The sequence below is a fragment of the Enterobacter sp. 342 genome (assembly GCF_036663495.1).
Classification (GTDB): Bacteria; Pseudomonadota; Gammaproteobacteria; order Enterobacterales; family Enterobacteriaceae; genus Enterobacter.
The window spans coordinates 288,358-403,700 of record NZ_JAWUEI010000001.1 but is presented as its reverse complement, the minus strand read 5'-3'; the positions used below and the strand labels follow the sequence as shown (position 1 = coordinate 403,700).

The following is a 115,343-nucleotide window of genomic DNA, read 5'->3' as shown; positions in this document are numbered from 1 at the left end:
GCCAGTGTCTGGTCGCTGCTTTGGGGTGAGCAACAGGAGTTGACCCAACAGTGGTTAAAACTCGCCCACGTGCTGCATCAGACCAGCCATGCCAGCGAACTTGCCGCGCCTCTTAGCCTGCTGGTGGATAGCTTCGGCCTGCCCGGTGAAGGGTTCCTGACGCACGACGGTACGTTAACCCTTCAGGAAGCGCAGGAGACGCTGCTACATCCACTGAATAACGGTGAGATGCTCAATGCCATCAGCATACCCGTCGATGTGCTTGCCTTCCTGACCCGTGAGCTGGTGTTACCGGTTGAGAACAGCGCCCTGGATAATGTGGATATTATTGATATCCCGGTATTTGAAGAAAATAATGCCGACCCGTTACGCCAGGCTAAATCACAGTGGCTGCTTGAGCACTACCGTCAACAGCTACAGCCAGATGTTCTGGTTATTTGCAATGCCACCGCTCAGCACGAGCAGACGGCCAAAAAAGCAAAAGTGCTAATGAACTGGGTTAAAGAGACACAGCCTGCTGAAGAATCTGCCCTGCCGGGTCTGGTGTGGGCAATTACCCCTCATGACGCTCGTTTTACCACCCGGCAGAATCTCGATGAAGCCGTACAGCATCTGCTCGGTAAACCGGGTTTACGTTGGGGCACTCTCCAGGCACTGGACAGCCACAGCATGCAGCGCGTGATCGAGTGGTTGTCTCAGGCCACATTACCCGCCCAGCGGCAGAAGCGTCTCAGTACGCTGAAAAACTTGCTGCAGCAGGAGCTTTCGTCTCTGATGCAAAGCTATCTGACGCCACTGGTTGAGGCCCCCGGAGCCAGACGAACCCGTGCAGAAAGTATGGTGCGTACTCTACAGGGCTGCGCCGCCCGCCACGGCGAACTGCTGGATGGCCTTCTGCCGCCGCTTAAAGCCTTTGAAACTCTGCTGGCCGTTCAGCAACCCCGTGAGGAGCAAGTTAATGGGTTGTTTACGGATTCCATTGACCTGTTTGCCGATAACGCGCAGGAAAGTGCCGGCATGTTCCAGACAAAAGACAAAGCGCGTCTGGCACACAGAGTGTGGATAAATCATCTGCGTCAATGGAGCCGCAATGAGGCCACGGCAGCTCGTCTTGGACTGGATCCCGGGGTGTTACAGCAAATCGCAGATGTTCTGGTGGTAACCAGCTACCGGCTTAACCTGCCTCAGCAACTTCAGCGCATTGTTGAAACGGATAAAAGTAGCGCCGCACAACTGCATGCCGTGATGGGTAATTTCGTTGGCTGGTTGGGTTACGACCAGACACCTGTTACAGCACGTCCGGCAAGCCGCATCCGTAAAGGTCAGGCCATCTTTGTCACACCAGTGGTGAACAGTGCAGAGCCCCGTCTGACCCGACTGGGGGAACAGCCCGTACATGCGGCTACCGCGTATGTTTACGACTGGCTGGTTGCACTCTATAGCCGGGCGATAGAGAACATTGATTACCAGCATCCGCATGATGTTCAGCCCGCCTCTCGTCAGGCACTGCAGGCATTATTGCGCTGATCTTTTTCGCCCGCAGCAATGCGGGCTATTATCACGCTGCCACGCACTCTGCTAATGCCTGTGCCAGCGCGGACGGGTTTTCCCAGGGCATTGAATGCCCGGCAGCAGGGATGATTTTCACTTCAACGCCCTTCTGCTTCAGATTATCCACATCGTTATCTGGCAGCGACAGCTCGCCGAAAATCAACGTCACCGGACACGTCAGAGACAGGAATTGTGCTTCCCATTCGGGTTCAACACCTTCCACCAGGCTTGATGCGCCCCGCCACACGGCATAAGGGGCATTACTCTGCAGGCACCCCGCCCACGCCGTCGTTTCTGCGCTGAGCATGGCATCATAACCCCGTTCCAGAAACTGTTGCTCTGTTTGCGCTGCGATAGACCGACTGAACACTCCGCCACCTGCGTGAAAATTGGGTTCTGACACCATCAACCCTTTGACGCGCGGTGCAACCAGCCTGGTGTGAGTAAAAACTGTTCATAAGCACTCCTTTTATGACGCACTGTGTATTTATACAGTCATCACACCTGGAATGCTATGTTCATCTTTTAAAATTGGAAGCGTGCTTCAGAAAAGCGAGACCAGCAGCGCAACGGGAAAGCTCATTGGCCAGGTAGACCCCACCAGAAAAGCACTCAGCAGGCGTATACGTTTACGGTCTTTAGAGAGGAACCAGGTAATTAATGCGCAGATGGAAGCCATGATTGCGTAAAAAACCAACATCTTTTGATACAACGTCATTCTGTATACCAGAGCCGAAAAAATAACCGCACGCAATATGCGTTATATGTTGATACAGATCAAGTTTTTTCGTTACAGAATAACCACTTAAAAATCATGGCTAATAACAATTGGGTATTTTACGCAACATTAATGGCGAAATGAGAGTACACCCGGCCGCGCAAGCGACCGGGCATGGTGGCTAGTGTTTAATCATGACATGCCGGACAACCGTATAATCCTCAAGCCCGTAAACCGACATGTCTTTTCCGTATCCGGACAATTTCATGCCGCCATGTGGCATTTCGCTCACCAGCATAAAGTGGGTATTCACCCAGGTGCATCCGTACTGCAGGCGTGCGCTCAGGCGATGGGCGCGCCCGACATCTTTAGTCCAGACTGATGATGCCAGACCATATTGCGAGTCGTTGACCCATGCCAGCACCTGCGCTTCATCATCAAACTCGGTCACGCTCACCACCGGACCAAACACCTCGCGCTGGACAATGGCGTCTTCCTGTTTTGCACCCGCCAGCAGGGTTGGCTGGAAGTAGTAGCCAGTCCCCTCTTTTTTGCTGCCCCCCGTGACAACACGGATGTGGCCGAGCGCTTTCGCCTCATCAACAGCTTTACAGACCCGTGAAAGATGGGCTGCCGAACTCAGCGGCCCAAGCTCGGTAGAGGCATCTTCCGGGGCACCCATCTTGAGGCTGGCTACTGCTGCACCCAGTTTTTCAACAAGCCGGGCATAAATCCCCTTCTGAGCATAAATACGACAGGCTGCCGTACAGTCTTGTCCGGCATTGTAGAAACCGAAAGTACGAACACCTTCGACAACGGCATCGAGATCGGCATCATCAAAGACGATAACTGGCGCTTTACCCCCCAATTCCATGTGGGTGCGTTTAATCGAAGACGCGGTATGCCCGATGATATGTTCCCCGGTAGCAATCGAGCCGGTCAGTGAGACCATGCGCACTTTTTCATGCCCGGTCAGCGGGTCTCCTACCGTTTTACCACGACCAAACAGCACGTTCAGAACGCCTGCCGGGAAGATATCCTTCGCCAGTTCTGCCAGTTTTAAGGCTGTCAGTGGCGTAATTTCAGAAGGTTTGATTACCACACAGTTACCGGCCGCCAGCGCAGGTGCCAGCTTCCATGCGGCCATCATCAGCGGGTAGTTCCACGGTGCGATAGAGGCGACAACACCAATCGGGTCGCGACGGATCATCGAGGTGTGGCCATCAAGATATTCCCCGGCGGCCAGCCCGTTCAGGCAACGCGCGGCCCCGGCAAAGAAACGAAAAACGTCGACGACGGCCGGAATTTCATCACCCAGAACACAGTGCAGCGGCTTGCCACAGTTGAGAGATTCAAGCCGGGCAAACTCTTCACCATGCGCCTCAATGACATCAGCCAGTTTCAGCAGGCACTCAGCACGCATTTTAGGTGTGGTTTGCCCCCAGTCGCTGAAAGCATGATCCGCAGCCTGAACGGCCGCATCAACCTGAGCAGGTGAGGCTTCAGTAATCTCCAGCAGTACCTCTCCGGTGGCAGGGTTATAAACCGGTTGTTTTTCTCCTTCTCCGGCAACCAGTTCACCCTTTATCAGCAGATGTTTTTGCATAGCATTATCCTGTTGAAATTAAAGTTATTTCCCGCTACCGGCAATGTTCTCGCCGTCGCGGGTTAGCCACCAGGCTCCCAGAATAGGGATGGTCGTCACCAGCATCACCAACAGTGCAACAACGTTGGTGACCGGCACGTCACGTGGACGCCCGAGCTGATTGAGTAACCACAGCGGTAACGTACGTTCGTGTCCCGCGGTAAATGTTGTGACGATGATCTCGTCGAACGATAGCGCAAACGCCAGCATGCCCCCGGCCAATAGCGCTGAGCCTAGATTGGGCAGCACGACATACCGGAAGGTTTGCCAGCCATCAGCCCCCAGATCCATCGACGCTTCAACCAGACTCCAGGAGGTGCGTCTGAACCGGGCAATGACGTTGTTAAACACCACCACCACACAGAAGGTAGCGTGTCCGACCACGATGGTGAAAAATCCCGGTTCGAGGTTGATAGCCTTAAATGCTGTCAGCAGCGCCAGACCGGTGATGATCCCCGGTAGCGCAATCGGCAACAGCAACAGCAACGAGATCGCGTTTTTGCCGAAAAACTCACTGCGCCACAGTGCCGCTGCAGCAAGCGTGCCAAGCACGAGGGCAATTGCGGTGGATAAGGCGGCAATTTGAAGTGACAACGTCACTGACTCAATGATATCGCCACGCCCTGCCGCCACGCTAAACCACTTCAGCGTCAGCCCTTGTGGCGGAAAACTGAACGCAGCGTCTTCGGTGTTAAAGGCATAGGTCGCAATAATCAGCAGCGGGAAGTGCAGGAAGATTACCCCTCCCCACGCTGCCACTTTCAGGAACAGCGGTGCGCGTTCAGAGTGCATCGAATGCTCCCAGACGTTTCACGAACGCCAGATAGAGAGAAATAAGCACGATGGGAACTAACGTAAACGCCGCAGCCATGGGCATATTGCCGATCGCCCCTTGCTGAGAATAGACCATGTTCCCGATGAAATAGCCTGGCGGCCCCACCAGCTGTGGAACAATGAAATCCCCCAGCGTCAGGGAAAAGGTGAATATTGACCCTGCGGCAATACCCGGGATTGCCAGCGGTAAAACGACATAACGAAAGGTCTGACGGGGACGCGCACCGAGATCGGCCGAGGCCTGCAGTAAAGAAGCGGGTAGCCGTTCCAGCGCTGCCTGTACGGGCAGGATCATAAACGGTAACCAGATGTAGACGAAGACCAGAAACCGCCCCAGCCCGGAGGTGGACAACGTGTTTCCACCGATCGCCGGTAACGTAAGCACTGAGGTCAGGATCGGCTCCAGCCCCATATGGCTGAGAAACCATTGCGCCACGCCATCCTTCGCCAGCAGTAAAGTCCAGGCGTAAGCTTTAACAATATAGCTCGCCCACATCGGAAGCATCACCGCGATATAGAAGAATGCTTTCCACTTACCACTTGTATAACGCGCCATATACCAGGCCATCGGGAATGCCAGGATTGCACTGGCAATGGTGACCGCTATTGCCATCATCAGCGTACGCAGGATGATATCGTAGTTTGCCGGGTTGAAGAGTGCCTGGATGTTAGCCAGAGTCAGATCCGGCGTGACCGCCATAGTGAAGTCGTCAAAGGTGTAAAACCCCTGCCACAGCAGGGTCAGGAGTGAACCTAAGTAGACGATGCCAAACCACATCAGCGGAGCAAGCAGCAGCAGGAACAAGCCGAGCGATGGCTTTCGCCAGAACAGGGCCGTGATACGGCTTAAGCGGCTGCGCGGTGCGGGAGGATGAGCGACACTCATATCCATTTCACCTCTCCTCAGACAGACGGATCATGGCATCCCGTGACCACGACGCCATCACTGCCTGCCCCGGCTCAACTCCACTCAGCATCGTGATATCACTGAGATTGGCCTGGCTCACCAGCAGTTTTGCCCCATCAGCGAGTTTGAGCTCCAGACGTGTTGCCGCCCCCTGATACTGTACCGCCTGTACGACACCCTGAACCTGAACTTCACCACTCTCATTGAGGCGAATATGCTCAGGACGTAGCGAGTAAGTGCCTTCCAGGCCACAGACTTTATGCGCAAGGCCAGCATCAAAGACATTGGAGGTTCCGACAAAACCTGCCACAAACGGGGTGCGCGGGCGCATGTAGAGATCGCGTGGTGTATCGACCTGCTCAATACGTCCGTTATTGAACACCGCCACCCGGTCTGACATGGAAAGGGCTTCGCCCTGATCGTGGGTGACAAAAATAAAGGTGATACCCAGTTCCTGCTGAAGCTTCTTCAGCTCGAACTGCATCTGCTCGCGCAATTTGAGGTCAAGTGCGCCTAAAGGTTCGTCCAGCAGCAAGACGCGTGGTTCATTAACCAACGCGCGCGCAATCGCAACGCGCTGGCGTTGTCCACCAGAAAGTTGCGAGGGCTTACGGGCTACGGCAAAGCTTAAACCTACTTTTTCCAGAGCATCCCTGGCCTGTGCATGGCGTTTTTTCTTGTCGACACCTTTGACCATCAACCCGTAGGCGACATTATCGAGGATCGACATATGCGGGAACAACGCATAATCCTGGAACACGGTGTTCACATCTCGCTCCCACGGGGGAAGTTCGCTCGCCTCTTTGCCAAAGATGGCGATCGTACCACCCGAAAGCTGTTCAAAACCGGCTATCAGACGCAGGCAGGTGGTTTTGCCGGAGCCCGAAGGCCCCAGCATAGAGAAAAATTCTCCGTCACGAATCGCAATGGTAACCCCATCCACCGCCCGTACGTCGCCGTACAGACGGGAAACGTTATTAAACTCTACGGCATACGTCATGTTCTGCTCCCGGGCGATTAACGGCCGCCCATAATGGCGATGTAATCCTGCGTCCAGCGGCTATATGGCACAAATTTGCCGCCTTCAGCGATAGGGGTTTTCCAGAACATGATTTTGTCGAACTCGTTATATCCGTTTGTTTCGCAACCTTTCTCACCCAGCAACGTGCTGGCTTTACACCCTTCAGGAACCACAGGCAGTGAGCCAAACCATGCCGCCAGATCGCCCTGCACTTTCGGCGTCAGCGACCAGTTCATCCATTTGTAGGCGCACATCGGATGTTTTGCCTGTGCGTGAAGCATGGTGGTATCCGCCCAGCCAGTGACCCCTTCTTTCGGGAAGACGGTGGCAATCGGCTGGTTCTCAGCTTTCAGGGCATTTGCCTGATAAGGCCAGGCGCTGGAGGCAACGACGCCTTCATTTTTGAAGTCACTCATTTGTACGGTCGTGTCATGCCAGTAACGGTGGATTAAGGCATGCTGATCGCGTAGCACCTTGAGTACGGCGGCATACTGTTTCTCAGTGAGCTGGTACGGGTCGGTGATACCCAGTTGCGGTTGAGTGGCTTTGACAAACAGCGCGGCATCGGCGATGTAAATCGGACCGTCATACGCCTGCACACGCCCCTGATTGGTTTTACCGTCCGGGAGATCCTGTTTGGTAAAGACCACGCCCCAGCTATCCGGCGGTGTCGGGAAGGTTTTGGTGTTGTACATCAGCAGGTTTGGCCCCCACTGATAGGGTGTGCCGTAGACTTTGCCTCCTACGTTAAACCATTCTCCTTTCACAATCCGTGAATCGAGGGTTTTCCAGTTGGCAATGAGGTCGGGATTAATGGGTTGAACGCGTTTCCCCATGATCAGACGCAGTGAAGCATCACCCGACGCGGTGACCAGGTCGTATCCCCCTTTCGCCATCAGGCTCACCATTTCATCCGACGTGGCCGCCGTTTTGACGTTGACCGCGCATCCGGTCTCTTTTTCAAACTGGGTTACCCAGTCATAATTTTTATCCGTCTGTCCTCGTTCGATGTATCCCGGCCAGGCAATAATATCCAGTCGTCCTTCCCCGTCACCGATAGCCTTTGGTGGTTCTGCGGCTTGCGCTGTCATGATAGTCATGCCGAGCGCACACAGGCTGCTGCGGGTAAATTTTTTGCTCATAAGGGTTACTCCAGTGGCAATGGAATTTAGCGGCAGCCGTGCCGTAAAAATATCTCCCTTATTAAACGTAGACCGCGTAAATGCGCCGCACCGTGCGGCTTAAGGAAATTTCATCAAGGTGTGACCGAGGGCGCATTCCCCGTTAACTGGATTATAGACAAGGAGTTAGCGATGAGAGACGGTTTGCGGATTAACTGGGATATGGCGCCACGAAATATTTGCCGTGCCGCCATACGAATAAGGAATGATTATTTAAATGAAGGTAAGAAAAGTTTATTTCAGCATACTGCTAATTAATTTCCCCAACTGAATAACCGCCTGTTCTTCACGCTCCCCCCATGCCCAGGAGGTATTAAAACGAAAGAATGGCGTCCAGGCGTCAGAGGTGGAAAACATCTTTCCGGGGGCAATACTAATGTGGTGAATTAAGGCCTTTTCACTAAGCTGCCCTGCATCCAGTTGCGCCGGAAGCTCCAGCCATAAAAAGTAGCCGCTATCATTATGGTGAATTTTGACCCCGGCAGGCATATGCCGCAAAAGGGACTGCCAGGCCTGCTGCTTTCGCTCGGCCAGCGTGCGCCTCAGGCGACGAAGATGAGCGTCGTAACGTTTAGTCGCCAGATAGTCCACCAGCGCCAGTTGCATCGGAGAACTGGTCGATAACGTGCTCATCAGCTGTAACTGCTGAATGCGTCGCGCATGTTTTCCCGCCGCCACCCAGCCGATACGAAACCCCGCCACCAGACATTTCGAAAACGATGAGCAGTGCAGCGTCATGTCCTCCCGGTCCCAGGCCTTCGCCGGAAGCGGTTTTTCCCGACCAAAGTAAAGCTCGCTATAGACATCATCCTCAATCAGGGTGACGTTATGTTTCGTTAACAGCGCAACCAGATTCGCTTTTTTCTCGGCACTCAGCGTAAAGCCAAGCGGGTTTTGCCCATTGGTCATGAGCCAGCAGGCTTTTACCGGGTATTCATTCAGCGCCTGCTCAAGCGCATTCAGATCGATCCCCTCGCGGACATCCGTCGCAATCGACAGTGCCTTGAGTTTCAGGCGTTCCAGCGCCTGCAATGCGCCGTAGAAACAGGGATTCTCGACGATCACCCAATCCCCAGGTTCAGTCACTGCCTGCAAACTGAGATTCAGTGCTTCAAGCGCGCCAGCGGTAATGACGATCTCTTCAGGTGAGATGTTCATCCCCTGCTGGGCATAGCGCCGGGCAATAGCGTGGCGAAGGTCAACATTACCCGGAGGAAGATTTTCAATGACGCTCATTGCGGTCGCCGTTTTACTGACATTCGCCAGCGAGCGGTTAAGCTGCTGAAGCGGGAAAAGTCGGGGATCGGGAAACGCGGAAGCAAAAGGAACAACAGATGGATCGCGGCTGGCCTGCAATACGTCGAAGATATAGGTGTTGATGTCGACCACTTCGTCACGCATCACCTGGGCAGGCGGCGCAGGCTGTTGTGTCGTCAGGCGCGAGGCAACGTAATAGCCCGACTGCGGTCTGGCGACAATGCGCCCCTGACTTTCCAGCATCTGGTACGCGTGGCCAACGGTCATAAAACTCATGCCGCTGCTCACCACCTGTTCGCGCAGAGAGGGCAACTTATCGCCCGGCAACCATACGCCAAGCTCAATCTGCGAGATAATTTGTTGCGCCAGACGCTGGTATTTTTTCATCAGATTCTCCTTAATGCCGACAGTGTATATCAGCAGGAGAAAAAGAGAAGTTTTTGCTAACTGTTATGAAAAGCGGTGTTGATTACTTGCGGTACTCGATAACGTGGCTCTGGGCTGAATGTGCAACGGCCAGGTGATCGAGCGTAATCATCGGCGATTTGCAAAAAATGCATTTCGCGCCAAACGGGTTTTTCTCAGACACATCAAAGGCTGAGGTACGGTACTGCGAACCATGACAGCATGGGCAGCGGAAATGAATGTAAGAAGTCATAGGATTCTCCTGTGAACGTTAAAACGTAAATTGCTAATGGGCCTTTCAGGCGATAGTGGTTTGAAACAAAAACTAATCGGAGTGTAGAAAGAGAACCAGGAGCGGCTACGGAGAGGCACAACGTGATGAGGACTGCTTTATAAAACTACGTCAGATATTTTTTTGGACTCAAAACCAGGAGATCATTAACGCATGACGTTGAAGACAAAGCAAGCAGTTTAATGCGGAAAATTCATAAAAAAATTGTTTTTATTCAGACAGGCTAAGAGCGTCATTAAATATAGGTGAAATTCATATTACAGAAAACATCTATAAATCAATGAAATATAAATATTATGCATGGCATTTTTTGCCTAATGTTCTTAACACTCTGGAGGTATTAACACTCATTCGAACGCGATCTGTTAAAGAAAAAGGAGTTTAAGATGGCAATTCCAGCATACCTGTGGCTTAAAGACGACGGTGGAGCAGATATCAAAGGTTCTGTCGATGTACAAGCACGGTCTACTTGCATCCGGAACGTATAAAGTCACTGCTGGATTAGATGCACTTGGAACAATACAGGTATATTGATGAATGCCAAAAAACATACCCTCACCTGGGTTATTGAAACATTGATGCTGTTTGTTATTTACTCCCTGGTATGTTACTTCATGCCTGATGTATTACTTTATCATCTCTACACCAGACATTTGGGTTTTGTCACTGAACTAGAATGGAATGAAAGCTATACACTCTTGCTTTTCATCTTTTCATTTTTGCTCAATGCCGTGTTGATATACCTTTGGGCTTTACGAAAATGAATCTCTCTTGGGTGGAAATATTGCCGCCCAACAAGAGTTACAGCCAAGGCAGGCAAGAAAACTGTTATAGATAAATAACACAGGTCTGTTTCTGCAACCCAGAGCTGGCGCGGCTTAGAATGGCATCGACATAATTACATCGCGGAGTTTTGCATGTTTGGTTTGGATGCTTTTCACCTTGCACGGATACAGTTTGCTTTTACCGTATCCTTTCACATCATTTTCCCGGCGATCACCATCGGTCTGGCCAGCTATCTTGCTGTGCTGGAGGGCCTGTGGCTGAAAACCAAAAATCCGGTCTGGCGCTCGCTGTACCATTTCTGGTCGAAGATTTTTGCCGTTAACTTTGGTATGGGTGTTGTCTCCGGGCTGGTGATGGCCTACCAGTTTGGTACCAACTGGAGTGGTTTTTCGCAGTTTGCGGGCAGTATTACCGGCCCGCTGCTGACCTATGAAGTGCTGACCGCCTTCTTCCTGGAAGCTGGTTTCCTTGGCGTGATGCTTTTCGGCTGGAATAAAGTCGGGCCTGGTTTGCATTTCTTCGCCACCTGTATGGTGGCACTGGGGACCATTATCTCCACCTTCTGGATCCTCTCATCAAACAGCTGGATGCAGACCCCGCAAGGCTATGAGATCGTCAACGGTCAGGTCGTGCCGGTGGATTGGTTCGCCGTGGTGTTTAACCCCTCCTTCCCTTACCGCCTGCTGCATATGTCGATAGCCGCGTTCCTCAGCAGCGCGTTGTTTGTCGGCGCTTCCGCGGCATGGCATCTGCTGCGCGGGAATAATACTCCTGCCATCCGGGCGATGTTTTCTATGGCGCTGTGGATGACGTTAATTGTCGCCCCCATCCAGGCCATGGTCGGTGATATGCACGGGTTGAACACCCTAAAGCACCAGCCCGCTAAAATCGCCGCCATTGAAGGCCATTGGGAAAATCCGCCAGGTGAACCAACCCCGCTTCTGCTGTTTGGTTGGCCAGATATGGAACAGGAGCGCACCCGCTTTGGTCTTGAGATCCCGGCGCTGGGGAGTCTTATCCTGACGCACAGCCTGGATAAACAGGTTCCGGCTCTCAAGGAGTTCCCGAAGGAAGACCGCCCGAACTCGACCATCGTCTTTTGGTCATTCCGCATTATGGCCGGCTTAGGCATGCTGATGCTTCTGCTTGGCGTGGTGGCTCTGTGGTTACGCTATAAAAAGCGCGTTTACGCTTCTCGCCCTTTCCTGTGGTTTGCCCTGTTGATGGGGCCATCCGGGTTGATTGCGATTCTGGCCGGATGGATCACCACCGAAGTGGGCCGCCAGCCGTGGGTTGTTTACGGTCTGCAGCGAACGAAAGATGCGGTTTCAGCGCATGGTGACCTGCATATGAGCGTGAGTTTGCTGGCCTTTTTCGTCGTTTACACCTCGGTGTTTGGCGTGGGTTACAGCTATATGGTGCGCCTTATCAGGAAAGGTCCGCAGCCTCATGAATCTTATGCCACAGAATCAGATGGACGTCCGGCGCGCCCACTCTCTGCCGTCACAACTGAACATAAGGAGCAGCCATAATGGGTATCGATCTTTCCATTATCTGGTTTGTCATCATCGTCTTCGCCACACTGATGTATATCGTGATGGACGGTTTTGATCTCGGGATAGGTATCCTGTTTCCGGCGACACAAAACGCCGACGATCGCGATGTGATGGTCAACAGCGTCGCCCCGGTCTGGGACGGAAATGAAACCTGGCTGGTGCTCGGCGGTGCGGCCCTGTTCGGTGCATTTCCACTGGCCTATGCGGTGATCATTGATGCCCTCACCATCCCGCTGACATTAATGCTGATCGGACTTATATTCCGTGGCGTAGCATTCGAGTTTCGCTTTAAAGCGACGCCGGCCCACCGCCCGTTCTGGGATAAAGCGTTTATTGGCGGTTCAATTCTGGCTACGTTTACCCAGGGTGTAACGGTGGGCGCAGTGATCAACGGCTTTACCGTGACTGGCCGGGCCTATACTGGCGGGCCCTTTGACTGGTTCACCGCGTTTAACCTGTTCTGCGGTGCCGGTCTGGTGGTGGCCTATGCACTGTTAGGCTCTACGTGGCTGGTGATGAAAAGCGAAAATGCCCTTCAGCAGCGGATGCGTGGGGTATCCAGAACACTGTTAATCGCTCTTCTGGCCTTCATTGCCGCAATCAGTATCTGGACCCCGCTGGCGCAGCCAGCCATCGCCGCGCGCTGGTTCACACTGCCTAATCTGTTTTATCTGTTGCCTGTTCCGGTGCTGGTGGTGATCCTGAGCCTGTATCAGTGGCGTTGCCTCAATAATCCTGCAAGCCATAATCGCCCATTCATCCTGACGTTAGGATTGATATTCCTCGGCTTTAGCGGTCTTGGGATCAGTATCTGGCCGCATATCATTCCACCGTCAATCACCCTGTGGCAGGCCGCCGCGCCGACGCAAAGCCAGGGCTTTATGCTGGTGGGCGCGTTATTGATCATTCCCATTATTCTGGTCTACACCTTCTGGAGTTACTACGTGTTTCGCGGAAAAGTTCAGCATGGGGAGGGTTATCACTGATGCAACAACCTGTCTGGAAACGATTGATGTGGCTGGCCATTATCTGGGGCGGAAGCGTGCTGGCGCTGGCTGCGGTCAGTATGCTGTTTCGTATGTTGATGACAGCCGCAGGGTTTAAGTCTCACTAATCTTCATGTCGGGCAACCGCTGCGTTGCCCGACACCCGCCCCGCACTTTCAGATAAACCCCATTAACGCAAGGCAGCGTATCGTTACACTGTAAAAAGATTCACGATATTTATAGTTTGAGAAGAAAAATGAAAAAGCTCATTGCGTTAAGTGTTATTAGCCTTGTCCTGACCGGTTGTGTTAATCCGGGGAAAGCTTCCGTTCAGCCGGAGCAACTGAAGAACCATCGTTTTGTTCTGGAAAATGTGGACGGCAAAGCCGTGAAGGCCACAACAACGCAACCTGAGATCAGCTTTAGCGCCCTGCCAGATATTAGCCTGGTTAATAACATTCGCGTTTCAGGCCAGATGTGTAATCGCTTCAATGGGCAAGGGAAATTGTCCGAAGGCGAACTTAAAGTCAGCGGTCTGGCCATGACACGTAAACTTTGTACTGAACCGCAGCTTAACGAGCTGGATCACGCCATCGGCGACATGCTGCGCAAAGGGGCGCAGGTCGACCTGACAGAAGACCAGTTAACGCTGGCGACAGCCGATAAAACGCTGTTGTTTAAGCGTGCAGAATAATCAGTAGTTACCGCAAGTTCCAACGGCAAGCGACTGTTCGCTGCAGCGTTTGCCGTTTGGCAAGGCGCACATCCCAATAGCAGAACCGTCAAGCTGGCGGGCAACAGACAACGAACCACCAATCATCGCGCAGTTGGCCTGACCGGAGCTGGACATCGCCGCTTTCATTCCGGGCGCCACGTGTGCCGCTGTTGCTTGCTGGACTGGTTCACTGCTACATGCCGACAATAATAACGCGGCACACCCTACCAAAAATGCTGAGCGCATGCTCTCTCCCCCATGAATAATGCGAAACCTATGCATAATAGGCATCACATCCCGTGTCGTCGAGAGCGGAAGTGCGTATTTATGCGCCCCGGAAACAATTTCTCGCAATTTTTTTGGCAAAAGTTTGATCTACTCATTGATACCAGGAATACCGAGGACACAAAAGCGAAAATCGTCGAATCCCCTGTTTGCTAGACTAAAGAGATAATATTCAGGGCTCGTCGTCTGATGACAGCCCCTCTATTTTTGCGCAATGTAAGGGTGTCGTCCTATGCAAACTATTGACGGTAATGGGGCTGTTGCCTCAGTCGCGTTTCGCACCAGCGAAGTTATCGCCATCTATCCAATCACGCCAAGTTCTACCATGGCTGAGCAGGCAGACGCCTGGGCGGGTAACGGGTTAAAAAACGTCTGGGGCGATGTCCCAAGAGTGGTTGAAATGCAGTCTGAAGCCGGTGCGATTGCCACGGTACATGGTGCGCTTCAGACAGGTGCGCTCTCCACGTCGTTTACCTCTTCTCAGGGATTGTTGTTAATGATCCCGACACTATACAAACTCGCTGGTCAACTCACCCCCTTCGTTCTTCATGTTGCGGCACGAACCATTGCCACCCACGCCCTTTCCATTTTCGGTGACCACTCCGACGTAATGGCCGTGCGTCAGACCGGTTGCGCGATGCTCTGTGCCAGCAGCGTGCAGGAAGCACAAGACTTCGCCTTGATTTCGCATATTGCCACGCTGAAAAGCCGCGTTCCATTTATTCACTTCTTTGATGGTTTCCGCACGTCTCACGAAATCAACAAAATCGTCCCGCTGGCTGACGACACAATTCTGAATCTTCTGCCGCAGGCGGAAATCGACGCGCATCGCGCCCGCGCCCTTAACCCGGAGCATCCGGTGATCCGTGGGACATCCGCGAATCCAGATACCTATTTCCAGTCCCGTGAAGCCACGAACCCATGGTACAACGCGGTTTACGACCACGTTGATCAGGCGATGGCTGACTTTGCTGCCGCAACCGGACGAGAATACAAACCGTTCGAGTACTACGGCCACCCGCAGGCAGAACGGGTGATTGTGCTGATGGGATCCGCCATTGGAACCTGTGAAGAGGTGGTTGACGAGCTACTTACGCGCGGCGAAAAAGTTGGCGTGCTTAAGGTGCGTCTCTATCGTCCGTTCTCAGCTAAACATCTGCTTTCTGCCCTACCTGAAAGCGCACGTGCTGTGGCGGTACTGGACCGTACCAAAGAGCCCGGCGCACACGCGGAACCCCTGTATCTGGATGTCATGACCGCGCTGGCTGAAGCATTTAATAACGGCGAACGTGAAACGCTACCGCGCGTGATCGGCGGCCGCTATGGTTTGTCCTCCAAAGAGTTTGGACCGGACTGCGTGCTGGCGGTATTTAACGAGTTAAATGAAGCGAAACCGAAGTCTCGCTTTACGGTCGGCATTTATGATGATGTGACTAACCTTTCCCTGGCTTTGCCAGAAAACACGTTGCCATCGAATGCCAAACTTGAGGCACTTTTCTATGGTCTGGGCAGCGACGGCAGCGTCTCGGCGACCAAAAACAACATCAAAATCATCGGCAATTCTACCCCGTGGTATGCCCAGGGATACTTCGTCTATGATTCCAAAAAAGCCGGTGGTCTGACCGTTTCCCACCTGCGTGTGAGTGAACACCCCATCCGCTCGGCTTACCTTATTTCGCAGGCTGATTTTGTTGGCTGCCACCAGCTGCAGTTTATTGATAAATACCAGATGGCTGAGCGCCTGAAACCCGGTGGTATTTTCCTGCTGAATACGCCATACAGTGCAGACGAAGTCTGGGCGCGTCTGCCGCAGGAAGTACAGGCGGTCCTCAACCAGAAGAAAGCCCGTTTTTATGTAGTTAACGCCGCGAAAATTGCCCGCGAATGTGGTCTGGCTGCGCGTATTAATACCGTGATGCAAATGGCTTTTTTCCACCTGACCAATATCCTGCCTGGCGACAGTGCACTCATGGAACTGCAGGGCGCAATTGCCAAAAGCTACAGCAGCAAGGGTCAGGAACTGGTTGAACGCAACTGGCAGGCGCTGGCACTCGCTCGCGAATCTCTGTTTGAGGTAGCGCTGCAACCGGTGAATGCTGCAAGCCCAAATCGTCCTCCGGTGGTCTCTGATGCGGCGCCTGATTTCGTTAAGACCGTGACGGCGGCAATGCTGGCCGGACTGGGCGATGCCCTTCCCGTCTCTGCCCTACCGCCAGATGGGACCTGGCCAATGGGGACCACGCGCTGGGAAAAACGCAACATCGCCGAAGAGATTCCCATCTGGAAAGAAGATCTGTGTACCCAGTGCAATCACTGCGTAGCGGCTTGCCCACATTCGGCCATTCGCGCCAAAGTGGTTTCCCCGGAAGCAATGGCGGATGCTCCGGCCAGTCTCCATTCTCTGGATGTGAAATCGCGTGATATGCGCGGACAGAAATACGTTCTGCAGGTCGCACCTGAAGATTGTACCGGTTGTAATCTGTGCGTTGAGGTGTGCCCGGCGAAAGACAGACAGGACCCGAATATCAAAGCCATCAATATGATGTCGCGTCTGGAGCACGTTGAAGAAGAAAAAGTAAACTATGACTTCTTCCTGAATTTGCCGGAAATCGATCGCAGCAAACTGGAGCGTATTGATATTCGAACGTCACAACTTATCACTCCGTTATTCGAGTACTCTGGTGCCTGCTCTGGCTGCGGTGAAACGCCGTATATCAAGCTGCTGACGCAGCTCTACGGCGACCGAATGTTGATTGCCAACGCCACCGGCTGCTCATCAATCTACGGCGGTAATCTGCCCTCCACGCCGTACACCACCGACGCGAATGGTCGAGGTCCGGCATGGGCAAACTCATTGTTCGAAGATAATGCCGAATTTGGTCTCGGCTTCCGTCTGACCGTCGACCAGCATCGCGCTCGAGTGATGCGTTTACTGGAACAATTTGCCGGGCAGATCCCTGCAGAGCTCAATGACGCGCTACACACAGAAGCCACACCAGAAGTTCGTCGCGAGCAAGTTGCTGAGCTGCGACATGCCCTTCAGGGGGTGGCGGGTGCAGAACAACTTCTGACTGACGCTGACGCCCTGGTTGAAAAATCGATCTGGCTTATCGGCGGTGACGGCTGGGCTTACGATATTGGTTTTGGCGGGCTGGATCACGTGTTGAGCCTGACCGAAAACGTCAACATTCTGGTTCTGGATACACAGTGTTATTCCAATACTGGCGGCCAGGCGTCGAAGGCTACGCCATTGGGCGCCGTTACAAAATTTGGTGAACATGGGAAACGTAAGGCACGCAAAGATCTCGGTGTGAGCATGATGATGTACGGCCACGTTTACGTCGCGCAAATCTCACTGGGTGCGCAACTTAACCAGACGGTGAAAGCCATCCAGGAAGCGGAAGCGTATCCTGGCCCGTCGTTAATCATTGCTTACAGCCCATGTGAAGAGCATGGCTACGACCTGGCACTCAGCCACGATCAGATGCGTCAGCTGACGGCTACCGGCTTCTGGCCTCTGTACCGGTTCGATCCGCGCCGTGCGGACGAGGGCAAGTTACCGCTGGCGCTGGATTCACGTCCACCGTCAGATGCCCTGGCCGAGACATTAATGCAGGAGCAACGCTTCCGCCGCCTCAATGCGCAACAGCCTGAGGTAGCTGAACAGTTGTGGAACGATGCCGCCGCAGACCTGCAAAAACGGTATGATTTCCTGGCTCAGATGGCAGGTAAAGCCGAAAAATCAACCAGCGATTAATTCCCCCCGCCCGGTTAACCCGGGCATTTTTTTGCCATAAAAAAAGCCCGATGTATTCACATCGGGCTAATCCAGTTAATTAATAAATATCTATTTAGCAGAGTAAATAGCATTCATGCAAATTATGGATAAATAATCTTAAAGGCATATAACGACACAGAGATTAGCTTACTTAACTCATTATTAATAATTTTTATTTTGTATAATTCACCGCGAATCATTCATACAACCAATGACTATTTCCGCGGTTTTATTTGGTTTAGATTTTACTTAATTCGTAACAATTATATTTTATTACTCTTACACAGGAGTGATTTAGCATGAGACAACTTTCTCATTCTGAAAGTTCAACAGGTAATTAAATAAAAACAACTGCAAAGGAATATCACAATGCAAAGAAAAGTACTGGCTCTGATGATTCCGGCTCTGTTAATGGCTGGTGCTGCACATGCAGCAGAAATTTATAATAAAGACGGTAACAAATTAGATCTGTACGGAAAAGTAGATGGCCTGCACTACTTCTCCGACGATAAAGGTGCTGATGGCGATCAGACCTACATGCGTCTGGGTTTCAAGGGCGAAACCCAGATCAACAACATGATGACCGGTTACGCACAGTGGGAATACAACATTCAGGCGAACAACACTGAAGGCTCAGATAACCAGTCCTGGACACGTCTGGCCTTCGCGGGTGTAAAAGTCGGTGACTACGGTTCCTTCGACTATGGCCGTAACTATGGCGTTCTGTATGACATTGAAGGCTGGACAGATATGCTGCCAGAGTTCGGTGGCGACTCCTACACCAAAGCTGACAACTTTATGACCGGTCGTGCGAACGGTGTAGCAACCTACCGTAACACCGATTTCTACGGACTGGTACCGGGTCTGAACTTTGCGCTGCAGTATCAGGGCAAGAATGAAGACGCCAGCAACAACCAGGAGGGTACTAACAATGGCCGTGACACACGCCATGAAAACGGTGACGGCTTCGGTATCTCTACCACCTATGACTTTGGTATGGGGATCAGCGCAGGTGCGGCCTATACCTCTTCTGACCGTACCAATGAACAGGTTATGAATACCACGGCTGGTGGTGACAAAGCCGATGCCTGGACTGCTGGTCTGAAATATGACGCCAATAATATCTACCTAGCGGCAATGTATTCTGAAACTCGTAACATGACGCCTTATGGTGATAATACCGACGCCGTGGCGAACAAAACTCAGAACTTCGAAATCACCGCACAATACCAGTTCGACTTCGGTCTGCGTCCAACCCTTTCCTACCTGCAGTCTAAAGGTAAAGACCTGGGCAACGGTCAAGGCGATCAGGATCTGGTTAAATATGCTGACGTAGGTGCGACCTATTATTTCAACAAAAACATGTCCACCTATGTTGATTATAAAATCAACCTGCTGGACGAAGATGACAGCTTCTACAAGAACAACGGCATCGGTACCGATGATGTTGTTGCGTTAGGTCTGGTGTACCAGTTCTAATTGTCCGGGCCCGCAAAATTATGGGGCCCATTTTTTTTTGAACTTCGTCACAAAAAGGAATATTTCTGACGATCTGGTTGAGGGTAAGTTGAAAGAAAGCTGGTTAAACTGCGGTTATAACCCTTCCCTCATTAAGGACAACAACGTTGTTTGGTCGTGTATCCGTTGCCGTACTTGCTCTCTTAGCGCTTCTGTGGATGGCGTTAATTTTTGATTTTGGTGATATTGTTGGTCACCTTAGCGCTCTTCTGAACCACCTGGATGCTGGTTAGCCTTAATCCTGAAAACACTCATTTTTTGCGAAAAGAGAGATAGCCAAAAACTCCGCTCCCCCCGTCCATAGGATGGTTAACTCCGTCCATCACCGTAACCTCCGGGAAGTCGAACGGCGATACGTTTTCAAAACAGGCAACATTCACACCGTACTCGTTCGGGTTGGAACGCCGTTGATGAAACGTATAAATCCCGCATATTGAGCAGAAGAAATGCCGGGCCGTACCCGTGTTAAATCGGTACTCCGTGAGCTTATCCTCACCTTTGGTTACGATAATCCCCGATAACGGCGCGGATACCGCCACAGCCCCCCGCATTCGGCAGAAAGAACAGCTGCAGCGCCGCGCAGTATTAAAGCCATCAGAAAGCTCGACGGTGAATACCACCGCGCCACAATGACACTGCGCATGACGAATTTCACCCATCGGTTACACCCCTTTCCTCACAAGTGCGGCAGCTTTGACGAAAACTTCATCCTCAACACCATCACCTTTCAGCCTGCCCAGCCTGACCAGTTCATTGACGATGCTATCGCGATCAATCGGTTTCTGCGCTGAAACCAGCCCAATGACGGCGGCACCGATCGCCAGCCCCACTAAACCTGTTTGTTCATCTTTGTTTTGCATATTCGAGCTCCCTTTTACAACAGAAAAGCGTAGCAGGAATATGTTAAAACGGAATGGTGTTCAACTGCTCTGTTAATACCATGAAAGCGGTTCAAACAGGTATGACTTCCAGTATCGACAGGTACGAGCGGGTGTTTATTATTGTATTTAACTTAAGATTCGCCTGTTCAAACAAGTTTTGATATTCAGATTTTGTCCTTGCCCGCCCTCCGTCAAAGCTTGTTAAAAGAAGCAGGTCAATCTCATACCGTCCCTGCTCATTATTTTCGTCTTTGATAAGGGGTTCAAAAACCAATAATCGTGAACGTTCTTTCATTGCCTTTCTGCAGCACTGCAGTATCTGAACGGCTTTCGCGTCTGGCCAATCCATCAAGATGTATTTAAGGAGATAAATATCCGCATCAGGACAGGTCTCAAAAAAGCTACCCTCTACCGTCCTCCACCGGCGATCGTCATTCAGCAAATGCAGTCGGTTCCGCGCAAGCACATCCTTTTGGTCAAAAAGGATCCCGGTTAGGCCTGGATTTCGACGTAAAACAGCCAGTAATAGATTCCCCAGTCCCCCGGCGATATCTGCAACGACGGCATGATGAGGGAACGCATAGCAATCCACAATGACTTCATTTTCCACGGATGACATAGATGCCATACCGGCATGAAAAATATTGCTGCCCGTAACCGTGTCATCATGCTGCCAGTATTCGTAAAAAGGCTTGCCAAACAATTCATTGAAAACAGGTTTACCTTGTAATATTTCATCCATTCTGGACGCTGGCTGCCAGAAAGTGGGATCGGTCAGCATAAGTACCGCTGAACGCAATGAAAATTCATACTCAGAACAAAGGAATTTTGCTGAATGGCTAAGACTGTATTCGTCTTCAGTTAATTCGTTGAACACCCCACGGGAGGATAATAATCGCATGATTCTATGCAGATAGTCGCGATCGACATTAAGCTCCAGGGCCAGTTGCTTAATTGATTTTTTTCCTTCGATCAGATGGTCCGCGACGCCTAACACCGCAACTGCCCTAAGTGCTGCCTGCCAGACAAAACCCATACTTTGTTCTAATAAACACATCCCTTCTTTACGGCTGAGTGAATCCAGACTATTAAGCTGTGTCATTTTCTGCTCCTTACCCAGTACAGACGTGTTGAACAACTAAAAAGCTGTTAGCAAGCGTAAGACTGAAAGTGAGCTTTATCCATTATGAAAAGAATATTTAGCAAAGTTAACTCATAGAATTTCGTATCGCTTTAAGTACAGAATTTTCAATACGTAAAAAAACAAGTCCACTTATCTTTTTTTGGAATAATAAAACAATGAAATTATTATAGGGGAAATAATTGTTGGCGCTTGCTAAAACCCCGTAAAAAGACGGGATTTCAGTATTTAGAATCTGGGTGTCAGTCCGTATTTTGGTGTTTTAATATTTGCCGCCCATATCTTTATGTCGTTTTGAAGCAGTACGGTGAAATCAGACTTAAGATGCGTCACCATGCCATTAACACTATCAGCATCAATCACAGAAAAATGTTCAATTTTGCTCAGGCCCACCTGAACACAGCGATATTGCGCAGGCAGTGCTTTGCCATTGACGTTAAGTTCTTTCCTGTCTCCACCACATTGTCCTTCAGAAATATATGACACCAGCAGATTGGCAGAACGCCGCTCTGGTTGGGATATACTCACCATGACAGGAAGACCCTCTGAAGTCTGTGTCATGTCATAAAGAACGGCATTTTTTATATACCATGTATTATATTCCCTCTCCTGAAACGCGGACCAGGCAGGCGCAGAGATGAACGCCATCACCACCAGTGTAATAGATTGAATTTTCATGGGATGTTGTCTTATGTGTTGTTGCACTTATTATTCAGATTGTGCAAAAAACAGCAAGCCATAGAGAATAAACCTACTACTATTAGCGGTGCCGGTGTCTGTATTGAGAAACTTTTGACGCTCTGTTAATGCCGGAGGTGTTCCTCTTTCAGCAAGGCATAACAATATTCATCACCCCATTCTCCCTTAAAAAAGATGTTCTGCCGATAATGGGCTTCCCGTCGAAAATGGAGTTTTTGCAAAAGATTTGCAGCGCGAATATTGCATGTATCCACAACGGCGATAAGCCGGTGCTTGTTATAGTGCGTAAATAGCAGAGTGATTATGGCATTGATAGCTTCCCGGGCATAACCCTGATTCTGATATTTCACATCAAAGGTCATACCCAGTTCAGCCTGCCTGCCCTGGTCAAAAAAATGAACACCAATATCCCCAATCACAGCCCCGTCCATTTGCCGTTCAACGATAATCTGGTACCACGTGTCATCGCAGTTAAACGCAAGGGAGTTCTGTTGAGCATATAATTTTTCCGCATCCTGCATCGTAAAACGATCCCAGCTCTGAAAACGAGCCACCTCAGGCTGGTTACGGTAGCACGAAATTTCCGGCAAATCGGCGGATGCCAGTGGACGCAGTAACAAACGCGAGGTTTGTAATGGCAATCTGTATTCCATTTTTTCTCTCTTATATCCCGTTATCTTACTTTTCAGGATGAGCCGTTCGGATTACTTCAAGCCCAACGCGCTGCCCGAAAGACAGTTCTAACGTGTTACCGTCAGGGTCGGCAAAAAATACATAGTAACCGACGGGATCACCCAGCTCTTCCGGCGCTTTTCTTAACACACCTTCAGCGGTTGCCATCTCCGTTTTCCTGTCGAGTTCTTCACGAGTGGCGCAGGCAATTCCCAGATGACCAAATGAGCCCAGCGGTGTATCGGTTACGTTGTCCGCCTGTACCAGCACAAGGGCGAAAGGACGGGTATGGTCGCTTAGCCACGCCACTTTTCGGGCATCAGGAATATCAGGTTCACGGGAATGAATAACCTCCATACCCGCGTAACGACGATAGAAAGCAATGCTCTTCTCAAGATCCCTGACCATGAACGCGACATGTGTAAAACCGACATCAATATCTTTCATATTAAGATGTTAGTCCTTTATCAACTTGTGGCAGTCATCTTAAAAGCTCAAGTTAACTTGATGTCAACAGACATTTCACCCGTGCCGGCCAGCGCTCATGAAGAGACAAAAGGAGAGAAATGGTAAGCCGCCGCCATCACGGCGATGCTGACAAAAACGCTGATAATAAAATACGTTTTGAAGGGTTGCTTTTGGGTTTTATGGCGAAAGAGTTGTTGTCCCAAAATGGCCCCTGGCCAGCCCCCTGTCACACCAAATACCAGCAACGTCGCTTCCGGAACCCTGCGCATACCTTTACGCGCCGCCATTTTATCTGCGCCATACATAACCATCGTCAGCACATTGATCAGCAGCAACCACATCACCACTGGATACGAGGTAAGAATGCTACCGACCGCAGCGAGGATCAGGAGTAAATAACAAAAACGATTGAGAGTCATAGTACAAGCCAGTGGATGTTAAGCGATTTTGAAGAAGCATTATACGCGATATCACGCATGTATCAGGCTCAGGATATTTATCTTTTGTCATTCGGAGTTGCATTGACCAGCCAATAACTTTGCGCGAGAACAGGTCAACACAGCCAGCCTTTGTGGGTTCGGGTGTAAAGTTCAGAATACCATTTAGAACAACATAAACCATGAGCTAGCTAAACACGGTGCTTATGTGTAAAAAGGGGGATTCATTCAGTAGGTGTTCATCGTGAAATACATTCGGCTAATTTTAAAGCTCATAACAGCATCACTTTATGTGTTCCTGGTTGTTTTTGGCTCTGGATTTGTAGGTTCCAGTACAACCAATGCAATTAACCTTGAAACACTTAACCTAAATTATTCATTAATTGCAAAGGACTCGGCAGTATACGCAATCTGCGCAACTGGTGCGGCATTGGTTGTTCCACCTGCCCTATATTTCATCCAGCATTATGTCTGGCCAGTGTTGAAGTTTATCGGCTTGAAGATTCGCTACTTCTTCCATGGATACTAAAAGTCTCGCCACTGGCGAAGCGATCTGCTAGAGCCTGCGATTTGTTTTCATGCCCAGGATGAGCAAGGGCATACAGAAGGCCTACTACTCTTTATCGAGTATCGGCTCCAGATTTAACGCAACTGTAAAACGTGCTGGTATTCGCCGCCGGAATCCGTACCATACGCGGCATACTTTTGCCTGCTGGCTTTTATCTGCCGGCGCTAACCCGTCTTTCATAGCCAGCCAGATGGGGCATGAAAACGCGCAAATGGTTTATGAAGTCTACGGTGCGTGGATTGAAGAAATGAATGGCGAACAGGTGTTGATGCTTAACGATAAGCTGGCACGCTGAAAATTTTTGCCCCTATTATGCCCCTATTGGCTCCGAAGGTAGTAATAAATGCAAGAAAATCAATCAAATACAAAGAAAGAACAATACAACCTGAACAAACTGCAAAAGCGACTGCGCCGTAACGTGGGCGAGGCCATTGCAGACTTCAACATGATTGAAGACGGTGACCGTATTATGGTTTGCCTGTCAGGGGGTAAAGACAGCTACACCATGCTGGAGATCCTGCGTAATCTTCAGCAAAGCGCGCCAGTGAAGTTTTCCCTGGTGGCGGTCAACCTTGACCAGAAACAGCCGGGCTTCCCGGAACACATTCTGCCGGAATATCTGGAGAAGCTGGGCGTAGAGTACAAAATCGTCGAAGAAAATACCTACGGTATCGTGAAAGAGAAGATCCCGGAAGGCAAAACCACCTGCTCTCTCTGCTCACGTCTGCGTCGCGGCATTCTGTATCGTACTGCAACGGAGCTGGGCGCGACCAAAATTGCGCTGGGCCATCACCGCGACGATATCCTGCAGACATTGTTCCTGAACATGTTCTACGGCGGCAAGATGAAAGGCATGCCACCAAAACTGATGAGCGATGACGGCAAGCACATTGTCATCCGCCCTCTTGCCTACTGCCGCGAGAAGGATATTGAGCGTTTCTCTCAGGCCAAAGAATTCCCTATCATTCCATGTAACCTCTGTGGCTCTCAGCCGAACCTGCAGCGCCAGGTGATTGGCGACATGCTGCGTGACTGGGACAAACGTTATCCGGGCCGTATCGAAACCATGTTCAGCGCGATGCAGAACGTTGTGCCGTCCCACCTCGCGGATGTTGAGCTGTTCGACTTCAAAGGTATCAACCACGATTCAGACGTGGTGAATGGCGGTGATCTGGCGTTCGATCGGGAAGAGATCCCTATGCAGCCTGCTGGCTGGCAGCCAGAAGAAGATGACAATCAGTTCGAAGAACTGCGTCTGAACGTACTCGAAGTGAAATAAAATGATAGCGTCTCAGAAAGAGATTCTGAGACGCTATATCCTTTACTTCAGCAGACGAACGCGGCAGGTTTTCCCTTTAATTTTCCCGTTTTGCAGCTGCTTCCAGGCCTTATGAGCAACCGCCTGGCGAACCGCCACATAAACATGTGCCGGATGCACCGCAATCTTACCGATATCCGCCCCATCCAGACCCACATCTCCGGTCAGCGCACCTAATACATCACCTGGACGCATCTTGGCTTTTTTACCGCCATCAATGCACAGCGTCGCCATTTCAGCCTCCAGCGGCACGAGACTGACACCGGCAGGTGGGGTCATCCAGTTCAGTTTAATCTGCAGCATTTCTGAGAGAATATTGGCACGTTGCGCCTCTTCCGGCGCACAGAAGCTGATCGCCAGTCCGCTGTTTCCTGCACGAGCCGTACGACCGATACGGTGGACATGGACTTCGGGATCCCACGCCAGCTCATAGTTCACCACCAGCTCAAGCGATTTGATATCCAGACCCCGCGCCGCCACGTCGGTCGCAACCAGGACACGGGCGCTACCGTTGGCAAAGCGGACCAGCGTCTGATCGCGGTCACGCTGCTCCAGATCGCCATGCAGCGACAATGCACTCTGCCCCGCCGAATTTAGCGCATCGCAGACTGACTGGCAGTCTTTTTTGGTATTACAGAACACCACGCAGGACGCAGGCTGATGCTGGCTAAGTAATTTCTGCAGTAGCGGGATTTTTCCCTGCTGCGAAGTTTCAAAGAATTGCTGTTCAATGGCTGGCAGGGCATCAACACTGTCGATTTCAATGGTAAGCGGGTTTTTCTGCACGCGGCCGCTGATGGCGGCAATGGCTTGCGGCCATGTGGCAGAGAACAACAGCGTCTGGCGATCGGACGGTGCGAAACGGATCACCTCGTCAATCGCATCGCTGAAGCCCATATCCAGCATCCTGTCGGCCTCATCCATCACCAGCGTTTGTAACGCATCCAGCGATACGGTGCCTTTTTGCAGGTGATCCAGCAGGCGACCTGGCGTCGCGACAATAATGTGTGGCGCATGCTGGAGCGAATCACGCTGTGCACCGAACGGTTGTCCGCCGCAAAGCGTTAAGATCTTGGTATTTGGCAGAAAACGCGCCAGACGACGCAGCTCTCCGGCGACCTGATCTGCCAGCTCGCGCGTCGGGCACAGAACCAGTGACTGAGTCTGGAACAGACCAGCATCAATGTGCTGCAACAACCCAAGCCCGAATGCTGCCGTTTTGCCACTGCCCGTTTTTGCCTGCACGCGTACGTCACGGCCTTCAAGGATGGCTGGCAGCGCGGCCGCCTGGACAGGAGTCATAGTGAGATATCCCAACTCGTTAAGGTTATCGAGTTGGGCGGCAGGCAGAACATTCAGGGTAGAAAAAGCAGTCACAATAATCTCTCGTGGTCATCTTCGCAGTCAGATGGCGCGTATCCTCGCAGATCTCGGGGTTTGATGCGACATTTTAATCGGTTCTTCATCTGGCGGCGGGTCCGGCATTGGCTGCGGACGCGGAATGGGATCGGGCATCGGTACAGGATCGGTGGGGATGGGATCAGGCTGACGCGATTGTTGCAGTTGAAGAGCGAGTAAGATGCTCATCATTCCCTCCAGAAGTTGCTGTCGTCTCTTTTAGGGTAGTCGCTGGCAAACAGGAGGCAAAAAAAAGCCGACTATGAAGTCGGCGTCGTACGAATCAATTGTGCTATGCAGTAATTCAAAAAAGGAAGTAAGACAATATGGAGCGCAACGCCCATCGCTTGACGTTGCATTCACCTGCGGGAGTAATAATGCACCTTACGGGGTAGATGTTTATTGACTTCGCTCAATTAAAAGAGCGTTTTGAACCGGGTAAAACGTGAAAAAAACGAAAATTTACAGCCATTTACTGCGATGTAACCACCATGCAACACCACCAATCACAACAACTAACATGACGCAAAACGCGGTGAAGCCGTAGCGATAAGCATTCCCCGGAATTCCGCCCAGGTTCACACCAAACAAGCCGGTCAGAAACGTGCTGGGTAAAAATACCATCGCCATCAGAGACATCGTATAGGTTCTTCTCGCAAGGGATTCCTGCATCACCTGGGCGATTTCATCTGCCATCACTGCCGTCCTGGCAATACAGGAATCGATTTCGTCCAGCCCGCGGCCCAGTCGGTCAGCGATATCCTGCATTCTGCGTCGCTGATCGTCATTCATCCAGGTAAGTCTTTCGCTTGCCAGACGGGCATATACGTCACGCTGCGGCGTCATATAGCGACGCATTACGATCAACTGCTTACGCAATAACGCCAGAAATCCACGCGGTGGGATCTGCTGATCGAGCAGGTTATCTTCCAGATCGATGATTTTATCGTGCAGCTCTTCGATAAACTCGCTCGCATGATCGGTAAGGGCGTCGCAGACGTCCACCAGCCAACTGCCACAGTCGATCGGCCCGGTACCTTCTTTCAGATCGTTAACAATGTCATCCAGCGCCAGGACTTTACGCTGACGGGTGGAAACAATCAGACCATCATCCATATAGACGCGCATCGCAACCAGCTGGTCAGGGCGTTCATCCGTGCTGCCATTAATGCAGCGCAGGGTGATCAACGTTCCGTCTCCCATTCTGCTCACGCGAGGTCGCAGGCTTTCCCCCGCCAGCGCATCGCGCACATTGTTAGGCAAGAGCGGTGTCGAGGCCAGCCAGTCAGCACTGTCCGGGTGGGTGTAGTTCAGGTGTAGCCAGCAAGGATGTTCGTTATCAATGACATCGCTATCTTCCAGCGGCCTGGCACCGCCGCGTCCATCCAGCACCCACGCAAATACTGCGTCAGGAACGTTAAGTTCAGATCCTTTAATGCTCTCCACAGCGCCTCCACCTTTTTAGCTCTTTCGATGTCAGTCTAGCTTTCATCAGGGGTTAAGCAACAACTATGTGCCGCATCGCCCTGAAATCGCTCAGGAATTGAACGTATTGCAACAGGTTCCTGTAGACAGACGCAGGCAAATCATTAGAGTTAATGAAATGCTGCTAGATTGTTCTAAAAATATGCTGGGGTAAGTGCGTGACCATAAAAAAGAACTGCGTCGCATTCGATTTGCGCCTGGCAGAAATGCGCGCAATAGCGATAAAAACCAGCATGACCTGGTTCCTGTGGGTGAACATATTGTTCTCGCTGTTTATTCTGGGGCGACGTTACTTTGCACCGTTCGGTGTGTTAACACCTTCCCTTCATCCAGCAGGGTTGTTGGAAGGCATGATGGTTATCATTCTTACCCTCTCGGCTGGCGTACTTTTTATACTGCGAATGGCACCACTGCAAAATGCCCCCTGGCTCAGAAGCCTGGCCAGAGGTGTTGTCGTTGGGTTAAGCCTCTGCTGGGCGACGTGCTTTTATGTATTGATTGCCAGCGAAGATATTCGGATCATCTTCCCGTTTGCTGCACTCCTTCTGTTTGCTTCTCTCATTTCCCTCTATTTTGACCCCAGAGTGCTATTAAGTTTTATCGTCCCAGTGTGGGTGACGATTCTGGTTACCACACTCTTTCACCCCACTCAGCTCACCGTCCTGAGTGCCCTGCAATGGGTGTTACTGGCGGGTTTAATTGAATCCGGGAGACGGATCCTTAACCGCTGGTTTATTCTCGCGCTGCAACGTGAACAAGAAAACGCCGATCTTATTCATCAGCTAGGTCTGCTCGCCAACAAAGACCCACTAACCGGGCTAGCCAACCGCCGAAGTTTTGAAGCGCGTATGGATCAGGAAATCGCCAGTCACCAGCAGGATGGAAAAGGATTTGGATTGATTATGCTGGATGTCGATCATTTTAAACTCTACAACGACCATTACGGGCATCAACAAGGGGATCGCTGTCTGATCATGATTGCGGGTGTACTTGAATCGGCGAGCCGGGAAAATGAAGGCATTGTTGGCCGGGTGGGTGGCGAGGAGTTTGTGGTCTTACTCCCCGAGGCCGATGACAGCATGGTGCAGTCGACTGCGGAACGCATTTCTCGCATGCTGGAAAGCCAGGCATTCGCTCACGCCCTTTCCCCAGTTAGTCCTCACGTAACGGTGAGCCAGGGGCTGACGCTCTGGACACAGGGGCAATCGCCCCAATCCGTCATTGGCTGTGCGGACAAAGCACTGTACATGGCGAAGCTGCAAGGACGTAATCGCTGGGTAGAAGCATAAAAAAAGCCTGGTATACCAGGCTCTGTTGTTCCGTCACAGGGAGTGACCGGGTCGCGGGTGGAACGACAAATTACCCGCATGTGATGGCAACGTGATGCCTGCCTCGTCACTGTTATTTAGCCGGAAGTTACGTGTCCGGGTCTGAAGTTCAATCACCTGATTACGCAGCACATCAGATGAACCATTGAGTTCCTCAGCCATCGCCACATTGCTTTGCGTGACCCGTTCAAGCTCGGACAACGCCAGGGTGATCTGAGAAATGCCTTTCTCCTGCTCTGATGTGGACGCGGAAATTTCGTCCATCAACCGGCTGACATTACCCGACCCCGCCACGATCTCATGCATATTCTTTTCTGCCTGAGACACCACAGTGGCGCCCTGAGTGACGTTACTGCTGGTGACTTCAATCAGCGTTTTGATATTTTTCGCGGCCTCTGCGCTGCGGTGTGCCAGGTTTCTGACCTCCTCCGCAACCACAGAGAAGCCTTTTCCATGGTCTCCCGCCCTCGCCGCCTCAACGGCCGCGTTAAGCGCCAGAATGTTCGTCTGGAACGCAATACCATCGATGAGCGAGATAATTTCTGTCATCTGTTGCGCGCATTCGGTAATGGATTGCATATTGGTGGCGACCTGCCCCATTAACTCTCCACCCTTGCGAGCCTGTAACGTCGCCACATTCGCCTGTTCGCTCGCCAGCCGGGTGTTATCGGCATTGTTTTTGGTGCTCGCAGCCATCTGTTCCATGCTGGCCGCAGTTTGCACCAGAGATGCAGACTGTTGCTCCGTTTTCACCGAGAGTTGCGCACTTCGGGAGGAAAGTTGATCCGATAACGTCATGGCGGTTTGCGACGATGCTCTGATCTCGCGGACAAGTGTGGCAATGTTGCTGGACAGGCTATTAATCCCGGGGATTAATCTGCCTGCACAGTTATTACCGAACTCAGGAATAGACACACCAAGATTGCCTGCGGTCACTTCTTCAATACTTTTTTTCACAGTATTGATCGGTGTCACAAGATACTTAGTCATATAGCTCCAAAGTAAAAATAGCGCAACGAAATTTAATAAATTAAGTGAAACGAAAAGAGAGACATTGCTGGAAAATAGAACAACAACACCTGCATTAACCAAAAAAAGACAAAAAAGGAACCAGGCAATGAAGGTTCTGACACTAATATTTCTTAGCATGATTATACCCACGTTTTATATTTTGGTCGGCATTTAGACTTATAGCATCGGCTCTGAAATTTGTCCTCACAAACACCGTCGGTTTTTTGTTTTACCGTTAGCTACCTGAGATTTAGCTTAAGTCAGACAAAAAGAGTGTATTAGTGAAAATGTTTTGCGTGGCATGCTGCAATACTGGTCTCCTGCCACGTTAAGCGATACCATCCCCTGCGGTGAAGGGTTCTGTTTGCCCTCATATTTAAGGAGCTTTGCTAGAGTTATTCGCATTTGTTTAGCAATGCTAATTTTGTTAATAAATGGAATATATTTTATATTCTTTACTATTTTAGAGTTTTAATATGACTGGCCATTTTTCACGATAAATAGCTAATATTGTTTAATGCGCATGTTCGCTGCCAGATAAAGATGTGTCCGGCAGGCGAAATCGGTAACCCTCTCAGGAGTGGGATTGCATAATGCTCAGTATATCGTGGGACCCTGTACTCATCGCCGTCTCTTATCTGGTGGCTTTTATCGCCTCTTTTGTCGCCCTGGACAGCGCCGAGAAAATTCCCCTTTCCAGCCGAAAGGCAGCAATGTTCTGGCGCATTGCCGGAGGCGTCACGCTGGGTATCGGGATTTGGTCAATGCACTTCATCGGCATGCTGTCGATGCAAATGCCAATGATGATGAGCTACGATCTCTGGTTAACCCTTGCCTCTCTTGGTGCGGCAGTTGTTGCATCGACCACGGCCATTAATATTGCCGTCACCGGCAAAAAACTTTCTCCCTTTCGACTGTCCCTCGCCACGGTGATCCTGAGTGCGGGCGTGGTGTCTATGCACTATATCGGTATGGCCGCATTGATGCTGGACAGCAACATCGTCTGGGATCAGCGCATTGTGGGTTTATCCGTACTGATAGCCGTTGTTGCCTCCGGCGTGGCGTTATGGCTGGCTTTCCGCCTGCGTGATATCCACAAAGGGGTTTTTGTGAGTCGCATTCTTGCCGCTTTTATTATGGGTGCCGCCATCTGTGCAATGCACTATACCGGTATGAGTGCCGCGCATTTTCTTGAAATGTCACATTCCCTCCCCGGCGGGATCAGCGAACTGGGATTATCTATCTGGGTTTCGGTTACTACGCTCACCCTGCTCGGCGTAATGCTGATTATCTCGCTCGTAGATTCTCACTGGCGCACCAATCGTCTGACGGAAAATCTGCGACAACTCAACCGCCAGTTAGAGCTACAGGCTCGCTTTGATGCACTCACTGGGCTCGCCAATCGCCACCAGATGGATATCCGCATGCAGGATTGTCTGCGCAGCGCGTTGCTGAGTAAGAAGCAATTTGCCGTGATTTTCCTGAATGTCGATCACTTTAAACGCGTCAACGATACCTGGGGTCATAACGTTGGTGATGAGTTGTTAATCACGCTTGCACAACGCATCACGGCCCGGCTCACGCGCGAGATGACCCTGGCCAGGCTGGGAGGGGATGCCTTTATCTTGCTGGTTCCTGAATGCGACGACGACAAACTCAATTCACTGCTCGCAACGTTACTCGGGGATATGCGTCGTCCTCTTTCAATCTGTGGACATACGTTAAGTACGACCGTCAGCGCGGGGGTTAGCCTCTACCCGCAGGATGGAGAAACGTTGCATGAACTTAAACTGAAGGCGGACGCGGCTTTACATCACGTTAAAGAGGATGGCCGTAATGGCTGGGCAATTTACCGGACTGAAATGTCGACGGCGGTTCCGGCTAAACCTGGCTTTTTGCAAGAACTCACCCAGGCACTTGAACGCGATCAATTTGAACTTTGGTACCAACCAACCTGGCATGCCGAAGAGAAAACAATTCACGGTTTTGAAGCGCTTCTCCGCTGGCGCCATCCTGAGCAAGGGGTGTTACTTCCTAATCTGTTCTTACCCTCGCTGGAACAAACAGGTTTAATTATCCCCGTTGGCAACTGGGCCATTGAAGCAGCATGCCGACAGCTTCATTTCTGGACAGAACAAGGTTTTAGCCAGTGGACATTGTCATTCAACTTATCCCCTGTTCAGTTCGAGCAACCGGACATCTTTTATATCGTATCGTCGATGCTGGAAAAATATAACCTGTCTCCTTCCCGGCTGATCCTTGAGGTGACTGAGAGCACCGCGCTTAAAAATCTCGACCGCAGTATCGAGTTACTCAATGCGTTTAATCATGCGGGGATCACCGTCTCTATTGATGATTTCGGGACTGGCTATTCAAACCTGCTGATGCTGAGCGTTCTTCCGGCAAAAGAACTCAAAATTGATAAAAGCTTTGTGATGTCGATGCTGGAAAATGAAAAAAGCCGCAAGCTGGTTGAAACCATTATCAACATCGCCCGGACCATGGAGATGAATGTGGTTGCAGAAGGGATCGAAACAGAAGAGCAGCAAGCGGTACTGACCAGCCTCGGCTGCGATTATCTGCAGGGGTTCCTTTTTTCCCGTCCTTTACCTGCCGAACAAGTGCCGTGGCTGCTGTTGCAGAAGAACTCAGACAAACAAATTATACCAATTGGTAAAATTCATTCAGAACACGTATTTATTTCGCAAAAAAATCATGCCTGACGAGGTTAAGTAGAGTATGTTTCAAAAGAGCACACACGAGTCAATCCGATCATGATTGTCAGGCACAATGTGCCGATGAACAGGAAATGCCTATGTCGCAAAATGGTTTTGATGCGCTGAATGTAATAAAAACACCCGTGTGGCTTATTTCAGCTGTTTCGGAACATATCATTTTTGCGAATGTGGCCGCAGCTCAGGTAATGGGTGACAAAACACTGGATGATTTGCGCAAAGGGATTTATTCCGCGAGTGCGCAAACTGTGCTGTCGATGTACGTTTCTGAACTCAAAACGGAGCAGGAGATCGTCGAAATATGGACCATAAACCGGGATGGACAAGATGCTCCACTGAGTTGTCGACTCTCGCTGGCCCACTACGCACCCTATGGTGATGTGATTGTTTTCGAAGGGATCTCTTCGCAAATCGTCTCCGGGCTGAAAGCCAGCCGTTCTGCAACCTACCGGCGCAAAAAACAGGGGTTTTACGCGCGCTTTTTCCTGACCAACAGCGCACCAATGCTGTTAATCGATCCTGCTCGGGATGGCCAAATCGTTGATGCAAACCTTGCGGCACTCAATTTTTATGGTTATTCACATGATGAAATGTGCAGTAAACACACCTGGGAAATAAATACTCTGGGAAGAGATGTTCTACCCATTATGACCGAAATCGCCGCGCTGCCCGGTGGTCATAAACCTCTCAACTTTGTTCACCGTCTTGCCGATGGCTCCACCCGTCATGTACAGACGTATGCCGGGCCTATTGAGATCTACGGTGACAAGCTTATGCTGTGCATCATCCACGATATCACCGAGCAAAAAAGGCTGGAACAAGAGCTGGAACACGCAGCATCACGTGACGCCATGACGGGTCTGCTCAACCGTCGCCAGTTCTACACCCTTACCGATCAAACCAGCCAGAATCATCTTCCCGCGCAACAGCAATTTAGTCTGCTGCTGGTGGATACCGATCATTTTAAAAACATTAACGATCTGTTTGGTCATCTGAAAGGTGATGAAGTACTTATCGCCCTCTCCCGAACGCTGGAAGCCTGTGGCCGGAAAGATGATCTGGTGTTCCGCTGGGGTGGTGAAGAGTTCGTCATCCTGCTGCCGCGCACCTCCCTCGATACCGCCCTGCAGATTGCCGAATCAATCCGCTCTTCCGTTTCCCGTATCACTATTCCGGGTTTACCTCGGTTTACCGTCAGCATTGGCGTGGCGCGACATAGCCCGGGCGAGAGTATTGATGACCTGTTTAAGCGTGTAGATGATGCGCTGTATCGCGCGAAAAATGATGGGCGCAACAAGGTCCTTGCAGCATGAAACTGGAGTATCCAGAAAAGCCCCGTTACAATGCCCACCTCGAATAAACCGAATAGTGGTGGGTAACATCTTCAATGAGTAAAACAGAAATAATACTCATCTTAATTATTTTGAGCCTTATTATATTTGGTTTTTGGTTTATTTTTAGTGGTGAAATCTGGTATCTCGTAGAAATTCTGGAGAACAGCCTCTACCCCACCTTCGATGCGTTATAAACCACGTTTAATTTATTGTTTCACCTACCGAATTTGTCAGCTATCTGAATCCCTGAATGCCACGTAAAATACGCGGCGTTATCATCCAATAACGTTGATAACAAATCACTAAATCATTTGCTTATGTTGCCCGTGCTCTGACGGGCTTTTTTTATTTCCGGCATTCCAGCCATACCAGGCTATATCTTAATCATCTTTATACATAAAGGTGAGGAATGATGAGCAAGAAGATCCTGATGCTGGTTGGCGATTACGCCGAAGATTACGAAACGATGGTGCCCTTTCAGGCTTTACAGATGATTGGTCATCAGGTTGATGCTGTCTGCCCCGATAAATCAAAGGGCGACTATATCATGACGGCAATCCATGATTTTGACGGTGCCCAGACCTATAGTGAGAAACCCGGTCACCGTTTTACGCTCAATGCCGACTTTTCCGCAGTAAAAGAGCAGGATTATGACGCGCTACTTATCCCCGGCGGGAGAGCCCCCGAATATCTGCGGTTAAATGATGACGTGCTGCAGCTGGTACAGGCATTTGACGCCGCGCGTAAACCGATTGCTGCTGTGTGCCACGGCCCGCAACTGCTCGCTGCTGCCGGCATTCTGAAAGGACGTGCCTGTAGCGCCTACCCGGCCTGTGCACCTGAAGTCCGTCTCAGCGGCGGACATTACGCGAATATTGGCATCGATCAAGCACATGTGGACGGCAATCTGGTTACTGCTCCCGCCTGGCCTGCGCATCCCCAGTGGCTGGCGAAATTTAATGCATTGTTAGAATAGTGCTGTAAGTAAAAACTGGCGCAGTTTAGCGCCAGTTTTACTTAGGTAATGGTTATACGTCAGTGCTTCTCAATATACATCGTACGGCTATACGCCACGTCTTCCGGGTTATTGATAGGATACCCTTTCACCCAGGGCTTAATCAGGCGACCATTGGTGTACTGGTAAATTGGCGCGATGGGGGCTTTCTCCATGAGGATTTTCTCCGCCATGTTGTAGTCCGCATTACGCGCTTTCGCTGTTGTCTCCAGCGTCGCCTGGTGGACAATCTTATCGTAAGCCGGGTCATTAAAACGCGAAATATTGCCGGTATGAGTTGACGTCAGCAGCGACAGGAACGTCGATGACTCGTTGTAATCACCGACCCATGAGGCGCGGATCACGTCAAAATTACCGGTGTTACGGCTATCGATATAGGTTTTCCACTCCTGGTTTTGCAGTTTGACATCCACACCGAGATTTTTCTTCCACATGGAAGCCACCGCAATGGCGATTTTCTGGTGGTTTTCGGACGTGTTATACAGCAGGTTCAATTTCAGCGGGCGCTGAGGGCCGTAACCCGCAGCCTGCAGCAAGGTTTTTGCCTGAGCATTCAGCTCCTGCTGTGACATCTGTTCAAACGGTGAAGACTCCGGGGTAAAGCCCGCCGTCACGTCAGGGGTAAAATGCCAGGCTGGCTTCTCACCAGTCCCTAATACCTTTTCCGCCATAATGCGGCGATCGATGGTCATACTCAGCGCCAGACGAACGCGGGCATCCGCTGTCGGACCTTTTTGCGTGTTAAACGCGTAATAATAGGTACCCAGTTGAGGCGGGGTATAAACTTGCCCAGGTATATCCTTCAGGAGTTTCTGATACATGTTTTTCGGGAAAGATTCGGTAATATCAATATCTCCCGCCAGATAGCGTTTGGTGGCAGACGACTCCTGATTGATTGGAATGAAGGTCACTTTTTGCAGGACAGTTTTTGCATTGTCCCAGTAATGCGTATTTGGAACGACAACCAGTTTTTCATTTACCACGCGGTCATTAAGAACGTAGGCGCCATTTCCAACCAGAGCTCCAGGACGCGTCCATTCCTTACCACTTTCAACGTTGGCTTTTTGCACCGGGTAGAACGCAAAGCTAGCCGTCAGGTTGCTAAACCACGGCAGTGGCTTATCCAGTTGAACGCGTAACGTTCTGTCATCGACCGCCGTCACGCCCAGCGTATCCGGTGCCGCTTTACCATCAATAATCGCTTGCGCGTTGTTGATACCTGCCAGCGCCGCAAACCAGGCAAACGGAGACGTGGTTTTCGGGTCAACCAGACGCTGCCAGCTATAGACAAAATCCTTCGCAGTGACAGGGGAACCGTCAGACCATTTGGCGTTATCGCGCAAGGTGAACGTCCAGATACGGTTATCGTTACTCTGCCAGCGCGTCGCCATCCCCGGAGTCAACTCCCCTTTCTCATTCTGATTAACCAGTCCTTCGAAGAGATCGCGAATCACCTGAATCTCTGGCAACCCCACCGCTTTTGCCGGATCGAGCGAGGCAGGCTCATCTTTAATATGTCTGACCAGCTCCTGTTGTTGCGCCAGTACCGTGCCCTGTGGCACATCAGCAGCATACGAGAGTGTTGAGAGTCCGCACAGACACAGTGCAGCACAAAGACGCGAGACAGGATGCTTCATACGATCCCCTTTAATGAATTCAGATAACAAGCAGATGCGTAATTATTTGTTTCGAAAAAGAGAAATGCAAATCCCTTCGTCCGAAAAAGTGATTTGCGACAATTCTCAACCGATAAGGAAACTATTTGATTAACAGCGAATTTTGCACAACACTGCCTGTAGAGACTTCTTTATCAGGATTTCGTATGGCAATCACCCGACCAAGAGCGGAACGAGGCGCCTTTCCGCCGGGCGCAGAGCAATATGGCCGCTCATTTTTAGGCGCATCACTGATCTGGTTCCCGGCGCCCGATGCCGATCGCAACAGCGGTTTGATCATTGCCGGTACGCATGGCGATGAGAATTCCTCCGTCGTCACGCTCTCATGTGCACTGCGAACACTGACGCCCAAGCTACGGCGCCATCACGTCATTCTGGCGGTGAATCCGGATGGCTGTCAGCTTGGATTACGCGCGAATGCGAGAGGAGTCGATTTAAACCGTAATTTCCCGGCAGCAAACTGGCATGCCGGGGAAACGGTGTATCGCTGGAACAGCGCCGCCGAAGAGCGGGATGTGGTCTTGCTAACGGGAGACACCCCGGGTTCAGAGCCGGAAACACAAGCGCTGTGCCAGCTTATCCATAAGATCCACCCGGCCTGGATTGTCTCCTTCCATGATCCGCTGGCCTGTATTGAAGATCCACGTCACACCGAACTGGGTACGTGGCTGGCAGAGGCTTTCGCCCTGCCGCTGGTTACCAGCGTTGGCTATGAAACACCCGGCTCATTCGGAAGCTGGTGCGCCGATTTGAGCTTACCGTGTATCACCGCGGAATTCCCGGCGATCTCTTCCGATGAAGCCAGCGAAAAATACTTAAAAGCGATGGTGGAACTTCTGCGCTGGCAGCCTCAAAGATGAAGAACACCGCTGGTAAAATTGAGCGCGGGTGAAACGTCAACCGCCAGCCATGTCGGGCCATCCAGGTCGGCAAAACTGACCTGATTGACCAGCGGTAATGCCGCGTTGATAGCCCGGGATGTACAAAGCATGCATCCCAGCATCAATGAAAAACCCTCAGCCCGAGCCTGGGCCGCCAGGGCCAGTGCTTCGGTAAGCCCGCCGGTTTTGTCGAGCTTAATGTTGATCATCTCATAGCTGCCCTGCAGTTCACTCAAATTCTCACGGGTATGGCAGCTTTCATCCGCGCAGACAGGCAACGGATGGATAAAATTCTTCAGCGCCGCGTCATTTTTCGCCGGAAGAGGCTGCTCCAGCATCGCCACGCCCAGGTCAGCCAGCAGCTGACATCGCGCGGCAAGCCCTTCGGGATGCCATGATTCGTTCGCATCAACAATCAGTGTGGCCAACGGCACTGCCGCGCGAATGGCAACCATTCGTTCGCTAATCAGACGATCGTCGAGCTTCACCTTTAACAGGGTGGCCCCTGCATCAAAAAGCGCTTTTGCACTGGCTGCCATTTGTTCCGGCTCACCAATGACAACCGTTTGCGCCGTAATGACCGATTGCGGCAAGGTCACGCCCAGCAACGACGTCAGAGATGTTTGCTGTTTAGCGGCTTCAAGCTCCCAGAGCGCGCAATCAATGGCGTTTCGTGCCGCCCCGGCGGGTAAACGCTGCTGTAATGCCTCGCGCGTGAGCCCTTTTTGTAGATCAGGTACCAGGGTCATGATAGCCGCCATCACTGATGCAGCACTTTCTCCATAGCGTGGGTATGGCGTGCATTCTCCCGTGCCTTTAAACCCCTCTTCCTCAATTTCAACCACCACCACACCGGCCTCACTTCGGCTGCCGCGAGAGATGACAAAGGGGGAATGCAATGGCCAGGCTTCTTCATAGACTTTAACGCTTCTCATCACTGACTCCTTGCGGCCTGGAAAGGCGAAAAATTTGGTTTGCCGTGTTATCCGCTGATGGCATACACTAGCCCCGACGTTAACTATATGTAAACAGGAAGATATCTATGTCACAACTCGTTCATTTCCAGGGCAACCCGGTTGCTGTTGCTGGTTCCATTCCGCAGGCTGGCAGCAAAGCTCAGGCTTTTACTCTGGTGGCTAAAGATCTGTCTGACGTCACACTGGCTCAGTTTGCGGGTAAACGCAAAGTACTGAACATTTTCCCAAGCATTGATACCGGTGTTTGTGCTGCATCTGTGCGTAAGTTCAACCAGCTGGCGACTGAAATGGACAACACGGTTGTGCTGTGCATTTCTGCTGACCTGCCGTTTGCCCAGTCTCGTTTCTGCGGTGCCGAAGGCCTGAGCAACGTTATCACCCTTTCCACTCTGCGCAGCCAGGATTTCCTTGAGAAATACGGCGTTAGCATCGCGGAAGGCCCACTGAAAGGTCTGGCAGCACGCGCTGTACTGGTTATTGACGAAAACGACAATGTCGTATTCAGCGAGCTGGTTAACGAAATCACCACCGAGCCGGATTACACTGCTGCGCTGGCCGTGCTGAAAGCATAATAATTGCTTAGCAATCTATACAGTACTTTCTAAACCTCGCGATGGCGGGGTTTTTTATTACCCAACAAGCTGAATCGTTAAAGCTATGCTTGTCACAATTCACATTTATTGTGCAACAGCCACCTCTATACTTATCAATAAAGCGATCATAATCCCACAATAATCTTCAAAAACTCATATTTTTGCGCCTGGTGAAGCACATCACATTTCCATTTTTGTTAAGACATTAGATTTCCTTACGAAAGCAAATAATCGTTTCAGCAAAAAGGGAAGAATATGAAAATCAAACTGGCGTTTACGATACTCGCAGTACTGATCTCTGGCCAAGCCGCGGCTAAAACTTGGGTGCTGACAAGCGCTGAAAGCAGCGTGGAGAAAGGAAACTGGAAAATTTCGAGCGATGAGCTGAACGTTAAAGGGCAAACGTTCAGCATTGAGCAAAAAGTCTTACATGGAGGCAAACAGGAAGGCAGTAAAGTCATCATCATTAGCAGCAAAAATGGACTGACAATTGCCTTAAGCCCTACCCGTGGCATGGATCTCCTGCATGTTGAAGGGTTTGGTACCAAACTGGGGTGGAATTCCCCTGTCAAAGAGGTCGTCAACCCGGCCTATATCAATCTGGAAAGTCGAAACGGGCTCGGTTGGCTGGAAGGATTCAACGAGATGATGGTGCGGTGTGGCTATGAGTGGACAGGCCATCCGGTCACCGCTGATGGACAAATCTATACTCTTCACGGTAAGGCGGGTAATACGCCTGCCTCGCAGGTAGAAGTGGAAGTTGCTGATGCTGCTCCACATGAGATTCGCATTCGTGGTTTAATCAAAGAGAGCACGTTCAAGAAAGCCGATCTGCAGACGATGACCGAACTGCGTTATGTTCCAGGAAGCAACCAGTTCAGCCTGCATGATGTTCTGACCAACCATGCTGATTATCCTCATGATTATCAAATCATCTATCACAGTAACTTTGGAACACCGATCCTCGAAGAAGGCGCGCGATTCCTTGCCCCGGCGGTAAGCGTGAGCCCATTCAATGACTACGCCAAAGCGGGTGTTAACGAATGGCAAACCTACGCAGGGCCAACAAAAGGCTTTGATGAGATGGTCTTTAATATCAAACCGCTCGCGGATAATAACCACGAAACGCTTGCAGCGGTGATCAATAAAGCCGGTGATAAAGGCGCGTCAATTCAGTTTGATACTCGCCAGTTGCCCGTGCTGACTCTCTGGAAAAACACCGACACGCTGAAACAGGGTTATGTCACAGGTATTGAGCCAGGTACCAGCTACGCGTATCCCGTCACCATCGAACGCGAGCAGAAACGCGTTAAGCAGTTGCAGCCTGGAGCCAGCACGCAGTTTGATTTGACCTATACCCTGCTCCACAACCCGCAACAGGTGAAAGATGTGGAAAACAGAATTGCGTCGATTCAGGGTGACACCAAAACAGAAATCGTAACCACGCCTCTTGCTAAGGAATAAGCGTAAAGTAAAAAGCCTCTTTACAGAGGCTTTTTGTTATTCGTCACCTTTCTTATGATTCAAACCATACTCACGCAGCTTATTCGCTATCGCCGTATGCGAGACACCAAGACGTTTTGCCAGTTTACGGGTACTTGGATAGCTGCGATAAAGCTGTGTCAGCACTGAACGCTCGAAACGGCTGGTGATCTCATCCAGTGAACCTTCCATCGCCTCTTCACCGACAGATACTGACCCGGCGTCGTAATCTGGTAACAGGATATCCTGCGGACGTAATTCATATCCTTCCAGCTGCGTCAGAGCACGATAAACGGCGTTTTTGAGCTGACGAATGTTACCCGGCCAGCCATAGCGCATTAATACCGTGCCGAGATCGGCAGAGAGCTTCGGACGCGGAACGCCCTGCTCGTCGGCAAAGCGAGCCACAAACAGTTCGGTTAACGGCATGATGTCCTGCGGGCAATCGCGCAGCGGTGGAATGTTGAGTGTCAGGACGTTGAGGCGATAATAGAGATCCTCGCGGAAGATCCCCTTTTGCACCAGTTCCACCAGGTTTTTCTGGGTGGCGCAAATGACACGCACGTCCACATGCACTTCATGATCCTCACCCACGCGGCGGAACGTTCCATCGTTAAGAAAACGGAGCAATTTAGCCTGCATACGTGGCGACATTTCCCCGATCTCGTCCAGCAGCACGGAACCGCCACTGGCCTGCTCGAAGAACCCTTTTTTGCCTTCCGGAGCGTGACCAAATAACTCGCTTTCAACGGCGTCTTCCGGGATGGAGGCGCAGTTAAGTGCCAGATACGGTTTTGCTGCACGCGGGCCCGCCAGGTGCACGGCGTGAGCCAGCAGGTCTTTTCCGGTTCCGGTATCGCCGGTAATCAGCAACGGAGCAGTCAAACTCGCGAGCTTGCGGGCCTGGTCAATCACATGACGCATTTTCGGGCTGACGGCAATAATCTGGCTGAATGCTCCCACATCCTGACTGGAGAGATTTTGCAGCTGACGTCCCATACGTAATGTTGATCGCAGCATGATCACCGCGCCAGTCAGCACGCGGGTATTGCTTTCCCCTTTCAGATAGACGGGCGTGATCTCCATCAGGAAATTCTGTCCGTTGATCACCACGTGCTCGCTATGTGTGTTCTGCGGGTTGCTGTCCAGCCAGCGCTGGAAATTAAAACCGGGGATCAACTGCATGGCGTTATGGTGGCTGAGCTTTTCCTGGCTCTGCGCAAAAAGCTGACAACTGGCGTGGTTAACGCGTTCTACTTTGCTTTTCAAATCCAGAGAGAGGAAAGGTTCTGGCATCGCTTCCAGCAGTGCGCTCAGCGCGAGATGCTCACGCTCAGAGGGCATCCAGGGGATAGTGCGTACATCCGTAACGCCAGCGATACGGCGGATTTCGGCCATCAGGCTACTGAAGGTATTAAATTCAATTTCGGCAAAATTGAGGTAAATTTTCCCGACAGGGTCGATCTCAATGCCACGTAAATCAATGCTACGTAAAACAAGAAGATCGAGTAATTCGCGGGTCAGACCGAGACGGTCTTCACAGAAGACTTCAAGACGCATGGGAAATTCACCGTTTTAAGCCAATAACAGTAAAATGATATGTCAGAACACGGTGATCCGGAAGATGGCTGTCAACAAATATTGACAGCCAGCACGATTAGTGAACAAAACCTCACGGGGCAGGTTTTTTATTGAGCGTTTCTTTGAGCTGACCGATCAACTCGCGCCTGAAATCCCCCAGCCGCGGCTTGTCGTCATCAATCCAGGGAAGCGGACGACAGACTTCCATCGCTTTAATACCTAAACGCGCCGTCAATAAACCCGCCCCAATACCCTGAGCAGCACGGGCTGAGAGCCTGGCCGCCAGGTCCTGCGACATCCAGTCCATTCCTACTTCGCGCACCAGCTCACTCGCACCGGCAAAGGCGATATTGAGCAAAACCAGTTTAAACAGTCTGAGTCGGCTGTAATAACCCAGCTCGATGCCGTAAAGACTCGCGATACGGTTAATCAGGCGCAAGTTACGCCAGGCGATAAATGCCATATCGACCAGCGCCAGCGGGCTGACCGCAATCATCAACGTGGATTCCGCCGCAGAGCGGCTAATCTCGCGCCGTGCCTGGGCATCCAGCACCGGCTGGACCATATGAGAATAGAGCGTGACCACTTCGCGGTCATTCTGGGTTTCATGGATGGCGGCATACCAGCGTTGAAGTGCCGGATGCGACTGATCAATTTCTGCCTGACTGGCGAGCTTTTCACAAAATGCGCGACCTTTTCCGGTAGCGTGACTGTGGAGCAGGTCCCGAGCTTCATCGCGCTCATGCGCGCGCTGTCGCAGACGCCAGAGGCGACGCCACTCAGTTACGACCGACCCAATACCCGCCCCCACAATCAGGGCACCCGCAGCACACCCGCCGAGCGCGACCCAGTCCTGGGTTTGCCAGGCATTCATCGTCCATTGTACGCCCTGCCCAACCACACTAACGCCAAACAGCGTCAAACCGGCGGTGACCATCTTGCGCCACAGGCTGCGTTTTGGGTGCAAAGCGGCCTCGACGACAGCTTCAGCCTGGCCTTCCTCTACACCCGGCTCTTCCGTCACTGCCGGGGCAAAGTTCTCAGCCTGTGTACCACTGAACGTTTGCGCGGTTTTAAACGCTTCCTGATCCTTTTGCTCAAGCGTTCCGGTAAAGTCTATGCGTGGTTTTAACGGTTCCGTCATCGCAATTTATCTCCAATCAAAAACTCCAGTGCCGCATCCAGACGAATGTGCGGTAACGGTTGATCGACACTCATGGCCTGCGGACGAAAAGCTTCAAACTGGAAGCCCTGGCTCTGCCAGAATGCCGGGCCTGGAAGCCGTGCAGGCACTTCGCCCGGATACACGATAAGTGGCTCGCCGTCGCTGAGACGGTTCCCGCGTAATGCAGGAATTTTTTCGCCGTTAAGGTCAATCAGCCCACTTTGCGTCGCCTGCACGGACGCCAGCCCGAGGCAATCCATGCTGATCCCTTCGAAAGCGGCATTTTGCCAGGCATCCTGGACCAGTTGTTGCAGTAGCGACACCATATTGGCGTGTTGATCGACCGTGACATGATCGGCTTTGGTGGCTGCGAACAGCAACTTGTCGATCACCGGCGAGAACAAGCGGCGAAATAGCGTCCGCTGACCATAATGAAAACTTTGCATCAGCTGTGTCAGCGCGAGGCGCATGTCGTTGAATGCCTGCGGCCCGCTGTTAAGGGGCTGAAGACAATCCACCAGCACTATCTGACGATCAAAACGTAAAAAGTGGTTTTTGTAGAAACCTTTGACCACCTTTTCGCAGTAGTAATTGTAACGCTCGCGCAGCATCCCGGCATTCGTGTGCTTGTCGGCCTGAGCCAGTTTTGACTCTCCGGTACCATCCACGTCCGGCCACGGGAAGAACTGCAGCGCAGGCGCTCCGGCTAAATCACCCGGCAGGACAAAACGCCCCGGCTGGATAAAATGCAGCCCTTCCTGTTTGCACTGATGCAGATACGCCGTCCAGGCTTCCGCAATAGCTGCCAGACGGTTTTCATCAGCAGGCGCGAGTGGATCTAAACCTTCGCACAATTGCCGCCATTTTGCTGACCACTCGGTGCGTTGCCCCTGTAACAACCCCGTCATCTGACGAGACCAACTGAGATAATCTTGTGCCAGCATCGGTAAATCGAGCAGCCATTCGCCAGGATAATCGACGATTTCAAGATACAGTGTTGAGGTATCCTTGAAGTGGCGCATCAGGGATTCATTAGAACGAAAGCGTAACGCTAGTCGAATTTCACTTACCCCTCGCGTTGGTGTCGGCCACGTGGGTGGGTCGCCATAAAGCTGTGCCAGCCCTTCGTCATAGGTAAAACGTGGAATGCCAAAATCGCGCTGAGGCACGCGCTTAACGCCCAGCAAACGATCTTCCCGCACGGCGCTAAGCAAAGGCAAGCGTGCCCCGGCGTGCAGGTTAAGTAGCTGGTTCACCATCGCGGTGATAAATGCCGTCTTACCACTGCGGCTCAACCCTGTCACCGCCAGACGCAGATGACGGTCAACGCCACGGTTCACCAGTGAATTGAATTCGTTTTTAAGTCGCTTCATTGCCGTCCTTTTTGTCCGGAAGACTGGAATTCATGGCTTCAGAATACAATAAATGGGGGCAGATCGTTGATTATCAATTCTTATTTATTGCTATTGCCGTTTTCTCTCCAGTAAGATGAACAGTATTGCTGTCAGTCTGGAGTGAGTAAGGTGTATGTCACCCACCATCTATGATATCGCACGGGTTGCGGGCGTATCGAAATCAACCGTTTCCCGCGTTCTGAATAAACAAACGAATATTTCTCCTGAAGCGCGTGACAAAGTGCTGAAGGCAATAGACGAATTAAATTATCAGCCCAACAAACTGGCCCGCGCCCTGACCTCTTCTGGCTTCGATGCCATTATGGTTATTTCGACCCGCTCGGCCAAAACCACTGCCGGTAACCCTTTTTTCTCCGATGTCCTTCATGCCATTACGGCAAAGGCGGAAGAGGAAGGTTTTGACGTTATTTTGCAAACCTCAAAAAGCAGTGAAGATGACCTGCTGAAATGTGTGAGTAAAATAAAACAGAAGATGATCAAAGGGATTATCATGCTGAGTTCACCGGCAAACGAATCCTTTTTCACCACGCTTGACGAATACGGAGTGCCGGTGGTCGTTATTGGAAAAGTGGAAGGTGAATATCAGAATATTTATTCTGTCGATACGGACAATTTCCACGACAGCACCATATTGACAGATTCATTTATTAAACATGGACGCACAAAAATTGCCTGTTTGCATGCTCCGCTAGACTATCACGTTTCAATCGATCGTCTTGCTGGATATAAATCCAGCCTGGAGAAACAGGGCATAACTATTAACCCGGATTGGGTCATTGATGGCGGATATACTCATGAAAGTGCGCTAAAGGCGGCCTGCAAATTACTCTCATCGGACAACCCGCCCGATGCCGTTTTCGCCACTGACAGCATGAAATTGTTAAGCCTTTATCGTGCAGCGGATGAGTTAAATCTGATGATCCCCGAGCAGGTTGCCATGGCGGGATACAGCGACCCAATGCTGTCTCTCGTTTTAAGCCCTACGCCAGGCGGGTTTGATATTCCAACGAGAAAGCTGGGCGAAGAGAGTTGCAACGTGCTGTTTCAGCGTATTGCGGGTAAACCTGCACCGCATAAGGTATTGGTTGAAACGCATTTTTCGGATGCGGCTTCCTTGCGCTAAAAACCAGGGGCAAACGCCCCTGGTAGATCATTATCAAAACGCGTAATTCACACCGACACCCGCATAATGGAAGCGATCGCTCTCACCTTCGTCGTGGTTTTCCCATTCATAGGCGTATTCCAGTGTCATGGATAAACCATTATTGAAATCATAGGCATAAAGCATACCCAATCGGTTGAAATCATGCCCTTCACGATCAGGATCATCCTGCCAGTCCCAGTTTGACCAGCGATCGAGGCCAAGACGGGTATATGGCGTTAAGGTAGTCTGGCCTAACGAAATGGGTAAATATGCTCGAATTTCCTGGGTGGAGAACTCGCCGTTATTACGGGAGCTGTCCATATTGAAACCGCGCTCTAAATAGTAATTCACTTTAGCTGCAAAGGTTTCGTTAATGGTCCACGTAAAGCCCGTTTCGGTTTCGACGCGGCTGTCAGCATAACCGGTTTTTTCGAGATCGTTGGCAAACTGATACATGGCAAACCAGCCGCCAAAACGCCAGTCGTCGGTTAATTTAATATCCCAGTCAGGCTGAACTTTGTAGCGCTGCATATTAGCGCTGCCGTCTTTGGCGCCGTGTTCATCTTTAAAGTGATAACCATAATTACGGAAACCACCGGTCAGACCGAAAGTAAAATCATCGGTGCCGATAAATCGGTAGCGTAATTCAAATTCCGGGCGATCAAAATAGGTGCCGCGCGTCATGCTGCTGTAATCAACTGGCCCTTCCTGATACATCGCCAGAGAAATAGTCCACGCATCCCATGTCGCATTAAACCACACGGAAGGTTCATATAATCCATCTTTATCGTCGCCCTGACCTTCGACGTTTTCAATTTCATACATTGCACCGATATTAAATTCCCACTGCTTTGTCGTTTCTGTAGCTTGTACGTAATTAACCCCTGCGCATAGGATAAGCGCAGCACTTCTTAGTAGAGTACTCATTAAATATTCCCTTTATAATTAACAGACAAAAAACCGGAAATTTGCATTCCCGGCAAACACTCTTCTTATCTAATAGCTGCTTCGGTATCGGCGTCGAAGAAATGGCACTTATTCATATCGAACTGGATGCCGATATTATCTCCGGCAACGTAGTCATTCGCCGCCCCTGCACGGACAACCAGTTCATGTCCCCCCACGGTGGCATAAAGCATAAATTCGGCTCCGGTCAATTCTGCAACACTGACCTTCGCCGTGATGTCATTTCCGCTGCTCTGCAGGGCAAGTATGTCTTCCGGACGGATCCCAAATACCACCGCTTTGCGCTGGTATCCTTTCGCATTCAGTATGTCGAGCATGTTCTGTGGGATCTCCAGGCGTAGTGTTTCTGTCACGAAATAGCGATCGTCGATAGCACCACGAATGAAGTTCATCGCCGGTGAACCAATGAACCCTGCGACAAACATATTTGCCGGCTCGTTGTACACCTGCTTTGGAGCCCCCACCTGCTGAATAATGCCGTCTTTTAAGATCACGATGCGGGTCGCCATCGTCATCGCTTCCGTCTGGTCGTGCGTGACATAAATCATGGTGGTATTAAGCTTCTGATGCAGCTTGCTGATTTCAGCGCGCATCTGTACACGAAGCTTGGCATCAAGGTTGGATAACGGCTCATCCATCAGAAAGACGCCCGCTTCGCGCACAATCGCCCTGCCCAGCGCCACACGCTGGCGTTGACCGCCGGACAAAGCGCCTGGCTTACGCTTCAGGTATTCACGTAAGCCTAAAATCTGCGCCGCCCAGTTAACGCGCTCCTCAATCACCGCAGGCGCTATTTTTTGCATTTTCAGGCCAAACGCCATGTTGTCGTAGACCGTCATATGCGGATAAAGCGCATAGTTCTGGAACACCATTGCGATATCGCGTGACTTAGCTGGCACATCATTCATGCAAATGCCGTCGATAATCAGTTCACCTGCACTGATCTCCTCAAGACCGGCAATCATTCGTAGGGTGGTCGATTTACCGCAGCCCGATGGACCGACGAAGACAATGAATTCTTTGTCCTCAATTTCGAGGTTGAAATCTTTAACCACGTGGACCTGGTTATCATAGATTTTCTGTATATGTTTCAGAGACAGTTGAGCCATAATTTATTCCTTATCAATACGCCCGGGACGCCCAGAATTCTGTCAGGCATTTCCAGGTCAGTTCCCGCGTTGAATGAAGTTGTAACCCCGCATGGTTGAGACCAGGCCCAATACCTACCGACAGCATCCCCGCACTGTTGATTGCTTCAACGCCTGCGGCGGCATCTTCAATACCGATGGCCTCTTCAGGACGCACATTCAGCCCTGTACAGGCGGCGAGGAAGATCTCCGGGTCTGGCTTTGAGCGGTGAATGCGGGAAGCATCGGCACAAAAATCGAATGCCTGATAAATACCCAGTGCGTTCAGGATCCCTGGGGCATTGAGCGATACGGATGCCAGCCCAATTTTGATCTTCGCCGCACGGATCTCCGCCAGCACCTCGCGAATACCCGGAAGCAGCGAATCCTGCGTGAGGGATGCCAGCGACTGGACATAAAGCGCATTTTTTTTCGTCGCAAGCGCCAGACACTGCTCATCGCTAAACATCCCCTCTTTCCCGCCATGCTTCAGGATGCGCAGGAGAGAATCCATACGACTTATCCCCTTCAGCTGTTCGTTAAAAATTTCATCGAAGCCGATACCAATTTCCTCCGCCACGGCGCGCCAGGCCAGAAAGTGGAGGTGTGCGGTATCGGTGATCACACCATCCAGATCGAAAACAACAGCCTTAAGCATCATGACTCACCTTCGTGGTAGCGGTCCCATCAACGGATGCAAGAAAATCCTTATAAGCGCAAACTTTCCGCCCCGATACACGTAGTGTTTTGTCCCACAGCGTCAGCGTGACAGGTTCCGACGTTTCAAGGGTTAACACTTCGTTTTCATACGTGAAGTGCATGGTTGCATTCCGCCACCGCAGCGGGAATGCGAGTTTCTGCCAGTGAGCAGGCAGTTTCGGCGCAAGATGCAATTCCCCTTCAATAATTTGCAGGCCAGCGAATCCCTGAATCGCGCCGGACCAGATCGCACCGGTGGCCGCAGCATGTATACCCTCATCGCTGCTGTGCGGATCATCACCCAAATCAATGCTGATGCCGTCACGCCAGAAGGTATAGGCTCCTTCAGTGTCACCACAGCGCGCGAGCACAATCCCGTGAATGGCTTTACTTAGCGACGAATCATGGATGGTACGGGGTTCATAGAACGCCAGATTGGCGGCGCATTGTTGCGGCGTAAACCGTTCCGGCAGCAAATAGTTAAGCATCACAACATCAGCCTGCTTAAGGATCTGCATTTCGTTCACTTCCGCGCGGGAGTAATCGAGAAGAATGGTCTGCTTACCCGCTTTGGCTTTATAGCGGCTCAGATCAATGGCAGGTTTTGCCATGAAGGTATCATCCTGTGGGATCACACCGTCAGCATCGGCTTCTGGCAGCCACAGGCGTGACAGGAATTGCGTGGCATTATCCGTAAAACACGCATCTTCACGTCCGAACATCGTCATAAACCGGCGCGCGCAGGCAACGTTGTACCAGGCCAGATAGTTGGTGTAGGCATTGTTATTCACATGCTCGGTGTATTCATCCGGTCCGATCACGTCATGGATTTCCAGACGCCCATTGATTTCCGTCGCGCGTCCTATCCAGAACGAGGCAGTTTCCATCAACAACGTCAGGCCTTCATTACGCATAAAAGCATCATCGCCTGTCGCCTGCCAGTAAGCGACCACGGCCCAGGCAATATCTGCCACGATGTGGTGTTCAGCGAGTGCGGAAGCGACTTTCTGGCGAACCCCGGTACGGATGTTGATAGCCGCGAATTCTGGTGTCTCTTCCTCTCCGCTTGCGGCACTTTCCCACGGGAACAACGCGCCTGGCCAGCCGTTACGCCGGGCTTTTTCCCGAGCGCCTGAAAGATTAAGCCAGCGATAGCGCAGCAGGCTGCGGGCAACCTGTGGGCGGGTGAACAGATGGAAAGGCAGCAGGAAAATTTCGGTATCCCAGAAGACATGTCCTTTATACCCCTCTCCCGTCAACCCTTTTGCGGCGATACTGCTTCGCTCATCATGGGCTGGCGTCATCGCGGTCAGATGCCAGACAGCATAATCCAGTGCCACCTGATCCTGATGTTCCGCAGAAGTGACTTCCACCCGGGCATCACGCCAGACCGATTTCCAGGCATACGCTGAACTCTCAAGCAACGCATCGTAGCCCCTTGCCGCACAGACTTTGAGATCGGCCAGCGCGTTGTGCGCGAAAGACGCCTGCGACAGTGCTTTATCGCTGCGATGCGTCACCCAGACAACTTTCTCAAGTGTGACAGTGTCACCCTGAGCAATTTTCAGCGAATGATGAACGCTGAGACGACGATTTTTGGCGGTGAAACAGCTGTCGCTCTTTGTTGAGAGCTGACAATATGCCGAAATAACAACCTCAGACGCCCGGTCCTGCGTTTCATACACACCCTGCATGTAGTGCTGGTCAAAGACTCTGACCGAGAGTTCATCCAGATGCTGCCTGCCGCTGTTGGTTTGTGTCGCATCTATGCCGGTTTTCAGCACGGCCTGCGCTGCGCCATCAAGCGGTGTGATCGAGAACTGCATTGCCACTAAGGGCAACTGGTCCAGCGACACAAAACGACGACTTTCCAGCCGATAGCGTTTCCCGTCAGGCGAACGCCAGACAACGTTACGATGCAGTTCGCCGTTGGCAAAGGCCAGCTCGCGCTGCCACTCAAGTATTTCTCCTGACAGGAGGGTCAAATTTACACCGTCCAGCTCAACATCAATGCCGGTGATATCAGGCAGATTGATCAGCTCAGTGGTCTCATTGCGCCCGGCACGGTGATACAGACCCGCGAGATACATGCCCCGGGTTTGCTGGGTATAATCTTCTTCATGCGTAGCGCGAATGCCCATATAGCCATTGCCGCAGGCCATGACAGAGGCGTATTTATTCAGACTGTGTGGACAAAAGCCCGGGTCGGTTAATCCAGAGACGTTCAGCATAATGTCACGCTTTCCCCTGTTTCTGCTGATTCATAAAGCGCGGCCACAAGCTGCTGGATAACCAGCCCCTGTTCTGCATCAGCGATCATCACGGGCTCTCCCTGCACATGACGCACGAAGGCCTCCATACTGCGTAAATGGCGCTGGTCATCAGCCTCTTCACGTTGTGTGATGGTGACTAAAGCACCGGCTTCATCGTTGTAGATGTGCGCCGGGAACAGCGTTGCCCCCGCTTTTTCACCGCAGAAAGAGACGTTCATGATGGACTGCTCACGGATGTTAAGCGCAAAAGAGGTGTCCACACGCAGAATGCCGCCGTTACAGAATTCAATCGTGCCAAACAGGGCATCCTCAACGGTAAACAGCGTGGGATCCCACTCGCCAAACTGACCGGTACTTTTACAGTTTCCCAGCTTCTGGAAGCTGTGCGCGGTCACCCGTTTTACCGCAGGGAAACCCAGGACATACATGGCGGCGTCAAGCATATGAATGCCGATATCAATCAGCGGTCCACCACCCTGTAACGATTTGTTGGTAAAAACGCCCCACCCCGGCACACCGCAACGACGCAGCGCCTGCGCCGACGTGAAGTAAACCTCACCGAGTGTTCCGTTCATTACCGCATCACGCAGGAGCTGGGTATCCAGGGCGAAGCGATGGTGAAAATCATAGGCCAGGACTTTTCCTGCCTTGCGCGCCGCAATGCGCATCTCATCAGCCTGCAGCGCTGTCATCGCCGGGGGTTTTTCACACATCACATGGCAACCCGCGTCGAGGGCCGCCATAACATGTTCAAAATGAAACCGGTTAGGCGAACAGACGCTCACCACATCCGGTTTTACTGCCTGCAACATCTCGTGAGCGTCCTGCCATGCCGATGAAATAGCAAAACGTTCCGCTAACGCCTGTGCCTGTTCAAGGCGGCTGTCCATGACAGCCACCATTTGAACATCACTGCGCGTGGCGTAATACGAGGCATGCACTTTGTCTGCGACCTGTCCGGCGCCAATAATGGCGACACGCAGAGGCGACGGTGTAGAAGCACTCATCACGCTCGTCATCCTTAGCATTCACGCAAATAAGTGAGTGAGTCCTGATAGGCCTGAGCCTGATCGTCGGCACGAACGCGACACTCATACACTACATACCCCTGATAGTTATCGGCACGCAGTTGATCGAACAGGCTGGCAAAATCGAGGCTTCCGCTGCCCGGCTGATAGCGGTGGTTATCAGCAATGTGCACATGCCCCAGCAGATCGCGGTTCTGATGCAGCGCATCCGTCAGTGAGTCCTCTTCGATGTTCATATGATAGAAATCACCGATGATCTGCACGTGCTTCAGACCGTTTTCTTCGATATAACGACGCGCGTCGGCCAGAGTATTGATCATATGATCCTGGTAGCGGTTCAGCGGCTCCAGGTAGATGGTCGTACCGGTGCGCGCAGCCACCTCATCCAGCCAACGCAGCGAGGCGCTAACCGCTTTGCGATCGCCGTCCAGGCTACGTGGGGAGGTCATTGGCGGCAGGCGGAAGGTAAACATCCCCCACGCAGCAGGCACAATAATGCCCTTTCCACCCACGTCTGCCAGTGCTTCCAGAATGCGTTCAATCTGTTGTAAGCCGTTCATACGGCGTTCTTCGATAAAATCACCGATCCAACCATCGTATCCGCCGCACGCAGTTGTTACCGGCAGACCAGTGGCTTTGATTGCGGCTTTTACTTCGTCGAGATTTTCTACCAGGAGTTTGCCGTCGATTTCATAGCCATCAAACCCCATCGCTTTGATGTACTCGAATTTTTCCATGATGTTGGCTGGGAAAAAGGCCTGGTTTTGTGTTGCGATTTTCATGATTTGCTGTCCTTAGCTTAAAAAGTGACGCCCATTTTGATACTGAGTTCCGGGTGCTGATCGACATACGTCATGTAGCTTTCCGGGCTGGTGGTGAAAGTCACGACCGGGTCGATCAGATCTTCACAATTCAGATAACCGTTCATCAGCAGTTCCCAGCAGGTCTCTTCAATACGCTTGCGGCTCCAGCGCGGGTAATCCGGGTTGGGTTCGCTGCAGGCGCGTGAGAAGACAATCTTCGCGTTATTGAAATGCGCTTCACGGCCGAGGTTAAAGCCTTCCGCGAACGGTTTTGCGAAGGCTACGTAGGAGATAGTGCCGCCGTAGGCGAGTCCGCGCAGAGCAGACTGCAGCGCATCAGCAAAACCGCTGGTTTCGATGATCACGTCCGCACCCTGTTTGCCTGTCAGGTTTTTAATTTGCAAACCAACGTCGGTACCAATCGGGTTCAGGCAGTGATCCGCACCATGACGGCGCGCGATCTCACAGCGGTGTTCGATAGGATCAACGCCGATAACAACGGATGCACCGGCTTTTTTCGCCAACTGGATAGCAATCTGACCAATCGCCCCCAGGCCCACAACCACAACGAAATCCCCCACTCGCACGTTGGCATCACGCACGCCGCTCATGGCGAACTGCGCCGGATCGTAGCAAACGGCATTTTTCCAGGACGCGCCCTGCGGCATTTTGCGCAGCTTATAGTTGTTAACCGCGTTAACGATCACAGTCTCCTGCAGTGGACCGTAGCAGCAGACGCTGTCGCCAATCTGGTATTCAGTGACGTCTGCACCACATTCAATAATGTCGCCAACGATCATGTTGCCCAACTGGAACTTACCGAATTCGATACCACGTGCTGAACCCTCTTCACGCGGGGTGAACATCTGCCACTCCGCGTTGAATTCTTCATCAATGAACGGGCTTGCTGCGCGGAAATCCACAACTTCTGTACCGTGCTTGGGTGCGCCAAAGCGGGCGCGAATTTTTACTTCATGTGCTTCAACAGCACGGTCTTCATATTCCACCAGCGCCGCCACGCGTGGCGCTGTCGCAACTAACTTTTTCATAACTTGCTCCTGGTAAAAAATTGGCCGCCTTAGCCCTTAACGCCACCGGCGGTCAAACCACTTTTAATAAAACGTTCAGAGAGTGCGTACATGATGACCACCGGAAGCGCCGTCACCAGCGATGCCGCCATCATGCGACCCCAGATATAATCTGGCGTGCTAAAGAGCGTGTTCAGCCCGACCGGCAGAGTAAAGTTGCTGGCACTGGACAGGAAAATGGAGGCAAACAGGTAGTCGTTCCACGCCACCATGAAGCAGTAAACAAACACCGACACGAGGCCGGAAATCGCCAGCGGCACGGTAATACGGAAGATGATTTGCAGCCGGTTCAGACCATCCATCATCGCAGCCTCTTCTATTTCGTCCGGAATGGTGTCGAAATAGCTACGCAGCATGAATACCGCTGTCGGCAGCGTCTGGGTCACCATGGTGATGATCAGCGCCATTTCAGTGTCATAAATGCCGAGCGCGGTGATGATTTTGAACAGTGGCACCACCAGCAAAATCCCGGAGAACATATAGACGGTGTAGAAGCTCGCATTGATCGTCGTGCGTCCCTTAAAACGCAGTTTGGACAACGCGTAAGCACCCAGTGTGCCGAGAAACACCGCAATCACCGACGATGTCAGCGACACCACCATGCTGTTGCGGAAGTAGTCCACAAACGGGAAGATCAGCGGGTTAAAGATGTCAACGTAATGCTGAAGCGTCCACGCTTGCGGCAGAATAGTCGGGTTCAGCGATATGGCCTCTTTCGCACTCTTAAACGACGTCATCAGCATCACGAAGAACGGGAATAGCGTGATAATCAGAAATACCGCCAGTCCCAGATAAAAACCAATGCGGCCCAGTAAGCGTTTATTTGTTGCCATTGAGGTTCACCCTTTTTCTGGTCAGCAGGATCACAGCAAAGATGATGACGAACAGCACCACAGAGATTGCCGCCGCTTTACCCAAATCGTTGAAAGCAAATGCAGTTTTGTAGAGATAGACGCCTAAAATATCGACCTTGGTCGTTAAGAGGTAGACATCTGCAAACATGTAGAACATCCAGATGGTTCGTAGCGTCACCACCGTTGCCAGCACAGGCATGATGGCGGGCAACGTGACGATACGAAAACGCTGCCAGGCATTGGCTCCGTCCATCTCTGCCGCTTCGTACAACGATTTATCAATGGTCTGCAAAATCGCCAGGAATGAAATAAAGGCATACGGGAAGTAGCGCCAGATAGCGAACAGCACCACCAGCACAAAGCTACTGCCAGGGTTGTCGAACCATAGTGGTGCCTGGTCATAAAGATGCAGCAGGTCAACGCCCAGATAGTTCACAATCCCGTAGCCGTTGTTGAACATGTATTTCCAGGCAAACACCAGGGAAATAGACGGCGTTACGTAGGATAAAATAACCAGCGAACGTGCCGTTTTCCGCAGGCGAAATTCACGGTTAAAGAAGATGGCGACGGCGAGTCCCAGCCCTGTACTGCCGAGCACGACCAGCGCCGTATACCAGAACGTCATCCACAGCGAGTGCCAGAATGCTGCATCACTGAGGATGCGAATATAATTGTCCAGCCCGACAAACACCGCGCTAATGCGCGGGTTAAGCGGCAGACGTAAGAAACTGATTTCTATATTGGAAATCATTGGCCAGGCCACCAGGCCCCCCAGCAAAATCAGGCTGGGGGCCAACAGCAACATGGCGAAAGGCATATCTGAACGACCAGAAAACAACGTCTTCATAATTTCCTTTCGCAGAGCGCTCCTATCGTTGTGAAATCAGGTCAGTCAGTCGCTTCTGGCTGTTGCTAAGCGTGGCGCTGAGATCTTGTTTACCCACCGTGACGTTATGCACCATGGAACTGATAATGCCCGACCCGGTAACATCGCCCATACGAGTGAAGTTTTTATCCCCTACTGCACCAAAGACCTGAACATTCGGGAACTGAGCGATCAACTCGTAAGGCAGTTGCCCGAACGCTTTAATCACTTCGTTGTTTTTCCAGGTATCCGTGCCCACCACCAACTTGTTCACCGGCAGCGCTGCTCCAGGTGACATCATGACCCAGTCGGTTGCGTTCTGAGCCTGCTCCATCCAGGTCACAAACTTCTCAGCCGCTTTGGTTTCATCTTCAGTTTGACCGGTAGTGATCGTCAGGGACGTGACCATGCCGTAAACGGCGGAGGATTTTTCTGTAGGAACGACAAAGCCAAGATTGGCAGGGTTACCATCCTGGAATACCGCCGGCAGGATGTAAGTGGAATAAACGGCCATCGGTGCAGAACCGTTCATGAAGGCATCTTTGATCTCCATGACATCGTTCGAGCCCGGCATGGTAGTCGTCGCCAGCGCTTTATAGAACGCCAGCGCTTTTGCCATTTCAGGGGTATCAATTTCGACGTTCCCGCTGGCGTCAAAAACATTCGCTCCGCCGGAAAGCGCAAACTGGGAGAAGGCCTGCTCGGTCATCACGCTTTCCGCCGTAGGCAGCGCAATACCGTAATGTTTATTGGCCGGGTCGCTCAGTTTTTGACTGGCGTTCAGCAGTTGTTCCCAGTTATGCGGCTCCTCAATACCTGCCGCCGCAAGCACATCTTTGTGATACCAGACGCCAGACAGCCAGGCACTCATTGGTACCCCCGTCCAGGCGCTGCCGTCTTCCGTTCGCACAACGCGGAGGATCCCGTCATAGAAGGTGTTTTCGCCTACCGCGTTAATGACTTCGCCGATAGCCTTGCGATCCAGCAATTGTTCTTTATCCATGACCTTCGCGTAATCATGGCTGACTTCAATCACCTCAGGCAGTGCCCCCGTTCTGGCGAGCGTAATCACCTTGGTGTTGTAGGCGTCCTCTTCTACCGGAACTTGCTTCACCGTGATGCCAGGGTTCTCTTTCTCGAATTTTTCGATCAGTTTCGTAATGACCGCCTGACGCTCCTGCTCTACGGACGAGTGCATAAACTCGATGGTCACCGCAGACGCTTTATCATCCTTACAACCTGATAACAGGGCGCACGAAACCAGTGCTGATAACAGCACAATTTTGGGCATTTTCATTTTAGGGTCCTTTTTAGTTTTCTTTAATCCACATCACCTGCCATGGATTGAGGGTTAATTCCTTACCGTTAACCACCTGTCCGGAGAGTAATTCCATACCGGAAAGCGTTTCCCCATAAACGGTATGAACGTTATGACTAAAATTAAATAGCGCTGTAATTTTTTCACTCGATTCAGAAACGCGAACAATTTTAAGAACCTGCTCATCCAATGATTCAAAAAATGCCTGCGCATCCGGGTGAAATGCACTCTCCCCGCGACGAATTGCAATAAGTTCGCTTAAGCGGGAATAGATTTTATGACGAAGACTATTTATATTACTGAGTTCAAGATCAATCTCACCCGGGCAGTATTTCTTTCTGTTGATCGCACGGTTATATCCGAGGCGTTCAACCCCTTCATAATCGTTACGAGAGCCAAGAATACTTTGAATATAAACGGCAGGTACGCCAGGGAAACTTAACAACACCGCATGCGCCAGAATAAAGCGCGCAATGCGTTCATCGTCCGAACTGTTTTGCGAGCTTAACGCGTCAAGATAGGTCACGTTAATTTCGTAAGGGCTGCGCGTTCCGTCCGGATTATTTTTCCAGTTGACCAGCGCCCCTTCCTGCTGAAGTTTTTCAACCAGTGAAAGTATTTCTGATTCCGGAAGAATACCGCGTAACGGATTCAGACCGATACCATCGTGAGAGGCCAGGAAGTTGAACCAGGTTGTTTTTGTCGAGGGTAGCGCCAGCGACCCAGCCCACTGACAGAGGGCTTTGACATCCTGGCGATGAACAGCATGCAGCACCAGCGGCGGTAAGGAGAACTGATAGACCATCTGGGCTTCGTTTTCACCGTCACCGAAGTAAGAGATATTGTCTTTGTGTGGGACATTTGTCTCGGTGATGATCACCGTGCCCGGCGCCACCGCCTCAGTTATCGCGCGGAAAAGCTGGATAAGGCAATGAGTCTGTTCCAGATGGATGCAGCTTGTTCCTGGGATCTTCCACATGAATCCGACGGCATCCAGGCGAATATAACTCGCCCCTTCAACCAGGTAATGAAGCAGTACGTCAACCATCGCAATCAGCACCTGCGGCGAGGCGAAGTTGAGATCGATCTGGTCATCACTGAAGGTGGTCCACAGATGACGCACACTTCCATCATGCAGCGTAAAAGGCGTCAGCAACGGTAATGCGCGAGGACGCGTCACTGCTGATAAATCGGTTTCAGGATCAACAGAAATAAAGAAATCTTCGTAGCCTGGTTTCTGCGCCAGATAATGAGCAAACCATTCACTTTTCGCTGACATATGGTTGCATACAAAATCAAACATTAAGCTGGCTGATTTTTTTAATTCCGCAATGTCTTGCCAGGTTCCTGTTTCAGGCGCAACGCTGTGGTAATCAATAACGGAAAAACCATCATCAGAAGACCACGGATAAAATGGTAAAAGATGGACATGGGAAAACGAGCGTGCAAGCCACTCATTATAAAAGCGGGTAAATAGTGGCAGTGCGTCCCTCCCTGCTGCGGTGAACTGATCGGCATAAGTAATCAGGACAACATCTTTTTCATCCCATCCTGATTTACGCTTTTCTGTAATAGCAACAGCAGCTTGCTCAAGCTTTGTTAATAACGCTTTAAAATGTGCCTCAGAAAATGATTCACCGTAAATATAAGTAATGAGTTTTTTAATTTTTTCGTTCACTTTATTTTTCCATGGTAGCGGTCCCACGAAGGGGAATCTACTCCCATGAAAAATATCTGTCAACGAACCGGGAGGCTGAAAAATGCAATTACAAAGCGGCGATGTTCAGGATTGTGAACTGCCGCAAATAAAGCACAAGAAAATGAGGGAAAAGCGTGAAACGTCGCGAGCCCTCTCTCACGGAGGGAGAGAAAGGGCTAACACGAGCGGTTACTAGAGGGATAAATAACGACGTGACAGCTTTTTTGCCACTTTTTGCAGCAGAGGCTCCAGTGCCACGGCCAGCAACATTCTGACCGGTTTACGGGCAACAGATTTGATCGCCCAACCCGCCACACCCGCCGGGCCGTAACGTAACGCCGTCAGCAGGACCAGTTTACCTGCGATTTTCAGGCCGGGTTTTACCTTCTGACCGGCCTGTTGCCAGTTTTGCTTCATGTAAGCTCTCTCTTAAAGCTGACGAAAACGACTTCGCAGCGTAAAGGTATCCGAGGTGACATAACGTTCCATTTCCCGCAACCGTTTTTCACCTGCGGCCAGTTGTTCATCCACTGTATTCAGGAGATCATTGCTGGTTGGCGCACCTTCCGCAGCCAGTTCACCTTCCGGCATTGGGTCGAGTACAAATGACAAAATGATGTACGCCACGAGGGTGATAAACGCCAGGCCGAAGAAAATAGACATTACCGTGACGACGCGTACCAGTTTTACAGGCACATCAAGATAATGGGCCAGCCCGGCGCAGACACCTCGCACCATTCCCTGCTGCGGAATTCGCCACAATTTTTTATTCAGATTCAGTCCAGACATTAACGATCCCTCCAGTTTGGATGCTCGGCATCCAGGATATCTTCCAGTGCCTGAATGCGTTCGCGCATTTTATTTGCCTGTTCGGACAGCTGTACCAGACGCTGTTGTTCATTCTGGGACAGCTCACCCCGTGAAGAACGGTTGCTATAGTGCAGCCATAACCAAATCGGCAAAACGAACAGCACGAAAATAGTCAGAGGAATGGCCAGAAAAAGCGCGCTCATGTGTACTCCTTGTCTTACGATGCATGGCGGCACGCTCAGGTGCCGCATAAATTATTATTGGTTATCTTGTTTCATTTTGGCTTTCAATGCCGCCAGCTGCTCGCTGATTTCATCGTCAGCTTTCAGGTCAGCAAACTGTTGGTCCAGCGACTTCTGTTTACCTATGCTGTGGCTTTCTGCTTCTGCTTCCATCTGATCGATACGACGTTCAAACGATTCAAAACGCGCCATCGCTTCATCAAGCTTGCCACTGTCCAGCTGACGGCGAACGTCTCGCGAAGAACTTGCCGCCTGATGACGCAGGGCCAGTGCCTGTTGACGCGCACGGGTTTCGCTCAGTTTGTTTTCAAGCTCACCAATCTCTTTCTTCATGCGGTTGAGGGTGTCATCCACCAGCGTCACTTCATGCTCAAGCGTCGCAATCATCTCTGCCAGCTTCTGTTTTTCAATCAACGCAGCACGGGCCAGATCTTCTTTATCTTTACGCAGCGCAAGCTCGGCTTTTTCCTGCCATTCGTTTAATTGCGCGGTAGCCTGCTCAATACGACGGGTTAACTGTTTTTTCTCCGCCAGCGCACGGGCGGAGGTAGAACGCACTTCAACCAGCGTGTCTTCCATCTCCTGGATCATCAAACGTACCAGCTTCTGCGGATCTTCCGCTTTCTCAAGCAGTGAGTTGATATTGGCGTTCACGATGTCGGCAAAACGAGAAAAAATACCCATAATCTAATCCTCATATTTCTGTTATCGGGCAATGCCCTGCTGTACAGCTAATACAAACATCATGCCAACTTTTTATCTTATTGATTTTACTTGGTCTGATTGATTTTCATGCAACAGATAACTATGCTTACCTGGTGAATATCGCTAAGGAGTGGTTAATTTCATCATGCCTGGATACAAAGACAATCTACTCGGTGAAGCAAACAGTTTTCTGGAAGTGCTGGAACAGGTCTCTCGCCTCGCGCCGCTGAATAAACCGGTGCTGATCATCGGTGAACGCGGAACGGGGAAAGAGCTGATAGCCAACCGTCTGCATTATTTATCCGGGCGCTGGGACGGCCCCTTCATTTCCCTTAACTGTGCGGCGTTGAATGAAAACCTGCTCGACACCGAGCTTTTCGGCCATGAAGCAGGCGCGTTTACCGGTGCCCAAAAACGCCATCCGGGACGCTTTGAACGCGCCGACGGCGGCACACTCTTTCTTGATGAACTGGCCACCGCCCCCATGCTGGTACAGGAAAAACTGCTGCGCGTGATTGAATATGGCGAGCTGGAACGCGTTGGTGGTAGCCAGCCGCTGCAGGTTAACGTGCGCCTGGTGTGCGCCACCAACGCCAACCTGCCGGAGATGGTGGCGGAGGAGAAATTCCGTGCCGACCTGCTTGATCGCCTGGCCTTTGACGTCGTTCAGCTTCCTCCGCTGCGCGAGCGCAAAAGCGACATCATGCTGCTGGCGGACCAGTTTGCGATTCAGATGTGCCGCGAGCTCGGGCTGCCGCTGTTCCCCGGCTTCAGCGATTATGCACAGGAGACGCTGCTTGCTTACCACTGGCCGGGAAATATCCGCGAACTGAAAAACGTCGTTGAGCGCTCTGTTTACCGCCACGGCAGCAGTGAGACGGAGCTGGATAACATCATTATCGATCCTTTCCAGCGCAACATGCAGCCAGTTTCCACACCGTCGTTAACGAGCGAGTCCCCCACTCTTCCCCTTGATTTGCGTGAGTTTCAGCATCATCAGGAGAAGCAGTTGCTTGAGCAAAGTCTGAAGGCAGCGAAATATAACCAGAAACGAGCGGCTGAACTCCTGGGTCTGACCTACCATCAATTAAGGGCATTGCTCAAAAAGCATCAAATGCGCTGACAATATCAGCACTTACCCGCAGACATTTTTACGAAGCAGGCGTAAGTGCGATACACTTTGCAGATCGAACCTAAAAACCTTAAAAATTATGCGTCTGGTTTTATCGTCCTTTTTTGCACTCGGCCTGTTCAGCAGCCTGGCCTTTGCTGCGCCCGAGCTGACTACGCAGCCTGATATTCGTGACAGCGGCTTCGTCTATTGCGTAAGCGGTCAGGTGGATACCTTTAACCCGCAGAAAGCGGGCAGTGGTCTGATTGTGGATACACTTGCCGCACAGCTTTATGACCGTCTGCTGGATGTCGATCCTTACACCTACCGTCTGGTGCCTGAGCTTGCGGAAAGCTGGGAAGTGCTTGATAACGGCGCCACCTACCGTTTTCGTCTGCGTGATGATGTCGCGTTTCAAAAAACGCCGTGGTTTACCCCAACACGCAAGCTGAATGCGGATGATGTGGTTTTTACCTTCCAGCGGATCTTTAACCGCAATTATCCGTGGCATAACGTGAATGGGGGGAATTTCCCCTATTTCGATAGCCTGCAGTTTGCCGACACGGTTAAAAACGTACGCAAGCTGGATAACCGGACCGTTGAATTTACGCTGACGCGCCCGGATGCCTCCTTCCTGTGGCACCTGGCGACTCACTATGCGTCAGTCATGTCTGCCGAATATGCCGCGAATCTGACCAAATCGGACCGTCAGGAGATGCTTGATCGTCAACCGGTCGGCACCGGCCCGTTCCAGTTGGCCGAGTACCGTGCAGGTCAATATATTCGCCTGCAGCGCCACGAACATTTCTGGCGCGGTGTACCGCTGATGCCTCAGGTGGTGGTCGATCTCGGTTCTGGCGGGACGGGACGTCTGTCAAAACTGCTGACCGGGGAATGCGACGTGCTCGCCTGGCCTGCTGCCAGCCAGCTCACCATTTTGCGCGACGATCCACGCCTGCGTCTGACGTTGCGACCGGGCATGAACATCGCCTATCTGGCGTTTAACACCGACAAACCACCGTTGAACAACCCTGCTGTCCGCCATGCCCTTGCGCTGGCGATCAACAATCAGCGACTGATGCAGTCGATCTACTACGGCACGGCGGAAACGGCCGCCTCAATTTTACCGCGCGCCTCTTGGGCCTATGACGGTGAGGCTAAAATTACGGAATACAATCCGGCAAAAGCGCGTGAACAATTGAAGGCCCTGGGGGCGGAAAACCTGACGCTGCAACTTTGGGTACCCACCAGTTCACAGGCGTGGAACCCCAGCCCACTGAAAACTGCCGAACTGCTACAGGCGGATATGGCGCAGGTGGGCGTGAAAGTGATCATCGTACCGGTTGAGGGGCGTTTCCAGGAGGCGCGTCTGATGGACATGAACCATGATTTAACCCTCACAGGCTGGGCCACCGACAGTAATGACCCGGACAGTTTCTTCCGCCCGTTACTGAGCTGTGCGGCAATAAACTCGCAAACCAACTACGCCCACTGGTGTAATCGGGAATTTGACGCCGTGCTGCAAAAAGCACTAGCTTCCCAGCAACTGGCCTCACGCATTGACGCCTATGATGAAGCACAGAAGATCCTCGCTCAGGAGCTGCCCGTATTGCCGCTGGCCTCTTCCCTGCGCCTCCAGGCGTATCGTTATGATATTAAAGGTCTGGTGTTGAGTCCGTTTGGCAACGCCTCGTTCGCCGGCGTGACGCGCGAAAAAGAACAAGAGGTGAAAAAACCATGATTATTTTTACCTTACGTCGGCTTCTTCTGTTGCTGGTAACGCTCTTTTTCCTGAATTTTGTTGGCTTCAGCCTGAGCTATTTCACACCGCATGCCCCACTACAGGGGTCATCACTGTGGGATGCATGGATCTTTTGGTTTAACGGTCTCCTGCACCGGGATTTTGGCGTCTCCAGCATTAACGGACAGTTGATCTCCGATCAACTGAAAGAGGTATTTCCGGCCACAATGGAGCTGTGCATTCTGGCCTTTGGCTTTGCGTTAATCGTTGGCATTCCCGTGGGCATGCTGGCCGGAATTTACCGCAACAAATGGCAGGACTCGTTTATTAGCGCTCTCGCTCTGCTCGGTTTCTCAATCCCGATCTTCTGGCTGGCACTACTGCTGACGCTTTTCTTCTCACTGACCATGGGTTGGCTACCGGTCTCAGGCCGTTTTGACCTGCTCTATACCGTTAAATCGGTGACCGGGTTTGCAATCATAGACGCATGGCTCTCCGATTCAGTATGGCGTCATGAGATGATCGTCAGTGCGGTGCGCCATATGGTATTGCCAGTGCTGACCCTGGCCGTGGCACCGACAACTGAAGTGATCCGTCTCATGCGTCTGAGCACCATCGAGGTGTTTGATCAGAACTATGTCAAAGCCGCCGCCACACGTGGATTATCACGTCTGACCATTTTGCGCCGTCATGTGCTACACAATGCACTGCCGCCTGTGATCCCACGTCTGGGGCTACAGTTCTCCACCATGTTAACGCTGGCGATGATCACCGAGATGGTCTTTAGCTGGCCTGGGCTCGGACGCTGGCTGATAAACGCCATCCGCCAGCAGGACTATGCGGCTATTTCCGCAGGTGTCATGGTGATTGGCTCGCTGGTGATTATTGTTAACGTGATCTCCGATATTTTGGGTGCGATGGCTAACCCATTGAAGCATAAGGAATGGTATGCCTTACGATAACGTATACAGTGAAAAGCGCACGCCCGGTGTGCTGCGTACCGTGTGGCGTAAATTCTATGGTGACACCACGGCAATGATCGGTCTGTATGGCTGCGCCGGTCTGGTATTGCTTTGCGTCTTTGGCTCGTGGTTTGCGCCGTATGGCATTGACCAGCAGTTCCTTGGCTATCAACTGCTGCCACCTTCATGGTCACGCTACGGTGAGGTCTCTTTCTTCCTGGGCACAGACGACCTTGGGCGCGACGTGTTAAGCCGCCTGTTGAGCGGTGCAGCGCCAACAGTGGGTGGCGCATTTGTGGTGACCCTTGCGGCGACGATCTGTGGTCTGGCGCTCGGCATTTTTGCAGGTTCCACCCATGGCCTGCGTTCGGCGGTGTTGAACCACATTCTTGATACGCTGCTCTCGATTCCGTCTCTGCTGCTGGCGATCATTGTCGTCGCGTTTGCGGGTCCGCATCTGTCGCATGCCATGTTCGCCGTCTGGCTGGCTATTCTGCCCCGCATCGTTCGCTCGGTTTACAGCATGGTGCATGATGAGCTGGAAAAAGAGTATGTCGTCGCAGCCCGTCTGGACGGGGCAACAACCTTCAATATTCTGTGGTTCGCCGTTCTGCCAAACATTGCTTCCGGGCTGGTCACCGAGATCACTCGCGCCCTGTCGATGGCGATTCTGGATATCGCGGCGCTCGGTTTCCTCGACCTCGGCGCACAACTGCCGTCACCTGAATGGGGTGCGATGCTCGGCGATGCTCTGGAGCTCATCTACGTGGCACCGTGGGTGGTCATGTTGCCAGGTGCGGCCATTATGGTGAGTGTGCTGCTTATCAACCTGCTGGGCGACGGTATTCGCCGTGCAATTAACGCGGGGGTGCAATAATGCCGCTTCTTGATATTCGCAACCTCACTATCGAGTTCAAAACTGGTGAAGGCTGGGTTAAAGCCGTCGATCGCATCAGTATCACACTCGCTGAAGGTGAAATTCGCGGGCTGGTGGGAGAATCCGGCTCGGGCAAGAGCCTGATTGCTAAAGCTATCTGCGGCGTGGCAAAAGATAACTGGCGCGTGACCGCTGACCGTATGCGGTTCGATGATATTGACCTGCTGCGCCTCTCCCACCGCGAGCGTCGTAAGCTGGTCGGCCATAACGTCTCGATGATTTTCCAGGAGCCACAATCCTGTCTCGATCCGTCCGAGCGCGTGGGCAAACAGCTGATGCAGAACATTCCCGGCTGGACCTATAAAGGCCGCTGGTGGCAGCGCATTGGCTGGCGGAAACGTCGTGCCATTGAGCTGCTACACCGCGTCGGGATCAAAGATCATAAAGATGCGATGCGCAGTTTCCCTTATGAACTGACCGACGGCGAATGTCAGAAAGTGATGATTGCCATCGCGCTGGCAAATCAGCCGCGTTTGCTGATTGCCGATGAGCCGACAAACGCGATGGAACCGACCACGCAGGCGCAAATTTTCCGTTTGCTGTCGCGTCTGAACCAGAATAACAACACCACTATTTTGTTGATCAGTCATGACCTGCAGATGCTCAGCAAATGGGCCGACAAAATTGATGTCATGTACTGTGGGCAAACGGTCGAAACGGCACCCAGCGAAGATCTGATCAACGCGCCGCATCATCCGTATACTCAGGCGCTGATCCGTGCGATTCCTGATTTTGGCAGTGCCATGCCACACAAGAGCCGCCTGAATACCCTGCCAGGGGCGATTCCGCTGCTGGAATCCTTACCGATAGGCTGTCGTCTGGGGCCGCGTTGCCCGTATGCTCAGCGTAAATGTATCGAGACACCACGTCTGACCGGGGCCAAAAATCATCTTTACGCCTGTCATTTCCCGCTGAACATGGAGAGAGAGTGAAATGGTCGACACTTTGCTGGAAGTTCGTAACCTGAGTAAGACCTTTCGCTATCGTACGGGGCTGTTTCATCGCCAGACTGTCGAAGCGGTTAAACCGCTAAGTTTTACATTGCGTGAAAAACAGACTCTGGCGATCATCGGTGAAAACGGCTCCGGAAAATCCACGCTGGCGAAGATGCTCGCCGGCATGGTTGAACCCACCTCAGGGGAAGTGTTAATTGACGACCATCCCCTGGAATTCGGTGATTATTCTTTCCGTAGCCAGCGCATCCGCATGATTTTCCAGGATCCGTCGACCTCGCTCAATCCACGCCAGCGCATTTCGCAAATTCTGGATTTTCCGCTGCGTCTGAATACTGATCTGGAGCCAGAGGCGCGCCGTAAACGTATCTTTGAAACCCTGCGTATGGTTGGGTTGTTACCCGATCACGAAAGCTATTACCCGCATATGTTAGCCCCGGGTCAGAAACAGCGTCTGGGCCTGGCGCGTGCATTGATTTTGCGCCCGAAAGTGATCATCGCCGACGAAGCGCTTGCCTCGCTGGATATGTCGATGCGTTCGCAGTTAATTAACCTGATGCTGGAATTGCAGGAAAAACAGGGTATCTCTTATATCTACGTCACCCAACATCTGGGGATGATGAAGCACATCAGCGACCAGGTCATGGTCATGCACCAGGGCGAAGTTGTCGAGCGCGGCAGCACGGCGGATGTGATGGCCTCTCCGCTTCATGAGCTGACAAAACGGCTGATTGCCGGTCATTTCGGTGAAGCGTTGACGGCTGATGCGTGGAGAAAAGACCGCTAACCGCGCGTTGAAAGAGTGGTCGGATTAACTAAGCACGCGACACGTGATATTATCGCCGCGTTTTAACGACGATTGTCCCGTTATGATGGCAATCGCCACAACAATGAATATAAGGATTAAAGCTATGGGTTTTCTTTCCGGTAAGCGCATTCTGGTGACTGGCGTTGCCAGCAAACTGTCCATCGCATACGGCATCGCTCAGGCAATGCATCGCGAAGGCGCTGAGCTGGCGTTCACCTACCAGAACGACAAGCTGAAAGGCCGTGTTGAAGAGTTTGCCGCGCAGCTGGGTTCCAGCATTGTTCTGGAATGTGACGTTGCACAAGACGAAAGCATCGACGGCATGTTTGCTGAACTGGCAAAAGCATGGCCGAAATTCGACGGTTTCGTTCACTCCATTGGCTTCGCTCCTGGCGACCAGCTGGACGGCGATTACGTGAACGCGGTTACCCGTGATGGCTTCAAAATCGCTCACGACATCAGTTCCTACAGCTTCGTTGCGATGGCAAAATCCTGCCGCGCGATGCTGAACCCGGGCGCAGCTCTGCTGACCCTGTCCTACCTGGGCGCTGAACGTGCTATCCCTAACTACAACGTCATGGGTCTGGCGAAAGCCTCTCTGGAAGCCAACGTACGCTACATGGCGAACGCAATGGGTCCTGAAGGCGTGCGCGTTAATGCCATCTCTGCAGGTCCTATCCGCACCCTGGCAGCTTCCGGTATTAAAGATTTCCGTAAAATGCTGGCACACTGCGAAGCGGTTACCCCGATTCGTCGTACCGTTACCATTGAAGATGTGGGTAACTCTGCAGCATTCCTGTGCTCTGACCTTTCCGCTGGTATCTCCGGCGAAGTGGTTCACGTTGACGGCGGCTTCAACATCGCTGCAATGAACGAGCTGGAAATTAAATAAGCTGTGACTCTCTTCCCGCACGGGAAGAGAGTTTTTCCCTCCGCACCACCCCTTCGTTATTCCGTTCTGCTATTTGTTATCACCTAACAATATTTTTCCCTTTATCTGCCTTACGCCAGGATATTGATCGCCATTTTGAGATCAAGGAACGCACATGGAACAACGCCGTTTTTCTGGCAAAGGCCACTGGTACCACGAGACCCAGTCGAACCACGCGCAGACAGATGTTCTGCCTCTGGTGCCCGAAGCCGCTAACGTCGACGATCGTTTTTTGCTCGATTTAGCCCTGCCTGATGAGATTGTCGCTGCCTGTACTGGCTGGCTTACTCCTGCCAGAACCTTATGCCACCTGCTGTTTCCGCTCTCAATACCCGTGAATCGCCTGCAAACGCTCAGCGCTTATGATCGGCTCAGTACCGCGCTAACGGTCGCACAGGCCTGTGGCGTTCAGCGGCTCTGTAACCATTACGCCGCCCTCCTCGCCCCGCTTCCCGGCCCGGACTCCTCGCGTGAAAGCAACCGACGTCTGGCGCAAATCACCCAGTATGCCCGCCAGCTCGCCAGCTCTCCTGATGTCATTGATGATAAAGCCCAGAACCAGCTTGATGAAGTGGGCTTGTCAACGTTTGACATTGTGGTGATTAACCAGATTATCGGCTTTATTGGTTTTCAGGCTCGCGTAGTCGCGGTGTTTCAGGCGCTAATGGGACACCCTGTTCGCTGGTTGCCGGGCCATCATATTCAGCCGCACACCCTGCCCACGAGTCACGATGCGTGGGTACCGCTTTTACCCGTCGTCGAACTGCGCTATGCAAGCGCGCATCAGCTTGAGTCTCTCTCCCGCTGGCAGGCAGAACCCGCGCTTGAAGCGCTGACGCCCGTCCTTTGCCATGAACCGACGCTACTCGACCTGACGGGAGAAATCCTGATCTGCATTCGCGAAGAGATTTCTCTGACATCTCCCGCTCTTTCTGCCGCAACAGAACTGCTGACACGCTCTCCTGACCGCTTCAGCGCCGCACAGTTTACCCCGCTCACAGATGCAGGACTCCCTGCCGTACGCGCGATCAAACTGCTTGGCCAAAGCGCATTTGATGGCTGGCTCAATCGCCTGAACGTCGCGTTTGGTAAAGAGGAATAACCATACTAATTACCCAAAGAGCGCTTGCTGATACAGTGAGAATCGCGTAAAACTGTCAGCCGCTCAATGGCTACGAAAATAGAACATTATGTTTCAGGACAACCCGCTGCTAGCGCAGCTTAAACAGCAACTGCATTCCCAGACGCCGCGTGCAGAAGGGGTCGTAAAAGCCACAGAAAAGGGTTTTGGCTTCCTTGAAGTTGACGCGCAGAAAAGCTATTTCATTCCGCCACCGCAGATGAAGAAAGTAATGCATGGCGATCGCGTCATGGCCGTCATTCATACCGAGAAGGATCGTGAGTCCGCCGAGCCGGAAGAACTGATCGAACCATTCCTGACCCGTTTTGTGGGCAAGGTGCAGAGAAAAGATGATCGTCTTTCTATTGTGCCGGATCATCCCCTGCTGAAAGATGCTATTCCCTGCCGCGCCGCCCGTGGCGTTGAGCATGATTTTAAAGAAGGTGACTGGGCAGTAGCAGAAATGCGCCGTCATCCTCTGAAAGGCGATCGCGGTTTTTATGCAGAATTGACCCAGTTCATCACCTTTGGCGACGACCATTTTGTACCGTGGTGGGTGACGCTTGCACGCCATAATCTTGAAAAAGAAGCGCCTAATGGCGTTGCAACTGAGATGCAGGATGAAGGTCTGGTTCGTCGTGATCTCACTGCCCTGGAATTTGTCACCATTGACAGCGCCAGTACAGAAGATATGGATGATGCCCTCTACGCTGAAGAGAGTGACGATGGCAAACTGCATTTGACTGTCGCCATTGCGGACCCAACCGCGTGGATTGCTGAAGGCAGTAAGCTGGACGATACGGCGAAAACCCGAGCATTCACCAACTACCTGCCGGGCTTTAACATCCCGATGCTGCCGCGCGAGCTGTCAGACGATCTCTGCTCTCTGCGTCCAAATGAAGTGCGTCCGGTACTTGCCTGCCGCATGACTATCGCAGCAGATGGCACGATTGAAGATGATATTGAGTTCTTCGCCGCTACCATTGAATCAAAAGCCAAGCTGGCTTATGACAATGTTTCCGACTGGCTGGAGAACACCGGCAGCTGGAAACCGGAATCAGACGCTATTGCCGCTCAGATTCGTCTGCTGCACCGTATCTGTCTGAACCGTGGAGAATGGCGTAAAACCCATGCACTGGTGTTCAAAGATCGTCCGGATTATCGCTTTGTTCTGGGTGAGAAAGGCGAAGTGCTGGATATCGTGGCTGAGCCACGACGTATTGCCAACCGCATTGTTGAAGAAGCGATGATTTCTGCCAACATTTGTGCCGCTCGCGTGTTGCGTGACAAGCTGGGCTTTGGCATTTACAACGTCCACACTGGATTTGATCCGGCCAATACCGAAGCGCTGGCAGCTCTGCTGAAAAATCACGATGTGCATGTTGATCCGGAAGAAGTGCTGACGCTGCCGGGTTTCTGCAAGCTTCGTCGCGAACTGGACGCACAGCCTTCTGGTTTCCTGGATAGCCGTATTCGTCGCTTCCAGTCCTTTGCGGAAATCAGCACAGAGCCAGGCCCGCACTTTGGTCTGGGCCTGGAAGCCTACGCAACCTGGACCTCTCCAATCCGTAAGTATGGCGATATGGTTAACCACCGCCTGCTGAAAGCGATTATCAAGGGCGAAACTATTACACGTCCTCAGGACGACACCACCCTGCAAATGGCCGATCGTCGCCGTCTGAACCGGATGGCAGAACGTGACGTTGGGGACTGGCTGTACGCGCGTTTCCTTCAGGACAAAACCGGTACAGATACCCGCTTTGCTGCGGAGATCATTGATATCAGCCGTGGCGGTATGCGCGTCCGTCTGGTGGATAACGGTGCTGTCGCCTTTATTCCTGCCCCATTCCTGCACGCTGTCCGTGACGAAATGGTCTGTAGTCAGGAAATTGGGACTGTGCAAATTAAAGGTGAAACAGTTTACAAAGTCACAGATGTGATTGACGTAAACATCGCTGAAGTTCGCATGGAAACCCGCAGTATTATCGCGCGCCCTGTCGCCTGATAAACTGTTAAAATGTCGGTCCTTTCTTTGCAGGAGAGGCCGACATTTATACTTTTTATCTTCCACCACAAAATCATCATTTTTTCTTACTATTTTCAGTCTCCCTCCGCCCAAACTCGCCATAATTATCTACAGTAAAAGAGTGTTGTTATATTCGGTTACGTGAATTTTTATACGCTACGTATCCTTTTTAGCGTGACTCGTTTTATTATAAGAATTCAGGAAAAAACAATAAGTTCACTTCGGTTTTGCCGCTGTTTCACAACGGAAAAGTCGACAGCAAATGAATAATTTGTGCGCTAATGAGCAGCTGCGGGAGAATACATGATGGACGATCTGGAGCAGAATTTGCTGTTTCGTTACATGGGTACTCACAGCCCATGGTGGCGATTATCAGCGGACAGCAATGCTCTGCACCTTGCCGCCAGTGAAAATGCCGATGTGACTCAGGTGGTGTCGCTGGACGACGAACAGGCCGATCTCATCCGCCAGTTAACTGTCATAACCTCCAGCATTTCAATGACGCTCTCTTTGTACGGGGAAAATGTCCCTGTCCATCTTGTCGGGCGCAAAATAACCCGTAATGAGTGGGCCGGCACCGCCTCCTCCTGGAATGATACGCCCTCCGTAGCCCGCGATCTGGCACAAGGTCTCTCTTTTGCGGAACAGGTGGTCTCAGAAGCCAACTCCGTCATCGTTATTCTCGATCATAACGGTAATATCCAGCGTTTTAACCGATTGAGTGAAGAGTACACCGGCCTGAAAGAACAGGAAGTCATTGGCCAGAACGTGTTTAAGCTCTTTATGAGCCGCAGCGAAGCAGCGGCTTCAAAGCGCAACATTACCGGTTTCTTTCGTAACGGCAGTTCGTATGAAGTCGAACGCTGGATCAAAACGCGCAAAGGACAAAGATTGTTTCTGTTCAGAAACAAATTTGTTCACAGCGGCAGCGGTAAAAATGAAATTTTTCTTATCTGTTCCGGTACCGATATTACAGAGGAACGTCGTGCTCAGGAGCGGCTGCGCGTGCTGGCCAATACCGATACCATCACCGGGTTGCCAAACCGCAATGCGATCCACGAACTGATTTCAGATGCCATCGACAGCCGTGGCGAAACGCAGGTGGGTGTGGTCTATCTCGATCTCGATAACTTCAAAAAGGTCAACGATGCCTACGGGCATATGTTTGGCGATCAGCTGCTACAGGCTGTCGCGCTCGCTATTTTGAGTTGTCTGGATGAAGGCCAGGTTCTGGCGCGGCTCGGCGGTGATGAGTTTATTGTCATGGCCACAAATACCTCGCAGGGTTCTCTGGAAGCGATGGCGTCGCGTATTTTAACCCGTCTGCGTCAGCCGTTCAGAATCGGTCTGATAGAGATTTACACCGGCTGTTCACTCGGTATCGCGCTCGCGCCACAGCATGGGAATGACCGGGAAAGCGTTATTCGTAATGCCGATACTGCCATGTACACCGCCAAAGAGAACGGTCGGGGTAAGTTTTGTGTCTTCTCACCTGAGATGAACCAGCGCGTATTTGAATACCTCTGGCTGGACACCAACCTGCGTAAAGCACTGGATAACGATCAGTTGCTGATCCACTACCAGCCCAAAATAACCTGGCGTGGGGAAGTCCGTAGTCTTGAAGCGCTGGTCCGCTGGCAGTCACCAGAACGTGGTTTGATTCCTCCTCTGGAATTTATCTCTTATGCCGAAGAGTCGGGTTTGATTGTGCCCCTGGGTCGCTGGGTGATGCTGGATGTGGTTCGCCAGATCGCGAAATGGCGCGACAAGGGGATTAATCTGCGCGTGGCCGTGAACGTCTCTGCGCGCCAGCTGGCCGATCAGACTATTTTCAGTGATTTAAAACAGGCGCTAAAAGATCTGCACTTTGAATACTGCCCTGTGGACGTTGAGTTAACCGAAAGCTGTCTTATCGAGAACGAAGAGCTGGCGCTCTCTGTTATTCAGCAGTTCAGCAAGTTAGGGGCGCAAATTCATCTGGATGATTTTGGCACAGGCTACTCTTCGCTCTCCCAACTTGCCCGGTTCCCGATCGATGCCATTAAACTCGATCAATCTTTTGTCAGGGATATTCATAAGCAATCCATCTCCCAGTCCCTGGTACGTGCCATCGTCGCGGTGGCGCAGGCGTTAAACCTGCAGGTGATCGCCGAAGGCGTGGAGAGTGCAAAAGAAGACGCCTTTCTGACTAAGAATGGCGTCAACGAACGGCAGGGTTTTCTTTTTGCTAAGCCGATGCCCGCTGCCGTATTCGAGCGATGGCTAAAACGATATCAATCGCGAAAACTGCGTTAACTGGCTTTGCGTAAACCCGCCGCATGATGGCGGTTTTGCAACATAACCAGACGCTCCATATAGGCGATATCTTTCGGCTCGAGGCAGAACGCGGCATCAACCCAGTCTTCCGTAATGTCCATCAGCTCACTGCGGGGCAACTGCAGAACGCGTGTACGGGCACGTAACATTGCCCTTACTCCGTTCAGTTTTGGCCGCAGTGTGTCGATAAATGTCCTGACAGAGACATAGCTTTGTCCGGGTTCAAACAGCACATCTACCAGCCCATGCTGTTCGTACCATTCTGCCGTATGCGACTCCCCTTTGTAGATGAGTTCCTCCGCCAGTTTCATACCTGAACGCCGGGCGACAAGTGAATATCCTCCCATGCCCGGGAACAGGTTGAAGGCAATCTCGGGGAAACCTAAACGGGCATCGCGCTGAGCCAGTACGAAATGGTGCGCCAGAGCGGCCTCAAACCCGCCACCTAACGCGCTGCCTTCGACCATTGCCAGAGTGATAGCCCCCGTATCAAACCCGCGTGATGCCGCATGAACGCAATCAACACAGGCACGTGCATATGCCCGTAACGCTTCCCGACGACCGTTTTGAATGCACTCGACGAAGAACTGCAAATCACCTCCTGTATTGTACATTTCAGGAACCAGCGATCCGGTTACCCAAAAATCGACATCAAAACCGGACTGACGAACCAACCATGAGAGGTTCATGATCTCCTCAATTAATGCATGGTTGAAACAAGGACGTGGCTGAGCCTGCAGCATCATCCAGACGGTATGGCGCTCCGCCTCGTAGTACCCTGATAACTGGGTGAAACGTTTAGTATCGGTAAACAGTGTGCATGTAGGCTGATTGATAACTGTCATAGTCTAATTCCTCTTATAAAAAAGCGCCTTGCGCGCAGTTTTAGACTAATCCACTCATTAAGCCCACTGTATGAGAGGGAATAAATTTATCACTGTTGTTTATGTAATTTAGTTATTGCATTTTTTCCCTTCTCTTTTGATCCTATTTTCTGCATCATTGAAAATATTAACTTTTCACTCCAGGGGTGAGATTATGTCTACTATTGATGCACAAGCTGTAGCACAACGTATTGATACCGTGCTGGATATCCTGGTGGCGGGCGATTATCACTCTGCGATCCGTAATCTTGAGATCCTGAAGTCTGAACTTCTTGCTCAGAATGGCGCCGACATTGCGCCGGAAAACCGACAGCCAAAGGCGCCGTGGGAAGTTTAACCCCAGCGTTCCCGACCTCGTTTCTCTTTATTAAATGGATGCTATGAATTCCCGACAACAAATTATTTTGCAGATGGTCATCGATCAGGGGCGCGTAAGTGTGGTCGATCTCGCTAAAACCACGGGTGTTTCTGAAGTCACAATTCGCCAGGATCTTAATCTGCTGGAGAAACAGAGTTACCTGCGTCGTGCGCATGGATATGCTGTCCCGCTGGATAGCGAAGACGTTGAAACGCGAATGATGAATAACTACGCGCTTAAACGTGAACTGGCGGAATTTGCTGCGTCTTTAGTGAACAATGGTGAGACCGTTTTTATTGAAAACGGCAGCAGCAACGCCCTTCTGGCGCGTACGCTTGCCGATCAGAAAGACGTTACCATCATTACTGTCAGTAGCTATATCGCGCATTTACTCAAAGAAACACGCTGTGAAGTGATTCTGCTGGGGGGAATTTACCAGAAAAAAAGTGAAAGCATGGTAGGCCCACTGACACGTCAGTATGTCCAGCAGGTCCATTTCAGCAAGGCTTTTATCGGGATCGACGGCTGGCAACCGGAGACAGGCTTCACCGGCCGGGATATGATGCGTTCTGATGTGGTGAATGCGGTACTCGAAAAAGAGTGTGAAGCCATTGTGCTCACTGATAGCTCAAAATTTGGCGCTGTTCACCCTTATACAATGGGGCCAGTCTCCCGCTTTAGCCGGGTCATTACTGATGAACGTTTGAGCGAAACGCACCGTAATAAACTGGAAGATGACGGACTTATCGTCAATATTATTAAAACAACCGCCTGAGCACATTATGCGCCCGACTTTCGGGCGCATACGCAGCCCATTCTCTGAGATGATTCCTAACCTCCCTTTAAGATTTTTTACCTGTTTAAGCTGCCATAAAGTCGTAAAATTAATGTTAGCGATATAACAGGAAGTGACTATCACCTGCGTGATTACGTAACACCTGCGCGACCAGCTTTCACGGAGAACAGAATTAAGTATGCGATTCGCCTAAACTTAATGTGTACCTATTTCCGTGAATTGATAATTCAGGAGAAAGTATTATGACCTTAACCAGCAAAAAATTAGCCGCCGCTGTTCTGGCAATCACTGTAGCAATGTCCCTGAGCGCTTGCTCTAACTGGTCTAAACGTGACCGCAACACCGCAATCGGTGCCGGTGCGGGTGCTCTCGGTGGTGCAATTTTAACAGATGGTAGTACGCTGGGTACATTAGGTGGTGCTGCTGTCGGCGGTATTATCGGTCATCAGGTTGGCAAATAATCATTCTATAAGCCTCCTGCGTATTGCGATATTGTGAACGCATTTTCAGGTCTGACTTACGCACGTATATAACACGAGCCACGGCAATTGCCGTGGCTCATTTATATTAGCCGCCTGCCAGTTTGACTTTCATGCCTTTGGCTTCGAGCAGAGATTTAATTAAATCGCGCTTATCACCCTGGATTTCGATAATGCCGTCTTTTACGGCACCGCCGCAGCCACATTTCTTTTTCAGCTCAGCCGCCAGCTTTATCAGCTCCGCATCATCCAGATCAATTCCGGAGATAAGGCAGACCCCCTTTCCTTTTCGTCCGCTGGTTTGACGCTGGATCCGAACGATACCGTCCCCCTTCGGACGTTCCACTTTCGTTTTCGGTTCGTCTATACGCCCGCTTTCGGTAGAGTAAACAAGACGGCTGTTGGAATCGGTCATTACGCCCCCTTTTTCAGCGACGCGTTGATAGCCTTAAGGGTCTCTGCCGGGTTCGCTGACTGCGTCACCGGACGTCCGATGACCATGTAATCAACACCTGCAGCCAGTGCCTGTTCAGGCGTCATAATACGGCGCTGATCGCCCACTTCACTGCCTGCGGGACGGATCCCCGGGGTAACAAGTTTAAAATCCTGCCCCAGGACCGATTTGAAACGCACCGCTTCCTGAGCCGAACAGACAACACCATCAAGACCGCAATGTTGTGTCAGACGTGCGAGGCGCTCAGCATGTTCCGCAGGTGACAACGTCACACCCAGGTCGCGTAAATCACTCTCGTCCATACTGGTCAGCACGGTGACTGCAATCAGTAATGGTGCATCACTACCGAACGGCAGAAGCGCTTCGCGCGCGGCCGTCATCATTCTTGCCCCACCCGACGCATGAACGTTAACCATCCATACCCCCAGATCCGCAGCGGCAGCAACAGCGTGTGCCGTGGTATTTGGAATATCATGGAATTTAAGGTCGAGGAAAACGTCAAAGCCGCGCTGTTGCAGATCGCGTACGATTTGCGGCCCAAACAGCGTGAACATCTCTTTGCCAACTTTCAGACGGCAGTCGCGAGGATCGATACCGTCGACAAAGGCCAGTGCAGCGTCGCGCTTATTGTAATCAAGCGCAACGACAACAGGAGAATCCGTAATTACGCGGGAAGTGGAGGAAGTAACAGACGTCATGACCAGCCCTTTTCGTCTATGGGCGCGCAGCGGCGCGGAACAGATAAACGGCGAGCATTCTACCTGCCACCGCCGCAAATTGACAGAATCCATTTGCTTTCCTGTCAGGCTGGCAAACCGCACGGAGTTCAGGAAGCGGCAAAAATCATCAGTATGTTGTAACTAAAATGCGATGTTTTAAAAAATTACTGCCCGTCGAGGCCGCGAATTGGCTTGATGGTGGACCATGCACGGCATGAAGGACAGTGCCAGTAGAGCGTATACGCGGTAAACCCGCACTTCTGGCAACGATAGCGCGGCTTGCTGCGCACCTGCTCGCCTACCATGTCGCGAAGCACCATCAGGCTCTCTTTAGCACGCCCCTCTTCAGCGTCATTCAGGTGGTAATCCATCAGCTTATGGAAGACTCGCATGGTTGGATGACGTTGCAACTGACGTGTAATATATACCTGCGCGGTGTCGCTCCCCTCATACTGCTCAACCACGTCTGAAAGCATCAGTTCTGCAGTCGCACCTGTATTCTCTTCCACACAACGACGCAGGAATGCAACCCACTCTTCCTGCTTGCCCAATTGTTGATAGCAGGTTTGCAGCATCTCCAGCGTTTCACTGACCAGTTCTTTGTCCTGGTCGATAACACGCAGCAAGCTTTCAACGGCTTTGGCGTAATCGCCATTCGCCATAAAGACGCGGCCCATCATGATCGAAATACGGGCGCTATTACGATCGGCGGCGGCGCCTTTCTTCAACAACGTCATGGCTTTGTCCATGTCGTCGCTGCCCATCTGCTGAAGGGCTAATTCGCAGTAAAAATGAGCTATCTCTACGCGCTGTTTATCTTTACCCAGTTTAACCAGACGTTCCGCGGTATCGATAGCTTTTTGCCAGTCGCTGGTGGCCTGATAAATCTGCAGCAACTGCTGCAGTGCGCCGATGCGGAAATCAGTTTCATCCACCAGTTGCGTGAACATATCTTCAGCGCGATCGTACAACCCTGCGGCCATGTAATCCCGCCCCAGTTGTTGTACCGCAAGGAGTCGTTGATCGTAGGTCAGGGAGGCGCTTTCCATCAGGGTCTGGTGGATACGAATTGCTCGGTCAACCTCGCCGCGTGAGCGGAACAGGTTCCCCAGGGTGAGATGCGCTTCAACGGTTCCCGTATCCTCTTTCAGCATATCGAGGAACAGGTCTACCGCTTTGTCCTGCTGATTACTCAGCAGGAAGTTAACCCCCGCAACGTAGTCACGGGAGAGTCGGTTGGCCTCATCCTGCTTTGTTTGTTGCGCACTTCTGCGGCCCATATACCAGCCATAGGCTGCGGCTACAGGCAAAAGCAGAAACAACAACTCCAGCATAGTCGATTATTCCTTCACGACCGACACACCAGAGCTTTCCGGAATGTCGGACGCAGGCGCAATGTTATTTTCGAGGCGTTTAATTTTACGTTCAGCGCGCGCAAGAGAAACACGGACTTTCAACCAGAAAAGACCACAAACCAGCCAGCCGATGGCAAAACCCGCAGCAAATAGAACCGCCAGCAGGCTCGATACCCGATACTCGCCCTGCGCCAGCAGATAGTTAAACGTCACCTGTTGGTCGTTTTGTGCACCCAATGTGACTGAAATGACAAAAATCGCCAATACCAGTAAGAAAATGAGTAAATATTTCACATTACTTCCCGTTATGTGGTTCAAGCGAATAAAGTGTGTTCAATTCACCGCAATCAGTCTTATAAACTACCATTTTAGTGACGAGCGCGAAACGGAAAAAGTAACGCGCCAGCTATGGATTTATGGGCGAAAGACGGATTATCAACTGTCAGCCGTCACTTTGTTCCCGTTCGGCAATTTCTTCTTTCTCTTCTGGCGGTGGCGTTAAAGGACCGCAGAGTCGTTCCGCAAGCCAGGTCGCCAGCGTGACCAGCAGCCATGAGATCAGCGTTGCGACCGCCAGGTCCTGTGGCCAGTGCATCCCCAGCAATAAGCGGCTTCCCATCACCCCTGTCGCCCAGACCAGTAAAATCACGATAGTCACTGTTCGACGTCTCGGCCAGAGTAACCCAATACCCAGTAAGGCCCAACTGGCCGCAAACATGGTGTGGCCGGAAGGAAACGCGAACCCGGTCTCTTTTTGCCAGTGTTTACGCAAAAACTTCGGGATATCCTGCTGTTCAGCAAGCTGTTCTTTCACCAGTGCGCCACGATCTTTACGTTTTAAATTGTAGAATTCATCCACAGGAATATGGTGAGCTTTTTCCAGCCAGACGACAAAAGGCCGTGGCTCCTGAACGTGATCTTTAACCCAGGATTTCACGCCCTGACCAATAACAATGGCAGCACCGAGGATCGCAAAAAGCATTAGCGCCGCCCGCAGTCGGAAACGCAGACACCACAGAAACCACGCGCAGAGAAGGACGTGGGTAATAATTCCCCATGGCTGGGTGACGGTTTCCGTTATCCAGTATAACGTTTTCAGCCATGTCGCATTCTGCCCGGGCTGCCACATCCAGCCCGAAACCCATACGGCTATAGGCATAATCAGTAAAATGGCCGCACCTGCTGCCGTACGTCTGGCGATTGAAAGCATGTCTTCTCCTTTTTTGCTAAGCGTCACAATCATAACTGAAATTTATTCGATACGTGGATATGTCGGATCGTGCGTTTAACGTTCATATAGCATGGTGCCCATTAGGTGAACATGCTGAGCTTGTGGCAAAATGAACTGATACAGAAAGCAAAACAGGCGAAAGGCACGACACGTGTCAGCCTACTCTGGAGAATCACATGCAGCTTAAACGTGTGGCAGAAGCCAAACTGCCAACCCCATGGGGCGATTTCCTGATGGTGGGATTTGAAGAACTGGCAACCGGACAGGATCATGTCGCGCTGGTGTATGGCGACATTTCAGGGCAGACGCCGGTTCTGTCCCGCGTACATTCGGAGTGTCTGACGGGTGATGCGTTGTTCAGCCTGCGCTGTGATTGCGGTTTCCAGCTGGAAGCAGCACTGACTCACATCGCAGAGGAAGGCCGTGGGGTTCTGCTCTATCATCGTCAGGAAGGCCGTAACATTGGTCTGCTGAATAAAATCCGCGCCTACGCGCTGCAGGACCAGGGCTACGATACAGTTGAAGCGAACCATCAGCTCGGCTTTGCCGCCGATGAACGTGACTTCACCCTGTGTGCCGATATGTTCAAGCTTTTGGGTGTAGATGAAGTTCGTCTGTTGACCAATAACCCGAAAAAAGTGGAAATACTGACCGAGGCGGGGATCAATATCGTTGAGCGTGTACCGCTGATTGTGGGCCGTAATCCTAAAAATGCCCACTATCTTGATACCAAAGCCGCGAAAATGGGCCACCTGCTCAAAGAGTAATATCAAAAAGCCCGGCACATGTGCCGGGCTGGTTTCGTCAATCCAGCATCTTACGAATCACATAATGTAAAATACCGTCGTTCTGGTAATAGGTCAGCTCTGTTGCCGTATCAATACGACACCGGCACTCCAGTATCTCGGTTTTTCCGTCTGCCCGCGTTAATTTCACTGGCACCGTTTTACCAGGCTGTAAATTTTGCAAACCACTAATATCAATCTGCTCCTCTCCGCTCAAGCCCAGCGTTTTACGCGTGACTCCCTGCGGAAACTCAAGTGGCAGGATCCCCATCCCAATAAGATTCGAGCGGTGAATTCGTTCAAACGATTCGGCAATGACTACACGAACACCAAGCAGGCGCGGGCCTTTCGCTGCCCAGTCACGACTTGAGCCAGAACCGTACTCTTTCCCGGCGATCACCGCCAACGGCGTACCTTCCTGTTGATATTTGACAGCCGCATCATAAATCGAAACGACTTCCGTACCTGGCAGATGGCGCGTCATGCCCCCTTCCACGCCCGGTACCATCTCGTTACGAATGCGAATGTTGGCAAATGTGCCGCGCATCATGACCTCATGGTTACCGCGACGCGATCCGTAGGAGTTAAAATCACGCCGTTCGACACCCCGGCTTTGCAAATAACGGCCTGCCGGGCTGTCGGCTTTGATACTCCCAGCCGGAGAGATATGGTCCGTGGTGACAGAATCGCCCAGCATCGCCAGAATGCGCGCGCCGTGGATATCTTTAAGCGGCGCAGGTTCAGCCTGCATTTCATCGAAGAACGGCGACAGGCGAATATAGGTCGAATCATCCTGCCAGTCATAGGTATCCGACCCCGCGACGTTGATGGCTTTCCATTCCGGCGTACCTTCAAAGACTTCCGCATACTCTTTGCGGAACATCTCGGTTGACACTTTTTCAACGGCCAGCGCGATCTCACGCGAAGACGGCCAGATATCTTTCAGGTAGACCGGGTCATTCTTGCGATCGTGACCAATAGGATCGGTCACCAGGTTGATATTCATGTTTCCGGCCAGGGCATATGCCACCACCAGCGGAGGTGAGGCGAGCCAGTTGGTTTTCACCAGCGGATGAATGCGCCCTTCAAAATTTCGGTTGCCGGAAAGGACTGCACCTACCGTCAGATCACCCTGTTTGATCGCCGTTTCAATAGGTTCAGGGAGTGGGCCAGAGTTACCGATGCAAGTGGTGCAACCGTAACCCACCAGGTTAAAGCCCAGTTCGTCAAGATACGGTGTCAGTTTGGCCTGTGCCAGGTAATCCGACACGACTTTGGATCCCGGTGCCAGTGAAGCCTTGACCCACGGCTGAGTTTTTAGCCCTAGCTCTACCGCTTTTTTAGCCAGCAGACCCGCAGCCATCAATACGCTGGGGTTTGAGGTATTGGTACAGGAGGTAATGGCTGCAATAACCACCGCGCCATCCGGGAGCTGATACTGATGCCCGTTCAGGACATAGTCGATCGGGCGATGATCTTTTTGCGCCACATTCACTTCCAGTTCATTACTGGCGGCAAAGGCCTTCGGCACATCATTCAGTGCTACCCGATCCTGAGGGCGTTTCGGGCCGGCAAGGCTCGCCTCAACACTGCCCATATCGAGCTCAAGCGTGCTGGTGAAGACCGGTTCATCACCCGGGTTTCGCCACATGCCCTGTGCTTTAGTGTACGCCTCTACAAGCGCCACCTGCTCTTCACTGCGCCCGCTCAGACGCATATATTCCAGCGTCACATCATCAATGGGGAAAAAGCCGCAGGTTGCGCCATATTCCGGGGACATATTGGCAATGGTGGCACGGTCGGCCAGCGGCAGCGAATCCAGCCCATCACCGTAGAATTCAACAAATTTACCTACCACACCATGCTTACGCAGCATCTGAGTGACCGTGAGCACCAGATCGGTGGCAGTGATACCTTCTGACAGCTTGCCGGTCAGCTTGAAGCCCACCACATCTGGGATAAGCATGGATACCGGCTGGCCAAGCATGGCGGCTTCAGCTTCGATACCACCGACACCCCATCCCAGCACGCCGAGGCCGTTAATCATAGTGGTATGTGAATCCGTTCCCACCAGAGTGTCCGGATATGCCACCCACTCTTTATCCTGCAGCTCACTCCAGACGGCTTTACCCAGATATTCAAGGTTAACCTGATGACAAATTCCGGTGCCTGGCGGAACGACACTAAACCGGCTGAATGCCTGTTGTCCCCATTTCAGGAAAACGTAGCGCTCGTGGTTACGCTCCATCTCCAGACGCACGTTCTCGCCAAAGGCGTCGTCATCACCAAAGTGGTCCACGGTGACGGAGTGGTCAATGACGAGATCCACAGGGGAAAGCGGATTCACTTTTGCTGTATCCCCACCCAGGCGTTTTACGGCCTCACGCATAGCGGCTAAATCAACTACAGCGGGGACACCGGTAAAGTCCTGCATCAGGACCCTTGCCGGGCGATAAGCTATTTCTCTGTCGGCGTGGGCATGTTTCAACCACCCTGCCAGCGCCTGGATATCGTCGAGGGTGACAGAATCACCATCCTGCCAGCGTAAGAGATTTTCCAGCAAAACTTTTAAGGACTTGGGTAAACGCGAAATGTCCCCAAGCGTCCTGGCAGCCAGCGGCAGGCTGTAGTAATGCCAGGTTTTATTTTCTGCCTGTAATGTGTCCTTACTGGCTTCGCGTAGGGTTAACGACATAAGCTCCTCCTTAATTACAGAGATGTCCTGACAATCATCAGGGCTGTAATTAAAGATAACACAAAGATGCCGTAACGTTTTGATAACAACCCGAATTGATAAATTCAGGCGTGCTCAGAGGGTGTAAACAAAAAACCCCGCCGTAGCGAGGTTTTACAATTTAGTGGAAGGCCAACCAGATGAGTTGACTCCAGAACAGAATCGACACGGTAAAAACGCCGATCCATGACCAGTATTTATGAGACGTCATGTTATTCATCATAGGGACACCAGGCATTATTTATAAAAGTTTCCGAGGTCGCCCTCAGGTCTATATTGCTGATGTGTATTTATTAAAGAGTACAAAAATGCAGAGTCACTATTCAGACTATTTGCATCATTACGCAATCAACTAAATTATTGTTTTTTGGGTTCGTCTTCCGCGAACACATCAATAAAGGCTTGCTGCTGCGGTGTCAGTTTCCAGGATGCAGGTACAGCATTCACAGGTGCTTTACGCACCTTGTGACCATTGTCACGATGCTGACGCATCTGTTTAACCGTCTCTGTTCGTACCGTCAGTGCCATAGTTAACCCCAATATTTCCAGGCCAGGAAAGCAACCACCGCCCAAAAGGAGGCGGAGACGAGAAAGACCGCCAGCCAGGCTTTACGCTTGAGCGCAGGATCCCTTTGCGGTTCTTCACTTCCAGAAGGCATTGCTAACCTCATACAATCGACATCGCTTATCATTTAGGACCAAACAATTGGTACAATTAATCATCTGTTGAGATAAATCCTAAAGAAACTTTAGCCGAAAAGCCAGTGAATTTATGCATCGGAAGGTATGAAATATTCAATCTTTTGACCAGAAATAAATAACTGAAAAGAAATATTTGCGAAGCGTCAAATTAGTTTCTACTTTTGTCGCCAATTCACGACATTATAACCATGCGGATTAAATGGGTAATGACATTATATGGCAGGGGAAGCGTAGATGATGATAATTCTAATTTAGCTTTGAGCCGGTATTTCGGTATCTTTCCCTCAGGGAAAGATACCGGGAGTGATTATTTTGCCGGAAGTTTGATGTCTTTAAACATCTCTTCAATATCTTCATTCGAGCGTAATGCAACGGCGGTATCAACCACGTCACGTGTTAAATGCGGAGCAAAGCGCTGAATAAAATCATACATATAGCTGCGCAGGAAGGTGCTGCGTCGGAACCCAATTTTCGTTGTGCTATGGCTGAAAATATCGTGCGCATCAAGGCGTACCAGATCGGGGTCTGAAACCGGATCAACCGCCATACTGGCAATAACACCCACCCCAAGGCCAAGCCGCACATAGGTCTTAATAACGTCAGCATCAGTGGCGGTAAAGACAATACGCGGCGTTAATCCTGCACGATTAAATGCGGTATCAAGTTCAGACCGCCCGGTGAAGCCGAATGTATACGTCACTAAAGGATATTGCGCCAGCTCTTCTATAGTCACCGATCCTTTCCCCGCCAGTGGGTGATCGGGTGTCACCACAATAGAACGGTTCCAGTGGTAGCAAGGGAGCATAACCAGATCGTCATACAGGTGAAGCGCTTCCGTTGCGATGGCAAAATCCGCGTTGCCTTTCGACACCGCTTCAGCAATTTGCGTCGGTGAGCCCTGATGCATATGCAAAGAGACACGTGGATAACGCTCAATAAAGCCTTTAATAACACCAGGCAAAGCGTAACGCGCCTGGGTATGCGTCGTAGCAATATACAGCGAGCCTTTATCCGGCCAGGTATGCTCCCCCGCCACAGACTTAATCGCGTCGACTTTAGAGAGGACTTCCCGCGCAATGCGGATGATTTCCTGTCCTGCTGGCGTTACCTGCGTGAGATGTTTGCCACTGCGGGCGAAAATCTGGATACCTAATTCGTCCTCCAGCATACGCACTTGTTTGCTGATACCCGGTTGCGAGGTGTAGAGCCCCTCAGCGGTAGATGAGACGTTAAGGTTGTGATTCACCACCTCAACGATATAACGAAGCTGCTGTAATTTCATGCCAGACCATCCGATTTAGCGCATGCGGTCAATCGCTTAAGACGATTTAATAATAAAAAACAGATTAACTATAACCACTATATCATTTATAGCCTGACTGTATAGTACGGAACAAAAAATAATAACTAGGTAATAAAAAAGGGCCGGATATCCGGCCCTTTTACAGGTAAGTTACGGTTAGGGAAGATTATTTCTTGCCTTCAACCCATTTGCCATCGACAAAGAAGGCTGACCATCCGGTCGCTTTACCCTCTTTCTCTGCCGCAACATACTGCTGCTTTGTTTTACGGCTAAAACGCACCACGGTCTTGTTACCTTCCGGATCCTGCTGTGGCGCATCGGCCAGATAACGCAGTTTCTCAGGCAGACGATCGCGGAAGCGATGCAGCTCTTCCACCAACGGTGCGCGCGTTTCACGCGATTTCGGGAAGGTGTTGGCGGCAAGGAAGACACCTGCAGCGCCGTCACGCAGCACGAAGTACGCGTCTGATTTCTCACACGGTAACTCTGGCAGCGGAACCGGATCTTCCTTCGGCGGCGCCACCTCACCGTTGCGCAGAATTTTGCGCGTGTTTTTACACTCGTCGTTGGTACAGGCCATGTACTTACCGAAACGTCCCATTTTCAGGTGCATTTCAGAACCACACTTCTCGCACTCCACAATCGGGCCGTCATAGCCTTTGATGCGGAATTCACCCTCTTCGATCTCATACCCGTCACACGTTGGGTTATTACCGCACACGTGCAGCTTGCGTTTTGGATCGATCAGGTAGCTGTCCATCGCCGTTCCGCATTTTTTACAACGACGTTTGGCGCGCAGGGCATTGGTTTCTGCGTCATCACCTTCCAGCACGTTAAGAACTTCGTTCTCAGGTACCAGGTTAATGGTGGTTTTGCAGCGCTCTTTTGGCGACAGCGCATAACCGGAGCATCCCAGGAATACGCCCGTTGTTGCAGTACGGATCCCCATCTTACGGCCACAGGTTGGGCAGTTGATGCTGGTCAGTACCATCTGGTTAGGCAGCATGCCGCCCTCTTCAGGATCTTTCTCCGCTTTTTCAAGCTGACCCGTAAAATCGCTGAAGAAACTGTCGAGTACTTTTTTCCACTCTGCCTGATGGCTGGCCACCTGGTCGAGGCTGTCTTCCATTTGCGCGGTGAAATCGTAGTTCATCAACTCGCGGAAGTTGGCTTCCAGACGGTCGGTGACGATCTCACCCATTTTCTCTGCATAGAAACGACGGTTTTCAACGCGTACGTAGCCGCGATCCTGAATGGTCGAGATGATTGACGCGTAGGTCGACGGACGGCCAATACCGCGTTTTTCCAGCTCTTTCACCAGTGAGGCTTCACTGAAGCGCGCAGGTGGCTTGGTGAAGTGCTGAGCCGGGATCAGTTCGACCAGAGACAGCTCGTCACCTTTGTTAACCGCCGGCAGCGTGCGGTCTTCATCACCTTTACGCAACGCTGGCATGACTTTCGTCCAGCCATCGAAGCGCAGGATACGGCCACGCGCCTTAAGTCGGAAATCACCTGCACCGACAGTCAGCGTGGTTGAGTCGTACTGCGCTGGCGTCATCTGACACGCCACAAACTGGCGCCAGATCAGTTGATAAAGCTTCTGTGCATCGGCTTCCATGTCTTTCAGCGACTCAGCTAACACAGAGACGTCTGAAGGACGAATCGCTTCGTGCGCTTCCTGAGAATTCTCTTTGCTGGCGAACTGATTGGCACTTTCCGGCAGATATTTCTTACCGAAATTGTCACTGATATACCCGCGCACCATGTTGACCGCGTCCTGGCTCAGGTTGGTTGAGTCGGTACGCATATAGGTGATGTAACCCGCTTCATACAAACGCTGGGCCATCATCATGGTTTTCTTCACGCCATAGCCCAGGCGGGTACTTGCGGCCTGTTGCAGTGTAGAGGTGATAAACGGCGCCCCAGGCTTACTGCTGGTTGGTTTATCTTCACGTTCCAGTACCTGGTAGCGGGCTTTTTCCAGCAGCGCCACGGCGGCCATGGTCTGGTCACGGTTTTCAGGGCGGAACGGTTTGTCGTTTTGATGGCTCACCTGCAGCGGCAGAGCATCACCACCTGGCGTCGTCACATTGGCGTCAACTTCCCAGAATTCTTCCGGTACGAAGGCTTTAATTTCGCGTTCACGCTCAACGACAAGACGTACAGCGACAGATTGCACACGACCTGCGGACAGACCACGGGCAATCTTCTTCCACAGCAGTGGAGAAACCATGTAGCCCACAACACGGTCCATAAAACGGCGTGCCTGCTGTGCGTTTACACGGTCGATATTCAGCTCGCCCGGCTTCTCAAACGCCTGACGAATCGCATTCTTCGTAATTTCGTTAAACACTACACGGCTGTAGCGTTTGTCATCACCACCGATCACTTCCCGCAGGTGCCACGCAATGGCTTCCCCTTCGCGGTCAAGGTCGGTTGCGAGATAGATGTGGTCTGCTTTTTCAGCAAGCTGCTTCAGCTCGTTAACGACTTTTTCTTTCCCGGGCAACACTTCATATTGTGCATCCCAGTTATGCCATGGGTTAACACCCATGCGGTTGACAAGCGCGCTACGTTCATCCTTTTTAGGCTTTTTGGCCCCTTTGGTGGAGGTAGAGTCTGCGCTCTTTTTGCTGGCTGAGCCACTGGTCGGCAAATCGCGGATATGACCCACGCTGGACTTAACCACGTAGTCATTACCCAGATACTTATTGATCGTTTTGGCTTTTGCCGGGGACTCAACGATGACGAGAGCTTTACCCATATTCACCTTTACCTAATTTAATTCTTCCAGGAATACGCCGCACGTTGATTTCCCTTCCGCTGACGGCGAGCCAATGATATTGCGGCCACCTCAGGAGATATCAACCCCTTTGTCTTACCGGACGTCAAAGAAAATACGTCCAGGTGATTGAGTTATCGGGTATTTTTCTCACATTTCGTATAATTCGTGACGAATTCCCGGTCGAATGTCAAGCAATTCTGTTGCCAGAATGACGAAAGCGCACACTCTACCTGATAAAATTCGTTACGCAACTTTATTAGCATGCAAAAGCAAATCCCGCCAGCCAGGCCCCTGCACCTTACCCCCTCACATTACAGGGAAAATTTGCCCCCAAAGCGCCCTCGGCGTAGACTATTGTCACTGTTTAAGGAGTGGATTATGCAGAATACGACCCAACCTATTGACCGAGCCTCTCTGCTTATCGAAGCAAACAAGCTTATCCGTGACCATGAAGATACGCTGGCGGGCATTGAAGCCACTGGTGTGGAGCAGCGCAATGGCGTGCTGATTTTCAGTGGCGAATACTTCCTTGACGAACAGGGGTTACCGACCCCGAAAAGCACCGCCGTGTTTAACATGTTTAAATACCTGGCGCATACGCTTTCAGAGAAATATCACCTGGTCGATTAATGCAAAACGCGAGGCATATGCCTCGCGTTTTTGTTTACAGCAGCGGTTTTTGTCCGCGTTGTAACCAACGCAGCAACAGACGGTCCGCACTTTCTGCCGCACTGTTGGTGAAGCGGTCAAGCAGTCGCTTACGCTGGGTAAAGCGCACGCCAACCAGCTCACGGCCGTCCATCAGATTCAACAGCAGGTCGTCACTGGTGCCCACTTCATCCACCAGCCCTTTCTCCTGCGCCTGGATACCGTACCAGTGCTCGCCCGTCGCGACCTGTTCAATATCAAGCGTAGGCCGCATACGGTGCACAAAATCTTTAAAGAGGTGATGCGTTTCATTGAGATCTTCACGGAATTTCTGTCTCCCTTCTTCCGTGTTTTCACCCAGCAGCGTCAGGGTCCGTTTGTACTGACCCGCCGTGTGAAGTTCGATATCAATCTCTTTATTCTTCAGGAAACGGTTAAAGTTAGGGATCTGCGCGACCACACCGATTGAGCCGATGATAGAGAACGGCGCGGCAACAATTTTGTCCGCTACACACGCCATCATATAACCACCGCTCGCCGCCACTTTGTCCACTGCAACGGTTAATGGGATCTGCTTTTCACGCAGACGCTGCAGCTGTGAGGCTGCCAACCCGTAACCGTGAACGACACCTCCGGGGCTTTCAAGACGCACGACAACCTGATCCTGCGGTGTCGCCACAGCCAGAACGGCAGTCACTTCCTCCCGCAGAGAGGAAACTTCATGCGCATCCATACTACCTTTAAAATCGAGTACATAGACACGTGGGGTGACCTTCTCCTTCGGCGCATTGAGCTTCGCGTTTGCTTTTGCCGCTTTGGCTTCCTGCTTATGCTTTTTCTTCTGCGCTTTGTGCCACAGTTTTTGTTGATGACTATCAAGCAGTGCCAGGGACATATCTTCCTGCATCTCTTTATACTGCTCGCTCAGACGGGTGATGCGTAACTCCCCACGCTGACGCTTGCGCTGCGTCAGGTTGACAATCAGAACGGCAACCACTGCGATGGCAATGACAACCGTCGCGATTTTGGCCAAAAACAACCCATATTGAGAAAGTAATTCCACGCGTTCCACCTTGATTTAACCACGAATCTTTCACGGCAGTGTACAACAGCCCTGCCCATGCGTCTCGCTCGTGACATTACCTCTGCGAGCCGTCTTCAGGAATCCCCGGCTTGTGGTTTAAATATTTGCAAATTGTTAATTTTACAGTAATGCGTCCTGTAGACTGATTGAATTCTCATGCTAATTCGGGCATAAAGCCGAAAAGTCATCATGAAGGCGTCATCGCGTCACTGTACGCCTGAGGAGTCACCGTGCATTATCAACCACAAAAAAACCTGCTACAGAACCGGATCATTCTCGTTACCGGTGCCAGCGATGGAATTGGCCGCGAGGCGGCTCTGACGTACGCTGAATATGGCGCAAGCGTTATTCTGATTGGCCGCAACGAAGAGAAATTGAAAGGTGTCGCGCAGGAAATTGAAGCTGCTGGTGGAACACTGGCGGCGTGGTACACGCTCGATTTACTCACCTGCACTCCCGAAGTGTGCCAGGAACTTGCCCAACGCATCAGCACCCGCTACCCAGTACTGGATGGCGTGCTGCACAACGCTGGTTTGCTTGGGGATGTTTGCCCAATGGATGAACAGGATCCTGATACCTGGCAGCAGGTGATGCAGGTCAACGTCAACGGGACGTTTTTCCTTACCCAGGCATTGCTTCCTTTATTACTCAAATCCGAGTCAGGTTCGCTGGTCTTTACCTCTTCCAGCGTGGGCCGCGAAGGCCGGGCGAACTGGGGAGCTTATGCCGTATCAAAATTCGCCACCGAAGGCATGATGCAGGTGCTGGCGGAGGAATATCAGAGCCGCCATCTGCGCGTAAATTGCATTAACCCCGGTGGAACGCGCACCAAAATGCGTGCCAGCGCGTTTCCGACCGAAGATCCACAGAAGCTGAAAACTCCAGCTGATATTATGCCGCTCTATCTCTGGCTAATGGGCGATGACAGTCGCCGCAAGACAGGGATGACCTTTGACGCCCAGCCAGGCCGTAAACCAGGAATTTCCCAATGAGTGAAGAACGCCATCAGCAGCGCCAGCAGCGTCTGAAAGAACAGGTCGATGCTCGCGTCGCGGCAGCCCAGGACGAACGCGGGATCATCATCGTGTTCACCGGCAACGGTAAAGGTAAAACCACTGCCGCATTTGGTACCGCTACACGTGCCGTCGGGCACGGGCAGAAAGTCGGTGTCATACAGTTTATCAAAGGGGAATGGCCCAATGGTGAACGAAATTTACTGGAACCACATGGCGTTGAGTTTCAGGTGATGGCGACCGGGTTCACGTGGAATACCCAGAACCGGGAAACCGATACCACAGCCTGCCTTGCCGTCTGGGAACATGCCAAAAGAATGCTGGCCGACCCTTCACTGCATATGGTTCTGCTGGATGAGCTAACCTACATGGTCGCCTATGACTATCTGCCGCTGGACGCCGTGCTGGATGCTCTGAAGAACCGCCCAGTACATCAGACGGTGATCGTCACCGGGCGCGGGTGTCATCGGGATATTCTGGAGCTGGCAGATACCGTCAGCGAGCTGCGTCCGGTGAAACATGCGTTTGATACGGGCATCAAAGCGCAAGCTGGAATTGATTACTAAGAAAAAAGCCCGGTTGCATTAACCGGGCTTCACTTTTTAACCGTTGTTATTACGGCTGCCAGAGCGGCGGTTGCTGCTTACCTGGCTATGGCGTTTCACTGCACGGCGGATTTGATTCGCCTTCATCCGACGACGATCTTTCTCAACCGCGACTTTAGAGGTGGTTTCCGGCGTCAGGCCGACCAGTTCACGCAGATAGTTGGTCTGGGTCAGATCCAGCTCGGTATAGCCGCCACGCGGCAGACCTTTTGGCAGCAGAATGTCGCCGTAACGGACGCGGATCAAGCGACTCACCTGAACACCGACGGCTTCCCACAGACGACGTACTTCGCGGTTGCGACCTTCAGTCAGCGTCACGTTGTACCACTGGTTAATACCTTCACCACCGGTAAATTTGATCGTTTTGAACGCAGCAGGACCGTCTTCCAGCTGAACGCCGCGCGACAAATCGCGCAGTTTATTCTCGTCAACCTGGCCAAAGACACGCACAGCGTATTCACGTTCCACTTCACGACTTGGGTGCATCAGGCGGTTTGCCAGTTCACCATCGGTGGTAAACAGCAACAGACCGCAGGTGTTCACATCCAGACGACCTACCGCAATCCAGCGAGCGCCACGCAGTTTAGGCAGACGGTCAAACACCGTCGGGCGACCTTCCGGGTCGTTGCGGGTACACAGTTCGCCTTCCGGCTTGTAGTAAGCCAGCACGCGGCAAATCTGTTCTGCGGACTCTTTTACGGAGATAAGATGACCGTCAATACGGATCTTCAGCCCCGGTACAATTTCTACGCGGTCGCCCAGCGTGGCGATTTTACCGTCCACACTTACGCGGCCCGCTTCAATAATGGCTTCGATTTCACGGCGTGAGCCGTGGCCGGCGCGCGCCAGCACTTTCTGTAACTTCTCGCTCATTGAGCTTCCTCAGGTGTCGCCTTCACAGGCGTCTGGTGTACTTTATGAAATAATGAGCTAACTTAAAAAGCATCTCATTGTCATGTAAGTACTTATTACATTAAAGGGTGTCTCATTTAGTACACCCGCATAATCGTGACCTGGCATATTACATTAACTTCAAAAGGAATGCTTCTTCACGTTTCATTTGTTTAAGTCTGGCTGCTGATAGTCTGGGCCAGGACTAATTGGTTATGAACCCGGTTTCCCGGAACATCCCTCTTGTCCGAAAAGAGTGAACGAGCCTTTGATGCAATTTTACTTTAGTTAGACCATTATTGCTCATGAAGTAATTGTATGTAAAATAGTCACCTCGTTAATATCCATTAAGAATAGAGGGATTTATGGCAATGGGTTTTTACCTTCGGGTGGGTGACCCGACGACCTGCAGAGGGAAGATACTGACCGGGGATGAAACGCTAAGTTGGTATGGTGTAGCCGGAGCGCGGGAAGGTGACCTGGTTTCATGCGGCAATCATCCGGGGACATATAAAATATTAGGAGGCACACCTGGCACGTGGGACGATGGTAGAAGACTGGCGGGAACACTGGACAGCGTCAGTTCCTGTCCGTGTAAGGCCAGATTCATCCCTACTATTCCTGACTGTTATGAACAAGATACTCTCTCTTCGTTGAAGCATTCAGGTATCACAGAAGAGATCCTTACATCAATATTTCTCCCGCAGTCAGATCCTGAACAACATGCACAGGCAGCAAAGAAGCAAAATAGCTTTGCTGACACCTGCAAGCCAGAAGATAACACGCTACTTAACGGCGTTTACCTCTGGATTGAAACAACAAGTGCAGGTCATGCTTTCGTTTCGGTACATGAAAATAACAGCATTTATCTCTACACCTATGGACGCTATGGGCGCACTGATAAAAGTACCTTCACTGGGGATGGGATTTTAGACTTTTTCCAAGATGAAGATGCGCGTAAGTATTACCGATACGAACTTTATGAAATGGGGGCTCGCGCTTTCCGCATTGATGATGCAGATTCTAAAAGAACCCGTAAATTCTTCGAAAACCTTTGGATTGGCGGTGTAGCACTAATTCAAACGCCAAACATGCAAGACGGTACAAAGCGAAGAGGCCGCATGATTGATAAGTATGATGTGACTGGTAACAACTGTACCACCCACTCAGTTGAGGGGATCAAGTTTGCTGGCTCAAAGTTATTCGATCACGGTTACACATCCACGACAACACAGCTACCAATCAACATAGAAGAAGATTTTACTATTCCGGTTTCACTGCAAAGTTATCTTGAATCAAAGAGTGCAGACTTCTCCTCAATGCTCGTTGTCGAAATGACTAATACATTCAAACAGCAGTACCCTAACACCGAGAAAATAAAACCTCAACCAATGGGAGGGAGTGCAAAAATTCAACAAGCTGCTGCCGATTCCGCTGCTGTTGCAGGCTCAACATCCCCATACTCAGGCGGTACAGTAGGCGGTTCATTGGGAAGCACTTACGATGATGAATAAGAAGTTCTGGATCAGGTGGATAAGTATCGCGCTGATCTGCGTAGCGTATTACGTTATCGTGCTTTATTTCGATCTTGTCTTCGCTCTTAACTTTTCAGAGACAATGAGCCAAGGCGGAGAATTTGCCCCTTCTCAATGCACCTGGTTTGTTAAGGAGCTCTCGCAAAATCACTCTGATTCGGCTTTAGCCTCTATCATTGGTTTCACTGTATGCGTCCCTCTGATCCTGCTCATCTTCAAAAAAGTGAGATGACCGCCAAAGGCTGGGCGATCAACGTCCCATCCAGCAACCTACCCAGATACTTGAGCGGGACGGATTCTGGAAATGAGGACTTCGCTTAGATCGCATTAAATGATCCAAGCAATGGGGCAAAACATCCCCTTCTCCGCTTTTCAACATTTCCCCGATTGGTCGTCATCACACCCCGGAAAAAACCTAAGCGATCAAAAGAAATAAATCTTTAGCTATTCTTTTTGTTAGAAAACTTGCAGTGCAAACATGACCAATTATTCTTCGGGAGAATTCCATAAGCCCGATTCCCGGCGGTAACAATGGAACGCAGATGATGTTTCTTATTATCACCTTCGTAGCATCTCGGACAAAAAGGGGTTTCATCGCCTTCTTTCCAGTACAGCGGCGGCTTAAAGACAAACGTTGATTTATCTACCAGCTGTTCTTCAAGATGCTTATTTTTCTGTTCAGCATCGAAAATTAAAGTCTGCGTAGTTATCGCTTCTATCTTCGCGTCGGCGAGTTCAACCATCAGATTAGCCAACTCAAGTTTTAGCGTGGCCTTGTCCAGTTCATCACTGTTATTTGCCAGTTTCTGGGTGATGCTCACCGCTTTATCAAGGATTCCAACTGCTGCCGCCGTGCTTGACAATACTCCTGCCATAACATCCCCTGAGTGAGATTTATCTAAGCGTCATTGCGCTTAATCTACCGGATAACCTTCTGTTACGAAACGAAGTTTCACTTAAACCTAATACTTGTTGTGCATGTGGTTATTGTTTGTAAAATGACCGCTGTGATTGTTTCCACAACACGTAGAGGGACTTATGGCAACAGGCTTTTATCTCCGGGTTGGAGATCGTACTACCTGCGGTGGCAAAATCTTAACCGGAACCCCAGACATCGACTGGAATGGCGCAGATGCTGCTCGCGAAGGTGATTTTGTCTCTTGTGGTAAAAATCCGGGTATTTCATACAAAATCCTCGGAGGAACAGAGGGGTTTATGGATGAATCGCGGCAGTTAGCTGGAACATTGGATAGTATCAGTTCTTGCCCTTGTAAAGCCAAGTTCATTCCTTCCATACCTGACTGTTATGAAAAAGAAACAGTATCTTCGTCAAGACGTTCAGGTGTAGCAGCAGCGCCCCCAATCCCTGCGGCACTGATGCCAAAACTTAGCTCAGAGCCAGAACAGCACACCCAAGCAGCGAAGAAGAAAACAGGCATAGATGCAGGTTTTGCCGTTCTCCCCTATGGCGGCACTACAGAAGCCTGGCAACGTCTGTTATTCACTGAAAACCCACCAGCAGGAGCTAAAGAACTATTCGCCACGCTGAACGGTGCTGATGAAAGGTATAAAGCCGGTTCGATTATGCTTCTAGTTGATCCTGAAAAGCAGGACGACGAACAGATTGCCCACATGAAAGCCGCGAAAGCACGAGTTGATGCGGCGTTAGAACCGCTAACAATCCAGGAAGCTAATTTTCTTCATAAGAACAAAGACACCATTGATCTGTTTACCTCTCGTGCAAGTACCGCGGTTGGGATTGCCTCAGAAGCTGCGGGTAAATACTTTGAGAATATCGAAAGCATTCTGACCAGGATTCAACAAGCGTACAAAAATCAATACATCACCAGCGGTTCTCTGATTGGAGAGCAGTTCTACGTCGAGAGACGACAGCTCTTCAACGAACTTGATAGCGTTCTCACTGATTTCACCCGCCACAAACTCGCCTTGCAAGACTACCCGGATATCAAGCGAGCATTAGGACTTTCGACCAGTTCTATCACTCACCGCTGGAATCAGACGGGGGTTGCTGACATTGAAGGCTACGCCACCTTCATCGAGAAAGCGGCAAAGTATGTGAAAATGATGAAAACAGCGGGCTATGTCGGAATAGCTCTTGATGGTGTGAACAGGCTGGATAAGATTTATGAAGCCTGCACAGTTGGGTCAGACTGCGAAAAAACGGCTTATACCGAGGTTGGCAGTTTTGGTGTGGGGTTAGGTACCGGAATAGGCGCAGGTGCGCTTGTTTCTAGTTCGGTATCTACTACGGTTTGCTCAGTTGTCTTAGGTGCATTAACTATTGAAGCCGCTGGAGCTGGAATGTTAGCTTGCGGTGTGATCTTTACCGGAGCGGTTGGGTATGCAGGAGGAGAAGCAGGCGGTAAGCTTGGCGAAAAGGCTGGCGAAATAATTTATGAGGTAACAAAGTGACAATTTCAGTTTCCGACATTTTCATAATTGGCACTTCAGGAATCATTATTCTATCTACAGTTATTATGGTCGTGCTTTCCATTTTAAACAAAAAGCGATTCCTTGAAGTATGCCGTTTGTACGAAAAGGAGTTTGGCTCTATTCCACTCGCTGCCGCGGTTCTAAAAGATGCCGATTTAATAGGATTCACCGCAGGGTACTCGACAAAAATAAACTTCATCATTCATCCGTTAATCTATGGAAAAAAATCGGCTCATAGCAAAAATGATGATGCAACTTTCATCAGAAGCCTACCTGCAAACATTAGATACTGGTTTATTGCCGAGTTCCTGTGTTCGTTAGTTGGTTTCATTGCCCTGCTTATTGGCGGGATCTGCATTTGGGTCGACAAATGATCAATTCGGCAGATCTGATCATCTGCGGATTTGGAGGGGATAGGTGTACCTCTCATCCTGTTTATCTTCAAAAAGGTGAGATGACCGCCAAAGGCTGGAGAGATCCAGCCTCCCATCTTCCTTCAATTTCAGACATTAAAAACCTTATTTACAAGAAAGGCTTAACATCACCCACGCCTTCACGAATCACTTCTGGCGCATCTTCGGTCAAGTCGACCACAGTGGTTGGCTGCTGACCAAGATAGCCGCCGTGAATAATCAACTCGACCACCTTCTCCAGACGATCTTTGATCTCTTCCGGATCGGATTCGGTAAATTCACTTCCCGGCAGCATCAGCGAGGTCGAGAGCATAGGTTCGCCGAGGGTTTCCAGCAGCGCCTGTGCAATCGGGTTCGACGGTACACGCATCCCGATAGTTTTGCGTTTTTCCTGCAACAAACGACGCGGTACCTCTTTTGTCCCTTTGAGGATGAAGGTGTAGTTCCCCGGCGTGTTGTTCTTGATCAGGCGAAACGCCACGTTATCCACATAAGCATAAGTCGAGAGCTCAGAGAGATCGCGGCACATCAGGGTAAAGTTATGGCCATCTGGCAGTTGGCGGATACGGCAAATGCGTTCCATCGCCCCTTTGTCTTCAATTTTGCAGCCCAGCGCATAGCCAGAGTCGGTCGGATAGACAATGACCCCGCCTTTGCGAACGATCTCCACGGCCTGGTTGATCAGGCGTGCCTGCGGGTTATCCGGATGGATATAAAAAAACTGACTCATACTACCCTCTCTTCAATTTGCTGCGGCTGTTCCCAAAGCTGCCAGACGGGTTCCACACCTGCGGGTAGCCAGAGCTTGCGCCCCAGTTCGATCCACGCACAAGGCTGATGGAAATCAGACCCTTGTGACCCAAGCAGGCCGAACTGACGGGCATACGTTGCGAGCTGTGCGCGCTCATTGGGCGCCTGCTGACACTGGGCGACTTCCATCGCCTCACCACCGCATTCGGCAAAGTGTGCCAGTAGTCTTTTCAGCCATTTAGCAGAAAGATTATATCGCCCCGGATGGGCCAGCACGGCCTTGCCACCAGAATGATGAATCACATCAATAGCTTGTTTTATTGTACACCACTGTGGCGGAACGTATCCGGTTTTCCCGCGAGCAAGATACTTTTTGAAAACATCCGCCATTGTCGTCGCTTTGCCTGCTTCAACCAGAAAGCGGGCAAAATGGCCGCGAGTCACCGCCCCGCCGTTCGCCAGCTTTTGCGCACCTTCCAGTGCTCCGGGGATGTGCGCTTTTTCAAGGCGTTCACCGATCATCTCTGCTCGTTGATTGCGGCGTGATTTTTGTTCTTGCAAAAACGCGCACATTGCCGGATGTTCGATATTGATATTCAGACCGACAATATGAATTTCGTGGTTTTCCCACACGGTCGATATCTCAACGCCAGGCACCAGATTCAACGCAAGTCCACTGCGGGCAATCTCAGCGCGCGCTGCCTGAATAGCATCCGTTGTATCGTGATCGGTTATCGCCAGCGTACCGACACGCATTTCAATGGCGCGATGAACCAGTGCTTCGGGTGTCAGCAGGCCATCGGAGGCCTGAGTATGGCTGTGTAAATCGTAAATATTGGCGTAGGTGGTATCGCTCAAAGCACTTCCCATCACAGGTTGGAGGCATCCAAAACCCCTATGATACCGACTTACATTGAAATTCTGAAATCAAGGGTTGACAACTTGCCATCGAACTAGTTAACTAGTACGCAAGTTCACACGAGAAAGGTATCTGAAAATGACAGCACATTTCACTCTGCACGGTTGGTGGCGCACTTCCTGATCATCGGGCAGTGTCACGCGTCTGCGAAATGCAAACAGATACCCAGCCCGCTACTAAGCGGGCTTTTTTTTGAACAGAATAAATGAGAACAACATCATGCAAACAGCCAAACCACACCTCGAATTGCTAACCCGCGAGGCGGCCTATCGCCACAATCCCACCGCGCTGTTTCACCAGGTGTGCGGTGCCCGTCCGGCGACGTTGCTGCTGGAGTCTGCGGATATTGACAGCAAAGACGATCTCAAGAGCCTGCTGCTGGTTGATAGCGCATTGCGTATTACCGCTTTAGGTGACACTGTCACCATTAAGGCGTTGTCAGAAAATGGTGCGTCGCTGCTGCCGCTGCTGGATGCCGCCCTGCCTGCCGGAATTGAAAATGAACGCCACCCGGAAATGCGGGTTCTGCATTTCCCGCCGGTCAGCCAGTTGCTGGACGAAGACGCACGTCTCTGTTCTCTGTCCGTTTTCGATGCTTTCCGCCTGCTGCAAAACCTGGTGTCCGTACCGGAAGATGAACGTGAGGCGATGTTCTTCGGTGGGCTGTTTGCGTATGACCTGGTCGCGGGTTTTGAAGATTTGCCGGAAACAGAGCAAGGCAACCGCTGCCCTGACTACTGCTTCTACCTGGCGGAAACCTTGCTGGTGATCGACCATCAGAAAAAATATACCCGCATTCAGGCTAGCCTGTTCACGCCGTCTGCGGCAGAGAAAAACCGCCTTGAACATCGCATCACCCAGCTGCAGCAGCAAATGACCGAAGCACCGCCTGCGCTTCCGGTGCAGCGCGTGGAGAAGATGACATGCGACGTCAATCAGACGGATGATCAGTACGGTGCCGTTGTTCGCCAGATGCAAAAAGCGATTCGTGCCGGTGAAATTTTCCAGGTTGTCCCTTCCCGTCGCTTCTCTCTGCCCTGCCCGTCTCCGCTGGCCGCCTACGACGTGCTGAAGAAAAGCAACCCGAGTCCATACATGTTCTTTATGCAGGACAACGATTTCACCCTGTTTGGCGCGTCACCAGAAAGCTCGCTGAAATACGATGCCACCAGCCGCCAGATTGAGATCTACCCCATTGCCGGGACGCGTCCACGCGGGCGTCGTGCGGATGGCTCGCTTGACCGCGATCTCGACAGCCGTATTGAGCTGGAAATGCGTACCGACCACAAGGAGCTTTCCGAGCACCTGATGCTGGTCGATCTGGCGCGTAACGACCTGGCGCGCATTTGTACCCCGGGTAGCCGTTACGTTGCTGACCTCACCAAAGTCGACCGTTATTCATTTGTGATGCACCTGGTGTCCCGCGTGGTGGGCGAACTGCGCAGCGACCTCGACGTGCTGCACGCCTATCGCGCCTGCATGAACATGGGGACCCTGAGCGGTGCGCCAAAAGTACGCGCCATGCAGTTGATTGCCGGTGCCGAAGGCCGTCGTCGCGGTAGCTACGGCGGTGCGGTGGGTTACTTTACCGCCCACGGTGATCTCGATACCTGCATCGTAATCCGTTCTGCCTATGTCGAAGACGGTATTGCCACCGTACAGGCAGGCGCAGGCATTGTTCTTGATTCTGTTCCGCAGTCTGAAGCTGACGAAACACGCAGTAAAGCACGTGCGGTACTTCGCGCCATTGCTACCGCACACCATGCACAGGAGATTTTCTGATGGCTGACATTCTGCTGCTCGATAATATCGACTCCTTTACTTATAACCTTGCAGATCAGCTGCGTGCGAATGGTCATAACGTCGTTATCTACCGCAACCACGTGCCAGCACAGACGCTGATTGACCGACTGGCCACCATGCAAAACCCGGTGTTGATGCTCTCTCCAGGACCCGGTGCACCGAGTGAAGCTGGCTGTATGCCAGAACTGCTCACGCGTATGCGTGGAAAGCTGCCGATTATCGGTATCTGTCTTGGTCACCAGGCCATTGTGGAAGCCTATGGCGGCTACGTCGGCCAGGCAGGCGAAATTCTGCACGGTAAAGCGTCCAGCATCGAACATGACGGTCAGGCGATGTTTGCCGGGTTGCCTAACCCACTCCCGGTGGCGCGCTACCACTCGCTGGTGGGGAGCAATATTCCAGCCGGACTGACCATTAACGCCTCGTTTGAAGGGATGGTGATGGCGGTGCGTCATGATGCGGACCGCGTCTGCGGTATGCAGTTCCACCCGGAATCGATTCTGACCTCTAACGGTGCTCGTCTGCTGGAACAAACTCTCGACTGGGCGTTACAGAAGCTGGAGCAAACCAATACGCTGCAGCCGATTCTGGAAAAACTGTATCAGGCGCAGACGCTGAGCCAGCAGGAGAGCCACCAGCTCTTCTCCGCCGTGGTTCGCGGTGAACTGAAACCTGAACAGCTTGCTGCTGCACTGGTCAGCATGAAAGTGCGTGGAGAAAGCCCGCAGGAGATTGCCGGTGCGGCCACAGCACTGCTGGAAAATGCCGCCCCGTTCCCGCGCCCGGATTATCAGTTTGCGGATATTGTTGGCACCGGCGGTGACGGCAGCAACAGCATCAACATCTCCACCGCCAGCGCCTTCGTGGCGGCGGCGTGTGGTTTGAAAGTCGCGAAACACGGTAACCGCAGCGTTTCCAGCCGCTCAGGCTCGTCTGACTTGCTGGCAGCTTTCGGTATAAATCTTGATATGAACGCCGAACGTTCCCGTGAAGCACTGGATGACCTGGGTGTCTGTTTCCTGTTTGCACCGAAATACCACACCGGTTTCCGCCACGCGATGCCAGTTCGTCAGCAGCTCAAAACCCGTACGCTGTTTAACGTACTGGGGCCACTTATCAACCCGGCTCATCCGCCACTGGCGCTGATTGGTGTCTATAGCCCTGAACTGGTGCTGCCGATTGCTGAGACACTGCGTGTTCTGGGATATCAACGTGCCGCAGTGGTTCACAGTGGAGGAATGGATGAAGTGTCGCTGCATGCGCCAACGCTGGTAGCCGAACTGCGCGACGGTGAGATCCTGAGTTATCAGCTGGAAGCAGCCGACTTCGGTTTAGCGCCATATCACCAGGAAGCGCTGGCAGGTGGTACGCCGGAAGAAAACCGTGACATTCTGACGCGCTTATTACAAGGTAAGGGAGAGGTCGCTCATGAGGCCGCCGTTGCTGCCAACGTCGCCATGCTGATGCGTTTGCACGGTGAGGAAGACCTGAAGGCCAACGTTCAAAAAGTTCTGGATGTACTGCGCTCTGGTGCAGCTTACGATCGCGTTACCGCACTTGCGGCAAGAGGGTAAAGAATGCAGACCGTTTTAGCGAAAATCGTTGCCGATAAGGCCATCTGGGTGGAAGCCCGCAAGCAACAACAGCCGCTTGCCAGTTTCCAGAATGACGTCGTCCCAAGCAGCCGTCGTTTCTATGATGCCCTGCAGGGCGCACGCACTGCGTTTATCCTTGAGTGCAAAAAAGCGTCCCCGTCTAAAGGCGTTATCCGTGACGATTTCGACCCAGCGCGTATCGCTGGTATTTACAAGCACCATGCGTCGGCCATTTCTGTGCTGACGGATGAGAAATATTTCCAGGGCAGCTTTGATTTTCTGCCCATCGTCAGCGGTATCGCACCACAGCCGATTCTGTGCAAAGACTTTATTATCGACCCGTATCAAATCTGGCTGGCGCGCTTTTACCAGGCTGACGCCTGCCTGCTAATGCTCTCGGTGCTTGACGATGAACAGTATCGCCAGCTGTCTGCCGTGGCGCACAGCCTGAACATGGGCGTGCTGACAGAAGTCAGTAATGAAGAAGAACTGGAGCGCGCGATTGCGCTGGAAGCCAGAGTGGTCGGCATTAACAACCGCGATCTTCGCGACCTGTCGATCGACCTCAACCGCACCCGCCAGCTCGCGCCGCGTCTGGGCTCTGGTGTAACAGTGATCAGCGAGTCCGGCATTAACAGCTACGCTCAGGTTCGTGAGTTGAGCCACTTTGCTAACGGTTTCCTGATTGGCTCCGCCATGATGGAACATGACGACCTCAATGCGGCGGTGCGCCGGGTGTTGCTGGGTGAAAACAAAGTGTGCGGTTTGACCCGCGAACAGGATGCCCGGGCTGCGTATGACGCGGGGGCGATTTTCGGCGGGCTGATTTTTGTCGATTCATCCCCGCGTGCTGTCAGCGTAGAACAGGCGCGCGAGGTAATAGCAGCGGCACCACTCAGCTACGTCGGCGTTTTCCGCAATGGGGATATCACGGACGTGGCAGCAAAAGCCGATGCGTTATCTCTGAGCGCAGTCCAGCTCCATGGTGATGAAGATCAGGCGTATATAGACGCTCTGCGAACCGTGCTGGCACCGCAGGTGCAAATCTGGAAAGCCCAGAGCGTAGGCGACACCCTGCCAGCGCGTAATCTTACTCATGTTGATAAATACGTACTGGATAACGGCCAGGGCGGCACAGGTCAGCGTTTTGACTGGTCGCTGCTGAATGGTGAAAAGCTGGACAACGTCCTGCTGGCAGGCGGATTAAGCCCGGATAACTGCGTGGAAGCCGCCAAAACAGGCTGCGCAGGCCTCGATTTCAATTCAGGCGTAGAGTCGCAACCGGGTATCAAAGATGCCAGCAAACTGGCCTCGGTATTTAAAACTCTGCGTGCATATTAAGGAAGAGAAGATGACGACATTACTAAACCCTTATTTTGGTGAGTTCGGTGGGATGTACGTCCCGCAAATCCTGATGCCCGCTCTGCGCCAGCTGGAAGAGGCGTTTGTCAGCGCACAGAAGGATCCGGCATTTCAGGCTGAATTTACTGACCTGCTGAAAAACTATGCTGGTCGTCCAACGGCGCTGACCAAGTGTCGTAACCTGACCGAAGGCACCAAAACGACGCTGTACCTCAAGCGTGAAGATTTGCTTCACGGCGGCGCACACAAAACTAACCAGGTGTTGGGTCAGGCGCTGCTCGCCAAACGTATGGGTAAAACCGAAATCATCGCCGAGACCGGCGCGGGTCAACACGGTGTGGCCTCTGCTCTCGCCAGCGCCCTGCTCGGTCTGAAATGCCGCATTTATATGGGCGCAAAAGACGTTGAGCGTCAGTCGCCGAACGTGTTCCGTATGCGTCTGATGGGTGCGGAAGTAATCCCGGTTCACAGTGGTTCAGCCACGCTGAAAGATGCCTGTAACGAAGCGCTGCGCGACTGGTCTGGCAGCTATGAAACGGCGCACTATATGCTGGGTACTGCTGCGGGCCCTCACCCGTTCCCGACTATCGTACGTGAATTCCAGCGTATGATTGGTGAAGAGACCAAAGCGCAGATCCTTGAAAAAGAGGGTCGTCTGCCGGATGCGGTGATCGCCTGCGTCGGCGGTGGTTCTAACGCTATCGGCATGTTTGCCGATTTCATCGACGACACCCGCGTTGGCCTGATTGGCGTTGAGCCTGCTGGTCATGGAATTGAAACGGGTGAGCATGGTGCGCCACTGAAGCATGGCCGCGTTGGGATCTACTTCGGCATGAAGTCCCCGATGATGCAGACCGACGAAGGCCAGATTGAAGAGTCATACTCTATCTCAGCAGGCCTCGATTTCCCGTCTGTTGGCCCACAGCATGCGTACCTGAACAGCATTGGTCGTGCGGATTATGTTTCCATTACCGATGATGAAGCGCTGGAAGCATTTAAAACATTGTGTCGCAGCGAAGGGATTATCCCGGCGCTGGAGTCTTCTCACGCACTGGCACACGCGCTGAAAATGATGAAAGAAAACCCGGAAAAAGAGCAGCTGTTAGTGGTTAACCTTTCCGGTCGCGGTGACAAAGATATCTTCACCGTTCACGATATTCTGAAAGCACGAGGGGAAATCTGATGGAACGCTACGATAACGCATTTGCAGAACTGAAATCACGCCAGGAAGGCGCGTTCGTTCCCTTCGTTACCCTGGGCGACCCGGGTCCGGAACAGTCCCTGAAGATTATTGACGCCCTGATTGAAGCGGGTGCCGATGCGCTGGAGCTGGGTATCCCCTTCTCTGACCCGCTGGCGGATGGCCCAACCATCCAGGATGCGACGCTGCGCGCCTTTGCAGCGGGTGTAACGCCAACCCAGTGTTTTGAGATGCTGGCTACCATCCGCCAAAAGCATCCAACCATTCCGATTGGCCTGCTGATGTACGCCAACCTGGTGTTTAACCGTGGGATCGATGAGTTCTATGCCGAGTGCGCACGCGTGGGTGTTGATTCCGTACTGGTGGCGGATGTGCCGGTTGAGGAATCTGCACCGTTCCGCCAGGCAGCAATGCGCCACAACGTTGCCCCGATTTTCATCTGCCCACCGAATGCTGATGACGAACTGCTGCGCCAGATTGCCTCTTACGGTCGCGGGTATACCTACCTGCTCTCCCGTGCGGGCGTGACTGGTGCGGAAAACAAAGCTGCACTGCCGCTGCATCATCTGGTGGAAAAGCTGGCGGAGTACCATGCTGCACCACCGCTGCAGGGCTTCGGGATCTCATCTCCTGAACAGGTCTCAGCAGCGATTGAAGCAAAAGCGGCAGGTGCGATATCCGGCTCGGCTATTGTCAAAATCATCGAGAAGAACGTGGACAAACCTGAGCAGATGCTGGCTGAGCTCAAAGCATTTGTAACGGCGATGAAAGCCGCGACGCGTAAAGCCTGACCCCTTCACCGTCTGGCGATTCAGCCAGACGGTCTTCTCCCCTACATTCCCGCTATCTCTAAAGGATTATGCCAAAATTGATCTCATCGATATTTTCGGTGTGAATGGCTTTTCAATCCTTTTCGTAAGCGTATGATTTGGTCTCTTTTCGGCTTTAAACCTTCTGAGTTCAGAGGCTTACTCATGTCATGGCACTACTTCAAACAGACTTACCTGGTTAAGTTCTGGTCACCTGTACCGGCCGTCATCGCGGCGGGGATCCTTTCTACCTACTATTTCGGCATTACCGGCACCTTCTGGGCCGTCACCGGCGAGTTTACCCGCTGGGGTGGGCAACTGCTGCAACTCGCTGGTGTGCATACCGAAGAGTGGGGTTACTTTAAACTCATTCATCTGGACGGCACGCCGCTCACCCGCATTGACGGGATGATGATCATGGGTATGTTCGGCGGATGTTTAGCGGCTGCGTTGTGGGCAAATAATGTCAAGCTGAGGCTACCAAAAAGCCGAATCCGCATTCTGCAGGCGATTGTCGGCGGCATGATTGCTGGCTTCGGCGCACGCCTGGCGATGGGGTGTAACCTTGCTGCCTTCTTTACTGGTATTCCGCAGTTTTCACTGCATGCCTGGTTTTTTGCTGTCGCCACGGCAATCGGTTCTTACTTTGGCGCAAAATTTACCCTTCTCCCGCTGTTCCGTATTCCGGTCAAAATGGTCAAGGTGAGTGCGGCTTCTCCACTGACGCAAAAGCCCTCTCAGGCCCGTCGCCGCTTCCGCCTGGGTATGTTGGTCTTTTTCGCCATGCTGGCGTGGGCGCTGTGTACTGCCCTGAACCAGCCTAAACTCGGTCTGGCGATGCTGTTTGGCGTGGGTTTTGGCCTTCTCATTGAACGCGCGCAGATCTGCTTTACTTCGGCATTTCGCGATATGTGGATCACTGGCCGCACAATGATGGCGAAAGCGATTATCGCCGGGATGGCGGTCAGTGCCATCGGCATCTTCAGCTATGTCCAGTTGGGTGTCGAACCGAAAATCATGTGGGCGGGTCCTAATGCGGTGATTGGCGGTCTGCTGTTTGGCTTTGGGATCGTGCTTGCTGGCGGGTGTGAAACCGGCTGGATGTACCGCGCTGTTGAGGGGCAAGTGCATTACTGGTGGGTGGGTCTTGGAAATGTTATCGGCTCGACGATACTGGCCTACTTCTGGGATGACCTGTCGCCTGTGCTTGCCACCAACTGGGACAAGGTGAACCTGCTGAACACCTTCGGCCCCCTCGGCGGCCTGCTGGTCACCTACGGTCTGCTACTGGCGGCCTTTTTACTGGTTATCGCGCAGGAAAAACGTTTCTTTCGCAGAGCCTCTGTTAAAACCCAAACGCAGGAGAATGCAGCATGAAAGAGATCGTGCCTGATTATCGCCTGGATATGGTCGGCGAACCCTGCCCTTATCCGGCGGTTGCCACACTTGAAGCGCTACCGCAGCTCAAAAAAGGTGAAATTCTGGAAGTAGTGAGTGACTGTCCGCAGTCCATCAACAATATTCCGCTGGATGCCAAAAACCACGGTTACACGGTGTTGGATATCCAGCAGGACGGGCCAACCATCCGCTATTTGATTCAGAAATAATGCTGCCACAGACGCCCCTTTCAGGGGTGTCTCTCCCGCCTCAAAATCTGCCTTATATCCCACTTTGATCGCAAATACAGTGAATGTCATTACAACAGCACTACACTTTAAGTGGATAAAAAACAAACAGGAGGTGTGGCATGTTTAATTCGATTCTTGTTCCTGTCGATATCTCTGAGAGTCGCCTGACCGAACAGGTGATTCCTTATGTACAGGCAAACGCAGCAATCAGTAACGGTAAAGTTCATTTTCTGACGGTCGTTCCCTCTTTCCCCTACTACTCTTCTCTTGGGCTGGCCTATTCCGTTGAGATGCCAAAACTGGCGGAAATACAGCAAGAAGCGCTGGAGAAACTCAATGAGATGGTTAAGCAGTTCAAATTGCCACCTGACCGCGTTCAGACACATGCCATTTCTGGCGCGCCTAAAGATCAGATCCTGAAACTGGCCGACAGTATCAACGCAGACCTGATCATTATTGCCTCTCATCGGCCTGATATTACGACCTATCTGTTAGGCTCAAATGCGGCAGTCGTTGTGCGCCACGCCAAATGTCCGGTGCTGGTTGTACGTTAGAGGAGATACTGCAGAAAGACTGGCCGTTTTCTGGCCAGTCTCAGGAGATGAAATCAGAAACGATAACCTGCGGAGAACATAAATACCCACGGGTCCAGTCGAGTACTGATACTTTGCTGTTGACCGCCTGCTTTGAAGCGTACGTCCGTATCAATATCCATGTACCAGACTGAGGCGTTAATTAACCAGTCACGGTTAATCAGATAATCAAGACCTACCTGCCCGGCCATGCCCCAGGAATCTTTCAGACTGAGGTCTGACAGACCCGCCTCTTTACCGGTATCGTTAAATTTCTCATCAAAGAAGGTTGTGTAGTTCACACCGGCGCCAATATACGGACGCACTTTGCTGCTGGCATCGCCAAAGTACCACTGCGCCATCAGCGTTGGTGGTAAATGGTGAACTGTGGCGATATCTCCGGTTGGCCCCAGGCCAACGCGATGACGGAATGGCGTTGCAGCCAGAAGCTCAACACCGATGTTCTCCGTCGCCATATAAGTAAACGTTAAACCTAACTGGGTATTATTACTGACGTTAAAACCGCCCATCCCCAGCACATTATCCGAACCTTCAGTAGGGCGAACCGTCGCCGAACCCGCACGAATAAAGAATTCACCTGCTTCATGCGCATACGCGCCGCCAGAGAGACTGCTTAATACAAGGGCTGCCACCGCTAATTTTTTCATATCCGCTCCATCGTTGTGGTTTTAATCGCGGGTGAGAATATACTCACAAATGAGTAATAAGTGATCTGCTACAGATCACACTAAAACCAATAACTTAACATTCATTGATCTGGGTTAATTTTTTGTGGAGCATTGAAAAGCAATAAGTTGTTTCCATGTCAATTTTTGACATTTCACAGTGCCAAAATTTTTCTATTTTCCCCTCTTGCCCTTCCTCCGACGGCTGGATAATTTAACCCTCTCACAAGTTGATTTGATGCGTTCTTCTTTTGCAGGTGTGCCATGAGTGATCTTAACCCGTGCATGACGTGCGGAGCCTGTTGTGCGTATTTTCGAGTCTCTTTCTACTGGGCCGAAGCCAGCGATGGCGGCGGTACTGTTCCGGCTCATCTCACTGAGCCGTTAACCCCCTTTCTCCGCTGCATGAGCGGCACGAACCAAAAACAGAGCCGGTGTGCTGCATTACAAGGGGAACCTGGGGTGTCTACCCGGTGTTCTATTTACGAAGATCGCCCCAGCCCATGCCGGGAGTTTGCCTTGTCGGGAGAGGATGGGCAGGTCAACGAAGCCTGCAATCGTGCTCGTGCTCGCTATGGATTACCGCCGCTTTACAAAGATATGCTTTTCCATACAAGCCTTGATGCTGCCACAGCAGGTGCATCCGGTGTACAATTGCCGGCTAATTAACACCTGCAATACTCAAGGAGAGTGCATGTCTATCACGGCGAAGTCTGTCTACCGTGACACGGGAAACTTTTTCCGCAATCAGTTCATTACCTTTTTACTGATCGCGTTGCTATGCGCCTTTATCACGGTGGTGCTTGGTCATGCGTTCTCACCAAGTGAAGAACAAATTGCCAGCCTGAGCCAGGGCGACCATCTTGCAGGCAGCGTGGGGTTGTTTGAACTGGTACAAAACATGACGCCTGAGCAACAACAAATTCTGCTGCGGGCTTCCGCTGCATCCACTTTCTCAGGTCTTATTGGTAATGCGGTGCTGGCGGGTGGCGTACTGCTAATGATTCAACTGGTGTCGGCGGGCCATCGGGTCAGCGCTTTACGGGCGATTGGTGCCAGCGCGCCAGTCTTGCCTAAGCTGTTTATCCTGATCTTCTTAACCACTATGCTGGTACAGATGGGAATTATGCTGGTTGTGGTACCAGGCGTGTTGCTGGCTATCGTGCTCTCTTTTGCCCCAGTGATGATTGTTCAGGATAAAATGGGGATTTTTACCGCGATGCGCAGCAGTATCAAACTTGCATGGGCGAATATGCGTCTGGTCGCTCCGGCCGTGATCGGCTGGCTGCTTGCTAAAACGCTCTTGTTATTGTTTGCGCCGAATTTTGCGGTATTAACGCCAAATGTAGGTGCGGTGGTGGCGAATACGCTGAGCAACCTGATTTCAGCGGTACTGCTGGTCTATCTGTTCCGCCTGTATATGTTAATTCGTCAGTAACCCTGATGTCGGGCGCATTACCGGCCCGGCTCAACACAGAAGATGGAATCACAGAATGAAGCAGTTTCTTGATTTTTTACCACTCGTCGTCTTTTTCGCTTTTTATAAGCTGTACGACATCTATGCCGCTACCACGGCGTTGATCATTGCTACCGCTGTTGTGCTGATCTACAGCTGGGTTCGCTATCGCAAAGTGGAAAAGATGGCACTGGTGACGTTTGTCCTGGTAGCCGTATTTGGTGGACTAACTCTCTTCTTCCACAACGATGAATTTATCAAGTGGAAAGTCACTGTGATTTACGCGCTGTTTGCAGGTGCATTACTGATCAGCCAATGGGTAATGAAAAAACCACTGATCCAACGCATGCTGGGCAAAGAGCTGACACTACCGCAGGAAGTATGGTCTCGCCTGAATATTGCCTGGGCGGTCTTCTTTATTCTCTGCGGCCTCGCCAATATCTATATTGCCTTCTGGCTGCCGCAGAATATCTGGGTCAACTTTAAGGTCTTCGGCCTGACTGCGCTGACGCTTATCTTCACGCTGTTAAGCGGTGTATACATCTATCGTCACATGCCGCAGGACGACAAGCACTGATTAATGACTGACCAGAACGTCTACGACAGGCGTTCTGGTCTATTCTCTCCGCTGTGAAATCATAGTAGCATCCCGCCTGAAGTCTTCCGTTACGAGTTAATACAATGACAACAACTAACGCCCCGCAGGGCGAACTGGTTTTACGCACACTGGCAATGCCCGCTGATACCAATGCCAATGGCGATATTTTTGGCGGCTGGCTGATGTCGCAGATGGATATGGGCGGCGCAATTCTGGCAAAAGAGATTGCCCACGGGCGCGTAGTGACCGTGAGAGTGGATGGCATGACCTTCCTGCGCCCTGTTGCGGTTGGAGATGTGGTTTGCTGCTACGCGCGCTGCGTAAAACGCGGCAACACCTCCATTTCGATCAACATCGAGGTATGGGTGAAGAAGGTTTCTTCTGAGCCGATTGGGCAGCGTTATAAAGCGACAGAAGCGCTGTTTATTTATGTCGCGGTGGATAGTGAAGGGAAACCTCGTCAACTTCCACAAGCCTGATAGACCGAAAAAAAGCCTCCATACGGAGGCTTCTCTTATTCCATCTGTGCCCCACCATCCAGGCGGAAAACAATATTCACTATCAGCCCATTTCCCGGTTTTCCGGCTTCGTATCGCCATCTGCGCATCGCTGATTTCACTTCTCGCTCAAACATATTAGAAGGTTGAGCAGATAAGATTTCCACATTATCAACACGGCCATCCGCAGTGACGTCGAATTTTACCTTTTCGCGCCCTTCAATACGTAATGCCTTAGCACGTGGGGGATACTGAGGCTCGTTACGGCTCAGTGCTCGTGGGCCCGCGGGTGCCGATATTGTCGGTTTAGCGGTTGTCGCCGTGTTATTCATTGCCGGACGTGAAGGTGCCGTATTCTCAACTGCCTGGGTAGCACGCGGTTCAACCGGACGCTCTTCGCGTTTCGGACGTTCCTCAACTTTCTTCACCGGTTTTGGCTTCGGCTTAGGTTTTGGCTCCGGTTTAGGTTTGTGGATCACCACCGGTGCTTCCTTCGGCGGCTCCGGAATCGGCTCGGGCTCCGGCTCAGGTTCAGCAACTGGCTGTGGCGGTGCAGGTGCCGCCTGCGGTGGTTCGAGATCCGCTGGCGATACCATCGTCACAGAAATCGGCTGCGCGGGTGCGGGCATTTCAATAACCTGATGAACCGAGGTATAGAGCAAACCCGCCACGACAGCACCGTGAATAACGACAGAAAGCAGCGTCGGCCAGGGAAAGCGGCGAGGTAAATCAAGGGTCATCGAAGTCATAATCATCAACGTTAAAAAACCGAACACTGATTTTAAATGCAAATAGCAATCATATTCAATAAGACACTTTGCTCTGGCGCAATTTAAGCGCAGGAGAGGCCAAAAAAGGCGCATTCAGATCAGGGTATTAACATTGTTTTTATCTTTGCATTGCAGTCAATTGTCCTTTCACATAACGTAACTGACACTTTTAACGGTTAAGGAGCTTCACCGTGCTTTACGTGATTTACTCTGAAGATGTCGCGGATTCCCTCGAAAAACGTCTGTCTGTTCGCCCTGCCCATCTGGCACGCTTACAGTTGCTGCAGGATGAAGGTCGATTACTGACCGCAGGCCCAATGCCAGCAGTAGACAGCAATGACCCGGGTGCCGCTGGTTTTTCCGGCTCCACGGTTATTGCTGAGTTTGAATCTCTGGAAATGGCGACCGCCTGGGCAGACGCGGACCCATACGTTGCGGCCGGTGTGTATGCGAAGGTGACCGTTCGCCCTTATAAGAAAGTGTTCTGATGTAAAAAAGGCTCCAGCAGGGAGCCTTTTATATGTTAGACGTCTTTACACCGGGTAAATTGCTGCTCTGTTATAAGACTTCCCCACTGGTCACCCTCCCACTCTTTGGCTAATCTGAAACCAAATGATTCATACAGACGTCGTGCGGCGGATAGTTTATTGAATGTCCACAAATGCACAGCAGAAAAGCCCACGTTATCGCAAAAACCCATAGCTTCGGTTAGAAGTTTTTTCCCCACGCCATATCCGCGACAGCCATCATCAAGAATAAACCAGCGAAGGTGAGCTTCCCCCGGTTCTAAATCTTCACCATCAATAGCCACCGAGCCGACAATTTTATCGTTCAATATTGCCAGCCAGACCTGATTACACGGCTTCTCCAGTCGCCCACTAAACTCGGCCACCCCAGAAGCCACTTTGGCCTCAAAGAAACGACCAAAATTATGTTCCCGGGAATAATAACTGGCATGCATCTCAGCGATACGACCAATCATGCCAGGCAGATAGCCCGGTACAATTTTCAGCACGTCAGATTGAACCTCAACCGGTGTTTCACGGCCAGCCAGCAGCGCCCTGGCATAAAGTGATAGGCCCTGAGATATTGTTTTCTGTTGCAACGGATCCAGTGGCTTTATTGCAGTGAGCACCCGAGCGCTACTGTAGGTATTAATTCGTCTGACGGTTTCCTGCCCTTTTGCCGTCAGTCGTAGATACTTCGTTCTGGCGTCTTCACTGGAAACGACTTCTTCAAGTTCGCCTGCTGCAATAAGGCGTGCCAGCATCCGGCTGACGCTGGACTTTTCCAGGCCTAACAGTTGCACCAGTTGGCCTGCGGTCATTTCTTTCCGCAAATCAATTTCGACAAGTGTATGAACCGCCGAGGGGGAATAATTCGTTGAGGCCAGCGTCGAGGCCATAAAACCTAATTCGCGCACCATCAAACGTGAGGCGCTACGGATATCGCTGACAAGAGGGGTTTCGATGTGCATGTTATTGTCTCCGCTATTTAGTTGTACTATACAACTAAATAGCGGGAAATTGTCAAACATTAAAAAGGCTCCCTCAGGAGCCTTTCTGTTTCTTCACATCAATGCAGCGATGCTAACCTTGCCGCAAACCCGACAAACAGCAGCCCTATCAGCCCGTTCCCAAGCTTTGCCAGTTTCTTTTTGGTTTTCAGGTAACGCGTAACAAACGCGCCAGAGAAGATCAGAAAGCTCATGTACGTAAAGCTTATTAACTCCAGCGTCGTCGCGAGGATCAGGAAAGAAGTGCCGGTGCTCTGCGCATTCACGTCAATAAACTGAACGAAGAACGATACGTAGAAGAGAATCGCTTTGGGATTGGTCAGGCTTAACACCAGCGAACGTTTCATGATCATACTGGCAGGTTCAGGCCCGCTCTCATGAGCGTTTTTTTGACGGTTCACCACCGACCAGAGCATTTTGCCCCCCAGCCAGAGCAGATAAAAAGCCCCGAGATAGCGCACGATGTTAAACAGTACCGGTGTGGTCTGGATTAATGCCGCGACGCCCGCCCAGGCCAGAAACATCAGTACCGCATCGCCGATAAATACACCCGTCGCGGCGAGATAACCTTTTTTAACGCCGTGACCAATCCCGGTTTTCAGCACAAACAGAGTATTCGGCCCAGGTACCAGCACGATAAAAAATGCGCCTACAACGTACGTCCAGAAATTCAGTACACCAAACTCCGCAAACACTTCTCCCTCCTTTTGCTAAAAACAACGGGAATATCGCTGCAAACACGCTATTCCCAAAAATCAGACGCTATAAAATCAGTGGGCACCTTGCGGTGCCCTCATGTTTCTCAGATATCCTGGACTGCGAACAGCAACGCGTTGCGGTGCCGGGTCATTCCACATTTCCTGATGGCGTGTATACGCATATTGCGGCGGGATTGTGCTTCCAGCCAACGTGCCTTGCGACGACTCACCTGTCGCAACATGCGCCAGCGCCCTACTTCAGTTCTACTGCGCTTCATGTCTACAACTCTTTCTCTAACAGAGACGCCATTATAAACCCAACCCTGCAGCAAACCAGCGCTTTTACCTGGCGTTTTTATTTGCCAGATGAATCCTGATGCGTACACTCATAACAATACGCTTTCAAAAGGATTTTTTTACCTATGACAACCTTCTACACCGTGGTGAGTTGGCTGGTCATTCTGGGATACTGGCTGTTAATCGCGGGTGTGACATTACGCATCCTGATGAAGCGCAGAGCCGTACCCTCTGCCATGGCCTGGCTTCTGATAATCTACATCCTCCCGCTGGTAGGAATTATTGCCTATCTCTCTTTCGGTGAGCTTCATCTGGGCAAACGCCGCGCCGAGCGTGCCCGCGCCATGTGGCCCTCGACCGCGAAGTGGCTTAACGATCTTAAAGCCTGCAAACATATTTTTGCCGAGGAGAACAGCAGTGTTGCCGCTTCGCTGTTTAAGCTGTGTGAACGCCGTCAGGGGATTGGCGGTGTCAAAGGCAATCAGCTCCAGTTGCTGACCACTTCTGACGATGTCATGCAGGCGTTGATCCGCGATATTCAACTGGCTCGCCATAACATTGAGATGGTGTTTTACATCTGGCAGCCCGGTGGTATGGCCGACCAGGTTGCTGAATCTCTGATGGCCGCTGCACGTCGGGGCATTCACTGCCGTCTGATGCTGGACTCTGCAGGCAGTGTGGCATTTTTCCGCAGCCCCTGGGCGGGCATGATGCGTAATGCCGGTATCGAGGTGGTT

At 51.6% G+C, this 115,343-nt stretch carries 115 protein-coding genes, 3 pseudogenes and 1 other annotated feature (2 of these 119 only partly in view); of the genes and pseudogenes, 55 read left to right on the top strand and 63 right to left on the bottom strand.

Annotated elements, in window-relative coordinates; genetic code table 11:
• Positions 1-1,527, top strand: the 3' portion of a protein-coding gene (locus V6E55_RS01975) for a virulence factor SrfC family protein (protein WP_316942031.1). The gene continues 651 nt to the left of window position 1, outside the view; only the last 1,527 of its 2,178 coding nucleotides appear in the window; its start codon lies off the left edge, out of view; the stop codon is at positions 1,525-1,527.
• A 31-nt stretch (positions 1,528-1,558) separates the two neighbouring features.
• On the opposite strand, the pseudogene V6E55_RS01970 reads toward V6E55_RS01975, so the two are convergent.
• From V6E55_RS01970 to ymcF, 9 genes and pseudogenes are all read right to left on the bottom strand, one after another.
• Positions 1,559-1,984, bottom strand: a pseudogene (locus V6E55_RS01970) (alpha/beta fold hydrolase); the annotation flags it as partial.
• 111 nt (positions 1,985-2,095) lie between these two features.
• On the bottom strand, positions 2,096-2,269 hold the full coding sequence (locus V6E55_RS01965; RefSeq protein ID WP_013096478.1) for a GhoT/OrtT family toxin: 174 nt from the start codon (positions 2,267-2,269) through the stop codon (positions 2,096-2,098).
• Between the two features lie 181 nt (positions 2,270-2,450).
• Positions 2,451-3,875, bottom strand: a complete 1,425-nt coding sequence (patD, locus tag V6E55_RS01960) for an aminobutyraldehyde dehydrogenase (protein WP_316942030.1) — start codon at positions 3,873-3,875, stop codon at positions 2,451-2,453.
• A 24-nt stretch (positions 3,876-3,899) separates the two neighbouring features.
• Positions 3,900-4,706 carry an ABC transporter permease gene (locus V6E55_RS01955; protein WP_108089803.1) on the bottom strand — a complete coding sequence of 269 codons (807 nt, stop codon included), beginning with the start codon at positions 4,704-4,706 and terminating at the stop codon, positions 3,900-3,902.
• Entirely contained in the window at positions 4,696-5,640 is a 945-nt protein-coding gene (locus tag V6E55_RS01950) for an ABC transporter permease (RefSeq protein WP_236919976.1), read from the bottom strand. The genes V6E55_RS01955 and V6E55_RS01950 overlap by 11 nt, the downstream gene beginning before the upstream one ends.
• A 1-nt stretch (position 5,641) precedes the next feature.
• A complete protein-coding gene (locus V6E55_RS01945) occupies positions 5,642-6,655 on the bottom strand; it encodes an ABC transporter ATP-binding protein (RefSeq protein WP_316942029.1) in 1,014 nt (337 codons plus the stop codon).
• A gap of 17 nt (positions 6,656-6,672) precedes the next feature.
• Entirely contained in the window at positions 6,673-7,818 is a 1,146-nt protein-coding gene (gene ydcS, locus V6E55_RS01940) for a putative ABC transporter substrate-binding protein YdcS (protein ID WP_316942028.1), read from the bottom strand.
• Between the two features lie 273 nt (positions 7,819-8,091).
• Entirely contained in the window at positions 8,092-9,501 is a 1,410-nt protein-coding gene (locus tag V6E55_RS01935; RefSeq protein ID WP_316942027.1) for an aminotransferase-like domain-containing protein, read from the bottom strand.
• Between the two features lie 82 nt (positions 9,502-9,583).
• Positions 9,584-9,772, bottom strand: a complete 189-nt coding sequence (gene ymcF / locus V6E55_RS01930; protein ID WP_114977103.1) for a cold shock small protein YmcF — start codon at positions 9,770-9,772, stop codon at positions 9,584-9,586.
• 425 nt (positions 9,773-10,197) lie between these two features.
• Here ymcF and V6E55_RS01925 point away from each other — a divergent pair.
• The 5 genes and pseudogenes from V6E55_RS01925 to hslJ form a co-directional block, all read left to right on the top strand.
• A pseudogene (locus V6E55_RS01925) lies at positions 10,198-10,296 on the top strand (type VI secretion system tube protein Hcp); the annotation flags it as partial.
• A 432-nt stretch (positions 10,297-10,728) separates the two neighbouring features.
• Complete coding sequence (locus V6E55_RS01920) at positions 10,729-12,129, top strand: cytochrome ubiquinol oxidase subunit I (protein WP_028018854.1); 1,401 nt, start codon at positions 10,729-10,731, stop codon at positions 12,127-12,129.
• Positions 12,129-13,139, top strand: coding sequence for a cytochrome d ubiquinol oxidase subunit II (cydB, locus tag V6E55_RS01915; protein ID WP_129995686.1), 1,011 nt, complete (start codon positions 12,129-12,131; stop codon positions 13,137-13,139). Before V6E55_RS01920 ends, cydB begins: the two co-directional genes overlap by 1 nt.
• Positions 13,139-13,267, top strand: a complete 129-nt coding sequence (locus V6E55_RS01910; RefSeq protein ID WP_114977099.1) for a DUF2474 domain-containing protein — start codon at positions 13,139-13,141, stop codon at positions 13,265-13,267. Before cydB ends, V6E55_RS01910 begins: the two co-directional genes overlap by 1 nt.
• 128 nt (positions 13,268-13,395) lie before the next feature.
• Positions 13,396-13,833 (top strand): heat shock protein HslJ, encoded by a 438-nt coding sequence (hslJ, locus tag V6E55_RS01905; protein ID WP_114977098.1) that lies wholly within the window; start codon positions 13,396-13,398, stop codon positions 13,831-13,833.
• Here the strand turns inward: hslJ and V6E55_RS01900 are convergent, their stop codons facing one another.
• Complete coding sequence (locus V6E55_RS01900) at positions 13,834-14,100, bottom strand: putative hemolysin (protein ID WP_025759109.1); 267 nt, start codon at positions 14,098-14,100, stop codon at positions 13,834-13,836.
• 271 nt (positions 14,101-14,371) lie between these two features.
• Between V6E55_RS01900 and nifJ the strand changes: the two genes are divergently transcribed.
• On the top strand, positions 14,372-17,896 hold the full coding sequence (gene nifJ / locus V6E55_RS01895) for a pyruvate:ferredoxin (flavodoxin) oxidoreductase (protein ID WP_316942026.1): 3,525 nt from the start codon (positions 14,372-14,374) through the stop codon (positions 17,894-17,896).
• Positions 17,897-18,286: 390 nt separating this feature from the next.
• On the top strand, positions 18,287-19,396 hold the full coding sequence (gene ompC, locus V6E55_RS01890; RefSeq protein WP_236921652.1) for a porin OmpC: 1,110 nt from the start codon (positions 18,287-18,289) through the stop codon (positions 19,394-19,396).
• Positions 19,397-19,686: 290 nt separating this feature from the next.
• On the opposite strand, the gene V6E55_RS01885 is transcribed toward ompC, so the two are convergent.
• The 7 genes from V6E55_RS01885 to V6E55_RS01855 form a co-directional block, all read right to left on the bottom strand.
• A complete protein-coding gene (locus V6E55_RS01885) occupies positions 19,687-20,094 on the bottom strand; it encodes a GFA family protein (RefSeq protein WP_316942025.1) in 408 nt (135 codons plus the stop codon).
• Between the two features lie 3 nt (positions 20,095-20,097).
• Positions 20,098-20,295 (bottom strand): hypothetical protein, encoded by a 198-nt coding sequence (locus tag V6E55_RS01880; protein ID WP_316942024.1) that lies wholly within the window; start codon positions 20,293-20,295, stop codon positions 20,098-20,100.
• 91 nt (positions 20,296-20,386) lie between these two features.
• Positions 20,387-21,418, bottom strand: coding sequence for a methyltransferase (locus V6E55_RS01875; RefSeq protein ID WP_316942023.1), 1,032 nt, complete (start codon positions 21,416-21,418; stop codon positions 20,387-20,389).
• Between the two features lie 267 nt (positions 21,419-21,685).
• Positions 21,686-22,135: a hypothetical protein gene (locus V6E55_RS01870; protein WP_316942022.1), complete on the bottom strand. Its 450-nt coding sequence runs from the start codon at positions 22,133-22,135 to the stop codon at positions 21,686-21,688.
• A gap of 125 nt (positions 22,136-22,260) precedes the next feature.
• The gene (locus V6E55_RS01865; protein ID WP_316942021.1) at positions 22,261-22,809 is read right to left on the bottom strand and encodes a GNAT family N-acetyltransferase; all 549 of its coding nucleotides are present in this window, start codon (positions 22,807-22,809) and stop codon (positions 22,261-22,263) included.
• Between the two features lie 25 nt (positions 22,810-22,834).
• Complete coding sequence (locus tag V6E55_RS01860; protein WP_129995683.1) at positions 22,835-23,275, bottom strand: VOC family protein; 441 nt, start codon at positions 23,273-23,275, stop codon at positions 22,835-22,837.
• A gap of 95 nt (positions 23,276-23,370) precedes the next feature.
• Complete coding sequence (locus tag V6E55_RS01855) at positions 23,371-23,715, bottom strand: DUF1294 domain-containing protein (RefSeq protein WP_316942020.1); 345 nt, start codon at positions 23,713-23,715, stop codon at positions 23,371-23,373.
• Between the two features lie 581 nt (positions 23,716-24,296).
• Between V6E55_RS01855 and V6E55_RS01850 the strand changes: the two are divergent.
• Both V6E55_RS01850 and ttcA read left to right on the top strand, forming a co-directional pair.
• A pseudogene (locus tag V6E55_RS01850) lies at positions 24,297-24,596 on the top strand (tyrosine-type recombinase/integrase); the annotation flags it as partial.
• A gap of 48 nt (positions 24,597-24,644) precedes the next feature.
• Complete coding sequence (gene ttcA / locus V6E55_RS01845) at positions 24,645-25,580, top strand: tRNA 2-thiocytidine(32) synthetase TtcA (protein WP_129995681.1); 936 nt, start codon at positions 24,645-24,647, stop codon at positions 25,578-25,580.
• Between the two features lie 42 nt (positions 25,581-25,622).
• Here ttcA and dbpA read toward each other — a convergent pair whose 3' ends face one another.
• From dbpA to zntB, 3 genes are all read right to left on the bottom strand, one after another.
• Positions 25,623-26,996, bottom strand: coding sequence for an ATP-dependent RNA helicase DbpA (gene dbpA, locus V6E55_RS01840; RefSeq protein WP_316942019.1), 1,374 nt, complete (start codon positions 26,994-26,996; stop codon positions 25,623-25,625).
• 27 nt (positions 26,997-27,023) lie between these two features.
• On the bottom strand, positions 27,024-27,206 hold the full coding sequence (gene ynaL / locus V6E55_RS25760; protein ID WP_114977087.1) for a proline-rich small protein YnaL: 183 nt from the start codon (positions 27,204-27,206) through the stop codon (positions 27,024-27,026).
• A 273-nt stretch (positions 27,207-27,479) separates the two neighbouring features.
• Entirely contained in the window at positions 27,480-28,463 is a 984-nt protein-coding gene (zntB, locus tag V6E55_RS01835; RefSeq protein WP_049006940.1) for a zinc transporter ZntB, read from the bottom strand.
• A 197-nt stretch (positions 28,464-28,660) separates the two neighbouring features.
• Between zntB and V6E55_RS01830 the strand changes: the two genes are divergently transcribed.
• Positions 28,661-29,791 (top strand): GGDEF domain-containing protein, encoded by a 1,131-nt coding sequence (locus V6E55_RS01830; RefSeq protein WP_316942018.1) that lies wholly within the window; start codon positions 28,661-28,663, stop codon positions 29,789-29,791.
• Between the two features lie 33 nt (positions 29,792-29,824).
• Here the strand turns inward: V6E55_RS01830 and V6E55_RS01825 are convergent, their stop codons facing one another.
• Positions 29,825-30,979, bottom strand: coding sequence for a methyl-accepting chemotaxis protein (locus V6E55_RS01825; protein WP_316942017.1), 1,155 nt, complete (start codon positions 30,977-30,979; stop codon positions 29,825-29,827).
• 455 nt (positions 30,980-31,434) lie between these two features.
• Between V6E55_RS01825 and V6E55_RS01820 the strand changes: the two genes are divergently transcribed.
• From V6E55_RS01820 to V6E55_RS01805, 4 genes are all read left to right on the top strand, one after another.
• Entirely contained in the window at positions 31,435-33,564 is a 2,130-nt protein-coding gene (locus V6E55_RS01820; RefSeq protein WP_316942016.1) for a putative bifunctional diguanylate cyclase/phosphodiesterase, read from the top strand.
• Positions 33,565-33,656: 92 nt separating this feature from the next.
• Entirely contained in the window at positions 33,657-34,889 is a 1,233-nt protein-coding gene (locus tag V6E55_RS01815; protein ID WP_316942015.1) for a sensor domain-containing diguanylate cyclase, read from the top strand.
• A gap of 74 nt (positions 34,890-34,963) precedes the next feature.
• Positions 34,964-35,104, top strand: coding sequence for an Ecr family regulatory small membrane protein (locus V6E55_RS01810; protein WP_147279777.1), 141 nt, complete (start codon positions 34,964-34,966; stop codon positions 35,102-35,104).
• A 218-nt stretch (positions 35,105-35,322) separates the two neighbouring features.
• Positions 35,323-35,886 (top strand): DJ-1/PfpI family protein, encoded by a 564-nt coding sequence (locus V6E55_RS01805; RefSeq protein WP_316942048.1) that lies wholly within the window; start codon positions 35,323-35,325, stop codon positions 35,884-35,886.
• Positions 35,887-35,945: 59 nt separating this feature from the next.
• On the opposite strand, the gene V6E55_RS01800 is transcribed toward V6E55_RS01805, so the two are convergent.
• Entirely contained in the window at positions 35,946-37,562 is a 1,617-nt protein-coding gene (locus V6E55_RS01800; RefSeq protein WP_316942014.1) for a peptide ABC transporter substrate-binding protein, read from the bottom strand.
• 185 nt (positions 37,563-37,747) lie between these two features.
• On the opposite strand from V6E55_RS01800, the gene mpaA reads away from it, so the two are divergent.
• On the top strand, positions 37,748-38,461 hold the full coding sequence (gene mpaA / locus V6E55_RS01795) for a murein tripeptide amidase MpaA (protein ID WP_236920900.1): 714 nt from the start codon (positions 37,748-37,750) through the stop codon (positions 38,459-38,461).
• On the opposite strand, the gene ycjG is transcribed toward mpaA, so the two are convergent.
• On the bottom strand, positions 38,452-39,417 hold the full coding sequence (ycjG, locus tag V6E55_RS01790) for an L-Ala-D/L-Glu epimerase (RefSeq protein ID WP_316942012.1): 966 nt from the start codon (positions 39,415-39,417) through the stop codon (positions 38,452-38,454). The two genes, mpaA and ycjG, sit on opposite strands and share 10 nt — an antisense overlap.
• Before the next feature lie 107 nt (positions 39,418-39,524).
• On the opposite strand from ycjG, the gene tpx reads away from it, so the two are divergent.
• Together tpx and V6E55_RS01780 are read left to right on the top strand one after the other, a co-directional pair.
• Positions 39,525-40,031 carry a thiol peroxidase gene (tpx, locus tag V6E55_RS01785; RefSeq protein WP_316942011.1) on the top strand — a complete coding sequence of 169 codons (507 nt, stop codon included), beginning with the start codon at positions 39,525-39,527 and terminating at the stop codon, positions 40,029-40,031.
• Positions 40,032-40,307: 276 nt separating this feature from the next.
• Positions 40,308-41,516, top strand: coding sequence for an aldose 1-epimerase family protein (locus V6E55_RS01780; protein ID WP_236920902.1), 1,209 nt, complete (start codon positions 40,308-40,310; stop codon positions 41,514-41,516).
• Positions 41,517-41,552: 36 nt separating this feature from the next.
• Here V6E55_RS01780 and tyrR read toward each other — a convergent pair whose 3' ends face one another.
• From tyrR to V6E55_RS01765, 3 genes are all read right to left on the bottom strand, one after another.
• A complete protein-coding gene (gene tyrR / locus V6E55_RS01775; RefSeq protein ID WP_129995672.1) occupies positions 41,553-43,094 on the bottom strand; it encodes a transcriptional regulator TyrR in 1,542 nt (513 codons plus the stop codon).
• A gap of 112 nt (positions 43,095-43,206) precedes the next feature.
• A complete protein-coding gene (locus V6E55_RS01770; protein ID WP_316942010.1) occupies positions 43,207-44,259 on the bottom strand; it encodes a YcjF family protein in 1,053 nt (350 codons plus the stop codon).
• Positions 44,256-45,653: a YcjX family protein gene (locus V6E55_RS01765; protein ID WP_316942009.1), complete on the bottom strand. Its 1,398-nt coding sequence runs from the start codon at positions 45,651-45,653 to the stop codon at positions 44,256-44,258. Before V6E55_RS01765 ends, V6E55_RS01770 begins: the two co-directional genes overlap by 4 nt.
• Positions 45,654-45,807: 154 nt before the next feature.
• On the opposite strand from V6E55_RS01765, the gene V6E55_RS01760 reads away from it, so the two are divergent.
• Positions 45,808-46,818 carry a LacI family DNA-binding transcriptional regulator gene (locus V6E55_RS01760; RefSeq protein WP_316942008.1) on the top strand — a complete coding sequence of 337 codons (1,011 nt, stop codon included), beginning with the start codon at positions 45,808-45,810 and terminating at the stop codon, positions 46,816-46,818.
• A gap of 33 nt (positions 46,819-46,851) precedes the next feature.
• Here V6E55_RS01760 and V6E55_RS01755 read toward each other — a convergent pair whose 3' ends face one another.
• From V6E55_RS01755 to pspA, 15 genes are all read right to left on the bottom strand, one after another.
• Positions 46,852-47,766: an OmpG family monomeric porin gene (locus V6E55_RS01755; RefSeq protein ID WP_316942007.1), complete on the bottom strand. Its 915-nt coding sequence runs from the start codon at positions 47,764-47,766 to the stop codon at positions 46,852-46,854.
• Between the two features lie 65 nt (positions 47,767-47,831).
• Positions 47,832-48,914 (bottom strand): ABC transporter ATP-binding protein, encoded by a 1,083-nt coding sequence (locus tag V6E55_RS01750; protein WP_316942006.1) that lies wholly within the window; start codon positions 48,912-48,914, stop codon positions 47,832-47,834.
• A gap of 13 nt (positions 48,915-48,927) precedes the next feature.
• Complete coding sequence (gene pgmB, locus V6E55_RS01745) at positions 48,928-49,593, bottom strand: beta-phosphoglucomutase (protein WP_129995668.1); 666 nt, start codon at positions 49,591-49,593, stop codon at positions 48,928-48,930.
• Positions 49,583-51,862, bottom strand: coding sequence for a glycoside hydrolase family 65 protein (locus V6E55_RS01740; RefSeq protein WP_316942005.1), 2,280 nt, complete (start codon positions 51,860-51,862; stop codon positions 49,583-49,585). The genes pgmB and V6E55_RS01740 overlap by 11 nt, the downstream gene beginning before the upstream one ends.
• Positions 51,856-52,914 carry a Gfo/Idh/MocA family protein gene (locus V6E55_RS01735; protein WP_236920910.1) on the bottom strand — a complete coding sequence of 353 codons (1,059 nt, stop codon included), beginning with the start codon at positions 52,912-52,914 and terminating at the stop codon, positions 51,856-51,858. The genes V6E55_RS01740 and V6E55_RS01735 overlap by 7 nt, the downstream gene beginning before the upstream one ends.
• Before the next feature lie 11 nt (positions 52,915-52,925).
• Positions 52,926-53,714 carry a sugar phosphate isomerase/epimerase family protein gene (locus tag V6E55_RS01730; RefSeq protein WP_236920911.1) on the bottom strand — a complete coding sequence of 263 codons (789 nt, stop codon included), beginning with the start codon at positions 53,712-53,714 and terminating at the stop codon, positions 52,926-52,928.
• A 17-nt stretch (positions 53,715-53,731) separates the two neighbouring features.
• Positions 53,732-54,784, bottom strand: a complete 1,053-nt coding sequence (locus V6E55_RS01725) for a zinc-dependent alcohol dehydrogenase (RefSeq protein WP_316942004.1) — start codon at positions 54,782-54,784, stop codon at positions 53,732-53,734.
• A gap of 29 nt (positions 54,785-54,813) precedes the next feature.
• Entirely contained in the window at positions 54,814-55,656 is an 843-nt protein-coding gene (locus tag V6E55_RS01720) for a carbohydrate ABC transporter permease (RefSeq protein WP_114977066.1), read from the bottom strand.
• Positions 55,643-56,524, bottom strand: coding sequence for a carbohydrate ABC transporter permease (locus tag V6E55_RS01715; RefSeq protein ID WP_114977065.1), 882 nt, complete (start codon positions 56,522-56,524; stop codon positions 55,643-55,645). The genes V6E55_RS01720 and V6E55_RS01715 overlap by 14 nt, the downstream gene beginning before the upstream one ends.
• A 22-nt stretch (positions 56,525-56,546) precedes the next feature.
• Positions 56,547-57,839: an ABC transporter substrate-binding protein gene (locus V6E55_RS01710; protein ID WP_316942003.1), complete on the bottom strand. Its 1,293-nt coding sequence runs from the start codon at positions 57,837-57,839 to the stop codon at positions 56,547-56,549.
• 13 nt (positions 57,840-57,852) lie between these two features.
• Positions 57,853-59,538 (bottom strand): sugar phosphorylase, encoded by a 1,686-nt coding sequence (locus V6E55_RS01705; RefSeq protein ID WP_316942047.1) that lies wholly within the window; start codon positions 59,536-59,538, stop codon positions 57,853-57,855.
• 213 nt (positions 59,539-59,751) lie between these two features.
• Positions 59,752-59,976 (bottom strand): phage shock protein PspD, encoded by a 225-nt coding sequence (gene pspD, locus V6E55_RS01700; protein ID WP_114977062.1) that lies wholly within the window; start codon positions 59,974-59,976, stop codon positions 59,752-59,754.
• 12 nt (positions 59,977-59,988) lie between these two features.
• On the bottom strand, positions 59,989-60,348 hold the full coding sequence (gene pspC, locus V6E55_RS01695) for an envelope stress response membrane protein PspC (protein WP_114977061.1): 360 nt from the start codon (positions 60,346-60,348) through the stop codon (positions 59,989-59,991).
• The gene (pspB, locus tag V6E55_RS01690) at positions 60,348-60,572 is read right to left on the bottom strand and encodes an envelope stress response membrane protein PspB (protein ID WP_028018824.1); all 225 of its coding nucleotides are present in this window, start codon (positions 60,570-60,572) and stop codon (positions 60,348-60,350) included. The genes pspC and pspB overlap by 1 nt, the downstream gene beginning before the upstream one ends.
• A gap of 54 nt (positions 60,573-60,626) precedes the next feature.
• Positions 60,627-61,295, bottom strand: coding sequence for a phage shock protein PspA (pspA, locus tag V6E55_RS01685; protein ID WP_114977060.1), 669 nt, complete (start codon positions 61,293-61,295; stop codon positions 60,627-60,629).
• Between the two features lie 166 nt (positions 61,296-61,461).
• Between pspA and pspF the strand changes: the two genes are divergently transcribed.
• From pspF to pdeR, 10 genes are all read left to right on the top strand, one after another.
• Positions 61,462-62,439, top strand: coding sequence for a phage shock protein operon transcriptional activator (pspF, locus tag V6E55_RS01680; RefSeq protein ID WP_316942002.1), 978 nt, complete (start codon positions 61,462-61,464; stop codon positions 62,437-62,439).
• 88 nt (positions 62,440-62,527) lie between these two features.
• Entirely contained in the window at positions 62,528-64,168 is a 1,641-nt protein-coding gene (sapA, locus tag V6E55_RS01675; protein ID WP_316942001.1) for an ABC transporter substrate-binding protein SapA, read from the top strand.
• Positions 64,165-65,130: a putrescine export ABC transporter permease SapB gene (gene sapB, locus V6E55_RS01670; RefSeq protein ID WP_316942000.1), complete on the top strand. Its 966-nt coding sequence runs from the start codon at positions 64,165-64,167 to the stop codon at positions 65,128-65,130. Before sapA ends, sapB begins: the two co-directional genes overlap by 4 nt.
• Positions 65,117-66,007, top strand: coding sequence for a putrescine export ABC transporter permease SapC (sapC, locus tag V6E55_RS01665; RefSeq protein WP_114977056.1), 891 nt, complete (start codon positions 65,117-65,119; stop codon positions 66,005-66,007). Before sapB ends, sapC begins: the two co-directional genes overlap by 14 nt.
• Positions 66,007-66,999 carry a putrescine export ABC transporter ATP-binding protein SapD gene (gene sapD, locus V6E55_RS01660; protein WP_028018818.1) on the top strand — a complete coding sequence of 331 codons (993 nt, stop codon included), beginning with the start codon at positions 66,007-66,009 and terminating at the stop codon, positions 66,997-66,999. Before sapC ends, sapD begins: the two co-directional genes overlap by 1 nt.
• A gap of 1 nt (position 67,000) precedes the next feature.
• Entirely contained in the window at positions 67,001-67,807 is an 807-nt protein-coding gene (gene sapF / locus V6E55_RS01655; RefSeq protein WP_114977055.1) for a putrescine export ABC transporter ATP-binding protein SapF, read from the top strand.
• A gap of 124 nt (positions 67,808-67,931) precedes the next feature.
• Positions 67,932-68,720: an enoyl-ACP reductase FabI gene (gene fabI, locus V6E55_RS01650; RefSeq protein WP_003856831.1), complete on the top strand. Its 789-nt coding sequence runs from the start codon at positions 67,932-67,934 to the stop codon at positions 68,718-68,720.
• A gap of 154 nt (positions 68,721-68,874) precedes the next feature.
• A complete protein-coding gene (locus tag V6E55_RS01645; RefSeq protein ID WP_316941999.1) occupies positions 68,875-69,861 on the top strand; it encodes a CMD domain-containing protein in 987 nt (328 codons plus the stop codon).
• An 88-nt stretch (positions 69,862-69,949) separates the two neighbouring features.
• Complete coding sequence (locus tag V6E55_RS01640) at positions 69,950-71,884, top strand: exoribonuclease II (protein WP_316941998.1); 1,935 nt, start codon at positions 69,950-69,952, stop codon at positions 71,882-71,884.
• A 324-nt stretch (positions 71,885-72,208) separates the two neighbouring features.
• Positions 72,209-74,200 carry a cyclic di-GMP phosphodiesterase gene (gene pdeR / locus V6E55_RS01635; RefSeq protein ID WP_316941997.1) on the top strand — a complete coding sequence of 664 codons (1,992 nt, stop codon included), beginning with the start codon at positions 72,209-72,211 and terminating at the stop codon, positions 74,198-74,200.
• Here the strand turns inward: pdeR and V6E55_RS01630 are convergent.
• Entirely contained in the window at positions 74,197-75,066 is an 870-nt protein-coding gene (locus V6E55_RS01630) for a crotonase/enoyl-CoA hydratase family protein (RefSeq protein WP_316941996.1), read from the bottom strand. The genes pdeR and V6E55_RS01630 overlap by 4 nt on opposite strands.
• A gap of 193 nt (positions 75,067-75,259) precedes the next feature.
• Here V6E55_RS01630 and V6E55_RS01625 point away from each other — a divergent pair, with 193 nt between their 5' ends.
• The 3 genes from V6E55_RS01625 to osmB all read left to right on the top strand — a co-directional run bounded on the left by V6E55_RS01625 (position 75,260) and on the right by osmB (position 76,720).
• Positions 75,260-75,442 carry a YciZ family protein gene (locus V6E55_RS01625; protein WP_114977050.1) on the top strand — a complete coding sequence of 61 codons (183 nt, stop codon included), beginning with the start codon at positions 75,260-75,262 and terminating at the stop codon, positions 75,440-75,442.
• Between the two features lie 43 nt (positions 75,443-75,485).
• A complete protein-coding gene (yciT, locus tag V6E55_RS01620; RefSeq protein ID WP_316941995.1) occupies positions 75,486-76,238 on the top strand; it encodes a DNA-binding transcriptional regulator YciT in 753 nt (250 codons plus the stop codon).
• Between the two features lie 263 nt (positions 76,239-76,501).
• A complete protein-coding gene (gene osmB / locus V6E55_RS01615; RefSeq protein ID WP_114977048.1) occupies positions 76,502-76,720 on the top strand; it encodes an osmotically-inducible lipoprotein OsmB in 219 nt (72 codons plus the stop codon).
• 106 nt (positions 76,721-76,826) lie between these two features.
• Here osmB and yciH read toward each other — a convergent pair whose 3' ends face one another.
• The 5 genes from yciH to pgpB form a co-directional block, all read right to left on the bottom strand.
• Positions 76,827-77,153, bottom strand: coding sequence for a stress response translation initiation inhibitor YciH (gene yciH / locus V6E55_RS01610; protein ID WP_316941994.1), 327 nt, complete (start codon positions 77,151-77,153; stop codon positions 76,827-76,829).
• Positions 77,153-77,890: an orotidine-5'-phosphate decarboxylase gene (gene pyrF / locus V6E55_RS01605; protein WP_316942046.1), complete on the bottom strand. Its 738-nt coding sequence runs from the start codon at positions 77,888-77,890 to the stop codon at positions 77,153-77,155. Before pyrF ends, yciH begins: the two co-directional genes overlap by 1 nt.
• A 185-nt stretch (positions 77,891-78,075) precedes the next feature.
• Positions 78,076-79,245, bottom strand: coding sequence for a lipopolysaccharide assembly protein LapB (gene lapB, locus V6E55_RS01600; protein ID WP_114977047.1), 1,170 nt, complete (start codon positions 79,243-79,245; stop codon positions 78,076-78,078).
• Between the two features lie 6 nt (positions 79,246-79,251).
• Positions 79,252-79,560 carry a LapA family protein gene (locus V6E55_RS01595; protein WP_316941993.1) on the bottom strand — a complete coding sequence of 103 codons (309 nt, stop codon included), beginning with the start codon at positions 79,558-79,560 and terminating at the stop codon, positions 79,252-79,254.
• A 148-nt stretch (positions 79,561-79,708) separates the two neighbouring features.
• Positions 79,709-80,476 (bottom strand): phosphatidylglycerophosphatase B, encoded by a 768-nt coding sequence (gene pgpB / locus V6E55_RS01590; RefSeq protein WP_316941992.1) that lies wholly within the window; start codon positions 80,474-80,476, stop codon positions 79,709-79,711.
• A gap of 197 nt (positions 80,477-80,673) precedes the next feature.
• On the opposite strand from pgpB, the gene ribA reads away from it, so the two are divergent.
• Positions 80,674-81,264, top strand: a complete 591-nt coding sequence (gene ribA, locus V6E55_RS01585) for a GTP cyclohydrolase II (protein ID WP_028013401.1) — start codon at positions 80,674-80,676, stop codon at positions 81,262-81,264.
• A gap of 37 nt (positions 81,265-81,301) precedes the next feature.
• Here the strand turns inward: ribA and acnA are convergent, their stop codons facing one another.
• From acnA to topA, 6 genes are all read right to left on the bottom strand, one after another.
• The gene (gene acnA / locus V6E55_RS01580) at positions 81,302-83,977 is read right to left on the bottom strand and encodes an aconitate hydratase AcnA (protein ID WP_316941991.1); all 2,676 of its coding nucleotides are present in this window, start codon (positions 83,975-83,977) and stop codon (positions 81,302-81,304) included.
• 160 nt (positions 83,978-84,137) lie between these two features.
• Positions 84,138-84,236, bottom strand: coding sequence for a small membrane protein YmiC (ymiC, locus tag V6E55_RS01575; RefSeq protein ID WP_223256802.1), 99 nt, complete (start codon positions 84,234-84,236; stop codon positions 84,138-84,140).
• A gap of 137 nt (positions 84,237-84,373) precedes the next feature.
• Positions 84,374-84,544 carry a hypothetical protein gene (locus tag V6E55_RS01570; protein WP_165383583.1) on the bottom strand — a complete coding sequence of 57 codons (171 nt, stop codon included), beginning with the start codon at positions 84,542-84,544 and terminating at the stop codon, positions 84,374-84,376.
• Between the two features lie 2 nt (positions 84,545-84,546).
• Positions 84,547-84,687, bottom strand: a complete 141-nt coding sequence (locus V6E55_RS01565; protein ID WP_223256796.1) for a YmiA family putative membrane protein — start codon at positions 84,685-84,687, stop codon at positions 84,547-84,549.
• 338 nt (positions 84,688-85,025) lie between these two features.
• Positions 85,026-86,000 carry an HTH-type transcriptional regulator CysB gene (cysB, locus tag V6E55_RS01560; RefSeq protein ID WP_006175683.1) on the bottom strand — a complete coding sequence of 325 codons (975 nt, stop codon included), beginning with the start codon at positions 85,998-86,000 and terminating at the stop codon, positions 85,026-85,028.
• Between the two features lie 187 nt (positions 86,001-86,187).
• Positions 86,188-88,785 (bottom strand): type I DNA topoisomerase, encoded by a 2,598-nt coding sequence (gene topA / locus V6E55_RS01555; RefSeq protein WP_316941990.1) that lies wholly within the window; start codon positions 88,783-88,785, stop codon positions 86,188-86,190.
• A 399-nt stretch (positions 88,786-89,184) separates the two neighbouring features.
• Between topA and V6E55_RS01550 the strand changes: the two genes are divergently transcribed.
• Positions 89,185-89,436, top strand: a complete 252-nt coding sequence (locus V6E55_RS01550) for a YciN family protein (RefSeq protein WP_023312072.1) — start codon at positions 89,185-89,187, stop codon at positions 89,434-89,436.
• A 34-nt stretch (positions 89,437-89,470) separates the two neighbouring features.
• Here the strand turns inward: V6E55_RS01550 and sohB are convergent, their stop codons facing one another.
• Positions 89,471-90,517: a protease SohB gene (gene sohB / locus V6E55_RS01545; RefSeq protein WP_316941989.1), complete on the bottom strand. Its 1,047-nt coding sequence runs from the start codon at positions 90,515-90,517 to the stop codon at positions 89,471-89,473.
• A 251-nt stretch (positions 90,518-90,768) separates the two neighbouring features.
• On the opposite strand from sohB, the gene V6E55_RS01540 reads away from it, so the two are divergent.
• Positions 90,769-91,530 (top strand): YciK family oxidoreductase, encoded by a 762-nt coding sequence (locus tag V6E55_RS01540; RefSeq protein WP_028018798.1) that lies wholly within the window; start codon positions 90,769-90,771, stop codon positions 91,528-91,530.
• Positions 91,527-92,117 (top strand): cob(I)yrinic acid a,c-diamide adenosyltransferase, encoded by a 591-nt coding sequence (gene cobO, locus V6E55_RS01535; RefSeq protein ID WP_316941988.1) that lies wholly within the window; start codon positions 91,527-91,529, stop codon positions 92,115-92,117. The genes V6E55_RS01540 and cobO overlap by 4 nt, the downstream gene beginning before the upstream one ends.
• A gap of 36 nt (positions 92,118-92,153) precedes the next feature.
• Here cobO and rluB read toward each other — a convergent pair whose 3' ends face one another.
• Positions 92,154-93,029 carry a 23S rRNA pseudouridine(2605) synthase RluB gene (gene rluB / locus V6E55_RS01530; protein ID WP_008502809.1) on the bottom strand — a complete coding sequence of 292 codons (876 nt, stop codon included), beginning with the start codon at positions 93,027-93,029 and terminating at the stop codon, positions 92,154-92,156.
• A 383-nt stretch (positions 93,030-93,412) separates the two neighbouring features.
• On the opposite strand from rluB, the gene V6E55_RS01525 reads away from it, so the two are divergent.
• Positions 93,413-94,561 (top strand): PAAR domain-containing protein, encoded by a 1,149-nt coding sequence (locus V6E55_RS01525; RefSeq protein WP_316941987.1) that lies wholly within the window; start codon positions 93,413-93,415, stop codon positions 94,559-94,561.
• The gene (locus V6E55_RS01520) at positions 94,551-94,814 is read left to right on the top strand and encodes a hypothetical protein (protein WP_316941986.1); all 264 of its coding nucleotides are present in this window, start codon (positions 94,551-94,553) and stop codon (positions 94,812-94,814) included. The genes V6E55_RS01525 and V6E55_RS01520 overlap by 11 nt, the downstream gene beginning before the upstream one ends.
• Positions 94,815-95,022: 208 nt before the next feature.
• Here V6E55_RS01520 and V6E55_RS01515 read toward each other — a convergent pair whose 3' ends face one another.
• Positions 95,023-95,457, bottom strand: a complete 435-nt coding sequence (locus V6E55_RS01515) for a hypothetical protein (RefSeq protein WP_316941985.1) — start codon at positions 95,455-95,457, stop codon at positions 95,023-95,025.
• Positions 95,458-95,620: 163 nt separating this feature from the next.
• On the opposite strand from V6E55_RS01515, the gene V6E55_RS01510 reads away from it, so the two are divergent.
• Positions 95,621-97,015, top strand: a complete 1,395-nt coding sequence (locus tag V6E55_RS01510) for a PAAR domain-containing protein (protein WP_316941984.1) — start codon at positions 95,621-95,623, stop codon at positions 97,013-97,015.
• On the top strand, positions 97,012-97,410 hold the full coding sequence (locus V6E55_RS01505) for a hypothetical protein (RefSeq protein WP_316941983.1): 399 nt from the start codon (positions 97,012-97,014) through the stop codon (positions 97,408-97,410). Before V6E55_RS01510 ends, V6E55_RS01505 begins: the two co-directional genes overlap by 4 nt.
• Positions 97,411-97,558: 148 nt before the next feature.
• Here the strand turns inward: V6E55_RS01505 and V6E55_RS01500 are convergent, their stop codons facing one another.
• Both V6E55_RS01500 and rnm read right to left on the bottom strand, forming a co-directional pair.
• Complete coding sequence (locus V6E55_RS01500) at positions 97,559-98,179, bottom strand: L-threonylcarbamoyladenylate synthase (RefSeq protein ID WP_114977039.1); 621 nt, start codon at positions 98,177-98,179, stop codon at positions 97,559-97,561.
• Positions 98,176-99,057 carry an RNase RNM gene (gene rnm / locus V6E55_RS01495; protein ID WP_316941982.1) on the bottom strand — a complete coding sequence of 294 codons (882 nt, stop codon included), beginning with the start codon at positions 99,055-99,057 and terminating at the stop codon, positions 98,176-98,178. The genes V6E55_RS01500 and rnm overlap by 4 nt, the downstream gene beginning before the upstream one ends.
• Positions 99,058-99,196: 139 nt before the next feature.
• On the opposite strand from rnm, the gene trpL reads away from it, so the two are divergent.
• From trpL to uspF, 9 genes are all read left to right on the top strand, one after another.
• Positions 99,197-99,241 carry a trp operon leader peptide gene (trpL, locus tag V6E55_RS25755; protein WP_106993556.1) on the top strand — a complete coding sequence of 15 codons (45 nt, stop codon included), beginning with the start codon at positions 99,197-99,199 and terminating at the stop codon, positions 99,239-99,241.
• Positions 99,218-99,312: a sequence feature (Trp leader region), on the top strand. Its footprint overlaps the gene before it by 24 nt.
• Positions 99,313-99,337: 25 nt before the next feature.
• Positions 99,338-100,900 (top strand): anthranilate synthase component 1, encoded by a 1,563-nt coding sequence (locus V6E55_RS01490; protein ID WP_114977037.1) that lies wholly within the window; start codon positions 99,338-99,340, stop codon positions 100,898-100,900.
• Positions 100,900-102,495: a bifunctional anthranilate synthase glutamate amidotransferase component TrpG/anthranilate phosphoribosyltransferase TrpD gene (gene trpD, locus V6E55_RS01485; protein ID WP_236921192.1), complete on the top strand. Its 1,596-nt coding sequence runs from the start codon at positions 100,900-100,902 to the stop codon at positions 102,493-102,495. Before V6E55_RS01490 ends, trpD begins: the two co-directional genes overlap by 1 nt.
• 3 nt (positions 102,496-102,498) lie before the next feature.
• The gene (gene trpCF / locus V6E55_RS01480) at positions 102,499-103,857 is read left to right on the top strand and encodes a bifunctional indole-3-glycerol-phosphate synthase TrpC/phosphoribosylanthranilate isomerase TrpF (protein WP_316941981.1); all 1,359 of its coding nucleotides are present in this window, start codon (positions 102,499-102,501) and stop codon (positions 103,855-103,857) included.
• Positions 103,858-103,867: 10 nt separating this feature from the next.
• Positions 103,868-105,061: a tryptophan synthase subunit beta gene (trpB, locus tag V6E55_RS01475; protein WP_049006888.1), complete on the top strand. Its 1,194-nt coding sequence runs from the start codon at positions 103,868-103,870 to the stop codon at positions 105,059-105,061.
• Positions 105,061-105,870, top strand: coding sequence for a tryptophan synthase subunit alpha (gene trpA, locus V6E55_RS01470; RefSeq protein ID WP_316941980.1), 810 nt, complete (start codon positions 105,061-105,063; stop codon positions 105,868-105,870). The genes trpB and trpA overlap by 1 nt, the downstream gene beginning before the upstream one ends.
• A 183-nt stretch (positions 105,871-106,053) precedes the next feature.
• Complete coding sequence (yedE, locus tag V6E55_RS01465; RefSeq protein WP_316941979.1) at positions 106,054-107,265, top strand: selenium metabolism membrane protein YedE/FdhT; 1,212 nt, start codon at positions 106,054-106,056, stop codon at positions 107,263-107,265.
• Positions 107,262-107,495 carry a sulfurtransferase-like selenium metabolism protein YedF gene (gene yedF, locus V6E55_RS01460; RefSeq protein WP_003856774.1) on the top strand — a complete coding sequence of 78 codons (234 nt, stop codon included), beginning with the start codon at positions 107,262-107,264 and terminating at the stop codon, positions 107,493-107,495. Before yedE ends, yedF begins: the two co-directional genes overlap by 4 nt.
• A gap of 140 nt (positions 107,496-107,635) precedes the next feature.
• Positions 107,636-108,070: a universal stress protein UspF gene (uspF, locus tag V6E55_RS01455; protein ID WP_114977031.1), complete on the top strand. Its 435-nt coding sequence runs from the start codon at positions 107,636-107,638 to the stop codon at positions 108,068-108,070.
• Positions 108,071-108,123: 53 nt separating this feature from the next.
• On the opposite strand, the gene ompW is transcribed toward uspF, so the two are convergent.
• Positions 108,124-108,756 carry an outer membrane protein OmpW gene (gene ompW / locus V6E55_RS01450; protein ID WP_114977030.1) on the bottom strand — a complete coding sequence of 211 codons (633 nt, stop codon included), beginning with the start codon at positions 108,754-108,756 and terminating at the stop codon, positions 108,124-108,126.
• Positions 108,757-109,038: 282 nt separating this feature from the next.
• Here ompW and V6E55_RS01445 point away from each other — a divergent pair, with 282 nt between their 5' ends.
• The 4 genes from V6E55_RS01445 to yciA all read left to right on the top strand — a co-directional run bounded on the left by V6E55_RS01445 (position 109,039) and on the right by yciA (position 111,307).
• Positions 109,039-109,443 (top strand): YkgJ family cysteine cluster protein, encoded by a 405-nt coding sequence (locus V6E55_RS01445; RefSeq protein WP_114977029.1) that lies wholly within the window; start codon positions 109,039-109,041, stop codon positions 109,441-109,443.
• 25 nt (positions 109,444-109,468) lie between these two features.
• Complete coding sequence (locus V6E55_RS01440) at positions 109,469-110,212, top strand: YciC family protein (protein WP_114977028.1); 744 nt, start codon at positions 109,469-109,471, stop codon at positions 110,210-110,212.
• Between the two features lie 55 nt (positions 110,213-110,267).
• The gene (locus V6E55_RS01435) at positions 110,268-110,807 is read left to right on the top strand and encodes a septation protein A (protein WP_061097985.1); all 540 of its coding nucleotides are present in this window, start codon (positions 110,268-110,270) and stop codon (positions 110,805-110,807) included.
• A 104-nt stretch (positions 110,808-110,911) separates the two neighbouring features.
• A complete protein-coding gene (gene yciA, locus V6E55_RS01430) occupies positions 110,912-111,307 on the top strand; it encodes an acyl-CoA thioester hydrolase YciA (protein WP_008502796.1) in 396 nt (131 codons plus the stop codon).
• 35 nt (positions 111,308-111,342) lie between these two features.
• Here the strand turns inward: yciA and tonB are convergent, their stop codons facing one another.
• Positions 111,343-112,065 (bottom strand): TonB system transport protein TonB, encoded by a 723-nt coding sequence (gene tonB / locus V6E55_RS01425; RefSeq protein ID WP_316942045.1) that lies wholly within the window; start codon positions 112,063-112,065, stop codon positions 111,343-111,345.
• 221 nt (positions 112,066-112,286) lie between these two features.
• Here tonB and V6E55_RS01420 point away from each other — a divergent pair, with 221 nt between their 5' ends.
• Positions 112,287-112,583, top strand: a complete 297-nt coding sequence (locus tag V6E55_RS01420) for a YciI family protein (RefSeq protein ID WP_316941978.1) — start codon at positions 112,287-112,289, stop codon at positions 112,581-112,583.
• A 35-nt stretch (positions 112,584-112,618) separates the two neighbouring features.
• Here the strand turns inward: V6E55_RS01420 and V6E55_RS01415 are convergent, their stop codons facing one another.
• From V6E55_RS01415 to V6E55_RS01405, 3 genes are all read right to left on the bottom strand, one after another.
• Complete coding sequence (locus V6E55_RS01415) at positions 112,619-113,572, bottom strand: bifunctional helix-turn-helix transcriptional regulator/GNAT family N-acetyltransferase (protein WP_316942044.1); 954 nt, start codon at positions 113,570-113,572, stop codon at positions 112,619-112,621.
• A 98-nt stretch (positions 113,573-113,670) separates the two neighbouring features.
• A complete protein-coding gene (gene leuE / locus V6E55_RS01410) occupies positions 113,671-114,306 on the bottom strand; it encodes a leucine efflux protein LeuE (RefSeq protein WP_032642206.1) in 636 nt (211 codons plus the stop codon).
• A 107-nt stretch (positions 114,307-114,413) separates the two neighbouring features.
• The gene (locus tag V6E55_RS01405) at positions 114,414-114,587 is read right to left on the bottom strand and encodes a YciY family protein (protein WP_021240326.1); all 174 of its coding nucleotides are present in this window, start codon (positions 114,585-114,587) and stop codon (positions 114,414-114,416) included.
• A gap of 144 nt (positions 114,588-114,731) precedes the next feature.
• Between V6E55_RS01405 and cls the strand changes: the two genes are divergently transcribed.
• Positions 114,732-115,343, top strand: partial view of a cardiolipin synthase gene (gene cls / locus V6E55_RS01400; RefSeq protein ID WP_049006868.1) — the beginning only. The gene runs 849 nt beyond the window's last position; the window shows 612 of its 1,461 coding nt (coding positions 1-612); the start codon lies at positions 114,732-114,734; the stop codon falls past the right edge of the window.

Bases quoted from the DNA above. Each gene is read 5' to 3' on its own strand.
- V6E55_RS01965 (WP_013096478.1), bottom strand. From the start codon at position 2,269: ATGACGTTGTATCAAAAGATGTTGGTTTTTTACGCAATCATGGCTTCC.
- patD (WP_316942030.1), bottom strand. From the start codon at position 3,875: ATGCAAAAACATCTGCTGATAAAGGGTGAACTGGTTGCCGGAGAAGGA.
- V6E55_RS01955 (WP_108089803.1), bottom strand. From the start codon at position 4,706: ATGCACTCTGAACGCGCACCGCTGTTCCTGAAAGTGGCAGCGTGGGGA.
- V6E55_RS01950 (WP_236919976.1), bottom strand. From the start codon at position 5,640: ATGGATATGAGTGTCGCTCATCCTCCCGCACCGCGCAGCCGCTTAAGC.
- V6E55_RS01945 (WP_316942029.1), bottom strand. From the start codon at position 6,655: ATGACGTATGCCGTAGAGTTTAATAACGTTTCCCGTCTGTACGGCGAC.
- ydcS (WP_316942028.1), bottom strand. From the start codon at position 7,818: ATGAGCAAAAAATTTACCCGCAGCAGCCTGTGTGCGCTCGGCATGACT.
- V6E55_RS01935 (WP_316942027.1), bottom strand. From the start codon at position 9,501: ATGAAAAAATACCAGCGTCTGGCGCAACAAATTATCTCGCAGATTGAG.
- ymcF (WP_114977103.1), bottom strand. From the start codon at position 9,772: ATGACTTCTTACATTCATTTCCGCTGCCCATGCTGTCATGGTTCGCAG.
- V6E55_RS01920 (WP_028018854.1), top strand. From the start codon at position 10,729: ATGTTTGGTTTGGATGCTTTTCACCTTGCACGGATACAGTTTGCTTTT.
- cydB (WP_129995686.1), top strand. From the start codon at position 12,129: ATGGGTATCGATCTTTCCATTATCTGGTTTGTCATCATCGTCTTCGCC.
- V6E55_RS01910 (WP_114977099.1), top strand. From the start codon at position 13,139: ATGCAACAACCTGTCTGGAAACGATTGATGTGGCTGGCCATTATCTGG.
- hslJ (WP_114977098.1), top strand. From the start codon at position 13,396: ATGAAAAAGCTCATTGCGTTAAGTGTTATTAGCCTTGTCCTGACCGGT.
- V6E55_RS01900 (WP_025759109.1), bottom strand. From the start codon at position 14,100: ATGCGCTCAGCATTTTTGGTAGGGTGTGCCGCGTTATTATTGTCGGCA.
- nifJ (WP_316942026.1), top strand. From the start codon at position 14,372: ATGCAAACTATTGACGGTAATGGGGCTGTTGCCTCAGTCGCGTTTCGC.
- ompC (WP_236921652.1), top strand. From the start codon at position 18,287: ATGCAAAGAAAAGTACTGGCTCTGATGATTCCGGCTCTGTTAATGGCT.
- V6E55_RS01885 (WP_316942025.1), bottom strand. From the start codon at position 20,094: ATGGGTGAAATTCGTCATGCGCAGTGTCATTGTGGCGCGGTGGTATTC.
- V6E55_RS01880 (WP_316942024.1), bottom strand. From the start codon at position 20,295: ATGCAAAACAAAGATGAACAAACAGGTTTAGTGGGGCTGGCGATCGGT.
- V6E55_RS01875 (WP_316942023.1), bottom strand. From the start codon at position 21,418: ATGACACAGCTTAATAGTCTGGATTCACTCAGCCGTAAAGAAGGGATG.
- V6E55_RS01870 (WP_316942022.1), bottom strand. From the start codon at position 22,135: ATGAAAATTCAATCTATTACACTGGTGGTGATGGCGTTCATCTCTGCG.
- V6E55_RS01865 (WP_316942021.1), bottom strand. From the start codon at position 22,809: ATGGAATACAGATTGCCATTACAAACCTCGCGTTTGTTACTGCGTCCA.
- V6E55_RS01860 (WP_129995683.1), bottom strand. From the start codon at position 23,275: ATGAAAGATATTGATGTCGGTTTTACACATGTCGCGTTCATGGTCAGG.
- V6E55_RS01855 (WP_316942020.1), bottom strand. From the start codon at position 23,715: ATGACTCTCAATCGTTTTTGTTATTTACTCCTGATCCTCGCTGCGGTC.
- ttcA (WP_129995681.1), top strand. From the start codon at position 24,645: ATGCAAGAAAATCAATCAAATACAAAGAAAGAACAATACAACCTGAAC.
- ynaL (WP_114977087.1), bottom strand. From the start codon at position 27,206: ATGAGCATCTTACTCGCTCTTCAACTGCAACAATCGCGTCAGCCTGAT.
- V6E55_RS01825 (WP_316942017.1), bottom strand. From the start codon at position 30,979: ATGCTAAGAAATATTAGTGTCAGAACCTTCATTGCCTGGTTCCTTTTT.
- V6E55_RS01820 (WP_316942016.1), top strand. From the start codon at position 31,435: ATGCTCAGTATATCGTGGGACCCTGTACTCATCGCCGTCTCTTATCTG.
- V6E55_RS01815 (WP_316942015.1), top strand. From the start codon at position 33,657: ATGTCGCAAAATGGTTTTGATGCGCTGAATGTAATAAAAACACCCGTG.
- V6E55_RS01810 (WP_147279777.1), top strand. From the start codon at position 34,964: ATGAGTAAAACAGAAATAATACTCATCTTAATTATTTTGAGCCTTATT.
- V6E55_RS01805 (WP_316942048.1), top strand. From the start codon at position 35,323: ATGAGCAAGAAGATCCTGATGCTGGTTGGCGATTACGCCGAAGATTAC.
- V6E55_RS01800 (WP_316942014.1), bottom strand. From the start codon at position 37,562: ATGAAGCATCCTGTCTCGCGTCTTTGTGCTGCACTGTGTCTGTGCGGA.
- mpaA (WP_236920900.1), top strand. From the start codon at position 37,748: ATGGCAATCACCCGACCAAGAGCGGAACGAGGCGCCTTTCCGCCGGGC.
- ycjG (WP_316942012.1), bottom strand. From the start codon at position 39,417: ATGAGAAGCGTTAAAGTCTATGAAGAAGCCTGGCCATTGCATTCCCCC.
- tpx (WP_316942011.1), top strand. From the start codon at position 39,525: ATGTCACAACTCGTTCATTTCCAGGGCAACCCGGTTGCTGTTGCTGGT.
- V6E55_RS01780 (WP_236920902.1), top strand. From the start codon at position 40,308: ATGAAAATCAAACTGGCGTTTACGATACTCGCAGTACTGATCTCTGGC.
- tyrR (WP_129995672.1), bottom strand. From the start codon at position 43,094: ATGCGTCTTGAAGTCTTCTGTGAAGACCGTCTCGGTCTGACCCGCGAA.
- V6E55_RS01770 (WP_316942010.1), bottom strand. From the start codon at position 44,259: ATGACGGAACCGTTAAAACCACGCATAGACTTTACCGGAACGCTTGAG.
- V6E55_RS01765 (WP_316942009.1), bottom strand. From the start codon at position 45,653: ATGAAGCGACTTAAAAACGAATTCAATTCACTGGTGAACCGTGGCGTT.
- V6E55_RS01760 (WP_316942008.1), top strand. From the start codon at position 45,808: ATGTCACCCACCATCTATGATATCGCACGGGTTGCGGGCGTATCGAAA.
- V6E55_RS01755 (WP_316942007.1), bottom strand. From the start codon at position 47,766: ATGAGTACTCTACTAAGAAGTGCTGCGCTTATCCTATGCGCAGGGGTT.
- V6E55_RS01750 (WP_316942006.1), bottom strand. From the start codon at position 48,914: ATGGCTCAACTGTCTCTGAAACATATACAGAAAATCTATGATAACCAG.
- pgmB (WP_129995668.1), bottom strand. From the start codon at position 49,593: ATGATGCTTAAGGCTGTTGTTTTCGATCTGGATGGTGTGATCACCGAT.
- V6E55_RS01740 (WP_316942005.1), bottom strand. From the start codon at position 51,862: ATGCTGAACGTCTCTGGATTAACCGACCCGGGCTTTTGTCCACACAGT.
- V6E55_RS01730 (WP_236920911.1), bottom strand. From the start codon at position 53,714: ATGAAAATCGCAACACAAAACCAGGCCTTTTTCCCAGCCAACATCATG.
- V6E55_RS01725 (WP_316942004.1), bottom strand. From the start codon at position 54,784: ATGAAAAAGTTAGTTGCGACAGCGCCACGCGTGGCGGCGCTGGTGGAA.
- V6E55_RS01720 (WP_114977066.1), bottom strand. From the start codon at position 55,656: ATGGCAACAAATAAACGCTTACTGGGCCGCATTGGTTTTTATCTGGGA.
- V6E55_RS01715 (WP_114977065.1), bottom strand. From the start codon at position 56,524: ATGAAGACGTTGTTTTCTGGTCGTTCAGATATGCCTTTCGCCATGTTG.
- V6E55_RS01710 (WP_316942003.1), bottom strand. From the start codon at position 57,839: ATGAAAATGCCCAAAATTGTGCTGTTATCAGCACTGGTTTCGTGCGCC.
- pspD (WP_114977062.1), bottom strand. From the start codon at position 59,976: ATGAAGCAAAACTGGCAACAGGCCGGTCAGAAGGTAAAACCCGGCCTG.
- pspC (WP_114977061.1), bottom strand. From the start codon at position 60,348: ATGTCTGGACTGAATCTGAATAAAAAATTGTGGCGAATTCCGCAGCAG.
- pspB (WP_028018824.1), bottom strand. From the start codon at position 60,572: ATGAGCGCGCTTTTTCTGGCCATTCCTCTGACTATTTTCGTGCTGTTC.
- pspA (WP_114977060.1), bottom strand. From the start codon at position 61,295: ATGGGTATTTTTTCTCGTTTTGCCGACATCGTGAACGCCAATATCAAC.
- pspF (WP_316942002.1), top strand. From the start codon at position 61,462: ATGCCTGGATACAAAGACAATCTACTCGGTGAAGCAAACAGTTTTCTG.
- sapA (WP_316942001.1), top strand. From the start codon at position 62,528: ATGCGTCTGGTTTTATCGTCCTTTTTTGCACTCGGCCTGTTCAGCAGC.
- sapB (WP_316942000.1), top strand. From the start codon at position 64,165: ATGATTATTTTTACCTTACGTCGGCTTCTTCTGTTGCTGGTAACGCTC.
- sapC (WP_114977056.1), top strand. From the start codon at position 65,117: ATGCCTTACGATAACGTATACAGTGAAAAGCGCACGCCCGGTGTGCTG.
- sapD (WP_028018818.1), top strand. From the start codon at position 66,007: ATGCCGCTTCTTGATATTCGCAACCTCACTATCGAGTTCAAAACTGGT.
- sapF (WP_114977055.1), top strand. From the start codon at position 67,001: ATGGTCGACACTTTGCTGGAAGTTCGTAACCTGAGTAAGACCTTTCGC.
- fabI (WP_003856831.1), top strand. From the start codon at position 67,932: ATGGGTTTTCTTTCCGGTAAGCGCATTCTGGTGACTGGCGTTGCCAGC.
- V6E55_RS01645 (WP_316941999.1), top strand. From the start codon at position 68,875: ATGGAACAACGCCGTTTTTCTGGCAAAGGCCACTGGTACCACGAGACC.
- V6E55_RS01640 (WP_316941998.1), top strand. From the start codon at position 69,950: ATGTTTCAGGACAACCCGCTGCTAGCGCAGCTTAAACAGCAACTGCAT.
- pdeR (WP_316941997.1), top strand. From the start codon at position 72,209: ATGATGGACGATCTGGAGCAGAATTTGCTGTTTCGTTACATGGGTACT.
- V6E55_RS01630 (WP_316941996.1), bottom strand. From the start codon at position 75,066: ATGACAGTTATCAATCAGCCTACATGCACACTGTTTACCGATACTAAA.
- V6E55_RS01625 (WP_114977050.1), top strand. From the start codon at position 75,260: ATGTCTACTATTGATGCACAAGCTGTAGCACAACGTATTGATACCGTG.
- yciT (WP_316941995.1), top strand. From the start codon at position 75,486: ATGAATTCCCGACAACAAATTATTTTGCAGATGGTCATCGATCAGGGG.
- osmB (WP_114977048.1), top strand. From the start codon at position 76,502: ATGACCTTAACCAGCAAAAAATTAGCCGCCGCTGTTCTGGCAATCACT.
- yciH (WP_316941994.1), bottom strand. From the start codon at position 77,153: ATGACCGATTCCAACAGCCGTCTTGTTTACTCTACCGAAAGCGGGCGT.
- pyrF (WP_316942046.1), bottom strand. From the start codon at position 77,890: ATGACGTCTGTTACTTCCTCCACTTCCCGCGTAATTACGGATTCTCCT.
- lapB (WP_114977047.1), bottom strand. From the start codon at position 79,245: ATGCTGGAGTTGTTGTTTCTGCTTTTGCCTGTAGCCGCAGCCTATGGC.
- pgpB (WP_316941992.1), bottom strand. From the start codon at position 80,476: ATGCTTTCAATCGCCAGACGTACGGCAGCAGGTGCGGCCATTTTACTG.
- ribA (WP_028013401.1), top strand. From the start codon at position 80,674: ATGCAGCTTAAACGTGTGGCAGAAGCCAAACTGCCAACCCCATGGGGC.
- acnA (WP_316941991.1), bottom strand. From the start codon at position 83,977: ATGTCGTTAACCCTACGCGAAGCCAGTAAGGACACATTACAGGCAGAA.
- ymiC (WP_223256802.1), bottom strand. From the start codon at position 84,236: ATGAATAACATGACGTCTCATAAATACTGGTCATGGATCGGCGTTTTT.
- V6E55_RS01570 (WP_165383583.1), bottom strand. From the start codon at position 84,544: ATGGCACTGACGGTACGAACAGAGACGGTTAAACAGATGCGTCAGCAT.
- V6E55_RS01565 (WP_223256796.1), bottom strand. From the start codon at position 84,687: ATGAGGTTAGCAATGCCTTCTGGAAGTGAAGAACCGCAAAGGGATCCT.
- cysB (WP_006175683.1), bottom strand. From the start codon at position 86,000: ATGAAATTACAGCAGCTTCGTTATATCGTTGAGGTGGTGAATCACAAC.
- topA (WP_316941990.1), bottom strand. From the start codon at position 88,785: ATGGGTAAAGCTCTCGTCATCGTTGAGTCCCCGGCAAAAGCCAAAACG.
- V6E55_RS01550 (WP_023312072.1), top strand. From the start codon at position 89,185: ATGCAGAATACGACCCAACCTATTGACCGAGCCTCTCTGCTTATCGAA.
- cobO (WP_316941988.1), top strand. From the start codon at position 91,527: ATGAGTGAAGAACGCCATCAGCAGCGCCAGCAGCGTCTGAAAGAACAG.
- rluB (WP_008502809.1), bottom strand. From the start codon at position 93,029: ATGAGCGAGAAGTTACAGAAAGTGCTGGCGCGCGCCGGCCACGGCTCA.
- V6E55_RS01525 (WP_316941987.1), top strand. From the start codon at position 93,413: ATGGCAATGGGTTTTTACCTTCGGGTGGGTGACCCGACGACCTGCAGA.
- V6E55_RS01520 (WP_316941986.1), top strand. From the start codon at position 94,551: ATGATGAATAAGAAGTTCTGGATCAGGTGGATAAGTATCGCGCTGATC.
- V6E55_RS01515 (WP_316941985.1), bottom strand. From the start codon at position 95,457: ATGGCAGGAGTATTGTCAAGCACGGCGGCAGCAGTTGGAATCCTTGAT.
- V6E55_RS01510 (WP_316941984.1), top strand. From the start codon at position 95,621: ATGGCAACAGGCTTTTATCTCCGGGTTGGAGATCGTACTACCTGCGGT.
- V6E55_RS01500 (WP_114977039.1), bottom strand. From the start codon at position 98,179: ATGAGTCAGTTTTTTTATATCCATCCGGATAACCCGCAGGCACGCCTG.
- V6E55_RS01490 (WP_114977037.1), top strand. From the start codon at position 99,338: ATGCAAACAGCCAAACCACACCTCGAATTGCTAACCCGCGAGGCGGCC.
- trpD (WP_236921192.1), top strand. From the start codon at position 100,900: ATGGCTGACATTCTGCTGCTCGATAATATCGACTCCTTTACTTATAAC.
- trpCF (WP_316941981.1), top strand. From the start codon at position 102,499: ATGCAGACCGTTTTAGCGAAAATCGTTGCCGATAAGGCCATCTGGGTG.
- trpB (WP_049006888.1), top strand. From the start codon at position 103,868: ATGACGACATTACTAAACCCTTATTTTGGTGAGTTCGGTGGGATGTAC.
- trpA (WP_316941980.1), top strand. From the start codon at position 105,061: ATGGAACGCTACGATAACGCATTTGCAGAACTGAAATCACGCCAGGAA.
- yedE (WP_316941979.1), top strand. From the start codon at position 106,054: ATGTCATGGCACTACTTCAAACAGACTTACCTGGTTAAGTTCTGGTCA.
- yedF (WP_003856774.1), top strand. From the start codon at position 107,262: ATGAAAGAGATCGTGCCTGATTATCGCCTGGATATGGTCGGCGAACCC.
- uspF (WP_114977031.1), top strand. From the start codon at position 107,636: ATGTTTAATTCGATTCTTGTTCCTGTCGATATCTCTGAGAGTCGCCTG.
- ompW (WP_114977030.1), bottom strand. From the start codon at position 108,756: ATGAAAAAATTAGCGGTGGCAGCCCTTGTATTAAGCAGTCTCTCTGGC.
- V6E55_RS01445 (WP_114977029.1), top strand. From the start codon at position 109,039: ATGAGTGATCTTAACCCGTGCATGACGTGCGGAGCCTGTTGTGCGTAT.
- V6E55_RS01440 (WP_114977028.1), top strand. From the start codon at position 109,469: ATGTCTATCACGGCGAAGTCTGTCTACCGTGACACGGGAAACTTTTTC.
- V6E55_RS01435 (WP_061097985.1), top strand. From the start codon at position 110,268: ATGAAGCAGTTTCTTGATTTTTTACCACTCGTCGTCTTTTTCGCTTTT.
- yciA (WP_008502796.1), top strand. From the start codon at position 110,912: ATGACAACAACTAACGCCCCGCAGGGCGAACTGGTTTTACGCACACTG.
- tonB (WP_316942045.1), bottom strand. From the start codon at position 112,065: ATGACCCTTGATTTACCTCGCCGCTTTCCCTGGCCGACGCTGCTTTCT.
- V6E55_RS01415 (WP_316942044.1), bottom strand. From the start codon at position 113,572: ATGCACATCGAAACCCCTCTTGTCAGCGATATCCGTAGCGCCTCACGT.
- V6E55_RS01405 (WP_021240326.1), bottom strand. From the start codon at position 114,587: ATGAAGCGCAGTAGAACTGAAGTAGGGCGCTGGCGCATGTTGCGACAG.